This window comes from Mesorhizobium sp. RCC_202, assembly GCF_041355295.1.
Lineage (GTDB): Bacteria > Pseudomonadota > Alphaproteobacteria > Rhizobiales > Rhizobiaceae > Mesorhizobium.
In genome coordinates this window covers 1-110108 of sequence record NZ_JBFUPO010000015.1, presented here as the reverse complement: position 1 = coordinate 110108, position 110108 = coordinate 1, and the positions used below count along the sequence as shown (strand labels likewise).

Here is a 110108-nt window from a genome sequence, read left to right as displayed (position 1 = left end):
GCAGCCGGCCCGTACCACGACGCCAAGGCGTTCCGTGCCGACCAGGTCACCCCGGTTCCGGGGATCGGCCGTCCGCAGCACGATCGCCATGTCGAGCTGGCCACGGTCGAACTGCTCGATGAGCTCGGCGCTCCAACCGGTCTTGAGGCGCAGCGCCACCTTTGGAAATGATGCGGCCGCGCCGGCGACGGCGCCGGCAACGCTCGCATCGGACAAGCCGTGCGCCAGGCCGACACGCAGCACGCCTTGCGGCTCTGCGTCGGCGGCGAAGGATTTCAGCGCTTCCACCGAGGCCAATATGTCTTTGGCGCGCGCCAGCACTTCCAATCCCGCCGCCGTCAGCCTTGGCGGCTTCTGCCGGCGATCGAGCAGCGTCGTGCCGAGCATGTCCTCCAGCCGTTGCATCTGCCTGGTCACCGCCGGCTGCGTCAGCGGCAGACGTTGGGCCACTTTCTGGATCGAGCCTTCCTCGGCGAAGAGAACGAGCGTTCGCAACTCCTCAAGCATTCATATGCCTCTCAGACATAATGATTTTAAATATTATGAATTTGAAAATGAGGTCGAAGCAAGCGATTTCTTCCGACGGCACCCAATGTTGAAGGAGATCCCGATGAAAGCGATCGAATTGCAGGCCCCGGGCGGCATCGAGAACCTCAAACTGGTCGAACGGCCGACGCCGGAGCCGGGTCGCCAGGAAATCCTCATCAGGGTGAAAGCGAGCGCGCTCAACTATCGCGATGTCGAAATCGCCCGCGGCAGTTACCACACCCAATTCGACCTGCCCCTTGTGCTGCTATCCGACGGCGTCGGCGAGGTGGCGGCTGTCGGCGCCGAAGTCAGCCGGTTCAAGGTCGGCGACCGTGTCTGCGGTACGTTCTGGCAGCGCTGGGCAGGCGGCAGCTTCGCCATGGTCGAGGCGACTTACCAGCGCGGCGGCCCGATCGACGGCATGCTCAGCGAATTTGCGCTGCTCGATGAGCAGGCCGCCGTTCTTGCGCCGGACAATCTCAGCGACATTGAAGCGGCGACGCTGGCCTGCGCGGGCGTTACGGCCTGGCATGCGCTGTTCACCGAAGGCCGGCTGAAGCCGGGCGAGACGGTGCTTAGCCTCGGTACCGGAGGCGTGTCCCTGTTTGCCGTGCAGTTCGCAAGAGCCGGCGGCGCGCATGTCATCGTCACCTCAAGCAGTGACGAGAAACTGGCGCGGGCCAAAGAGCTCGGCGCGCATGACGGCGTCAACTATCGCGACAATCCGGACTGGGGCCAGACCGTGCTGGCGCTGACAGGCGGACGCGGCGCCGACCACATCATCGAGGTCGGTGGGCCGCAGAGTTTCGCGCAGTCGCTGAAGGCGGCTGCGCGCGGCGCGCAGATCAACGTCATCGGTTATCTCGGCGGCAGCGAGGGGTCGATCAATCCGCTCGACATCTTCCGCCGTCAGGTGACGGCGCGGGGCGTCCCGGTCGGCTCGCGCGAAAGCTTCGAGGCCATGAACCGGGCGATCGCCGTGAACGGCATAAGGCCGGTGATCGACAGCGTGTTTCCCTGGACGGCGGTGGCGGAGGCGCTTCGCTACCTCGAACACGGGTCGCTCTTCGGCAAGGTAGCGCTCGACCACACGCGATGAAAGGTCAGCGCAGCCGGTTTGCCTTCTGCAGCGCCTGCTTGGTCTGTTCGTCGTCGAGGCCTTGCAGGAAATCGTCCATCTGCGGGTCGATGAGGCCGGCGCGGCGGGCGACGATGTACCAGGCGCCGGCCAGGATCAAATCCGGATCGGTACCGATGCCGCCCATATAGAGCTTGGCGAGCCGGTTCTGGGCCGCGACATTGCCGCCCTCGGCCGCCCGCCTCATCCAGGCAAACCCCGACTTCAGGTCACGCGGCCCGCCGCGACCTTCGATCATCCAGGCGGCGAGATCGATTTGGGCGGTGTCGTAATTCTGCCTCGCGGCCTGCGCCAGAAGGATGCGCGCCTGGGCGTCGTCGCGCTGCTTGCCGCCGACGCCATTGGCGTAGAGCTGCGCCATGGCATATTGCGCGTCGGCAAGGCCGGTGGCCGCCGCGCGCTCGTAGTAGACCGCGGCCTTGCCAAGACCGACATCGCCCGGATCCTGCTCGACGAGCAGTTGCGCGAAGTTGAACTGCGCCAGGCGATTGCCTGCTTCGGCGGCAGCCTGCATCAGCGCAAAGGCGCCCTTTTCGTCCTTCTTCACATAGCGGCCATCGAGCAGCGTCAGCGCATATTGGAACTGAGCCTCCGGCACGCCCTGCTCGGCGGCGAGCCCATACCATTTCGCCGCCTCCGCAGGGTTGAGGGGCACGCCGAGGCCGCGCGACAGGATCTCGGCCACCAGTGTCTCGGCCGCCGGATCGCCATTCTTGGCGCGCAGCATGGCGAGGTTGTAGGCGGTCTTGTAGAGGCCGCGCTGGAAAGCGCCGTAGGCTGCGTCCGGCTGCTTGGCGCCGAAGCGATCGGGATTGACGGCGTCGACCGATGGCGGCGTCATGGTCGCCGGCTGCGGCAATGTATTTTCGATCGGCTTGTCGGTGTGTATGTCGGCGCCGAACCTGTTCGGATTCGGTGCTCCCTTATCGGGCGAGCTTATGTCCGGCGAACCCGCACTTGGAGAGGCCGCATTCGGTGGGACCGCATCTGGCGTGCCTGGCGCGTTTGCATCCGGCCGGGGCTGCGGCACGGGGACGGTCTCGGCGGCAAGCGCGGCATGGGCGAAAAAACCCGTCAGAACAACCAGGCCCGTCAGAACCATCGGGAAGGAGACACGCCAACGCATGTCAGTCCTCGAAGCGCGGCGCGGTTTCGTCGAGCAGTGCATTGGCGGCGGCAACCGCCGCGCGTGGGTCGCGTCCGTCGGCAAAGACGGCGCTGGACAGCGCCACGAACTCGGCCCCGGTCGCGGCTACGGTTTCCACGGAGGCAAGCTCCGATCCGGCCATGACGATGCAGGGAAGAGAAATCATCTCGGCCCACCACTCACCCAGCGACAGGTTGCGGTGATGCGGCTCCGGTTTGTTGTCATAGCCGAAGCGGCCGAAGAACATATAGTCGGGCCGCTCCTCGCCGAGCCCGAGCGCTTCGTCGCGGGTCTTGGCGCCGCCCACGCCGACCATCATTTTGCCGGCCACGCGCTCGATCGTCTCGGCAAGCTCCTTGCGGCCGGCCTCGACATGGATGCCGTCAGCTTGAACGCGACCGGCAACACGGCTGTCGCCGGCGATGATGACGGCGATGCCGGCGGCTTGCGCGATCGGCACGATCCTTTCGGCAAAGGCCTGGAAGGAAGCGTCATCCATGCCGTTGTCCGGCAGGATCAGCGAAGCGACGTCGCCGCCTTCGAAGGCGGCGCAAATCTGCTCCGCCGGCGTAAGCGGCGGCGCGATCAGCACGATGCGGCAGCGGTTCGGCGGATTTGCTTCGTTCATTGGCCTTCGATCCCGGTTTTCGCCTATGCCGGGCGAAGATGGTTGCATTGCGGCATAGAGCAAAGGCGTCCGCTTGAACAGGCGGGGCTTCAGGTTTGGTTCCAAGCATGTCTCGCGAAACCGCTGCGCGCTTCCGGGAGACATGCTCAGGCAGCGGCGTCGATCGTTCTTAACGGGTGTCGGCGCGCCTGGTCTTCATGACAAGATCAAACACGCGCCGCGGGTTCTGGATGCCGATGAATTGCGGGACCGGATCGAGAGATGGAAACCATCCGGTCATCCTCGACGATCCGGAGAATGCATACCCTGAAGCAGCCGCCCCGAACCGTAACGTGCCTCTTGTCGCCGTTTCGCCCGTCAACTGAACATCGGGAATGCGGTCGAGGTCGATCGATGTGAAGTTGGCGGAGGGGGCCAGTCGCATGATCAGGATGCGTTCGTTCGTAACGGCATAATATATGCGCCGCCGCAGCCATGCATCGACGATGAACCTGCCGAAGACCATGAAGAACCCGATGCAGACGAACATCGCGCCCCAGGCATCAAAGAACAACGGTGCTCCTTGTCTCGTTGCAGAGTAAGTCCAGAAAATCGCGAAGCCGCACCAAAGCAGGCTGAAAGGTATCAGGAACAGGTCGCGGCTCGAGAGAAGCAATCCCTGCGTGGGCATGCCACTCCACAAAATGCGTTCATGCGGCAACAGCCGACCTTGAAACGAGATATTTTCCACCGCTGTCGCCCACCGCTTTCCGCAGGGTCATTCATCGCATGGGTGATGTTTTGACGACAATACAAATATTCGGCTCGCCGTTGTCATACGCACATGGCATCCAATCTATGGAGCAGGCGCGACGGCAGGGCAGACACATGGCACAGAACATCTACGACCAAATCGATTTCTTTGAAGGCTATAGCCGTCTCGACCGTTCGGTCGAGGGCCTGGACGGCGCGCCGGAATGGCCGGCGCTGCGCGCGATGCTGCCGGATGTCAGTGGCCTGAGCATCATCGATCTCGGCTGCGGGTTCGGCTGGTTCTGCCGCTGGGCGCGGGCGCATGGAGCCAGGCAAGTGCTCGGCCTCGACCTGTCGGAAAAGATGCTTGCGCGGGCCCGCGCCGAAAGCACTGATGCCGCGATCACCTATGAGCGCGCCGATCTCGACGAACTCAGCCTGCCAAAGGCGTGTTTCGACCTCGCCTACAGTTCGCTCGCCCTGCACTATGTCAGCGATGCCGCGCGGTTGTTCGCGACGGTCCACCAAGCTCTGGTTCCCGGCGGCACCTTCGTGTTCTCGACGGAGCACCCGATCTATATGGCTCCAACTCAGCCGGGATGGTCCATCGACACCGCTGGCCGCAAGACCTGGCCCGTCGATCGATATCTCGTCGAGGGGCCGCGCTCCACCGACTGGTTCGCCAAGGGCGTGGTGAAGCATCACCGCACCCTTGGGACGACGTTGAACCTCCTGATCGAGGCCGGGTTCGTCATTGGACATGTCGAGGAATTCTGCCCGACCAAGGCGCAGATCGCCGCCAGGCCGGAACTGGCCGAAGAGCTGGAGCGGCCGATGTTTCTGCTCGTCCAGGCGCGGCGATAGCAACGGTCGGCAGCCGGGCCTGGAATTGCCCTAAAGCTGCAGCTTGTAGCCGACGTGGCTGGCCTTGAAGCCGAGCCGATCATAGAAGCGGTGCGCGTCGAGGCGGGTCTTGTCGGTCGTCAGCTGGGCGACACGGCAACCGCGCTCGCGGCATGTCTCGATCGCCCATTCGAACAGGCGCTGCCCGAGCCCTTCGCTGCGCCGGTGCGCCGCGACACGCACGGCCTCGATCTGGCCGCGCCGGGCGCCGCGCAGCGACAGTCCGGTGAGAAAGCTGATCTGCAAGGTGCCGATGACATCGTCACCATCCGTCATCACCGCCAACAGCTGGTTCGGGTCGGCGTCGATCTGCGCGAAGGCGTCCAGATAGGCCTGCGCCAGCGGTGTGCCGGCGTCCTCGCGGGCGCGGCCAAGCTCGTCGTCGGCCAGCATGGCGACAATGGCCGCGACATCGGCTTCGCGGGCACGGCGAATGCTGATGATGCTCATTGCAGACCTCGTTGGTAGCGGCCCGGCTGGCGATGGCTGCGGCGCGGCCGTTTGTCGATGTTGGGCCGGCATAGCCGATGCCGCCATTCATGACTATCCCACTGGCTGTATTCTGCGCTATGGCTTGGCTCCCGCCTTTCCAAACTCTTTCCCAAAGCCAGGTTTTCAAACCTTTCCCAATGTCGGGCCTGCTCAGCGATCCCTGGTTTTATGCCGCCGCCATTCCGGCGGTCATTCTCGTCGGCCTGTCGAAGGGCGGCTTCGGCGGCGCTGTCGGCTTTGTCGGCGTGCCGCTGATGGCGTTGACCATTCCGCCGGTGCAGGCGGCCGCGATCCTGCTGCCGATCCTGTGCCTGATGGACATCGTTTCGGTGTGGACGTGGTGGGGCGTCTATGACCGCAAGATGCTGGTCGACATGATGCCGGGCGCCGTCATCGGCATCGGGCTCGGCTGGCTGACGGCGGCTCTCGTCACCGAGGAAATGGTGCGGCTGATCGTCGGCGCGGTCGCACTGATCTTCGTCGCCCGCTGGATCTATCTGCAGGTCCGCCACGGCGCCGATCACGCGGCGGCGCCGAACCGTATGGCTGCCGCCCTCTGGGGCATTGTCGCCGGCTTCACCAGCTTCGTCGCCCATGTCGGCGGCCCGCCCTTCCAGGTCTACGCGCTGCCGATCCGGCTCGACCCGAAAGTGCTGTCGGGGACGGCGGCGGTCTTCTTTGCCGCGACCAATGCGCTGAAGCTGATCCCCTATTTCGCGCTCGGTCAGTTCGACACCGCAAACCTTACGGCCTCGGCCGTGCTGATGCCGCTGGCGCCGCTCTCCACCGTTGCCGGCGCCTGGCTGGTGCGCCGCATGCGGCCGGAGGTCTTTTATCCCTTTACCTATGCAACGGTGGCGGTGGTCGCGGTCAAGCTGTTGTGGGACGGCATTGCCGGCCTGATGTAGGCGTGTCGATATCCAGGTGATGCCGGCCTGCAAATAACGGGTTCCTGCGCTTCCGGTGCTCACGTCCTTAAGTACGCTCCGCTCCGGTTCTCTGACCCCGTCATTTTCGGCACGGCCTAACCTCAATCTCAACACGCCTTGGCGCGGGCGGCGCATGGTCGCCCATGTCTGCGGTCAGGCAGCGTTTGGCACCAACTGGCGGCTGCCGCCGAAGGCGAGCGCGGCACCGAGCACGATCACCATCGCCATGCCGGCGAGGATGCCGATGTCGTGCGAGGTCGGCTTCAGCACCATGTCGGCAATGATCGCCAGCATCACCGCATAATCGAGGCGCGCCCAGTTCATCATGCGCTGGCCTGTGCCGAGCACAGAAGGCGTCATACCGTCCTTGGCGATCATGGCGCCCATGCGTTCGCCGGTCGGCTTGAAGATGAACATGCCGATCGAGAAGGTCGTGGCGTAGCCGACGAGGCCGATGACGATCCACAGTTCGGAAAAGCCGACCCAGAAGCCGCACATGATCAGGCCGAAGATCAGGGTCAGCATGGACAGCGGCGCGAAGAACCTGCCGCCGAGCTGACCGCTGGCGCGTATCGCCTGCAGCTTGTCCTCGATGTTGCCGGCGCGCTCGGCGAGCACGCCGAGCAGGAACAGGACGAAGCCGCCGCCGACCCACAGGGTGGCCGAGACGATGTGGAGGAATTTGACGATCGAGTACCAGTCCATTGCCGCTCCTTGTGCGTCGTTGTCGGGTGACGCTGCCTGCGCGTCTGCTTCCGAAGGAGGGTGGATTATCTCCGTGCATGTATCGAAGGGATGTCGCATGGGCATTGCTTTGTTACAGCGACGGATCCGTCGGTTTTCCGCGCCTATGGCTGCCAAGCCTATGGCCACATTGCAGAATCCCCGGCATTTGCCGGCCAGACGCCGTGTCGGCATTTGACCATTTTCGCGGCCTTGCCGGGACCAGTCCGCGGCAAGCACCGAGGCAGCCCATGGGGTTTTTACGCGGCAATCCTGCTGTTCGCCTTATTTCCTTGCCGCCGCGGTGGAAGAAGGTCCGAGCGAGCTAACAATTAGGTCCCGGGATCGATGGGCCGATGCGGCGCGGAGACAGTTGTGGATCAAGAAATATCCACGCCGTTAAGGGTTCATTAAGCTTTACAGGCGTTTACTATGTACATCCAGTTTTGCTGGATTCTTACCGAGTGGTTGGAGCCACTTTGTTTGACGCCTCCCTGTTAAACTCCTGAGAGCCGCCTTATCCGCGGCTCTTTTTTTGTCCCCAACCGGCACAGGGGACGCCTACCGGCGTTAACCGTTTGTTAAACATGCGCTTGCCTTCATGGGCGTCGAAGCGCATTTTCAAGCCTCAGTCATTTAGGGTGCGGTCGGTATCGGTAAGTATTGCCGAATCGGCTTGCGGCAGTGCAGGGGCATATCGATGAACGAGCCTTCGAAGGGCATCGCGAAAACCATCAAACTGGCGGAACGCCGGGTTTTCTCCCAATCCTTCAAGCCCCTCTACCAGGAGGGCATGGGGCTGGTCGAGCAGGCGGCCGAGTATCTCGACGGCAAGGGCAGGCTCGAGGCCAAGAAACTGTCGCGCACGGCAGCAACGCTTTACGCGGCTGAATCGATGCGGCTGACCACCCGTCTGATGCAGGTCGCGTCCTGGCTGCTTCTGCAGCGGGCGGCCAATTCCGGCGAGATGACCCGTGACCAGGTCGCGTCGGAAAAATCCAAGGTGCGCCTCGACACCGCGTCGGCGCATGACGAGGCGCTCGGCTGGAACGAGCTGCCGAAGGATTTCCTCGATCTCGTGACCCGCTCGCTGCGCCTGCAGTCGCTGGTTCGCCGCATGGACGAAGAGATCTATGGCGGCGCCATGCCCGATACGCACTCGACCGTCCGCCGCGCCAATCCGGTTTCCGATCAGATATCGCTGCTCAACACCGCCTTCGCGCGCGGCTGACAGGCAGCTTGATAATTCGCCCTGATGGCCATCTAGCGCCGTTTTCTGCGCTTCCGGTGCTCACGTACTTAAGTACGCTCCGCTCCGGTTCTCGAGAACGACGCTATATGGCTCATCATGCCAAATTCTGAAGCTGCCCGCTCCTGCTTGGCCCGTTTCTGGTTTGTTCACATTTCGCTGGCATCGCTGTGCACCGAGGCTAGACTTGGCGTATGGGGGAAGCGATTCGCATCATCGGTATCGATCCGGGCCTGAGGCGCACCGGCTGGGGCATCATCGACAGCCTCGGCAATTCGTTGCGCTTCATCGCGTCCGGCACAGTGCGGTCCGACGACAAGGCGTCGCTGGCGACCAGGCTTTGCCAATTGCATGACGGGCTGGCCGAAGTGCTGCACCGGGAGATGCCGCATGAGGCCGCGGTCGAGCAGACTTTCGTCAACAAGGATGCGACGGCGACGCTGAAGCTCGGCCAGGCGCGCGGCATCGCCATGCTGGTGCCGGCGCGCGCTGGTCTGGTGGTCGCCGAATACGCCCCCAATGCCGTCAAGAAGGCGGTGATCGGCGTCGGTCATGGCGAAAAGAAGCAGATCCATATGATGCTCAAGGTGCTGATGCCGAAGGCGGTCTTCAGCGGCGACGACGCCGCCGACGCTTTGGCCATCGCCATCTGCCACGCGCATCACCGGCAGAGCGTCGCCTACCGGCTGGCGGCTTTGGCTGGGTAGTCTTGTTCTTGACTTGTTCTCATTTGCGAAGTAAGTAATACCTTGGAGGTATTACCATGCGTGTGACCACCAAGGGACAAGTCACGATCCCAAAACAAATAAGGGACCACTTGGGCATAGGACCGGGGTCGGAGGTCGAGTTCGTCGCTACGGACGAGGGTGCCCGGCTTGTCGCCGTCAACGAAAACATTTCGGAGGAGGAAGCTGCCCGCAGGTTCAAAGAGGTTCTCGACCATATGGAGGGGACGCTGGATTTGGGCGGCATGACGACGGACGAGTATATGGAATGGTTGAGGGGCCCGCGTGAAAATCTCGACGTTGATTGACACAAATGTGCTCATCGATGTCTGGGGCCCGGCTGGGCCGCTGACGGAGTGGTCGTCATCGTCGATCGCCTCATGCAGACGCGCCGGCGCACTGGTCATCAACAGCATTGTCTGGTCTGAACTTGCTCCGCTGATAGCGACCGAAGCGATGCTCAGGAAAGCAGCCGAAAGACTCGAAATGGATCGCGAGTTTTTGCCCTGGGAAGCCGCATTCCTGGCCGGGGTCGCGCACTCCCGTTACCGGCGGGCCGGTGGTGTTAGAGAGCGGACCTTGCCGGATTTTTTCATTGGCGCTCATGCAGCCGTTGCCGGACACCGTCTTTTGACGCGCGACGCTCCTCGCTACCGCAGCTATTTCCCCGACCTCGAAATCATCTCTCCGGAAACACATCCATGAAGGCCAGGGTATGATCGGCAAGCTGAAGGGCACGCTGGACGAGATCGACGAGGATTCCTGCGTTGTCGACGTGCATGGCGTCGGCTATGTCGCCTATTGCTCGGCGCGCACGCTGGCCACGCTGCCGTCGCCGGGCGAAGCGGTGGTGCTGTTCATCGAGACCTATGTGCGCGAGGACATGATCAGGCTCTACGGCTTCCAGTCGGCGCTGGAGCGCGAATGGTTTCGCCTGCTGATGAGCAATGTGCAGGGCGTCGGCGCCAAGGTGGCGCTGGCGATCCTGTCGACGCTGGCGCCGGCCGACCTCGCCAATGCGATCGCGCTGCGCGACATCGCCATGGTCTCCAGAGCGCCAGGCGTAGGCAAGAAGGTGGCCGAGCGCATCGTCACCGAATTGAAGGCCAAGGCGCCCGCCTATGCGGGCACCGCCAGCGGCACGATCGGCCTCAAGCAGGAACTCGGCGAAGGCGTCGCGCCAGCGCCGATCACCGATGCCGTCTCGGCGCTGGTCAACCTCGGCTATTCGCGCGACATCGCGGCCAACGCGGTTTCCGCGGCGCTGAAGACGGCCGGCGAAGGGGCGGACGCCTCGAAGCTGATCCGCTTCGGCCTGAAGGAATTGGCGCGGTGAGGCCGCGCTTGTACCGCCATCGGCCATATGCGAGGACGCTCGCATGAGCCTTTCACCCCGCCTCATTGCTCCCGACAAGCGCGGCGAGGATGCCGATCAGACCTTGCGGCCGCAATCGCTCGACGAGTTCGTCGGCCAGGCGGCGGTGCGCGCCAACCTCAAGGTCTTCATCGATGCCGCCAAGGGCCGCGGCGAGGCGCTCGACCATGTGCTGTTCGTCGGTCCGCCCGGTCTCGGCAAGACGACGCTGGCACAGATCATGGCGCGCGAGCTCGGCGTCAATTTCCGTTCGACGTCCGGACCCGTCATCGCCAAGGCCGGAGATCTCGCGGCTTTGCTGACCAATCTCGAGGAGCGCGACGTCCTTTTCATCGATGAAATCCACCGCCTCAATCCGGCGGTGGAGGAAATCCTCTATCCTGCGATGGAGGATTTCCAGCTCGACCTGATCATCGGCGAAGGGCCGGCAGCACGCTCGGTCAAGATCGACCTCGCCCACTTCACGCTGGTGGCGGCGACGACGCGGCTCGGCCTGTTGACCAATCCGCTGCGCGACCGGTTCGGCATTCCGGTGCGGCTCAATTTCTACACCGTCGAGGAGCTGGAGCAGATCGTGCGGCGCGGCGCGCGCATCCTGCAAATGCCGCTCGGGGACGATGGCGCGCTGGAGATCGCGCGGCGGGCGCGCGGCACGCCGCGCATCGCCGGCCGCCTGCTGCGACGCGTGCGTGATTTTGCCTCGGTTGCCGGGGACGGCCATGTCGACAGACGGATTGCCGACGAGGCATTGACCAGGCTGGAGGTCGACGGGCTCGGGCTCGACGCGCTCGACCGCCGTTATTTGTCGATGATCGCCCGCAATTTCGGCGGCGGGCCTGTCGGCATCGAGACGATCGCTGCAGGGCTTTCGGAGCCGCGCGACGCGATCGAGGACATCATCGAACCTTATCTGATCCAGCAGGGTTTCATCCAGCGCACACCGCGCGGCCGCGTGCTGACCGCCAATGCCTGGCGCCATCTCGGCCTCGACGCGCCGAAGGACCTTGCCCAGCAGCAGATCAGCCTGTTCCAGGACGAGTAACGCAGATTTGTCCGGCTTTAGGCGGGAAGCGGCCTCGTCTGCGTGGAATCTGCTTGGCCCGGCCTAGGTGAGGGCACAATTGCCGCCTCTAAGCCGGGGCTAGAGCAGCTCTGCGTTTCCCGGAAACGCAGAGCTGCTCGGCGTATTTTGTTCATGCGCAATTCCGAACGGAAAACCGCTACACACTTTTCCTGGAATTGCTCGATGCAATCCCAAGGGGCTTGGGCCGAACGATGATCACCAGACGTGGCTTCATGCGCCTCATGGGCGGCTCATTCCTGTCGATGGCGGCGCTTGGCGCCTATGCTATCGGCATCGAGCCGGTGCTGCTCAGCCATGTGAAACGCTACGCGCTGACGCCGCCGCACTGGCCGGCAGGCCTCAAGCTGCGTATCGTGGCGCTGGCCGATATCCATGCCTGCCGGCCCTGGATGACGCCGCAGCACATCGCCTCGCTGGTCGAGGATGCCAATGCGCTGCAGCCGGATCTGATCGTGCTTCTGGGCGACTACATTGCCGGGATGCGCCTGGTGACGGGCCATGTGGCGACGAAAGATTGGGCCTCGGCGCTGTCCGGACTGAAAGCGCCGCTCGGCGTCAAGGCAATCCTCGGCAATCACGACTGGTGGCACGATATTTTCGCCCAGGAAGCAGGGGCCGGCCCGACCGCGGCGCGCAAGGCGCTGGAGGCCGTCAACATCGCGGTGCTCGAAAACGATGCCTTGCGCCTGGAGAAGGACGGGCAAGGCTTCTGGATAGCCGGGCTTGCCGATCAGCTGGCGCTGCTGCCGGACCACGCCAAGGGCCGCTACGGGATGACGGGGCTCGACGACCTCGACGGCACGCTGGCCAAGGTGAGCGACAACGCCCCCATCATCCTGCTCGCGCACGAGCCGGATATTTTTCCGAAAGTACCCTGGCGGGTTTCGCTGACGCTGTCCGGCCACACCCATGGCGGACAGGTGCGGTTGTTCGGCTATTCGCCGGTGGTGCCGTCGGCCTATGGCAACCGCTACGCCTATGGCCATGTCGTGGAGAACGACCGCAATCTGATCGTGTCGGGCGGGCTCGGCTTCAGCATCGCGCCGGTGCGTTTTGGCATGCGGCCGGAGATCCTGCAGATCGATCTCGGCTGAGCCTCCCGTCAGGTGGCGCGGGTGGGGGTGCCATCGGCCTCGTAGCCGATGATGCCAGGCTCCCACCACAGCACCGGATTGTTTCGGAAGCTGGCTCGATCTTCCAGCGCGTTCACAAGCGTGCGGGTCCTCGGATGCGCCTCGAGCCGGATATCGAGATCCAGGGGCCGGTTGGCAATGAAGCGAAGGTGGCAGGTCAGGAAAATGTCCTGGACCGAAACGGTCTTGCCGAAAAATCCCTCGCCGTCGCGGTCGATCCTGCTCTCCAGCCAACCCATCAGATGGGCGATGCGCTCGGCGCAGCGCGTCAGATGCGAATTGCCGTGATGCCGGACCCCGGACCATTGCATCTGGCTGATCGTCGTTGCGGCGGTGCCCAGTGTCTGGACCGAAGCAAAGAGCAGTCGGTCATCCCATTCCGATCCTGCCCGCCACATCGACGGCGCCAAAGGAAATTCCTGATGGACACGCCGCGGATAGGTGGCGAGCAGGTACTCGGCGATCACACCGCTTTCCCACAGCGTTAGATCGCCATCGCGCAATGTCGGGACCTGAAGCGCCGGCGTCCATTCGGCCCGGGACGCGGCGGATGGCGTGGTCGTTTCCTCCCGCCGCTCGTAGTCGAGGCCTATTTCGTCGAGCACGACACGAACGCCGCGCGCGAAAGGTGATCCGGTTGTGTAAAGCAGCGAACGCATAGCCTCATCCCCCGATGCCATCGAAGAAATCGTAGCACCGTCGGTGACTAACGCGGAAGTTGGCGGATCGCATCCATCACGTCAGGTTCGGCTTTCTCGCCATCGAAAGCGTCGACGATGCCGAAGGCGCCGCCATAACTCCACACCGACCAGGAGAAATGATGCGCCTCGGCGCGCTCGATCATGTCGCGCACATAGGCCGCGCGATACGCGGCCGGCATGACAAAGCCGTTGCCATATTCCTTGCGGATCATGCCGAACTCGCCGAGCGTGATGTTTTCCGGCTTGATGGCGTGGGCCTTTGCCCAGGCTTCGACCGTCTTGAACGGTTCATCCATCACGCCGAGCAGCTTCTGAGGGCTGTCCATTGTCGCCACCTGCTCGTCGAGATAGGCGAGCAGGCCGCTCTGCCTGGCCCAGGGCGCCTCGGCCTTGATCCGGTCGCGGATGGTGTTCAGCGTCACGTTCAACTCGGTGCGCGGCACGGCCGTCAGCGGGTAGGGCAGGCCTGTGACATATTGGATGAAATCGCCGGCCCAGGTCGCGCCCTGATGCGTCAGAAGAAACGGATCATAGGAATGGAAGGCCCAGATGATGTTGTCGTCGGGGATCGTCTTCGGGTCGATCTTCACCAGCGAGGCAGCGCTCGAATAACAGCCGCCGGTGAGGATCAATGTCAGCCTGGTCGCCGAGGCACGCGCGGCCGCGAAGAGCTGCTTCTGGCGTTCAGGCCAAAGGTCGGTGCCATCGTCGTCGCAATCGACGATCGGTTCGTTCATCAATTCAAGCGCGACTTGACCTGGATCTTCCTTTGCCAGCGTCAGCGCCATCTTGCGCGCCATCTCGACATACGCCGCGAAGATCGCAGGGTCGTCCATCACCTGCCCCATGCCGATCTTGCGGTTGGCGCCGGCGGGGATCAGATGCAGGTCGACGATCACCTTCAGGCCGGCGCGGTTGATCAGGCGCGCCGAGTCCAGGACGCTGGCATAGAGGTCGTCGCGCAAGGCCGTTGTCTGGTCGGAGAGAAAGGGCGAGGGATCGACCGGCATGCGCAGGAAGTCCAGCCCCGCGTCCTTCAGCGCCTTGAGATCGTCTTCCTTGAGGAATTTGCGCCACTCCGGATAGGGCAGGATCGCCTGGCGATCGCCCCATTTGTCCTCGGCTGGCCAGGTGACCCACTGGTCGAGATTGAGGCCGCGCTTCATCGCGAACGTTGCCGCGCCGGCCGGTAGCGTAAGAGCGGCAAGCGTCAGCAACGCCGTCATCAAGGTCTTGATCATCGCGCCCAACGGTGCCACGCACAGAAATACCTAGAGCAATTCCAGGAAAAGTGTGATCGGTTTTCCGTCCGGAATTGCGTCAAAACAAAGAGTTAGAGCGGTTCGACGTTTCCATGAAACGTCGAACCGCTCTAAGCCCACGGGTTAGGTGCCTGTTCGGCCAGGAAAAGGAAAGTGCGATGGACGATCATGGTGAATCGGCGGCGCTCAGCGCCGGGCTTTCGGGAGCGCTGACGGAGTTCGGCCATCGGCTGATGGCGCGGGTCTATTATGCCGACACCGACTTCTCCGGGGTGGTCTACCATGCCCGCTACCTGGAGTTCTTCGAACGCGGCCGCTCGGATTACCTGCGGCTCGCCGGCGTCCACCACACCGAGTTGGCCGAGGGCAAGCATGGCGAGCGCATCGTCTGGGTGGTGCGGCGCATGGAGATCGACTTCCGCGCGTCGGCGCGCATGGACGACATACTGACCATCGAGACGCGTACCGACGACATTTCCGGCGCGCGTATCTTCATGGGCCAGCAGTTGAAGCGCGGTGGCGAGGTGCTGGTCGAGGCCAAGGTCGAAGCGGCGATCATCGGCGAAAGCGGCCGGCCGAAGCGCTTTCCGAAGGAATGGATTGCGGCCTTCATGCCCAAGGGGCGTTGAGATTCAGGTGAGGCCGGCCTGCAAATGGCGGCTTCCTGCGCTTCCGGTGCTCACGTACTTAAGCGCGCTCCGCTCCGCTCCGGAAACCACCAAATTCGACTCGGCCTGACCTGAATCTCAACGCCCTTCGGTGGAAGCACTTCGACGCCAAGCGCGGCAATGCGCCGCGCCTTACATCCTAACCCATCCTTAACCATAACGGTTCATGAAGGAATTGGCGAAGATTGGCGCAATTCGTACGCCTTCCTTTCACCAATATTTGCCCCGAAAAGGCCGAGGAAAGGTGCATTCGGGGTTGTTCCGCAAGTTTCAAAGCTTTGCGCGATCGGACCAAAGGGATGCCCATGGGCCAGCCGCCAGCGACGCCCGGAAAATCTTAAGGACTTAAGTGATGGAAAATATCGCACTCGCCGATCCGGCAGCGCATTTGTCGATCTGGGCGCTGTTCATGCAGGCCGGCTGGGTGGTCAAGCTGGTCATGATCGGCTTGCTCGGCGCCTCGATCTGGACCTGGGCGATCATCATCGACAAGCTGGTCGCCTACGGCCGCATGCGGCTGGCGCTCAACCGCTTCGAGCAGGTGTTCTGGTCAGGGCAGTCGCTGGAAGACCTCTACCGCACGCTTGCCGATCGGAAGACCGCCGGCATGGGCGCGATCTTTGTCGCTGCCATGCGCGAGTGGAAGAAGAGTTTTGAAAAGGGTGCCAAATCGGCGCTGGCGCTGCAGACCCGTATCGACAAGGCGATGGACCTGGCGCTGACCCGCGAGATGGAGAAGTTGGAGGGGCGCCTCGGCTTCCTCGCCACCACCGGTTCTGCGGCGCCCTTCATCGGTCTGTTCGGCACCGTCATCGGCATCATGACGTCGTTCCAGGCGATCGCCGCCTCGAAGAACACCAGCCTTTCGGTGGTCGCGCCCGGCATCGCCGAGGCGTTGCTGGCCACCGCGATCGGCCTGCTGGCGGCCATCCCCGCGGTCATCGCCTACAACAAGCTGTCATCGGATGCGAACAAGATCGGCATGCGCATGGAAGGGTTCGCGGATGAGTTCTCCGCCATACTCTCGCGCCAAATCGATGAAAAAGTCGCGCAGAAGGCCTGAGGAACGATCATGGGGATGTCCGTAAGCGGAGGCGGCACGGGGCGAGGCGGGCGCGGCCACAGGCGGCGCGGCCGCCACCACGCGCTGATGTCGGAAATCAACGTCACGCCGATGGTCGACGTGATGCTGGTGCTGTTGATCATCTTCATGGTCGCGGCGCCGCTCCTGACCGTTGGCGTGCCGATCGACCTGCCGGACACACAGGCCAAGGCGATGAATGTCGACACCCAGCCGATCACCGTTTCGATCGACGCGGCCGGCAAGATTTTCCTCCAAGAGACCGAAATCTCGATCGACGAGTTGGTGGCCAAGCTGCAGGCTATCTCGAAGACGGGCTATGACGAACGCATCTTCATACGTGGCGACAAGTCGACCGACTATGGCACCGCCATGAAGGTGATGGCCCGTATCTCGGCGGCCGGTTACAAAAATATCGGCCTGGTCTCGCTGCAGGAACAGGATCAATAGAGGCCAAATGCGCACCGGTCTTACCTCATCGGTGATCTTGCATACGGTGGCGTTGGCCTTCGGGTTGTTCACGCTGTCGTCGCCACCGGCCATGCCGGCCGCCGATACGGAATCGGTGGCGGTCGATATCGTTCCCATGGAAGCGGTCGCGCAAACGCTGCAGGGCGACAAGAAATCGGTGATGCATGACAAGCCGGCGCCGCTGCCGACCAAGCGGCCGGATGTCGTGCCCAATGCCCAGAAAGTCGGCGAGAACACCGTCGACACCGACAAGCCGGTGACGGACGAGACCAAGCCGAAGCCGGTCGACAAGACGGCAGCTCCGCCGCCGGCGCCGACGCCGACCGAGAAGCCGGCGGTCGAGGACGTGCCGAAGCCGCAGGAGAAGCCGAAGCCCATCCCGGCGACGGAAGTCGCGCCGACGCCGACGCCGAAGGAAGAGGTCAAGCCAGAGCCGGTGAAGCAGACGGAGCCGAAGCCGGCACCGGCCAAGCCGCCGACGCCGACGAAGGACACGACCGCCGCTATTCCAAAGGAAGAAGTGAAGCCGGACGCGGTGGCCGAGGCGATCTCGCAGGAGCAGCCGACAGACGAGGCCAAGCTTCCGGATTCGGCGCCGGCTCCACAGGCACGGCCGCAACCACAATCGCAGCCGGCCCAGGCCGAGAGCGCCAAGGCGCCGGATCGCAAGGACGCCGACAAGCCGGTGAAGGAGGCTTCTTCCAAGCCGAAGTCGGACGAGAAGCAGTTCAACGCCGACGAGATAACGGCGTTGCTCGACAAGCAGAAGCCATCCGGCGGCGGCGCCAAGCGCTCGACGCAGCAGGCTTCGCTCGGCGGCACAAAGGACCAGGGCCAGAAGCTCTCCAAGTCAGAGCAAGGAGCGTTGGAGGATCAGCTCGGCAGTTGCTGGACGCTTCCAGTCGGCCTCGAAGGGTCCGAAGATTTCACGGTGGTCATCCGTTTCAACCTGAATGCCTCCGGCAAGCTGGAAGGCCGCCCGACCGTTGAGAAGTCCAGCGGCAACCCACAGTTCGACGCCAGCGCGGTTCGCGCCGTGCAGAAATGCGATGTCGCCGGGCTGCAGGTTCCCGCCGGAAAACAAGACATATGGTCCGACATTCGCGTCAATTTTGATCCGAGAGCGATGCTTGGTCTTTAACCTGAGCACGCAAAAAATCAGCAAGAGAAGCGAGAATACATGCAATTCATCCTCAAGCCGCTCCTGATCGTCGCCGCGATGGCGATGGGCATAAATGCCGTCGTCACCTTGCCTGCGCGAGCAACCCTCGAGCTCAACGTCAACAAAGGCAATGTCGAGCCGATGCCGATCGCCATTCCTGACTTTCAGGGAGGACTGGGAGCGCAGATATCGGAGATCGTCACAGCCGATCTGAAGCGGTCGGGACTGTTCGCGCCGATCGACAAGGCCGCCTTTGTCGAAAAGATCACGAATCCGGATGCCGCGCCCCGCTATGAGGATTGGAAGGTCATCAATGCGCAGGCGCTGGTGACCGGCGCCGTGAGCAAGGAGGCGGATGGCCGCATCCGCGCCCAGTACCGGCTGTGGGATATTTTTGGCAACCAGCAACTGGCCGGCGAGCAGTTTTTCGCCAACGACGCCAATCAACGCCGTGTCGCGCACATCATCGCCGATGCGATCTATGAGAAGATCACCGGCGAAAAAGGCTATTTCGACACGCGCGTCGTCTTCGTCGACGAATCCGGCGCCAAGAACGCGCGCAAGAAGCGGCTGGCCATCATGGACCAGGACGGCGCCAATGTGCGCTATCTGTCCGACGGCCGCGCCATCGTTCTGACGCCGCGCTTTTCGCCGAACCGGCAGGAAATCACTTATATGTCCTACGAAAGCGGGCAGCCGAAGGTCTACCTGCTGCAGATCGAGACCGGCCAGCGCGAACTGGTCGGCAATTTCCCAGGCATGACGTTTGCGCCGCGCTTCTCGCCCGATGGCCAGAAAGTAATCATGAGCCTGCTGCGCGACGACGGCAATTCCAACATCTTCGCCATGGATCTGAGAAGCCGTTCGACGACGCGGCTCACCGACTCGACCGCGATCGACACCTCGCCGTCCTATTCGCCGGACGGCTCGCAGGTCGTCTTCACCTCCGACCGTGGCGGCGGCAGCGGCCGATCCCAGATCTACGTCATGGGGGCCGATGGCTCCAACCCGCACCGCATTTCCTTCGGCGACGGCGTCTATTCGACGCCGGTCTGGTCGCCGCGGGGCGACCTCATCGCCTTCACCAAGCAGAGCGGCGGCCAGTTCCAGATCGGCGTCATGAAGACCGACGGTTCGGGCGAGCGCATCCTGTCCGCCGGATTCCAGCAGGAAGGTCCGACCTGGGCACCGAACGGCCGTGTGCTGATGTTCTTCCGCGACTCCGCCGGTGGGCCGAAGCTGGTCTCGGTCGATCTCACCGGCCGCAACGAGCAGCAAATCCCGACGGCGAACTACGCGTCGGACCCCGCCTGGTCGCCGCTGCTGGAGTGAGCGGCTGGGAACTGGAGAACTGAGGAACTGGAGAACTGGGGAATTGAAGAACTGAAAAATGGAGAGACAGGGGCGCTATGTTGGACGTGCCAGGGATCTGGAGGTCTATAAGCGGGCCTACGCAGTTTCTCTTGAAATTCACAAAGCCACGTTGGCCTTTCCGAAGATCGAGCAATATGCACTAGCCGATCAGTTGCGTCGCTCCAGCAAGGCCATCTGCGCTAACCTAGCTGAGGGCTTTGCCAAGCAGCCTCATTCCAAAGCTGAGTTCGCTCGGTTCATTTCAATGGCTGTGGGGTCGTGTAGCGAAGTTGAGACATGGATCTCCTACGCGTTCGATCTCGAATACATCTCGAAGACACAGCTCGACGAGTGGCTACGATCCTACAACCAGATCTACGGAATGCTGGTAAATCTCAGAGGGTCGCTGAAGTGATCCCTTTCTCCAGTTCCTCAGTTCTCCAGTTCCTCAATTCCCCTTTTCTTCATGTTTTGGCCGCATTTCCGCCTAGGGTCCGCACGCAATGTGAGCGTGGAAAAAACAGCCGAGGACGGCGGCTCGCAACCAAAAATTAACCGTGTTTCTTGAATGCCGGTTAACCCAAACGTGGTTACTGGGTGATCAACGAAATCACTCGAAATGCGAAGGAGAGGCGGCATGGGCCGTATCGCAGCACTTACCCGCAACCCGGCGATGATCGCCCTGATCGCGTTGCTCGCCATCACCGGTTGCGCTTCGAAGAAGAACCTGAACAACCCCAACGACCTCGGCCTCAATGGCGCGGGCGCTGCGACGCCGGGCTCTGCGCAGGACTTCACCGTCAACATCGGCGACCGCATCTTCTTCGACACCGATTCAGCCTCGATCCGCGCCGACGCGCAGACCACGCTGGCCCGCCAGGCGCAGTGGCTGAACCAATACAAGCAGTATGCCATCGTCATCGAAGGCCATGCCGACGAGCGCGGCACGCGTGAGTACAATCTGGCGCTCGGCGCCCGCCGCGCCGCTGCCACCCGCGACTTCCTCGTCTCCAAGGGCGTCTCCGGCGGCCGCCTGAAGACGATCTCCTATGGCAAGGAACGTCCGGTCGCGGTTTGCGACGACATCTCCTGCTGGTCGCAGAACCGTCGTGCCGTCACCACGCTGTCGGGCGCCGGTTCCTAAGGCTTAGGCGCCGCAGCGACCGCTTCAGCGCGGCGCTACAGGCGACAAAAATACAACAGTTGGACATGAAAGGCGGCCGCACGGCCGCCTTTTTCATTTGCGACAGTTCGAAACAAAATTTGGCCGAAGTCTCGCGTCCTGCTATGAGCGCGAGGGCGCTTGCTCCCACTGTTTGATTTGGAAAGGCGCATCAGGCCAACACCATTCCACCGCGAGAGATAGAATGCATTTCAGAACGGTCCTGAGCGGCACGCTTGCGCTGCTCATCGTATCAAGCCTCCCAAGCCTTGCCGCTTCTGCGGGCAGCACCGGGCAGGGCTCCGACAGCGGATTCAGTTTCCATCTGCCGACGCTTGGCATTTTCGGCGACAAGAAGAAGCCGGAAGCGGCGCAAGTCGCGCAGCAGGACGGCGGCGCCGGCGTGACCGGCCTGGAAGACCAACTCCGGCAGTTGAACGGCAAAGTCGAAGAGTTGAACTTCCAGATCCTGCAGATGCAGGAACAGATGCGCAAGCAGCAGGAAGACAACGAGTTCCGCTTCCAGCAGCTCGAGGGAGGCTCGCCGGGCGCCAAGCCTGCCGGGCAGAAGAAATCGGACGTCACGCCTCAGAACGGCAACACCACGCTCGGCGATGCCGGCGCCGGCGATGCCGGCGCCGGCGATTCCGGTGCTGGCGATACCGGCGCCGATTCCGGCGTCGCCCAGGCTCCGGCGGCGCAGGCCCCGGCCGATGCCGGCGCGCAGAACGGCGACGGCAAGACCGTCGGCGACGTCATCGTGGAATCGCAGACCGGCGATCCAGGCAAGCTTATTCCCGGCGCGGCACCGAAGAATTTCGGCACCATCACCGTCGACAAGAACGGCAACGTCGTCAATGCCGAAACCGACCCGCAGGCGAGCGCGCCGGCAGGGTCTTCGACAGCCACGGCCAATGCTCCGTCCGGCGAAGCGCCGGCCAAGAGCGCCAAGAGCAAAGCCGGCGGCACCGAAGTCGCGGCGCTGCCCTCGACCAACGATCCTGACGAACTCTACCGCAACTCCTACCAGTTCATCCTGTCTGGCGATTATCCCACCGCAGAACAGGGATTCCGCGACCATATCTCTCGCTTTCCCAAGGACGCCAAGGCAGCGGATGCGCATTACTGGCTTGGCGAGTCGCTGCTTGGCCAGCAGAAGTACCGCGACGCGGCGGAAATCTTCCTGGCTGCCAGCAAGGACTATCCGAAGGCCAAGAAGGCGCCCGACATGCTGCTCAAGCTCGGCGTGTCGCTGGTCGGCCTGAAGCAGAATGACGTGGCCTGTGCCACCTTCGGCGAAATCGGCAAGCGCTATCCCGATGTTTCCGGCGCGCTCAAGGAGCGGATCAAGCAGGAAAAGGCGCTGGCGTCTTGCTAGTTTTTCTCCTGCATGTCGTTGTCCCTGTACACGGACAATTTTGAAGCGACACGGATTGATGCTCGAGACCGAGCCGGACCTTAACGACCGCCTTTTTACGACCTTCGATTTTTCCCGCGGCGCCATTGCGGCCGTGTCCGGCGGCAGCGACTCGACCGCCCTTCTCCTCCTCCTCAAGCAACACATGGATCGGAACGCCCCGGCAGCCAGGCTGCTCGCGGTAACGGTCGATCATGATTTGCGGACCGGCTCCGCCACTGAGGCGCGGGCCGTCGCCGCACTCTGCGCGGAGCGCGGCATCGCGCATCGCACGCTTATCTGGTCGGGCAGCAAACCGCCAAGCGGCCTGCCGGCCGCGGCGCGTGAAGCGCGCTACCGCCTGCTTGCCGATCTCGCCCGCAGCGAAGGCCTCGGCCTGATCGTGACCGGCCACACCGCCGACGACCAGGCCGAGACCGTGCTGATGCGCAAGACGCGCGACAATGAAGTTGGTGACGGGGAAGTGAGCCAAGAGGGCGTGAACGACGGCGGCCGAGGTCTCGCCGGAATGGCGCCCGCGACGCTCTATGACTGGCGGACATGGATCGCGCGGCCGCTGCTCCGCACGCGGCGCGCCGCGCTGCGCGAGGCGCTGCGGCAAAGCGGAGTCGGCTGGATCGAGGATCCGACGAATGCGGACCTGCGTTTCGAGCGGCCGCGCATGCGGGCATCGCTTGCGGGCAACCAAGGCGAGCGGCGTGTTGAAGACGCGCTCGCAAAGGCCGGCGGTGCTGCCGCCCGGCGCGAAGAGCTCGGCGGGCGCGCCGCCGTGCTGATCCGCAGCCTCGCCGCCCCACCAGCTCCCGGGCTTGTCCGTCTCGACGGCGATTTCGCCAATTGCGCGGACAGCGAGGCGGCCGTCTATGCGCTGCGCATTCTGCTTGCCACGATCGGCGGCATTCCCTTCCTTGCCGATGAGGCGCGCTGCCGGGTGCTGTTTGCCCGCCTGCGGTCAGGGCCGCTTCGCGCCACATTGTCGCGGACCGTGATCGATGCGCGCCGTACCGGCATTTTTCTGCGCCGCGAAGCCCGCAACCTGCCGGGCGCTGCTCTACCGGTCGACAACTGGCTTTGGGACGGCCGGCGGCGGATCACTTTGAGCAACAATGCGGACGGCTTGGTGATCGCGCCGCTGGGCTCCGCTGCCGCCAGGCGAGCGGCTTTGGGCGAGGTTGCTCCGCAAAGTCTTCTGCGCGCCGCTCTTGCCGTGGAACCAGCGCTGTGGGCGGGCGGCGAATGCCTTGGTTTTGCCGGCGCCGCCGCCCCTTTGCGGTCGGTCTCGATCGTTGCGGCCGTGGCCCCCTTCGCCCGCTTCCTGCCGTCCTTCGACCTCAGGCCCGCGGCCGCCGTGGCGGCCCTCATCGGCGCGCCGCCGCTGCCGGCGCCGCCATTTCGTGGCCATGAAGACGGGGCAGGGTGGGCGAAAGCTTAACCCATACGTGCTGTTCTGCTTGGCAAGGGAAGACGCTCTCCCTATGTTAGGCCCAAGCTTCCTCAATCATCGCGTGTCCGCATACGGACGCCAACGGGACAATAGATGAATCCGAATTATCGCAACCTCGCGCTTTGGGCGATCATAGCGGTCCTGCTCATCGCCTTGTTCAACCTTTTCCAGACGCCGCAGACGCGCGGTGCCACCAGCGAGATTGCCTATTCGCAGTTCCTGCAGGATGTCGGCTCGGGCCGGGTCAAGACGGTGACGATCTCCGGCGCCCGTATCTTCGGCACCTATTCCGACAATGCCAACGGCTTCCAGACCTATTCGCCCGGCGATCCGTCGCTGGTTTCGCGGCTGCAGGACAAGAACGTCACCATCACCGCCAAGCCCGAGACCGACGGCTCCAACTCGCTGTTCGGCTATCTGGTCTCGTGGCTGCCGATGATCCTGATCCTCGGCGTGTGGATATTCTTCATGCGCCAGATGCAGTCCGGCTCCGGCCGTGCCATGGGCTTCGGCAAGTCCAAGGCCAAGCTGCTGACGGAAGCGCATGGTCGCGTCACCTTCCAGGACGTCGCCGGTGTCGACGAGGCCAAGGAAGACCTCGAAGAGATCGTCGAGTTCCTGCGCGACCCGCAGAAGTTCCAGCGCCTCGGTGGCAAGATCCCGCGCGGCGTGCTGCTGGTCGGCCCTCCGGGAACCGGCAAGACGCTGCTCGCCCGCTCGGTCGCCGGCGAAGCCAACGTGCCGTTCTTCACCATCTCCGGTTCGGACTTCGTCGAGATGTTCGTCGGCGTCGGCGCATCGCGTGTGCGCGACATGTTCGACCAGGCCAAGAAGAATGCGCCCTGCATCATCTTCATCGACGAAATCGACGCCGTCGGCCGCCATCGCGGCGCCGGTCTCGGCGGCGGCAATGACGAGCGCGAGCAGACGCTGAACCAGCTGCTGGTCGAGATGGATGGATTTGAGTCCAACGAGAGCATCATCCTGATCGCCGCCACCAACCGGCCCGACGTGCTCGATCCCGCGCTGTTGCGTCCGGGCCGTTTCGATCGCCAGGTGGTGGTGCCGAACCCCGACATCGTCGGCCGCGAGAAGATCCTCAAGGTGCATGTGCGCAACGTGCCGCTGGCGCCCAATGTCGACCTCAAGGTCATCGCACGCGGCACGCCGGGCTTCTCGGGCGCCGACCTGATGAACCTGGTCAACGAATCCGCACTGATGGCGGCGCGCCGCAACAAGCGGCTGGTCACCATGGCCGAGTTCGAAGACGCCAAGGACAAGATCATGATGGGCGCGGAACGCCGCTCGTCGGCGATGACCCAGGCCGAGAAGGAGCTGACCGCCTACCACGAGGCCGGCCACGCCATCCTGGCTCTCAACGTGGCATCGGCCGACCCGCTGCACAAGGCGACCATCATTCCGCGCGGCCGCGCGCTAGGCATGGTCATGCAGTTGCCGGAAGGCGACCGCTATTCGATGAGCTACAAATACATGGTCTCGCGGCTGGCGATCATGATGGGCGGCCGCGTTGCCGAGGAGTTCAAGTTCGGCAAGGAGAACATCACCTCGGGCGCCTCTTCCGACATCGAGCAGGCGACCAAGCTGGCGCGCGCCATGGTGACGCGCTGGGGCTTCTCCGACAAGCTTGGGCACGTTGCCTATGGCGATAACCAGGAAGAGGTCTTCCTTGGCCATTCGGTGGCGCGCACGCAGAACATCTCGGAAGAGACGGCGCAGATCATCGACGCCGAAGTGCGCCGCCTGATCGACGAGGCCTATTCGTCCGCCAAGACGATCCTGACCAAGAAGAAGAAGGAATGGATCGCGCTCGCCGAAGGACTGCTCGAATACGAGACGCTGTCGGGCGAAGAGATCAAGCAACTGATCGCCGGCAACAAGCCTGCCCGCGACCTCGGCGACGACACCCCGCCCAGCCGCGGCTCGGCCGTGCCGAAAGCCGGCACCGGCGGCCGCCGCAAGAAGGGCTCCGAGCCCGAAGGCGGCATGGAACCGCAGCCGTCGAGCTGAAGACGAGCCTATACCTTCAACGAACGCCGCGGATCAAACCGCGGCGTTTTTGTTTGGGAGGTCGCAGACGACTATCCAGTCGTTCAGGAATTGCGACTTGCAACGTTGGCGTTTGGCGAAAGCCGGCGTGACGGCCAATCTCCCCTTGTGGGGAGATGTCCGGCAAGACAGAGGGGGGCGCTGTCCCGCCGGCCTCTCTTCGTCATCCTCGGGCTTGACCCGACTGTTGCCGGAGGGCGCAACGGTGCAGAATTCTGTAACCGCTGCAAAGCTTTAAACGTCACGGCATGGATTCCAGGGTCTGCGCGCGTCGCTCCGCTCCTTGCTTCGCCGTAGAGTGACGACCGCAAAGTAGCGATCCTTCGGGCCCCCCTGTGCCCTGCCGGGCATCTCCCCCACGAGAGGGGAGATGCGCAGCGTCGCCGACTGCGCCCTTCTTCAGGGCGAGAGCCCCGAAGCCGCCAACAAAAAAAGCCCGCGAACCTTGCGGCTCGCGGGCTTTGTTTTCAAATGCTGCTGCCGATCAGCTCTTGAGCTTGGCGTTGCAGAGGCTGTAGAAGCCGCCGCCCTTCTGGATCCACTTCAGGCCGCCCAGCGTGTTGGCGTCCTTGTTGGCATAGTACTGCTCGAGGCAGGTATGCATGCGGCCCTTGGCCGGGGTCTCGGTTGCGAACTTCGCCGAGATCGCCTTCGGGAAGCTCACGCCCTTCGGCGCGGCGACCGACGGCTTAGCCGGCTCGCTGGTGTAGGTGGCTTCCGTGGGAGCAGGCACGGTGTCGTCGTCAGCTGCGCTGGCGCCGCACTCGGCCTTGCGGAAGTCGTTCCACTTCTGGCCCTTGAGTGTGTTCGCCGTCTTGGCAGCCTGGTACTTGGTGCTGCACTCGGCCATGCTCAGGCCCTTGCCGCCATCGGCGGCAGCGGTCGAGGTCTTGGTCGCCGTCGCGGCGGCCGGCGTGGCGGCAGCTGCCGCCGTGGCGCCCGGACCGCATTCGGCCTTGCGGAAGTCGTTCCACTTCATGCCGTTCAGCGTGCCGCCAGACTTCGCCGCCTGGTACTTGGCGCTGCACTCCTTCGAGGTCAGGCCCTTGGCGGCGTCGTCAGTGGCGGCTGCCGTTTTCGTCTTCTTGGCAGGCTTGGTGTCGGCGGCTTTGGTATCGGTGGCCTTGGTGTCGGTCGCCTTCGTGGCTGCCGCCTTCGCGTCGGTGGCCTTGGTAGCGGTCGCGGCAGCTGCGTCGGTGCCGCACTGCGCCTTGCGGAACTGGTTCCAGGTCTGTCCGGCGAGCGTGCCGCCGTCCTTGGCCGCGTTGTACTTGGTGCTGCACTCGGCCATGGTCAGCGCGTTGGCCGGCGCCGCCAGGAACAAGGTTGCGACGGCAAGACCCGTCAAAGTTGCAAGTCTATGGATAAGCATGGCGTTTTCTCCCTGTATGCCGCCGATAGGTGTCCCTATGCCGAATCAATAGCTCTCAATGTCCGGTTGCGCCAGATACTTCCGCTGCGGACACCGTCACAAAGTGTGTGCTTTCCGATAAGGTGATGAATTGCCGGGGTTCCACCAGGCTGCCAAGGTTTGTCATGCGATCGCATGGCGAAAAGCTGGCCCCGGTTGGTATATTGCCGCTACAGTGTGAGGTCGTGGTAGGCTGTCGGGTCATTTTGCACCGCCCGCGACAATGATTTTCTAAGGAATCGTAATATACAATCACGAAATGTGATGATCGGATGCGGCCCAATTGTGGCAATAGGGGCCGCTGAAAAATCGACGGGGACTGTAGCAGGTATGGCAGGTCAGTATTTCGGCACGGACGGCATCCGCGGACGCGCCAACAAGTTTCCGATGACGGCCGAAATCGCCATGCGCGTCGGCATGGCCGCCGGTCTTTCCTTCCAGCGTGGCGACCATCGTCACCGCGTCGTGCTCGGCAAGGACACGCGGCTTTCCGGCTACATGATCGAGAACGCGATGGTGGCGGGCCTGTGCGCCGCCGGCATGGACGTGTTCCTGCTCGGCCCCATTCCGACACCGGCGGTCGCCATGCTGGTGCGCTCGCTGCGCGCCGATATCGGCGTGATGATCTCGGCCTCGCATAACCCTTATTACGACAACGGCATCAAGCTGTTCGGTCCCGACGGCTACAAGCTCTCCGACGAGATCGAGGAGCGCATCGAGAGCATGCTCGACAAGGACATCGAGTTGGCGCTTGCCGATTCCGACGGGCTCGGCCGCGCCAAGCGCGTCGACGGCGTGCATGACCGCTACATCGAGTTCGCCAAGCGCACGCTGCCGCGCTCGATGTCGCTTTCGGGCCTGCGCATCGTCGTCGACTGCGCCAACGGCGCCGCCTACAAGGTGGCCCCGGCAGCGCTTTGGGAACTGGGCGCCGAGGTCATTGCCATCAACGTCGAGCCGAACGGCTTCAACATCAACAAGGAATGCGGCTCGACCCATCCGGCCGGGCTGCAGAAGAAAGTGCACGAGGTGCGTGCCGATATCGGCATCGCGCTCGACGGCGACGCCGACCGCGTCGTCATCGTCGACGAGAACGGCGCGATCGTCGATGGCGACCAGATTATGGCGCTGATCGCGGAATCCTGGCAGCAGAGCGGACGGTTGGCCGGCGGCGGAGTCGTCTCGACCGTGATGTCCAATCTCGGGCTCGAGCGCTTCCTCGGCGACATGAAGCTGCAGCTGCACCGCACCAAGGTCGGTGACCGCTATGTCGTGGAGCATATGCGCGCGCATGGCTTGAATGTCGGCGGCGAGCAGTCCGGCCACATCGTGCTCTCCGATTTTTCGACCACCGGCGACGGCCTGGTGTCGGCGCTGCAGGTGCTGGCCTGCATCAAGCGGCAGAACCGCCCGGTCAGCGAGCTGTCGAAGAAGTTCGAACCGGTGCCGCAGCTGTTGAAGAATGTCCGCATCTCCGGCGGCAAGCCGCTCGAAGAGGCACCGGTCAAGGCGGCGATCGAGGATGCGCGCAACCGGCTCGGCAAGGCCGGCCGTCTGGTCATCCGGCCCTCGGGCACCGAGCCGCTCATCCGCGTCATGGCCGAGGGCGACGATCCGCAGCTGGTCGAGGCGGTGGTCAACGACATCGTCGGCATCATCCAGGAAACCCGCAGCGCCGCCTGAAAGCTGCACGGCACGGCATTCCACTTGTATGCGAGCCCGCCCTCCGGCGGGCTTTTTTGTCGCGGCCTCGCAACTGAAGACACGCGACCTCTCGCAAAAATTGAATAGATTCGTGGTTAATCGGTACGGTTAAACGGCTTTTAACCTTTGCGATTCATTATCCAACCCGAGGTAATCATCTTCGGGCGCGTCGTCCCGAGGCCTTCCTAGGGGTGACACCATGTTCAATAGAGCAAGAATGGCATTGCTTGCCGGGCTGTTTGCGGGGCTGGCCGGCCACGCCGTCGCGGCCGACCTTCCGCAGCCGGTCGAAGAGGCTCCGCCGCCTGTCGTCGAAGCCCAGCCTGTCGACGTCGGCGGATGGTACATCCGCGGCGATATCGACTATCACTGGTCGCGATTCGGCGGCGCCGACTATACGACCTATAGCGCAACCCCGCCTCAGATCGAGGGCAGCTTCGCCTCGGGCAAGCTCAAGGGTGCCTTCTCAGCGGGCGCCGGTGTCGGCTACCAGGTCAACCAGTATTTCCGCACCGATGCCACCTTGGACTGGATGGGTAAGTCGAATTTCGAAGGCTCCACCAACGGCTTCTGCGGCCCTGCCCCGCAGGTGGCTTGTACTTCTTCCGACACCTCGTCCTATTCGGCGCTGCTGCTGCTGGCCAACGCCTATGTCGACATCGGCACCTGGCATGGCGTGACGCCTTATGTCGGCGCCGGTATCGGTGGCGCCTGGCTCAAGTGGGATACGCTGCACAACCGCGACGATGACGGATCCTTCGAGCATAGCGGCGGTAAGGGCTGGCGTTTCGCTTACGCGCTCATGGCCGGTGCTTCCTATTGCCTGACCGATCGCGTCAAACTCGATGTCGGCTACCGTTATAGCCATATCAATGGCGGCAAGATGTTCAACTATGCCTCCGACAGCAATGTCGGCCCCGGCTACGACCGCGGCATCAGCGTGAACGAAGTGCGCGGCGGTCTCCGCTACCAGTTCGGCGGCCAGTCGGATTGCGCTCCTCCGCCGGAGCCTTATGAGCCCCAGCCGGAACCGATCTACACCAAGTAGAACTCGCTACGCAGACTTCTGGAACTTAAACCGCTCGGCATCAGCCGGGCGGTTTTCGTTTGTGCTTGGTTGGTAAATACCGATCGAAATCAATTCGGTAACGGACTGTTATCCTTAACTGCCACTTAACCACTATGGTTAACAATGGCTCCTTGAAACGGCGCTCGCGTTCGCGGCCGGCGCCAATTTCGGGAGCCGGGGACGATGAGATTCAAATCGCGTACAGTATTGGCGGTTGCCGCAATCGCGCTGATGCAGGTGACACGGGCGATGTCTGCGGACTACGACCCGCCGGTCTATGTCGACCAGGCGCCTGACTACCAGCCGGTCGAAGTGGGCTCGGGCTGGTATCTGCGCGGCGACGTCGGTTACGCCTTTAACAAGCCCTATGATTTTTCGGAGACCCCAGCGGGCTTCACCACCAAAGACAGCCCGTTCTCCGGTTCGGTAGGCATGGGCTACCATTTCAACGACTATTTCCGCGGCGAACTGAATTTCGGCCTGCTGCCAACCAGCAAGTTCGCTACCAGCTTCAACACAACTTGCGCTGGAACGCAGACGGTAAGTGTCACCAGTGCTGGCGGGACAAATGTCTTCGCAGGTCCAAGCACCCGTGGCTGCGAAGGGTCCAACAACGGCAACAACAAGGCCTATGATGTCATGGCCAGCGCGTTTGTCGATCTGGGCACTTATGTCGGCATCACGCCCTATGTCGGAGGCGGTGTCGGTCTTGCGTACAGCACCTACCGGTTTGCCCAAGGCGATCGCCACTGCGTGCCTTCGTCTACAACGGTCGGGAATACCACGACGATCTTCGAATGCGATGATCCGAGCGGCTACAAAGGATCGGCGAAGTCGGAAAAGCAGTTCGGCCTGACATATATGCTGGGTGCCGGTTTTGCCTATCAGGTCAGCAAAAACGTTTCGGTCGATGTCGGCTATCAATATGTCTCGTTGCCGTCCGCGAAATACGTGGTGTCGGATGGTGCCGGCGCGCCTGTCTATAAGAAGGGCCTCGACTACCAGCAGGTCAAGCTCGGCCTGCGCTACGATCTCTGGTAAGCGCCGTCATCGCAAGGGAACGACACGGCGGATCTTCAGGTCCGCCGTTGGCGTTTGAGGTCACGGGAGCTTGATCGGGTATCGCCAGTATCCCGGCAGCGACAAAAACTTTGCTCTTGACGCCGAAAGCCTGAACGCATATCGCCGTCCGTGGGCCACCCCTCCCCAACGAGGGGCCACTATCTGGAAGGATAGACCACGATGACGACACCTACCAAGCCCGGACTCCGTCCGGCAAATCCCAATTTCTCCTCAGGTCCCTGCGCAAAACGTCCCGGCTGGTCGGTCGAGGCGCTGAGGAATGCCGCGCTCGGCCGATCCCATCGCGCCAAGATCGGCAAGACCAAGCTCGAACAGGCGATCGAGCTGACGCGCGAAATCCTGCAAGTCCCGGCAGATTACCGCATCGGCATCGTGCCGGCATCGGACACCGGCGCGGTCGAGATGGCGCTGTGGTCGCTGCTCGGCGAGCGCGGCGTCGACATGGTCGCCTGGGAAAGTTTCGGCTCCGGCTGGGTCACCGACGTGGTCAAGCAGTTGAAGCTCGCCGATGTGCGCAAGATCGAGGCCGGCTACGGCGAATTGCCGGATCTAGCCAAGATCGATTTCGACCGCGACGTGGTCTTCACCTGGAACGGCACCACGTCGGGCGTGCGCGTGCCGAACGGTGACTTCATCCCCGCGGATCGCAAGGGCCTGACCATTTGCGACGCGACATCTGCCGCGTTCGCGCAAAGGCTCGATTTCGAAAAACTCGATGTCGTCACCTTCTCCTGGCAGAAGGTGCTGGGCGGCGAGGGCGCGCATGGCATGCTGATCCTGTCGCCCCGCGCCGTCGCGCGGCTGGAGACCTACAAGCCGTCATGGCCGCTGCCGAAAATCTTCCGGCTCACGTCGGGTGGCAAGCTGATCGAAGGCATCTTCAAGGGCGAGACCATCAACACGCCGTCGATGCTGTGCGTCGAGGATTATCTCGATGCGCTGCAATGGGCGAAGTCGATCGGCGGCCTCGAGGCTCTCATAGCCCGCGCGGACGCCAACGCCGCCGTGCTCGACCGCCTTGCCGACAAGTCGTCGTGGCTTGGCCATCTCGCGGTCGATCCGGCAACGCGGTCGAACACCTCGGTGTGCCTGGCTTTCACCGACTCGGCTGTCGCGGCGCTCGACGCCGACGGCCAGGCGGCTTTCGCCAAGGGCATCGTCTCGGCGCTCGACAAGGAAGGCGTCGCCTATGACATCGGCTCCTATCGCGACGCGCCGCCCGGTCTGCGCATCTGGTGTGGCGCGACGGTCGAGACTTCGGATCTCGAAGCGCTGCTGCCCTGGCTCGACTGGGCCTTCGCCGCGCAGAAGGCGTCGCTCAAGGCAGCCGCCTGAGATTTTTGGTGGCGGCCCGCGGGCCGCCCTTTCCCGGATCAATCCTATTTTTCAAGGAGGCCGCCATGGCGCCCCGTGTTCTCGTTTCGGATAAACTCTCCACCACCGCCGTGCAGATCTTCAAGGATCGCGGCATCGAGGTCGACTACCTGCCCGATCTCGGCAAGGACAAGGACAAGCTGCTCGAAGTGATCGACCAGTATGACGGGCTGGCCATCCGCTCGGCGACCAAGGTCACGGAAAAACTGATCAACGCCGCTACAAAACTCAAAGTCGTCGGCCGCGCCGGCATCGGCGTCGACAATGTCGATATCCCGGCGGCCAGCCGCAAGGGCATCATCGTGATGAACACGCCCTTCGGCAATTCGATCACCACGGCCGAACATGCGGTCGCGATGATCTTCGCGCTCGCCCGTCAGATCCCGGAAGCCAATGCCTCGACCCATGCCGGCAAGTGGGAAAAGAACCGCTTCATGGGCGTCGAGATCACCGGCAAGACGCTGGGCGTCATCGGCTGCGGCAACATCGGCTCGATCGTCGCGACGCGCGGCGTCGGCTTGAAGATGCATGTCATCGCCTTCGATCCGTTCCTGTCCGACAAGCGCGCCGAGGAGCTCGGCGTCGACAAGGTCGAGCTGGACGAACTCTTCGCCCGGGCCGACTTCATCACGCTGCACACGCCGCTGACCGACAAGACGCGCAACATCATCGACCAGGCTGCGATCGCCAAGATGAAGAACGGCGTGCGCATCATCAATTGCGCGCGTGGCGGGCTGGTCGTCGAGGCCGACCTGATCGCGGCGCTGAAGAGCGGCAAAGTGGCGGGCGCCGGCATCGACGTGTTCGAGGTCGAGCCTGCCGAGCAGAACGAGCTGTTCGGCATGGAGAATGTCGTGGCGACACCGCATCTCGGCGCCTCGACGGCGGAAGCGCAGGAAAATGTCGCGCTGCAGGTCGCCGAGCAGATGGCCGACTATTTGATCAAGGGTGCGGTCTCCAACGCCATCAACATGCCGTCGATCACGGCGGAAGAAGCGCCGCGGCTAAAGCCCTTCGTCAAGCTCGCCGAAGTGCTCGGGGCTTTTGTCGGCCAGGTCACCGAAGACCCGATCAAGGAGGTCGAGATCCTGTTCGACGGCTCGACAGCGACGATGAACACGCGCGCGTTGATCAGCGCCGCCCTTGCCGGCCTGATCCGGCCGCAGGTCGCCGACGTCAACATGGTTTCGGCGCCGATCATGGTGAAGGAACGCGGCATCATCGTCGCCGAGGTCAAGCGCGACAAGTCGGGCGTGTTCGACGGCTACATCAAGCTGACCGTCAAGACCGAGCACATGACGCGCTCTATCGCCGGCACCTGCTTCTCGGACGGCAAGCCGCGCTTCATCCAGATCAAGGGCATCAACCTCGACGCCGAAGTCGGCCAGCACATGCTCTACACCACCAACGCCGATGCGCCCGGCATCATCGGCCTGCTCGGCACGGTCTGCGGCGAGAACGGCGTCAACATCGCCAACTTCCAGCTCGGCCGCAATCGTCCTGGCGGCGACGCCATCGCGTTGCTCTATCTCGACGCGCCGTTCCCGGAGCCGGTGCTGGAAAAGGTGCGGGCGCACAAGTCGATCGATTCGGCCAAGCCGTTGCATTTCGACGTCGGCGCTCAATGAAGCAACGGGCGGCTACAACGCCGCCCGGCTGCCGCTGTATTCGGCAAGCCCGATGCCGCCCAACACAAGGGCCAGCGCGAGCGCCTGATAGAGATGGAATTGCTCGCCAATGATGAGCACCGAAAGCAGTGTCCCGAAGATCGGCACCAGGTTGATGAACAGACCGGCGCGGTTGGCGCCGATCAACTCGTTGCCCTTGATGTAGAGGATCTGCGAGATTACCGAAGCGCCAAGGGCGGTATAGAGCGTGAGCGCCCATCCAGGCGCGTCCGGTACGACGACGCGGCCGGCGACAATCTCCCAAACAAAGAAAGGCACTGAGATCAGAAGTGCCGCGATCGACAAGGCCAGCATGAGGCTTTGCCAGCGGATCGCCGGCTTGAGGCGCAAGCCGACCGAGTAGAGGCTGTAGCAGAGAACCGCGACCAGCATGATGGCGTCGCCGAAATTGAGCTGGAGCTTCAGCAGTTGGCCGAGATCGCCATGGCTCGCGGTCAGCGCAACGCCGATGACGGTTAGCGCGACGCCAACGATCTGCAGCGGCCGGACACGGAGCCGAAACAGGACGAAATTGGCGAGTATGATGACGATCGGTATGGCCGCCTGCTCGATCGAGACGTTGATTGCGGTCGTGTAGTTGAGCGCCGTGTAGAAGATGACATTGAAGAATGTGAAGCCGCAGGCGCCGAGGGCGGCGACCAGCCGCCAATGCTTGCGCAGCTGAGGCCAGTCCTCGCGCAGCGCCCGCCAACCGATGGGCAGCAGGATCAGCACCGCCATCACCCAGCGCAGGAACACCAGCGTCATCGGCGAGACATGGCCGACTGCAAGCTTGCCCGCCACCGAATTGCCGCCCCAAAGCAGCATGGTCGATAAAAGCATCAGGTAGGCGGCTCGGTGCATTGAAAGGTCCAGCGCTGCAAGGCGCGTTCAAGGGTCGAGGCCGGCGTAGGGTGGCGGCGATGGCAAGTAAATGATGCGAAGGCCGGAATTTGTTGTGCCTGGATCAGGATGGCGTTTCGTTGAATCGTCATCCTGATCTGGCGCCTGGTCGGAGCATGACCATTTTGGAAAACCGGTTCCTATTTTTCGGGATCGTGCTTTAGGGAGCGATTTGGCGGCAAAGAAAGGGTCGCGCGGCTCGATTCTTGACGCTATAGAGGCCTGTCGTTCAGGCCGCCCACGCGGCATTTCAAGGGAAAAGAACATGGCCAATGTGGTGGTCGTCGGCTCGCAATGGGGCGACGAAGGCAAGGGCAAGATCGTCGACTGGCTGTCGGAACGGGCCGACGTGGTCGTGCGCTTCCAGGGCGGCCACAATGCCGGGCATACGCTGGTCGTCGACGGTAAGGTCTACAAGCTGTCGCTGTTGCCCTCGGGCGTGGTGCGCGACGGCAAGCTGTCGATCATCGGCAATGGCGTGGTCTTCGACCCGCACGCCTTCGTCGCGGAATCGAAAAAGCTCAGGGACCAGGGCGTCAATGTGACGCCTGAACGCCTGAAAATAGCCGAAAACACCGCGCTTATCCTGTCGCTGCATCGGGAGCTGGACGGATTTCGCGAAGACGCCGCCTCCAATTCCGGAACCAAGATTGGCACGACCCGCCGTGGCATCGGCCCCGCCTATGAGGACAAGGTGGGCCGGCGCGCGATCCGGGTGATGGATTTGGCGGATTTGGAAACGCTTCCCCTGAAGGTCGACAGGCTGCTTACGCACCACAATGCGCTGCGGCGCGGGCTCGGCCATCCGGAGGCGACGCATGAGGCGATCCTGCAGGAGCTGACGACGGTGGCCGGCGACATCCTGCCTTACATGGACCGCGTCTGGAAAGTGCTCGACGACAAGCGGCGCGCCGGCCAGCGTATCCTGTTCGAGGGCGCGCAAGGCACGCTGCTCGACATCGATCACGGCACCTATCCGTTCGTCACCTCGTCCAACACGGTGGCTGGTCAGGCGGCGGCCGGTTCCGGCGTCGGGCCTGGCACGATCGGCTACGTGCTCGGCATCACCAAAGCCTATACGACCCGCGTCGGCGAAGGACCGTTCCCGACCGAGCAGAAGAACGAGATCGGCGAATTCCTCGGCACCCGCGGCCATGAATTCGGCGTCGTGACCGGGCGCAAGCGCCGCTGCGGCTGGTTCGACGCCGTGCTGGTGCGCCAGGCGGTCGCCGTCAACGGCATCAAGGGCATCGCGCTCACCAAGCTCGACGTGCTCGACGGACTGGACGAGATCAAGGTCTGCACCGGCTACAGGCTCGACGGCGAGACGATCGACTATCTGCCGGCCAGCCAGGGCGCGCAGGCGCGCGTCGAACCCATCTACGAAACGCTCGAGGGATGGAAGGGCACGACCGCCGGCGCCCGGAGCTGGAACGATCTGCCGGCGCAAGCCGTCAAATATGTCCGCTACATCGAAGAGCTTATCGGCGCCCCGGTGGCGCTGCTTTCCACAAGCCCGGAGCGGGATGACACAATACTTGTGACCGACCCGTTTCAAGACTAGTTTCTCAAGCCTTCCCGGCGGTACGGCTGATTTGCGGCGGGCCCGGGAAAACGATTGCAGGTCACCTGACGCATGGCAGATTTCGTTAGTGTTCTGAAAAAGCAGCTCGAAAAGAAGGGCGAGCCCCCGTTCGAGATGCGCAAACAGATATATGACGGTGCCCGTTCGGTGCTGGCAAAGAAACTCGCCGAGTATTCCCCGCCGCTCGCCCCGGATGTCGTCAGCAAGCAGAAGCGCTCGCTGGAAGACGCCATTTCGAGCGTCGAACGCGAATACACCAGACGCGCTCCGGCCGAGGATCCGCTGGCCGAGCTGGAGCATATTTTCTCCTCCATCGATCGCAACAAGAACCAGCCGAGCCACGTGCGCCAGCCAGCGGCCCCCGAGCCCGCCAAGCCTGACCCCCTGAAGCCGGCGCCTGCCCCGGCCAGGACCGAGCCGAGCTGGCAAAGCACCGCCAGGACCGAACCGGCCCGACCCGGCCCGGCGAAGACCGAACCCAGCTGGCAAGGTGGCGCAAAAGTCGAGCCCAACTGGCAAAGCACGGCAAAGGCCGAGCCGGCCTGGCAAAAGACACCTTCGGCCCCGCCGCCGATGCCGTCGCCGCGCGACGATGATGTCAACTTTGCGGGCGCGCATGATCCCGATGCCGATGATGGCGGCGACGTCTTTGCCAATGACGAGCAGCCGGCGACCGACACCTTCCAGCGGCTGCGGCCGCAACCGCGCAAGCGCAGCTACGGCGGGTTGATTGCTGCCGTGATCGCGCTGTTGGTGCTTGCCGGTGGTGGCTATGGCATCTGGCTGAACAAGAATGCGTTCGGTTCGTTGTTTGGCCTCAACGGCAGCGGCAGCAAGACGGTGTCGACCGAGCCACTGGTCAAGCCGGCTCCGGCAAAGCCGACCGAGACGGCGGCCACGCCGCCGCCTGCGTCCGGCACCGGCGAAGCGGCGGCCGACACGACCAAGTTCACGCAGCGCCTGTCGTCGGAAGGCAAGGAGAGCGATCCCGGCCCTGCCGGCGGGCAGGCGACGATCGGCGAAGGCGAATCCGTCGCCGCGCTGACAACGCGGCCGCCGACCGCGCCGGCAACATCCGGCGCGCAGCCGGCCTCGCCGACGCCAGCGCCCGATGCGACCCAGCCGGCGGCGACACCTCCGGCGACTGATGCCGCGGCCACTCCAGCGGCTGGCGCTCCTGCAGCTGTCACCACACCGCCGGCTGCCGCAACGACGCCGCCCGCGCCGGCGACGGGGGCCGCGCCTGCGACGGGGACCGCGCCTGCAACGCCCGCGCCGGCGACGGCAGAGGCGACCGTTCCGGTCGGGCAGAAGGCGATCTTCTATGAGGAGCGCACCAGTACTCAGCAGGGCACGGCCGAGCCTGGCAGCATTGTCTGGTCACTGGTGCAGGAATCGCCCGGTGGCGACCTGCCGCCAGAGCCGGCGATCCGCGCCGAGGCGACTATCCCCGGCAAGAACATCCAGCTGCGCATGACGATCCGGCGCAACACCGACCAAACCCTGCCGGCCAGCCACATCATCGAGATGATCTTCCTGACGCCGCAAGGCTTTGACGGCGGTGGCGTCGACAACATCCTGCGTATCGCCATGAAGAGTTCGGAGCAGGATGCCGGCAGCCCGCTGATCGGCATTCCGGCCAAGATCGCCGACGGCTTCTTCCTCGTCGCGCTCAACGATACCAAGGCCGACCAGGACGCCAATTTGACGCTGCTCAGAGGCCAGGACTGGATCGACGTGCCGGTCGTCTACAAGACCGGCCGCCGCGCGCTGCTCACCATGGAAAAGGGCATTCCCGGCGAGAAGGTCTTCGATGAAGCGCTGAAGGCGTGGCAGGCGAAGACGTCGGGGTGAGGAACTGGGCGGTCGCTCAGAAGCCCTGAAACAGCATGTCGAGAGCAGCGACGATCTCGTCGTGGTGTCGTGACAGATTTCCTTCCACTGCCCGCAATTCGGAAGCCGTGACCGCCGAAATGAATTGCGTGACCATGACATGGTCTTTGCCATCGATCCTGAAGATCGGGTTCAGCCTGCGAGCCGGCAGCGGTGCGATGTTGGGCGGCAAAAGCGGAACGACGACACTGGTGTCGAGGTATTCCAGCAGGTCAGCCTGGACATCAAGAAAGTAACCGTCGTTTCCCGCGCCCCGGTAGAAATCATAACGGGCCATCAAAACAGCCGGTATTTGGCCAAGGGCAAGCCATTGCGCTTGACGTAGTCGTTAGAGCTTTCGAGCGCCTCCTTGTTCTCCTCCTGCCAGCGGCGCGTCTTTTCGGCGGAGATCGCCTTCGCGATTCCTTGCTCGGCAGCACGCGACATGTTGATGCCCAACGCCTTGGCCTCCTCGATCAATCTGGAATCAATCGAGGTGTTGACCGATTTACGCTGTGGTTTCCCAGTTGATTGAAGCACGGAAGTCTCCCGGTTTCATGCGCATAAGATAGGCGCATAACCAGGTGCGGGCAAGCCTAACCTTCCATCTCCTCCCGCAGCATTTCCAGCTCCAGCCACTCTTCCTCGAGGGCTGCCAGCGTGACGCGCTCCTTGTCGAGAGCGGCGATGGTTTTCTGGAACGAGGCCGGGTCGCGCTCGTAGAAGGACGGGTCGGCGATGTTGTTCTCCAGCCGCGAGATCGAGGCTGTGACCGCTTCGATCTTCTTCGGCAGCGAGTCGAGCGCGAATTTCTGCTTGAACGAGAGCTTCTTCGCCGGGCCTTTTGGCGCGGCCTGTTCGGCCTTCGGCGCGGCTTCGCCCGCCTCCGCCTTCGCTCTTGACTTGCGGTCCTCAAGCTTCGAGCCGCCGCGCTGCGCCAGCATGTCGGAGTAGCCGCCGGCATATTCGATCCAGCGGCCGCCGCCGTCCGGCGCGATGACGCTGGTGACGGTGCGGTCGAGGAAATCGCGGTCGTGGCTGACCAGGATCACCGTGCCGGCAAAGCCGGCGACCAGCTCCTGCAGCAACTCCAGTGTCTCCATGTCGAGGTCGTTGGTCGGCTCGTCGAGCACCAGGAGGTTCGCCGGTCGGGCCAGAACGCGCGCCAGGATCAGCCGCGCCCGCTCGCCGCCGGAAAGCTCGCGCACCGGCGTGCGCGCCTGCTCCGGCTTGAACAGGAAGTCCTTCATGTAGGACACGACATGGCGCTGCTCACCATTGATGACGAGGTTCTCGCCGCGCCCGTCGGTAAGATATTGCGCCAGTGTCTCGGCGGGGTCGACGGCTTCGCGCTTCTGGTCGAGCGTGGCGATCTCCAGATTCACGCCGAGCCGAACGGTGCCGGCATCGGGCGCCAACTCCCCGGTCAGCATCTTCAAAAGCGTGGTCTTGCCGGCGCCGTTCGGACCGACAAGACCGACGCGGTCGCCACGCTGGATACGGGTCGAGAAACCTTTGACGACGGTCAGCTCGCCGAAGCTCTTCTCGATATTTTTGGCTTCGATCACCAGCCTGCCGGATTCGGCGGCGTCGCTCGCCACCATGGTCGCCGTGCCCTCGGCGCCGCGATGGCCGCGAAAGCGCTGGCGCATGGTCTGCAGCTCGCCAAGGCGACGCATGTTGCGCTTGCGCCTGGCGGTCACGCCGTAGCGCAACCAGTGCTCCTCGCGCACGATCTGGCGGCCGAGCTTGTGCTGCTCGCGCTCTTCCTCCTCCAGCACCTGGTCGCGCCATTCCTCGAAATGGGCAAAGCCCTTGTCGAGACGCCGCGTCTGGCCACGATCGAGCCAGACCGTGGCGCGCGTGACGCGTTCGAGGAAACGGCGGTCGTGCGAGATGAGGATCACGGCCGAAGAGGTGCGGGCAAGCTCCTCTTCCAGCCATTCGATGACCGAGAGGTCGAGATGGTTGGTCGGCTCGTCCAGCAGCAGGATGTCGGGCTCGGGCGCCATGACGCGGGCAAGCGCGGCGCGGCGCGCCTCGCCGCCGGAAAGATCGTTCGGGCGCTCGTCGCCGGTGAGGCCGAGATGTTCCATCAGATAGGTGGCGCGGTGCGGATCGTCGGCCGGGCCGAGGCCGGCCTCGACATAGGCGCGGACCGTGGCGAAGCCGTCCATGTCGGGCATCTGCGGCAGATAGCGCACGGTCGCGGAAGGCTGGCGGAACACTTCGCCGTCCTGCGGCTCGATGATGCCGGCGGCGGTCTTGAGCAGCGTCGACTTACCGGAACCGTTGCGCCCGACTAGGGCGATCTTGTCGCCGGCAGAGGCGCTCAGCGCCGCGCCGTCAAGCAGCGGCGCGCCGCCGAAGGTCAGTTTTATGCCGTCGAGATTGAGGAGTGGCGGCGCCATATCAGCTTTCTGGGAGGGGATGAGGGTGGGCCAGAAGCAGCGCCCTGCCGCGCTCCAGCGCGATGCCGAGCCGGCCCCTGACCTCGTTTGATATAGTGAGCGAGGAGCCGAACGCCACCTCGACATGATCGAGCGGCCATTTGGCTCCGGTGACCGTCAAGCCGGACAGGTCGGAAAAGCCAAGCACCGAAAACAGCGTGCCGTCGGCGTAATCGAAAGCCGCCTTGCCGGGCAGCACGGGGGCGCCTTCCTGGGCGCCGCTGGTCAAAAGGACCGTGATGCCCGCCTCTGCCAGGCGCACGGCAAGCGCCAGATGCAGGAAAGCGTGGTCGGCCCGCTTGCCGCCGAAGGCGCCGGCGAGAATGAGGCTGGTCGCGCCGCGATCCAGCGCTTCGGCGATGGCCAGTTCGCCATCCGTCTTGTCTTTCTCGGCTGGGAAGACGGTCCTCGGCACGGCGGCCAGGTTCTCCGGCAGGTTGGCCGGCACCGAATCGAAATCGCCGACCCACAGCTCCGGCACGATGCTCAGCATGCGGGCATGGCCGATGCCGGCATCGGCGGCTATGACGCGCGAGCCTTCGATCTGGCGTTCGAGCCGAGGGGTGCGGATAAGCTCGCCGCCAAGCAGGATGGTGAATGTGCCCATGGCCGTCGCCCTTACCAGCCCGTCGGGTGAAACGGAAGCCGGGCGGCTCCATACTTCGCCTCCAGAGCAATTCCAGGAAAAGTGGAAAGCGTTCACGCTCGGCGGCTTCGCCGTAGCGTCCGTCCGGAATTGCGTCAAACAGGAAGGCCCCATCCGAACATTAGATGCCCGGCAAACTTCCGCTTGCGTGCCGCTTCGGCCAGGCCTATCTGTCGAAACGCTCTAACGGGGTGCCGGACTTGATCCGGCTGAGAGGCAAGAAAGCCAACCCGCTGAACCTGATCCGGTTTGTACCGGCGGAGGGATTAGACGTTTCGGACCGTCCGGCGCCTCAATTCCTTGTCACTCGAACGAAGGAGGCGCCGATGCGCTCGCTACTGTCACATCTTATTCTGGCAACTGGCCTTGTTTCGCTTATGGCGAGCCCTGCCGCGGCGAAAGACAAGCTCACCGTCTATACCTATGAGAGCTTCACCGCCGACTGGGGTCCCGGTCCGGCCGTGAAGAAGGAATTCGAGGCCGAATGCGGCTGCGATCTCGAATTCGTCTCGGTCGCCGACGGTGTGGCGCTGCTCAACCGCGTCAAGCTGGAAGGCGCCGGCACCAAGGCCGATGTCGTGCTTGGCCTCGACACCAACCTGACCGCCGACGCCAAGGCGAGCGGGCTGTTCGCGCCGCATGGCGAGGTGTCGGCGAGCAATGTTCCCGGCGGCTGGAGCGACGATACTTTCGTGCCTTTCGACTATGGGTATTTCGCCGTCGTCTACGACACGCAGAAGCTGAAAACGCCACCGAAAAGCCTGAAGGACCTGGTGGAAGGCGCCGGCACCGACAAGATCGTCATCCAGGATCCGCGCACCTCGACGCCGGGGCTCGGCCTGCTGCTCTGGGTCAAGTCGGTCTATGGCGACAAGGCGCCCGAGGCCTGGGCCAAGCTCAAGACGAAAGTGCTGACGGTGACGCCGGGCTGGAGCGAAGCCTACGGCCTGTTCACCAAGGGCGAAGCGCCGATGGTGCTGTCCTACACCACCTCGCCGGCCTACCACATGGTGGCCGAGAATACCGAGCGCTACCAGGCGGCTTCCTTCGAGGAAGGCGAGTATCTGCAGATCGAGGTTGCCGGCATCACCACGACCGGCGCGAAAAACCCGTTGGCGCAGAAATTCATCGCCTTCATGACCGGGCCGAAGTTCCAGGATGTCATCCCGGAAACCAACTGGATGTTCCCGGCCGGCAAGACCGACAAGCCACTCAACCCGGCCTTCGACAAACTGGTGAAGCCGACCAAGACCTTGCTGTTCAGCCCGGAAGAGGTGGCGGCCAACCGCAAGGCCTGGGTGGACGAGTGGCTGGCGGTGATGAGCAAGTAAGGCAGCGAGCTTGCCGATGTTGGCGTCAAGGCCCCCCTCTCTGCCCTGCCGGGCATCTCCCCCTCAAGGGGGGAGATCGGCTGTAGCCGGTGGTTTCGCCAATCGCCAACGGTGCAGGAGCGAGCGGGGCGCAGAGGCTGCTGATCTCCCCCCTAGAGGGGGAGATGTCCGGCAGGACAGAGAGGGGCGCGAAGGAACTCGGCGTTCGCTAGATTCCACCAAGGTGCAGCGTGCACGCTGCGCGTGATTCCCGCATCACCGCCGGCGTCGTCGCCCTTGCGGCCATCGCCATCCTCATCGGCGGCGCCTTTGCCGGCCTCGCGCTCGAGGGCGCGCACGATCTCTCCGGCGCCTATGCCGCCTTCGACAGCTACCTCTTCAGCGTCGCCCGCTTCACGCTTTGGCAAGCCTTGCTGTCGACGCTCCTATCGGCCGCGCCGGCGCTGCTGGTGGCGCGCGCCCTGTCGCGGCACCCAGATTTTCCGGGACGCCGTCTGATCCTGCAGCTTTTCACCGTGCCGCTGGCGCTGCCAGCCATCGTGGCCGCGCTCGGTATATTGGCGCTCTACGGCCGGGCTGGATACTTTGCCGGCGTGCTTGGAACCCTCGGCGCCGGAGAATGGCCGGGGATTTACGGGCTCTCCGGCATCCTGGTCGCGCATGTCTTCTTCAACCTGCCTTTGGCAACGCGTCTTTTCCTGGAGGCGCTCGGCACTATTCCGACCGATCAATGGCGGCTGGCGAGCCAGCTCGGCATGGGCGCGCGGCCGGCCTTCCGGCTGATCGAATGGCCGGCGCTGCGTGCGGCACTGCCTGGCGTCGCCGGGCTGGTCTTCATGCTTTGCATCACCTCCTTCACCATCGTGCTGACGCTAGGCGGCGGACCGGCCGCGACGACGCTAGAGGTTGCCATCTACCAGGCGCTACGCTTCGATTTCGATCCCGCGCGAACGGTGGTGCTGACGCTGCTGCAGATAGGCCTGACATTCGTGGTGATGGTCGCGCTCGCCCGGCTCGGCGCCAACACGGTGGGCGACGCCAACCTGCCGGTGGCGCCGCGCCGTTATCTCGGCGTTGGCCGGATGGAAACCGTGCTCAACGCCGGCCTGATCGCGGTCGCCTTGCTGTTCGTTGCCGGGCCGATGGTTGCGACCGTACTGGCGGGGCTGAAGGCGGATCTTGGCCGACTGGCGGGCGAGGAGGCCTTGCGTCGCGCGACGCTGACCAGCGCCGGCCTTGCCTTCATGGCGGCGCTGCTTGCCGTCGCGTTGTCGTTGGCGTTGATCGCCGCGCGACGGGCATTGGCTTTGCGCCGCAGCCGCGACAAGGCCATGAGCCTGTTCGAGCATGCCGCCGACACCGGTGCCGGCTTCGTGCTGGTCGTGCCGCCGATCGTGCTCGGCGCCGGCTGGTTTCTCGCCCTGCGCAACGTGGCGGATGTGTTTGCCGTCGCCCCGGTCATGGTCGTCGCCGTCAATGCGGTGATGGCGATGCCTTTCGCCATCCGTGCGATCCGCCCCGCCTATGACGCGGCCAGCGAGCGGCATGAGCGGCTTTGCCTGGCGCTCGGCATTTCCGGCTGGAGCCGGCTGCGCCTTGTCGATTGGCCGTCGCTGCGGCGGCCCTTGGCAACCGGCTTTGCCTTCGCCATGGCGTTGTCGCTCGGCGATCTCGGCGTGATCGCGCTCTTCGGCAGCGATTCCGTGCAGACCTTGCCCTATCTGCTCCTGGCGCGCATGGGCAGCTACCGCACCGCCGACGCCGCGGGACTTGCCTTGCTGCTTGGGCTCGTCTGCCTGATGCTGGTGGTGGCCGCCGACCGGCTCGGGCGGGAAGGAAAGTCATGACGGCGACGATCGGCGATACTGCCCCGCACAAGGGGCTCGCGGTGCGGCTGGACGGCGTTGCGTTCAGCTACGGCGAGGCGTCGTTCCGCTTCGATGTCGCATTCACTGCCGGCAGGATCACCGCCATCATGGGGCCGAGCGGTTCCGGAAAGTCGACGCTGCTCAGTTTGATAGCCGGCTTCGAATCGCCCGAAGCAGGCAGGGTGCTGATCGGCGACGATGATGTCGGCAAAACCGCGCCCTCGGCGCGGCCGGTGTCGATGGTCTTCCAGGAAAACAATCTGTTCGCGCATCTTTCGGTCGAAGCCAATGTCGGGCTCGGCCGTTCGCCGTCGCTGAGGCTTGGCGATGCCGACCGCGTTGCCGTTGCCGAGGCGCTGGCGCGCGTCGGCCTTGCCGGCAAGGAGAAGCGGCTGCCGCGCGAGCTCTCCGGCGGCGAACGGCAGCGCGTGGCGCTGGCGCGCGTGCTGCTGCGCGACCGGCCGGTGCTGCTGCTCGACGAGCCCTTCGCGTCGCTCGGCCCGGCTTTGCGCGACGATATGCTCGATCTCGTGGCCGACATTCATGCCGAGCGCGCAATGACCGTGCTTTTCGTCACGCATCAGCCGGAGGATGCACGCCGCATCGGCCAGGACATGGCCTTTCTCGACGAAGGCGCGATCGCGGCGGTTGGCCCGGCAGTTGATTTCTTCGACCGGTCTGGACCGGATGCGTTCAGGCGCTATATCGGCGATCGAGGCGGCACCGTTGCCGGATCACAACACATTGCCCGGAAGCGGACATAATTTACGGCCAAACCGGCAACGGGTGATCCGGCGTTTGCTTGCCTTGTCCGGGGGAGTATGGCTAGGTCCGGCCATACTGGTCCGGTGGGCCGTGATTTGCCGAGAATTTGGAAAGGAAGCCGATCTGTCGACCGGCGCCGAGACAGTGTGGATGAGGCCACTGGCGCGTTTCTTCGCGTTGGCCGGCTTCGCCGTGGCGCTGGCAAGCTGCCAGATGTTCACGCCGCCGGATGTGCAGGAGAACGGGTTCCAGCCTTCCGACAAGCCGATCACCGTCGACAATGTCGTTGCCAACGCCAAGCTCGCCGAAATGGCCAAGGCGCAGCATCCGCGCATCCTGGCCACTTATGGCGGCGAATATTCCGACCCCAGGCTTGAACGTATGGTGGCCAAGGTCGTCGGCAATCTGACGGTGGTGTCGGCCAACCCGACCCAGACCTATCGCATCACCATCCTCAACTCGCCCAACGTCAACGCCTTCGCGCTGCCGGGCGGCTATCTCTATGTGACGCGCGGCCTCTTGGCTTTGGCCAACGACTCGTCCGAGCTCGCCGCCGTCATCGCGCATGAGATGGGCCATGTCACCGCCAATCACGGTCTGCAGCGCCAGCAGCTCGAGGCCGAGGAAGGCCTGGCGACCAAGGTGGTCTCCGATGTGCTCGGCGACAGCCCGACCGCCAAGGCGGCGCTCATCCGCGGCAAGCTGAGACTGGCCCAGTTCTCGCGCAACCAGGAACTGCAGGCAGACGCCATCGGCATCAAGTCGATCGGCGAGGCCGGCTACGACCCCTATGCCGCCGGCCGCTTCCTGCAGTCAATGTCGGCCTATACCGACTTCCGCTCAGTCAGCGGCGCCACCGACGCCAGCCTCGACTTCCTGGCGACGCACCCCAACACGCCGCAGCGCATCGATCTGGCGCAGCGCCTTGCCCGCAACTTCGGCCCGCCGGGCGTCGGCACGCGCGACCGCGATGCTTTCCTCGCCGGCATAGACGGCCTGCTCTACGGCGACACGCCGGAAGAAGGCTATGTGCGCGGACAGACCTTCCTGCATCCCAACCTCGGTGTCTCGTTCACCGTGCCGGACGGTTTCATTATCGACAACACCGCTGCCGCGGTGACCGCGACCGGACCGGGCGACATCGCCATCCGCTTCGACGGCGTGGCGATCGACAAGTCGGTGTCGCTCACCGACTATATCCGCAGCGGCTGGGTTGCGGGCCTCGAAGAGGCCAGCGTGCGCCAGGAGACGATCAACGGCAACGACGCCGCGACGGCGCATGCCACCGCGCAAGGCTGGCAGTTCGACATCGCGGTGATCCGCGCCGGCGGCCAGGTCTACCGGCTGCTGACGGCCGCACCTTCGGCCAGCGCCTCGCTCGATCCGGTGGCACGCTCGGTCAGCAGCTCCTTCCGGACCTTGAGCCCGGCCGAGAAGGCGGCGCTGAAGCCGCTGCATATCAGGGTGGTCACCGTTCAGGCCGGTCAGACGATGGGCTCGCTCTCCGCCCAGATGGTCGGTGTCGATCGCAAGCTCGATCTGTTCCGGGTGCTCAACGCCATGTCGCCGGGTGCCAGTGTGTCGGCCGGCGACAAGGTCAAGATCGTCACCGACAAGTAGGACCTACAGGCAAGCGGGTTGCTGTTGGCCGCCGCCACTTCAGGCCTCCGCGATCACAGTGTGCTTTTGGACCGTTTCTTGCTAGAGCAATTCCAGGAAAAGTGTGTGCGGTTTTCCGTCCGGAATTGCGTAAAAACAAATAGTTAGAGCATTTCACCGTTTCCATGAAACGGTGAAATGCTCTGGTCAGCGACGGCAGCACCAGCTTTGTTGCTGCCGACGCCGGCTTAATCAGCCATCGCTGTTATCGCTGCCGCCGCGTTGCGGAGGATTGTGGTCGCCGCCATTGCCGCCGCGCCAGGGCACCGGCCCGGCTGGTTGGGTGATCTTCGGTGGCGGCGCTTTTGGCGCAGGGGTGCGGATCACCTTTATCTTGGTGATCACCTTCGTCACCACCTTAGGCTTGCACACCGCAAGCTTCACCTCGCTTCGCTTGGGTGAAAGGCCGAGAATGCCCATCGAATAGGCTTCTTGCCGATCAAGGCCGGCCTTGAGGAAAGCCAGCGCGCGCGCCGGATCGGCGGGCACGCCGTTGCGGCCTTGCTTGAAGATCACCGCGAGGTCCTTCGTGGCATCGACCTGTCCCATCGCCGCTGCCTTGAGCAGCAGATCCAGCCCCTTGCCGGTATCGCGCTGGGCGCCCACACCATCGAACAAGGCGCGGCCCCAGGCGGTCATGGCGTAGGGATCTCCCTTGTCCGACGCCTGCGCATAGAAGCCGTTGGCTTTCACCAGATCAGGGGCTGCCCCTATCCCGGACGCGGCGATGTAGCCGAGCTGGTAAACAGCACGGACATGTCCTTTGTCCGCGGCCTGCTGGATCGCCTGTCTTGCTTCGTCGACCTTGCCTGATGCCAGCAGCGCCCGCCCCAGCTCGTAACGGAAGCGCGCAATGTCGGGGTAGGACTTTACCGCCGCCTCGCAGGACTCGACGGCCCCCGCATCGATCTCGCTCGGCAACCTTCCGGGAACGACGCCCTGCAGGTCGAGCGGCTCGCCAGCCGCCTGGTCGCAAGGGTCGATCGCTGGCGACAGCTTCATCGCAGCCCGCTTGGATACGTCACCGGCGCGGATTTGAAATCCGATCTCGACGGGAGCCGCCGAGCCGATCTGCGGCTCATAGCGCAGATTGTCGACTTCACCGGCCGTCAGGTTCGATTGTGACGTCAGAACGCGATCCGGCAGGGACAGCGTTCCGGCTATCGGGTAGCTGGCGAGCTTGAGGCTTATCGAGGAATCCTCGGCCGGGAAATCCAGTTTCAGCGGAACCGGGCCGACGCCGACCGCGACGCCGGTGTCATGGCTCTCGATCGCGGCGGCGGCAGCCGCGATGCGAATTCCGCGCTCAGTCGCGGGCTGCTTCGGTTGGGCGTCGTCAGGCGTCGGCGGCGTCGGCTGGCTCACCTCACGCATCAGCACGACATCGTCGAGCAGCGAGGAACTCTCCCACGGAACCTGCTTGCCGTTGGTCGCCTTGACAACATCGCGGCGCACGGCGGCCATGACGGAGCGGATCTCCTGGTTTGGCGCCAGCGCGCGGCGGGAAAAGGCCGATGAGAAGGGGCTGAGATCGCCGGACCCGTCATAAGCAACGGCACCCGGCCCGGTGGCAAAGGCAATCAGCGCATTCTGCGAGCCTGTTACCTGCGCGAGCCCGGTGCCGCCGGAGACGATCAATTGGTCGCGCAACCAATAGTCCTTGCGCGGGAACGGATTGTTGCGGCAGGCATCGAGGATGATCATCTGAATCTTCGACTTCGAGCGCAACTGCTGCAGCAGGTCGTCAAGCTTGATCGCCTGGACTTCCATGTCGGCCGCGTCCTTCAACGACGCATCGACCGGAATCAGGAAATTCTCGCCACCGATCTGAAAGCCGTGGCCGGAATAATAAACGACGGCGAGATCGGCGCCGTCGGCGGCAGCCAGATAGTTGCGGAACTTTTCTTCGAACTGAAGTTTGGTCACGTCCTTGGCGACGAACACGTCGAAGCCGGCCTGCCGAAAGGTGTTCGAGACGCCTTCGGCGTCCTTGTCCGGATTCCTAAGCGCCGGGATTTCCCGGTACTGGGAATTACCGATGACAAGGGCAACCCTTCGATCGGCGTATGCTTCGACTGTGGTAAAGCTCAAGAAAATCAAGGCAGCGAGGAACACGCAGCGTCGCAGCATGGCAAAACCCTATCCGTTATGGGTCTATGGGTAGCCTAAAGAGGCTTTTTGCACGCGCTGGTCTGTTAAGGAATTCACAATCCGTAGATATACAAGAACGGAATCGCTGGATCGACGAAATATTGGTATTTAACTAAATTCTTATATTGCACTTCCCCAGAAATTCTACTCGGTTCAAGCCGCCTGAGCCAGAAATTCCGGATTTTGCCGGACCAGCGCGACTTTCAGCTTCTCCATGGCGCGTGCCTCGATCTGGCGGACGCGTTCCTTGGAGATGCCAAGTTGCTCGCCAAGCGATTCCAGCGTGGCGCCGTCATCGCTCAGCCTGCGCTCCTCGATGATCCTGAGCTCGCGGGCATTGAGCGCGCCAAGCGCGCTTTTCAGCCAGACCGCGCGGCGCTGGACATCGATCCTGTCACCGACCACCTCGTCGGGAAGCGGGTCCTCGGACACCAGGAAATCCATCCGCTCGGCGGCGCCGTTCTCGTCAGCCAATGGCGCGTTGAGCGAGCTGTCAGGCGAGGAAAGGCGCGAGTCCATCATCGCCACGTCGGATTCCGGCACACCAAGTGCCGCCGAGACCTCGCGGTAGAGCGAGGCGTTGGAGATCGGCCCGGCCCCGTTGGCAAGCCGGGCGCGCAAACGCCGAAGGTTGAAGAACAGCGCTTTCTGCGCCGAGCTGGTGCCGCCGCGCACGATCGACCAGTTGCGCAGGATATAGTCCTGCATCGAGGCGCGGATCCACCAAGTGGCGTAGGTCGAGAAGCGCACTTCCCGGGCAGGCTCGAAGCGCGCCGCCGCTTCCAGCAGGCCGACATGGCCTTCCTGTATGAGATCGCCGAGCGGCAGACCGTAGTGGCGGAATTTCGAGGCCATCGAGATCACCAGCCGCATATGGGCAACGGTGATCTGGTGCAGTGCGTGCTGATCGCGCTCTTCCTTCCAGCGCACTGCAAGAAGATGCTCTTCGTCCCGCTCGAGATAGGGAGCCTTCATTGCCGCCCGGACCAGCGTCCGTCCTGCCGAGTCCTCGATCATGCCGGCTCCTTGTGGCGGATCGTTGCGTCAAGACCGTTGAAAAGACGCCGCCGCGCCCTACAACTTGCCCTGCAACGTGGCAGGCGCATGGAAGGTTCCGTGGCCCGGAGGGGCAAATGTTGCCGGCCGGAACAACGCGTTACCGGCTCCGCAACGCTGTCTGGTGCGATTTTCGGTAATTTTGAGAATCAGATTTCTGGCTGACCTGATTTTTGAAATCTGGTTCCTTATTTCGCAGTCATCTATCTGTCAGTTTCCGCCTCTCACAATGCGCCGGGGCTCCGGTCAAAACGGGATCACAGAAAAATGAAATGGCTTAAATCGCTTCTCATCGCTGGAACGCTGCAGGCTCTGGCGGTCACGTCAGGTCATGCCGGCGCCAATCTCGACCAGATCAAGCAGGCCGGCGTGCTCAAGGTCGGCACCGAAGGCACCTACGCTCCCTTCACCTATCACGACGGTGCCAACGCGCTTGTCGGCTTCGATGTCGAGATAGCCAAGGCGATCGGCGACAAGCTCGGCGTCAAGGTCGAGTTCCTCGAAGGCAAGTGGGACGGCCTGATCGCCGGCCTCGACGCCAACCGCTACGACGCCGTCATCAACGAAGTCGGCATCACCGACGCCCGCAAGGCCAAGTATGATTTCTCCGATCCCTACATCGCCTCCAAGGCGGTGCTGATCGTGCGCGGCGACAACACCGACATCAAGACATTCGCCGACCTCAAGGGCAAGAAATCGGCGCAGTCGCTGACCTCGAACTTCGGCAAGCTGGCCGAGACGAACGGCGCCGAGCTGGTCGGCACGGACGGCTTCGACCAGTCGATCCAGCTGCTGCTTACCGGCCGCGCCGACGCCACCATCAACGACAGCCTGTCCTTCCTCGACTTCAAGAAGCACAAGCCCGACGCCAATGTGAAGATCGCCGCGCAGGAAGAGAATGCAGACTACTCCGGCGTTATCGTGCGCAAGGGCGATCCGGAACTGGTCGCCGCCATCAACAAGGCGCTGGCCGACATCAAGGCTGACGGCACCTATCAGAAGATCGCCGACAAGTACTTCGGCCAGGACGTTTCGAAGTAAGCCATCCATGCTTCTGTTTTGCCGGCGGGTCGTCTTTGACGGCCCGCCATTTTTTCATGATATCCATCGGGGGTCGTCTTTGACGGCCCGCCATTTTTTCATGATATCCATCGGGGGTCGTCTTTGACGGTCCGCCGGTTTTTACATGATAGTGGCCGGTGGGACGCGGTCGCCGCGTCGGGAGAATGAGAGGGAAGTCCGTGCCGCATTGGCTGCAATTGATGCTGGACTCTTTGCCGACGCTGTTGTGGGCGGCGCTGACCTTCACCGTGCCGTTGACCTTGCTGTCCTTTGCCCTCGGCCTGATTGCCGGGCTGGTGACGGCGCTGATCCGGCTGTTTGGCCCGAAACCGCTGGTTATCGTGGCGCGCTTCTATGTGTGGATCTTCCGCGGCACGCCGCTTCTGGTGCAGCTCTTCCTGATCTTCTACGGCCTGCCTTCGGTCGGCATCCTGCTCGATGCCTTTCCGGCGGCGCTGATCGGCTTCACGCTCAACATTGGCGCCTACACGTCCGAGATCATCCGCGCCGTCATCGGATCGGTGCCGAAAGGGCAGTGGGAGGCTTCCTATTCGATCGGCATGACCTGGAGCCAGGCGATGCGGCGCACCATTCTCCCACAAGCAGGGCGGGTCGCCGTGCCGCCGCTTTCCAACACCTTCATCTCGCTGGTCAAGGATACCTCGCTCGCGGCGGCCATCACCGTGCCCGAGATGTTCCAGGCCGCGCAGCGCATCGTCGCCACCACCTATGAGCCGCTGATCCTCTATGTCGAGGCCGCCGCGCTGTACCTAGCCCTGAGCTCGGTGCTGTCGGCGCTGCAGGCGCGGCTGGAAGTCAGGCTCAACCGCTATGGCGGCTTCCTGGAGGCCAATTCATGATCGGCCTCACCGACATCGAAAAACGCTTCGGCGACAATCTGGTGCTGAAAGGCGTCACCGTCAGCCTCGACGAAGGCAGCGTGACGGCCTTGGTCGGTCCTTCAGGCGGCGGCAAAAGCACGCTTCTGCGCTGCATCAACCTTTTGGAGATTCCGACCTCGGGCAGCTTGCGCATCGGCGACGAAACGCTTGCATTCCGGCCGGGCGGCAAGGTGCCGGCGAAAGACCTCCAGCGCATCCGCCTGCAGACCGGCATGGTGTTCCAGAATTTCCAGCTCTTCCCGCACCGCACCGCGATCGAGAATGTCATGGAAGGGCTAGTGACGGTGCTGAAATGGCCTGAGCCCAAGGCGCGGGAACGGGCGCTGGCACTGCTCGAGAAGGTCGGCATGGCGCATAAGGCCGATGCCTGGCCGGCGACGCTGTCCGGCGGCCAGCAGCAGCGCGTGGCGATCGCCCGGGCGCTGGCGCCGTCGCCGCGCGTGCTGCTTTGCGACGAGCCGACTTCGGCGCTCGACCCGGAACTGGCGCAGGAGGTTGTCGACGTGCTGGGACAACTTGCCCGCGAAGGCACGACCATGGTGATGGCCACGCATGATCTGAGGCTCGCCTCCAAGATCGCGCAAGAGGTGGTGTTCCTGGATGCCGGCGTCATCGTCGAGAAAGGCCCGGCTTCCGTCGTCTTCGACAATCCCGAACGCGAACGGACGAAGCGGTTCATCGCCTCGCTGCGGCAGGAAGCGAGGGAAGGTGGCTGAGTTCTTTGCCTCACTTCGCAAGGTCGAGGATGACGACGCGAGGCCGAAGATTGAGCGCCAGATGTCCCGCAAGCGATTAATTTAAAAACAAAAAACCCGGCGCGAGGGCCGGGTTCTTCGTAATTCGATGAGCGAAAAAGCTCAGGCAGCTTCTTCCTGCTCTGCTTCCTCGTTGTCGGCCTTGGCGCCGCGCTTCGGGCCCTTGTTGAGGTTGACCTCGATAAGCCGGACCGCCTCGGTCTCCGACATGCGGTTCACCGCGGCGATCTCACGCGCCATGCGGTCGAGCGCGGCTTCATAGAGCTGACGCTCGGAATAGGACTGCTCCGGCTGGTTGTCGGCGCGGTAGAGGTCGCGCACCACTTCCGAGATCGAGATCAGGTCGCCGGAATTGATCTTGGCATCATATTCCTGGGCGCGGCGCGACCACATGGTGCGCTTGATGCGGGCGCGGCCCTGCACGACCTTCAGCGCGCGCTCGACATAATCCTCTTCCGACAGCTTGCGCATGCCGATCGAGGTCGCCTTGGCGACCGGCACCTTCAGACGCATCTTGTCCTTCTGGAAGTCGATGACGAACAGTTCCAGCTTGTGGCCCGCGACTTCCTGCTCGTCGATCGATACGATCTGGCCGACACCGTGCGCCGGATAGACGATGTACTCGCCGGTCTTGAACCCGTGGCGGGCTGCGGTGGACTTCTTCTGCGGGGTGATCGTTGCCATTACGCCCTGAACTCCTTGTTGTGTCACCGGCATCATGCCGGCCCCAAACTCGTGGTCGATTTGCCGACCGTTAGCCGCACAACAGACGAGCCACCGGAATAAAGCAGAGGTCGGCAACCGCGCGAATGCGACCGCCTGACCCAGATCGCTCTGGTCCCGGATTGAGAAGCTCACCTTTCAGTGATTTGGGGCGTTAGCGCCATAAATCGACGTTGTGTCACCGGCATGTTTGTCTGAAGTAACACAAAAAGTCGGAAGAATCAAGGTTTTGCTGTGTTCGCTAACGCCAAGCACCATCGCTGTCTGTCAAGACAGTAATTGTTTTGTTGCCGTTACGCTGCGTCGGGCCGGCAAAATCAGTCGCCTTCGCCAGGCTCCGGCGAAAAATATTTCTCGAACTTTCCGGCCTCGCCATCGAAGCTCTTGGCGTCCGCCGGCGGCTCTTTCTTGGCCGTGATATTGGGCCATTTTTCGGCATATTCGGTGTTGACCTGCAACCATTTGTCGAGGCCGGACTCCGTATCCGGCTTGATCGCGTCGGCCGGACATTCGGGTTCGCAAACGCCGCAGTCGATGCATTCGTCGGGATGGATGACGAGCATGTTCTCGCCTTCGTAGAAACAGTCGACCGGACAGACCTCGATGCAGTCCATATATTTGCATTTGATGCAATTGTCGGTCACGACATAGGTCATTGCAGGCTCCGGAAAGTCCCGATTTGCTCGGCTTTTTCAGGTGAGGTAACGCCTTTGCCCGCCGCATGCAAGGGCGGCGCATGCGGCAAGGCCGCGTTGCGGAAATGGAATTCCAGCCGTTTGCCGCTTCAGACCCAGTTCAATGTGTTCAGTCGTCGCCGAGCAGCCGGTCGGTTTGCCGACGCTCCCGTTTGGTCGGGCGGCCGCTGCCGGCCTCGCGCAGCGCCGGTATGGCGTCGCGAACGGCCTCGCCCTTCGGCGTCGGCGTTGGCGACATGTCCTCGTAAAGCAGACGCGCCTCATCGGCGGGACCGCGCCGCGTGCCGCAGTTCACGACTTTCCAGACCAGGATACGGCCCTCGAGCGTGATGGTCAGCACGTCACCGGGCTTGACCAGATCCGAGGCCTGCGCTGCTTTGTCGCGATTGATGCGGACACGGCCGGCAACGACGATTTTTGCCGCGAGCGAGCGCGATTTCACGGCGCGCGAGAAGAACAGCCATTTGTCGATGCGCTGGCGGCCTTCTCCAACCATCCGAACCGGCCGGGGTTACTTCTTCAGCTGGTCGCGCAAGGCGGCAAGCTTGGCGAAGGGTGAATCCGGGTCGAAACGCACCGGCCGTTCTTCGCGGGGCTTGGCCTGGAAGGGTGGCTTGCCGCCTGGAGCGTTGCCCTTGCCATCTTGCCTCTTGCCCTTCCAGTCGGGCCTGCCTTCGCGGCGGCCCCCCTCGGGGCGCTCGCTCTGCGGCCTGCCTTCACGTCGCTCGCCATTCTCGCGCCGGTCGCCGGTCTCCGGCCGCGGCTTGAACTTCGAGCGATCGAAGCGCGGCTTGCCGGCGCCGTCGCGGCGGCCTTCATTGGCAGGCTGGTCGCCGGGCTGGGCGCTGGCGGCGCCAAGCTGGCCGTCACGCGCGGGCTGGTTGCCGCGCGGGCGATTGTCGCGACGGTTGTCGTGGCGATGACGCGGGCGCTGATGATCGAAACGGGCCTGTCGCCACAGCAGGATCGGTTTTGGTTCCTCCGGCTCGGCTGGCGCCTCGCTGGGCGTGGTTTGCGATGCTTCGACGACCTCTACCGGTGCGGTGTCGCCTTCCGCCGAGATTTCAGGCTCGACCGCGGGTTCAACGGCTTCGGCTGCCGGCGGTGCCGTCTCGGCAGTCGCCGGCGTATCGGCTTGCTCTTCTACCGGATCGCTTGCCTCCACGGCGTCGGCAACCACCGTCTCTTCCGGCGCGGGTTCGGCATCCGCTTCGATGGTCGGCTCCGGGGCAGTTTCGGTCACGGGCTCCGCCGTCGCGGTCGGATCGGCGGCGACGTCGGTGTTTTCAGCCGGCGTTTCGGTAACGGCGTCAGCCGCTGGCGCGGTTTCGGCCACTGCCGCGGCACGCGCGGCCTCTTCCGCCGCCAGCTTCGCGGCGGCTGCCTCGCGGGCGGCATTGTCCTGCGCGTCGAGTTTTGCCTTCACTTCGGCCGGAGGCTTTGGCTCGGCGCGATAGCCGAGACCCTTCAGGATCTCTTCCATGTCGTCGGCGGTGGCGCCGAGGATCGACATCATCGGCGGCGTCACCATGAAGGACTGGCCGTCATAGGCGCCGTCCGGCCGCTGGCCGAGACCGGGCTTCCAGTTGGTCGCCGGGCGGATCAGGTCGGCAAGCCGCTCGAGAATGTCGATGCGCACGGCGCGGCGGCCGAGATTGCGGTAGCCGGCGAGCTTGTAGAAAGTCTTGTCGAAGGCAGGATCGATGACCACCGAGGTGCGGCCCGAGGCCAGCGCATGCACCACGTCGCCGAAGCCGGGCTTGTCCTTGCCGTCGTTCTTCAGCGCCCAGAGCAGCGTCACCAGTCCGGCCGGCGCGGGCTTGATCAGCGCCGGGACGAAGACATGGTAGGCGCCGAAGCGCACGCCGAGACGGCGCAAGGCGGCGCGGCCTTCCTGGTCGAGCGACTTCATCTCTTCGGCGATGTCGCGGCGGTTGATCAGGCCGAAATGCTCGACCAGCTGGAAGGCGATGCCACGAGCGATGCCGGCGAGCTGTTCGGCATTCTTAAGGTCGACCAGCGGCTTCAACAGCGACTCGATCTGGAAATTGACGAAACGCTCGGCGCGCGCCGCGACCTTGTCGCGGGCGGGACCGGTCAGCTGCTCGTCGGCCAGAAGCACCAGCCTCGGCTTCAGCGCCTCGTCGGCGGAGACCAGCGTGCCGATCGGCGCGCCGATCCAGCGCAAGACGCCGTCCGAGCCCAAAGCGAGATCGCGATTGGCGCAAGCGCCAAAACGTTCGGCGCGCGCCTCGAACTCTGCCGCGAGCGCCTTCTGTGCGGCGGTGCGCACCGCCTTGGCGTCCTCGCCGCCGGCGCTCTGGTCGGCAGTGAAGCGGAACCCTTGCAGTTCGCCGACATGATGGCCTTCGACGAGGACGGTTCCGGTTGGGCTGATTTCGGCTTCAGGCATCGTATTTTCTCTAAGGCGCCGCATGAGGACGGAAGTCCTGCGGTCTACGAAGCGTTTCGTCAACCGCTCATGCAGCGCATCCGACAATCTGTCTTCGATTTCGCGCGTCTTTTCCTGCCAGTGTAGCTGATCGGCCAGCCAGCCCGGCCTGTTGGACACGAATGTCCAGGTTCGGATCTGCGCGATGCGGTGCGACAGCGTGTCGATATCGCCTTCGGTCGTGTCGGCGCGGCGCACCTGCTCGGCCATGTAATTCTCGTCGACGTGCCCGTGACGGGCGAGGTCCATATAGATCGAAGCGATAAGGTCAGCATGCTGTGCCGGCGCGATCTTGCGGTAGTCGGGCAAGGCGCAGGCTTCCCAAAGCAGCGCCACTCGTTCCTTGCTGGTGGCTAAAGCCCGAATCGCCTCGTCGCGCGACAGATGTTCCAGCGCCTGCGCATCGACCGCCGGCAGCGCCCGCGTCAGTCCCTCGACCGGCGCATTGGTTTCGATCGACCGCTTCAGCGCGTCGAGGTTCGAAAAATCGAACTGGGCGGTGCGCCACTGCAGCACCTTCACCGGGTCGAAGTCGTGGCCCTCGATCTTCTTGACCAGGTCCTCGTCGAGCGGGTCGACCTGGCCGGTGACGCCGAAGGTGCCGTCGCGCAGATGGCGGCCGGCGCGGCCGGCGATCTGGCCAAGCTCGGCAGCGGTCAGGTTGCGGTACTGGTAACCGTCGAACTTGCGGTTCTGGGCGAAGGCGACATGGTCGAGATCGAGGTTCAGCCCCATGCCGATGGCGTCGGTGGCGATGAGATAGTCGACGTCGCCCGACTGGAACAGCGCCACCTGGGCATTGCGGGTGCGCGGCGAGAGCGCGCCGAGCACGACGGCGGCTCCGCCCTGCTGGCGGCGGATCAGCTCGGCGATGGCATAGACCTCGTCGGCCGAGAAGGCGACGATCGCAGTGCGCCGCGGCAGGCGGGTCAGTTTTTTGGAACCGGCATAGGCGAGATGCGACAGGCGCGGCCGCGTCACCACCGACACGCCCTTCAAGAGCCGCTGCAGGATGCCGTGCATGGTGGCGGCGCCGAGCAGCAGCGTCTCCTGGCGGCCACGCAGATTAAGGATGCGGTCGGTGAAGATGTGGCCGCGCTCGAGATCGCCGGCAAGCTGCACCTCATCGATGGCGACGAAGGCGGCGTCGGTCTCGCGCGGCATCGCCTCGACGGTGCACACCGAATATCGCGCGCCGGCAGGCTGGATCTTCTCCTCGCCGGTGATCAGCGCAACCTTGTGGGCGCCGACCTTTTCACAGACTCTCGTGTAAACCTCGCGCGCCAGCAGCCGCAGCGGCAGGCCGATGACACCGCTTTCATGCGCCACCATGCGTTCGATGGCGAGATGCGTCTTGCCGGTGTTGGTCGGTCCAAGCACCGCGGTGACGTCGCGGCCGGAAAGGATCAGCGGCTCTCTGTGTTTCGGCTGGATGTTCATCGGCTCGGAAATGAGGCTTTCTGCCGCTTTGATTGCTGGAGCACGATCTTTCTCCGAAAACCGGTTCCCGCTTTCCGGGATCATGCTCTCGTCGGAAACGTAGCGCTGCCGCCGCGTATGACAGGCGACACATAGGGATTTCAGGCGCGGAGCGAAAGCGGAATGTTCTTTCGCGGGATCGATGCCGTCTTGAAGAGTGGACAAAAGCCGCTGGCGTTAACCGCTGGAACGAGTCTGGAACGAATCAGCGACGAATCACAGACTCGCTCGGATTCAGGTTTTGTTCACGGCTACATGTGGATTTTTTGACGGTGGTCCTCACCACATGCTGAATCGCGAAACTGGCCCGATTTATGCTGAGACGATGCAATGCGCGAGAGTCCGTTAACCTTTGCCGGTGAACGATCGCCGCAGACAGGCGCCCAGCCGACAAGGTTATGAAATTATTGATCTTTCCTAACCGGTTTTAAGGAATGCGGTAACGTTTGAGGCCTCCGCCGTTAACTTCCCGACCAAAGCCGGAACGAATCGGCGACGAATCAGCGATCTATGAAGTTTCCCGGTTTGTTCACCCCAACATATGGTGTTATCCACAGCTTGTGCACCGACAGCGCACAGCTTGCGAGCAGACTTACGCACAAGGCCGGGAAGGGGCGTTAACCTTTGCGTGCCGAATTGGGGCATCGCCTCGCGTCGCCTGTCGTCGGCCAGCGAAAAAGCGGGCGGCCCGGTGGGCCCGCCCGCTTTCAAAACACATCAAGCGAAGTACTGGCCGCCATTGGCGGTGATGGTCGAGCCGGTGATGAAACCGGCGTCGTCGGAAGCGAGGAAGACGACGCAACGCGCGATCTCTTCCGGCTCGCCGAGGCGGCCGACCGGGATCTGCGGCAGGATGCGCTCGTTGAGAACCTTCTCATCGATCGCCTTGACCATCTCGGTGGCGATGTAGCCGGGGCAGATGACATTGACGGTGATGCCGGCGCGTGCCCCCTCCTGCGCCAGCGCCTTCGAGAAACCGATGTCGCCGGCCTTGGCGGCGGAATAGTTGACCTGGCCCGCCTGGCCCTTCTGGCCGTTGATCGAGGAAATGGTGATGACGCGGCCGAACTTGCGATCGCGCATGCCGCTCCACAGCGGATGGGTCATGTTGAAGACGCCGGAGAGGTTGGTGTCGATGACCTCTTTCCACTGCTCGCGCGTGATCTTGTGGAACATGGCGTCGCGGGTGATGCCGGCGTTGTTGACAAGAACGGAGACTGGACCGAGATCGGCCTCGACCTTTTTGATGCCTTCGGCGCAAGCGTCATAGTCGGCGACCGACCATTTGTAGACTGGAATGCCGGTCTCGGCCTTGAACCTGGCCGCGGCCTCGTCATTGCCGGCATAGTTGGCGGCAACCGCATAGCCGGCGTTTTTCAGGGCGATCGATATTGCCGCACCGATGCCGCGCGAGCCACCGGTGACGATTGCTACTTTGGTCATGCATTCCCTCCCTTTGGTCGGGAGTGAGTAGGGAGTAGCGAATAGCGAGTAGGGGTTTTGATGTCCTGTCGCGCCTACGCCATTCTTCCCTATTCGCTACTCCCTATTCACTACTCACTCTCTTTCACAGCGCTTCCACGCACATGGCGACGCCCATGCCGCCGCCGATGCAAAGGGTGGCGAGGCCCTTCTTGGCGCTGCGGCGGCGCATTTCATGGACCAGCGTGTTGAAGATGCGGGCGCCCGAGGCGCCGATCGGATGACCGATGGCGATGGCGCCGCCATTGACGTTGACGATCGAGGGATCCCAGCCCATGCCCTGGTTGACGGCGCAGGCCTGCGCGGCGAAGGCCTCGTTGGCTTCGACGAGGTCGAGATCCTTGACCGACCAGCCGGCCTTCTCCAGCGCCCGCTTCGAGGCGGGTATAGGTCCGGTGCCCATGATTGCCGGGTCGACGCCGGCGGTCGCCCAGGAAGCGATGCGGACCAGCGGGGTGATGCCGCGCCGGGCGGCCTCGGCCTCGGTCATTAGCAACGCACCGGCCGCACCATCATTGATGCCGGAGGCGTTGGCGGCAGTGACCGTGCCGTCCTTGTCGAAGGCGGGCTTCAACTTGGTCATGGCGTCGAGCGTGGCGCCGTGGCGGATATACTCATCCTGGTCGACAATTGTGTCGCCCTTCTTGCCCTTGATGATGAAGGCGACGATCTCGTCCTTGAACTTGCCGGCCTTCTGCGCGGCCTCGGCCTTGTTTTGCGAAGCCAGCGCGAACTCGTCCTGGGTGTCGCGGGTGATCTGGAACTGGCGGGCCACGTTCTCGGCGGTGTTGCCCATGTGATAGCCGTTGAAGGCATCCCATAGGCCGTCCTTGATCATGGTGTCGATCATCTTGTAGTCGCCCATCTTGACGCCGGCGCGCAGATGCTCGGCGTGCGGCGACAGCGACATCGATTCCTGGCCGCCGGCGATGATCACCTTGGCGTCGCCGGTGGCGATCTGCTGCATGCCGAGAGCGATCGCCCGCAAGCCCGAGCCGCAAACCTGGTTGAGGCTCCATGCGGTGGTTTCCTTGGGCAGGCCGGCGTTGATCGAAGCCTGGCGGGCCGGGTTCTGCCCTTGAGCGGCGGTCAGCACCTGTCCGAGGATGACCTCGTCGATCTCAGCGGCTTCGACACCGGCACGCGACAAAAGTTCCCTGATGACGACGGCGCCGAGCTCATGCGCCGGCGTGGCGGCAAACGCGCCGTTGAAGGAGCCGACGGCCGTGCGCGCGGCGCTGGCGACGACGATTGCATTGGAAGCGGACATTTTCTTCTCCAGACTTCGAGGTGTCGTGTTCTTGGAACCGTTTTAGGACTTTCTTGCCCGTTCCAACCCTTGAGTCAAACCGGAAATGGGCATGGCCGGCATGCGCCGCAAGCAGGGCGAGCAACGGTCGCCGTAACATGATGTTGACCGTGCAGCATATTTTCTCCCGGCCAACCCGCATTAAATGATGCCGCACTGCACAAACCACTTGGAATTGTAGGGCTTTTGCGCATATCCTCGATAAATGGCGCAACGTTACCGGCAGCTTACTCCAAAGCGCGCCGGTATCCTGGGGAGGATACGGATGGCCGCGAAAGACGACCCGATCGTCATCAAGAAGTATGCCAACCGCCGGCTCTACAACACCGGCACGAGCACCTATGTGACGCTCGAAGACTTGGCCGAGATGGTCAAGAAGGGCGAGGAATTCACGGTGCAGGATGCCAAGACCGGCGACGACATCACGCATCCGGTGCTGACGCAGATCATCTTCGAACTGGAAAACAAGGATGGGCAGAACATGCTGCCGATCCCGTTCCTGCGCCAGCTCATCGCCTTTTACGGCGACCAGATGCAGATGATCGTGCCGAGCTTCCTCGAACAGTCGATGATCGCCTTCTCGAAGGAACAGGAGCGTTTTCGCGAGCAGCTCAAAGGCGCGTTCGGTAAGTCGCCGATCGACGTGATGAAGATGGCCACGCCGATGAAGGCGCTGGAAGAGCAGACGCGCCGCAACATGGAGATGTTCCAGAACGCCATGCGCCTGTTCACGCCGTTCCCACCCGCGGGCGGCAACGCCGCCGCGCCGGCCGAGCCGGCGAAGAAGGAAGAGAAAGGCGGCGACGATCTGCAGGAGTTGAAAGCGCAGATCGCGGCGATGCAGCGCAAGCTGGATACGATGTCCTAGCTTGTGTCGATATTCAGGTGAGGCCGGTCTGCAAATGGCGGCTTCCTGCGCTTCCGGTGCTCACGTACTTTAAGTACGCTCCGCTCCGGTTCTCGGAACCCACCCAGTTTGGTCGCTTCGCGCCCGTCTTCGACTGCGACGCGGCCTGACCTGAATCTCAACACAACCTACTGCGCTTCATCCTTCGCTCACCGATCCTGCCCAACCGGCCCATCGTATCGTGCCCGCGGCCGGATCAGCCGGTTGCTGGTCACCTGCTCGATGGCATGCGCCGTCCAGCCGACGCTTCGGCCAAGCGCGAACAGGCGGAATGGCGCGTCGGCGGGGAGCCTGAGGCCAAGCGTCAGCGCGGCGAGCGCGAAGTCGATGTTCGGATGCAGCCCGGTTGCGGCAAGCACCGCATTGCGCAGTCGCAGTAGGCCGTCATCGATCTTGAAATCGGAGAACAGGCCATCGGCGCGCGGATCGCCTTCGGGATAGAGCGGATGGCCGAAGCCGGGCAGCGGCCGGTCGTGGGCGAGCCAGCGCGCGATCGCCTCGTCTGGCCCCAGCCGCCCGGCGTCCTCGACCAGCGCGATCGCCGCCGCACCGGCGCCGCCGTGACGTGGGCCGGTAAGCGTGGCGAGGCCGGCGAGCAGACAGGCCGCGACCGGCGCGCCGGTGGAGGCGGCGACGCGCGCGGCGAAGGTCGAGGCATTGAGCTCGTGGTCGGCCAAGAGCACCAGCGCCTTGCGGATCATTTCGGCACCCACGGCATCGACGGACCAGCCGCGCGCCAACCTTTCATGCACAGGCTCCGGGCCGGGCACAGCGCCGAGCGCCGTGGCCAGCGCGCTGGTGGCCGAGGCACCATCCTGCTGCAGCATGGCAGGCTGGCGGCCGAGCGAGGGCCAGCCTTCCGCCGCGAGCGCCGACAGGTGGGCAAAGGCGGTCGGCGTGCCGGCCTTGCGAACGGGCGCAGTCGTCAGCGAGGCGAAAGAGACTGCGGTCTCCGTGGCCCATAACAGGCCGGCGGTTTCCTCGAGCGTTGCCGTCGCTGAAAGCGCCACGGCATCCTGGCCGCGATAGACAAGGCGGCCATGCAGTACCGTCGAGATGGGCGTGGTTATGGCCGGCTCGCCCCAAGCGATGGCACTTTCGGCGATCGCCTGGGGGCTGCGTCCGCGCGCCCGACGCGTGGCAAGGGCCGCGATGTCGTCGGCGCGATACTGGCTGCGGCGTGGGTCGGCCTGGTCAGGCTGCATGCCGATGCGGCCACGGCTGACATAGGCGTAAAGCGTCTGTGGTCGGACGTTGAGCCGCGCCAGCGCTTCCTCCCTTGTCAGCCATTCCGTCATCTGCCGCCTTACATTGATTATCTTGATCAAGATTGATGCATTGATTGTACAGCCTTAATTGCAATGCGCAAAAGGTCAAGGAGACAATCATGGCGAACGGGCTCGATGATGTGGTTGCAGCCGACACGGTGCTTTCCGATGTCGACGGCGCGGGTGGGCATCTCACCATCCGAGGCCATTCGCTGATGGAACTCGCCGGTCGCTGGCGCTTCAGCCAAGTGGTTCGGCTGCTGTTCGATGGCTTTTTCGACGACCTTCCCGGGGATGCGGAGCTGGAGAGGGCCATCGGCAGAGCGCGCGTCGATGCGTTCGAACGTCTACGGCCGATGCTTGGCCAGGTCGCGCCGCTCGACATCTATAGCGGTATGCGCGCCGGCATGGCCATGCTGCCGGACGGCGAGACGCTGGCCGATGCATTGCGGCTGGTCGCCGCGCCGGCCGTGCTGACGCCGGCTCTGCTGCGCCTTGGCCGCGGCGAAGAGCCGATCGCTCCCGACGACAAGGCCGATCATGCCGGCGATATGCTGCGGATGCTCAACGGCTCGGTCCCGTCGCCGGCATTGGCAAAGGGGCTCGACGCCTATCTGGTGACCGTCTGCGATCATGGCCTCAATGCCTCGACCTTCGCCACCCGCGTCGTCGCCTCGACACTGGCCGGCCTGACATCGTCGGTGCTGGCCGGGCTCGGTGCGCTCAAGGGGCCGCTGCATGGCGGTGCGCCCGGACCGGTGATCGAAATGCTCGACGCCATCGAGGCGAGCGGCGACGCCACGGCATGGCTGCGCAACGAGATCGCGCAGGGCCGGCGCATCATGGGCTTTGGCCATCGCATCTACCGCGTGCGCGATCCGCGGGCCGATGTGTTGAAGGCGGTGGTGCGAGGTCTCAGCGCCCGCAACGAGACCGGCAGCCGGCTGGCCTTCGCCGAGAGGGTGGAACAGGTGGCGCTTGAGGTGCTTCGCATCGCCAAGCCGCATCGCTCGATCCAGACCAATGTCGAGTTCTACACGGCGCTCCTGCTCGAGGCCGCCGGCTTCCCGAAAGAGGCGTTCTCCAACGTCTTCGCCGCCGGCCGCGTTGCAGGCTGGATCGCCCATGCGCGCGAACAGCAGGCGACAGGGCGCCTGATCCGGCCGCAATCGCACTATGTCGGACCGGTACCGGATTTGGTGGCCTGATATTGCAGAGCCAGCGTTATGGAGCCCTCCGTTCGGACGAACGGAGGGGTTTTTTCATGGACGAAATTTCATGTGATCACGCTTGTGTGTTCGTGTTGTTGCCTTGGTCCGTCCTTATATGCTGCACTGCAACATAGGTCGCCGATAGGCGCTTACGTCCAGTGACGCTGGGGCAGGCCGATGCATCAACACGACAGGAACGCCATGACGAAGAACGGCAAGGCGGAGGACAAGAAGAAGATCAACATCGCGCTCCAGGGCGGCGGCTCGCATGGCGCCTTTTCCTGGGGTGTGCTCGACCGTCTGCTCGAGGACGGGCGGCTTGAGATCGCGGCGGTGTCGGGCACCAGCGCCGGCGCCATGAACGCGGTGGCGCTGGCCGATGGATTCGTGCGCGGCGGCGTCGAGGGCGCGCGCAAGAAGCTCGACGATTTCTGGCGCGCCGTCGCCACCAAGGGCCGTTTCAGCCCGGTGCAGCGCATGCCGTGGGATGTCGCCTGGGGCAATTGGTCGGTCGAGAACACGCCCGGCTATGTGTTTTTCGACACCATGTCGCGGGTGTTCTCGCCCTATGTCGCCAATCCGCTCGGGCTTAATCCGTTGCGCGACGTGGTCGAGCAGGAGATCGACTTCGGCAACGTGCACGCCTGCAAGTCGATGGAGCTGTTCATCTCGGCGACCAATGTCGAGACCGGGCAGCTGCGCGTCTTTTCCGACGGCGAGATCGACCTCGACACGGTGATGGCGTCCGCCTGCCTGCCGCAATTGTTCCGCGCCGTCGAGATCAAGGGCGTGCCCTATTGGGATGGCGGTTACGGCGGCAACCCGGCGCTCTATCCGTTCTTCAAGACGACGGCGGCCGACGACGTGCTCCTGGTGCAGATCAACCCGGTGGTGCGCGAAGGCACGCCGAAAAGCGCCAACGAAATCCAGAACCGCATCGATGAGATCACCTTCAATGCCGGGCTGCTGCGCGAATTTCGGGCCATTGCCTTCGTCAAGGAGCTGATCGCCGCCGGCCGCTTGCCGCACCACGAATGTCGCGACATCCGCATGCACCGCATCGATGCCGACGAGGCGTTCAAGGATCTGTCGGCCTCTTCCAAGGTCAACGCCGAATGGGCTTTTCTTGCCAATCTGCGCGACCTTGGCCGAAGTGCCGCCAGCGACTGGCTGGAAGAAAACTACGATGCCGTCGGCAACCGGGCGACGCTCGATCTGTCTGGCGAGCTCGACGACGGCTTCAAGCCGGTGCGCGGCCCGGCACCCGGACGGCGGGTGAAGGAATTCCTGGCCGCACGGACAAAGCCGGAGGCGGCGCGTCGGCGGGCCTGAATCGAGCCGGAGCGGGATGCGGTACCGCATTCCGCTCCGGTCATTGCATCCAGCGTCGGACATTCTCAGGTTCGGCTCTTGCCTGCACGGCAGGCTTCGCGGCAGGAGCCTCGGTTCCCCGCCTTTTGCCTTGGCAAACTCGACGCCGACATCTTTGCTCCGATGTCGCCGCGGATATCGAAGATATCGAGGTCGATATCGTGTGAAAGACGCAGGACCGATCAAGACGATCGGCGAAGTCTTCCGGCGATCCGAATAGCCGCGTATAGACCATCGCCAAGATCGTCTGTCCGGAATGAACCACCGATGTTGTCGCATACCGTAACGCCAGTGCTTGCGAACGCCTTGATTGGGCGCTGGCAGGTGCACCGCGTGGTGCGCGGCTTTATCGGCTCGGCGAGTTGCGTGTTCGCCGGCGAGGCTTTGCTGACCGAGAGCGGCTTTTCGGAAGAGGGCGAAATGCGGCTCGGCGATCGGGCGATGCCGGCAAGCCGGGCCTACAGGCTGGAGAGGCAGGACGGCTCAGTGCTCGTCTTTCGCGGCGATGAAGTGTTCATCCGGCTCGACGAGCGGCCGTCGCAAATCATGCACCATCAATGCGGCGACGACAGCTATATCGGGCGCCTCATCTTTCGCGGCTTCGACGAATGGATCGAGGCATGGCGTGTGAAAGGCCCGCGCAAGAACTATGCGAGCATCAGCCGGTTCCATCGTCTAATACAGCGCGCTTGATCGCTGTTTGGCAGCATTCCGTAACGGAACCTGGGGCGACGCTGGATTCGATTCTCCGGGCGATGTAATTTACCTGAACGTAAACTGGAGGTGGCGATGCTGCAAACCAGACAGAACACTCTCGGTGTCAAATTTGAAGCGCAGTGCAGGGCCTTCGAGAAGGAGCCGTTTCCCGCCATCGAGGTGCGCAAGGACCGGCTGCAGCGCCTGCTGGCGCTGACCGAAAGCCATGAGGCGGAAATCTGCGCGGCGATCGACAGCGACTTTTCCGCCCGCGCTGCCCAGGAAACGCGGCTTGCCGAATTGTTCGTCGTGCGCGCCGGCATCAGGCATGCGATTTCGCATCTGCGGAGCTGGATGCGCGAACGCCGTGTAGCCACCAGCCTGCCGTTCATGCCGGGTCGCAACCGCTTGCTGCCGCAGCCGCTGGGCGTGGTCGGCATCGTGTCGCCCTGGAACTACCCGTTCCAGCTCGCCATCGCACCCGCAACCGCAGCCTTGGCCGCCGGCAACCGCGTGCTGATCAAGCCGTCCGAGCTGACGCCGAAATTCTCCGACCTTCTGGCACGCCTGGTCGAGGAGCATTTTTCGCCGGATGAGATGAGCGTGGTGGTGGGTGATGCCGATGTCGGCAAAGCGTTCGTGTCGCTCGCCTTCGACCATCTCCTGTTCACCGGGTCGACCAACGTCGGCCGCCAAGTGGCGCTCGCAGCGGCCGCCAATCTGACGCCGGTGACGCTCGAGCTTGGCGGCAAGTCGCCGGCGATCTTCGACCCGTCCTGCGATCTCGACGCGGCCGTTGCCAGCATCGCCTATGGCAAGCTGCTCAATGCCGGCCAGACCTGCATCGCGCCGGACTATCTCATGGTTCCGCAAGGCCAGGGCGCGGCGATCGCGGCAAAGTTCGCCACCGCCATGGCCAAGCTCTATCCGCGCCTGGGCGACAATGCCGACTACACGGCCATCGTCAGCGAGCGGCACCATCGGCGTCTAAGCGACATGGTCGCCGAGGCGCGCGACAGCGGCGCCGAGATCATCGAGGTCAATCCCGCCAATGAGAAGCTCGGCGTCACCGACCGCAAGATGGCGCCGGCGCTGGTCCGCAACGCCGCCGACACTCTGCGGTTGATGCGCGAGGAGATCTTTGGGCCGGTGCTGCCGATCATCGAATACGGCACGGTCAATGACGCGATCGAACACGTGAACCGGGGCGAGCGTCCGCTGGCGCTGTACTGGTTCGGCACCGACAGCGCCAACCGCCAAAGGGTGATGCACGAGACGGTGGCCGGCGGCGTCACGGTCAATGACTGCATGCTGCATCTGGTGCAGGAGCGGCAGCCCTTCGGCGGCGTCGGCGAGAGCGGCATCGGTTCCTATCACGGCGAATGGGGGTTCCGGACCTTCAGCAAGGAAAAGCCGATTTTCATCCAGTCGAAGCTGAGTGCCGGCGCCCTGCTGCGTCCGCCCTATGGCAGGACATTCGAGCGGATCTTCCGGCTGCTGAACCTCATTACTTGACGATTTCTACGGAAGTGGGCAGGGCGAATGCGTGGTCGGACAAGGCGGCACAGGATTTTAGAAAAAGTTCCACATCATCCTGACGCCTGTTGCCAGTAACCCGGGGGAAGCAGGCAAAATACCTCGCGACGCTGCCAAAACACTGTAGCAAAGCGCCCGAAAAGCGGAAAATTACCGAAACGATCCGTTCCGAGACGCAATGGTCCCGTAACTTTTCCGGCTATATTGCGCCACAACTTTCAGCTAGAAGGCGCGCTTCGCCGATCACGGCAAATTGAACACGGCCCTGCGCGCACCCATATCGGCCGCGTGCCGGGAGTCGGGCGCCGACCTCGCCAGGCCAGCAACGGAAAATGACGATGCCGAAATTCAGGTTTCACAAGCTTGCAGCCATTGTCGTGCTCATCGGCTTCGCAGCCTGGATGGGAACGGGCGAGTTCTCGTCGGTCGGCAGCGCAGCCGACAAGTCGGTCACTACCGACAAGTCGATCCCCACCGACAAGTCGGCCACTGCCGACAAGGCCGCTGACGCCGGCAAGCCAAAGACGGCCGAGGCCGAGCCGAAGGCAGCGCCGCGCACTGTCGCGGTGGTGACGCCGCCGCGCAAGACCTATGCGCGGGCGATCCGCATCTCGGGCCTCACCGAGGCCGACAAGCGCGCCGTTTTGGCGACCCGCGTCAACGGCGTCATCGAAAAGCTGCCGGTCAAACAGGGCGATCACGTCAAGACCGGCGATCTGGTGCTGATGCTTGCCGCCGAGGAAAAGATCTCGATGCGCGACAACGCCAAGCAGCTTGTCGCGCAGCGCCAGGCCGAGCTGGAAGCGTCGCTGCGGCTGATGAAGACCGGCAATCTCCCCAAGCTGCAGCTCGACACGGCCCGCTCCAACCTGACTTTGGCGCAATCCCAACTGGACACCGCGCAGGCCGAACTCGACCGCAACGAGGTCAAGGCGCCGTTCGACGGCGTCATCGACCGCGTCCCGGTGGAGCTGGGCAGCTCGGTGATGCAGGGCGGCGAGGTGGCGACGATCCTCAAGCTCGATCCGATTGTCGCGCGAGGCGAGATCAGCGAGCGCGACCTGCGCTACATCAGGATCGGCGACGAGGCCGACGTGCGCCTGGTCAATGACCAGAAGGTCACCGGCACCGTGCGCTACATCAGCCGCGATGCCTCGGCGCAGACCCGCACCTTCCGCGTCGAAGTGGCCATCCCCAATGGCGACGGTTTGATCCCCGCCGGCATGACGGCCGAGATCACGCTCAGCGCCGAGCCGACCAATGCGGTTCTGTTGCCGCGGTCGGTGGTGACGCTCGGCGACAAGGGCGACCTCGGCATCCGCACCGTCGGCAAGGACAACAAGGTGGCCTTCTTCCCGATCGACCTGGTCGACGACACCGCGCATGGCTTGGTGCTGGGCGGCATTCCCGATGATGCGCGCATCATCGTCGCCGGCCAGGAGATGGTGAAGGAAGGCGATCCGGTGAAGCCGGTCGAGGCCGACCAGGCGACCATCAACAAGCTGATCGGCGAAGCCACCGCCGGTACGCAGTAAGCACGATCAGGCCGTCGCCGGCTTTTGCCTGGCGACAGCCTGTCCGCAGCCTCCGAAGAACAACAGGCCGAAGTCATGGATATCGTCAGACTCGCCATCAACAACGCCCGTCTCACCATATCGGCGCTGGTCTTCCTCCTCGTCGCAGGTTGGGTCGCCTATCAGTCGACGCCCAAGGAAGCGGAGCCTGACGTTCCGATCCCGATGATGTATGTCAGCCTGATCTATCAGGGCATCTCGCCGGAGGATTCCGAGCGCCTGCTGCTGAGGCCGATGGAGAGCAAGCTCAAGAGCCTCAAGGGGCTGAAAGAGATGCGTTCGGCCGCCTTCCAGGGCGGCGGCTATGTACTGGTCGAGTTCCAGCCACAGACTCATCTGGCGACGGCGCTGCAGGATACGCGCAGCAAGGTGCAGGACGCCAAGGCCGACCTGCCCCAGGCGGCCGAAGAGCCGGTGGTCACCGAAGTCAACATTTCGGAATTCCCGGTCCTCGTCGTCACGCTTTCCGGCGATGTGCCCGAGCGCATGCTGACCGCCGCGGCGCGTGAACTGCGCGACCGCATCGAGGAAGTGCCGGGCGTGCTCGAAGGCTCGCTGCAGGGCGCGCGCGACGATCTCGTCGAAGTCGTCATCGATCCGGTCAAGCTGTCCTCCTACGGCCTGCAGCTCGACCAGGTTATCCAGGGCGTCGCCTCGTCCAACAGCCTGGTGGCGGCCGGCAACCTCGAAGGCTCGGAAGGCAAATACGCCGTCAAGGTGCCGTCGCTGATCGAAACGCCCGAGGATGTCGCCAATCTGCCGGTGGTTGCAACGCCCAACGCCGTGGTCCAGGCCAAGGACATCGCCACCATACGCTCGACCTTCAAGGACGCCGAGACGGTCACCCGCCTCGACGGCAAGCCGGCCATCGCCATCGAAGTTAAGAAGCGCATCGGCGCCAATCTGATCGATACGCTGGCGAAGGTCAGGGAGGTGTCGGACGGCTTCATCAAGACGATGCCGGAAGGCATGCACGTCACCTACACGCAGGACAAGTCGGTCTTCGTCAACCAGCTGCTCGGCGACCTGCAGAACCACGTGATGATCGCCGTCATCCTGGTGTTCGTCGTCATCCTCTACGCGCTGTCGGGACGCGCTTCGCTGCTCATCGGCCTTGCGATTCCGTCATCGTTCCTGATGGGCATCCTGCTGCTTGCCATGATGGGCTACACGATCAACATGATCGTGCTGTTCAGCCTGATCCTGGCGGTCGGCATGCTGGTCGACGACGCCATCATCGTCACCGAATTCGCCGAGCGGCGCATGAGCGAGGGCATGCCGAAAGCGGATGCCTTTGCGCTGGCCGCCAAGCGCATGGCCGGCCCGGTCATCGCGGCGACGATGACGCGCATCGCCGCGTTCTCGCCGCTGTTGTTCTGGCCCGGCATCATCGGCGACTTCATGAAATACATGCCGATCACGCTTATCGTGACGCTGTCGGCCTCGATGCTCTATGCGCTGGTGTTCGCGCCGACGCTCGGCGCGATCTTCGCCAAGGCGCCGCAGCATCACGAAGAGGATCACCGCGACGGCTGGTACATGGCCGTGGTCAAGCAGGCGGTCCGCTTCCCGATCACCGTCATTCTGCTGACGGTCGCGCTGCTGTTCGGTGTCGGCTTCGCCTATTCGAAATACGGCGCCGGTGTCGAGTTCTTCCCCAGCGTCGAGCCGGATTACGGCCTGCTCTATGTCCATGCCCGCGGCAATCTTTCGCTCGCCGAAATGGACGCCGCCACCAAGGTCGCCGAAAACCGGCTGCTTGGCTGGCCTGGCGTGAAGTCGGTCTATACGCGCGTCGGCAAGACGCAAGGCGGCGGCCAGGATGTTCCCGAGGACGTGGTCGGCGTCATCCAGTACGAGTTCGTCGACTGGCGCGAACGCAAGTCCGCCAACAATATCCTCGACGATCTGCGCGGCGTGATGGCCGGCATTCCCGGCGTCGATGTCGAGGTGCGTGTGCCGGAAGCCGGCCCGCCAACCGGCAAGCCGATCCAGATCAGGCTGTCGGCGGTCGATCCGGCAGGGCTCGACGGCAAGGCGCGCGCGGTCGCGGCGCGGATCGCCAAGATCCCCAATGTCATCGACGTTTCGGACGGCCTGCCGCCGCCCGGCGTCGACTGGGCGATCGAGGTCGATCGCGCCAAGGCGGCGCAATACGGCATCAGCCCGACCTCTGTCGGCACGGTGGTGCAGCTGGTCACCAACGGCCTCAAGCTGTCGGAATACCGACCGGCCGGCGCCGACGACGCCGTCGACATAAGGCTGCGCCTGCCCGAAGACCGGCGCACGCTGTCGACGCTGGACGAGCTTCGCGTGCAGACCTCGCAAGGCTCGGTGCCGATCTCGAACTTCGTCGTCAGAAAGCCCGAGCCGACCGTGGGCGTGCTCAACCGCATCGACAGCGCGCGCACCGTGGTGGTGCAGGCCAATGTCAGCGCCGGCGCGCAGGTCGCGGCGGTGCAGGCGGAGGTGACCAAGGCGGTCACCGACATGGATCTCGGCAGCGGCATACGCTGGAAGCTCGCCGGCTCCAACGAGGACAGCGCGGAAGCCAGCGCCTTCCTCGGCAAGGCTTTCGGCGCGGCGCTCTTCCTCATCTTTCTGGTGCTGCTTGCGCAGTTCAACAAGTTCACCAGCGTCTGGCTGGTGCTGTCCTGCGTGGTCATGGCCACGGTCGGCGTGTTCCTCGGGTTGCTGATCACCGGCGAGACGTTCGGCATCGTCATGTCGGGCATCGGCGTCATCGCGCTCGCCGGCGTGGTGGTCAACAACAACATCGTGCTCATCGACACTTATGACCGGCTGCGCGAAGAGGGTTGGGACAAGCTGGATGCCGTGTTGCAGACCTGTCGCGAACGCGCCCGCCCGGTGGTGCTGACGGCGGTGTCGGCGATCCTCGGCGTGCTGCCCATCGCTTTCGGCCTTGGTCTGGAAATCTTCCATCATGAGACGACGATCAACGCGCCGTCGACGCAATGGTGGATTTCGCTGTCCTCGGCCATCGTCTTCGGCCTGTCCTTCGCCACCTTGCTGACGCTGGTGGTGACGCCGTCGATGCTGATGGTGTTCACCCGCGCCAAGGTAAAGCCCGGCGCCAGGCGCAACTGGTTCAGCCGCCTGTTCCGGCGCGGCAAGGCCACCACCGCCGAAGCGGCCGAGGAGGCCAATGCCGACCCGGCGGTCGCCTTCCCGAAGGCCGCGGAATAAATCTGAAACCCAATTGCAGAGGCCGCCCGGCAAATCCGGGCGGCCTTTTGCGTTATCCAGTCAAGTCCAGTCGCGCTCGGTTTTCAACTTTTGCGATCAGGCGGCTTGCTGGACCGGCGACGCGGCGATGCCGACATCCCGCAGCGCTTCCTTCGCCGCCTCGTCAAGCGGGGTGTGCGGGATTTCGCCGATCACTTCTTCCAGCCGCGTCGAGACCAGCCGGTGCGCTTCGAACCGCAGATAGGACATCGAGACGATCTCGCGCCACATGGCGACGAACGGGCTGCCGGCGCGCAGCACCCACCAGGGCATGTAGGTGAGCTTGAGCTTGCGGCCCAGCGCCTTTTCGGCCGCGGCCTTGATGTCGAGGTCGGTGATCGCGTGGCCGGGGAAATTGATGGCCTCATAGGCGCCTAATTTGTCGAGGTTGCGGGCGAGGCCGACGAAAGCGACGGCGAAGTCCGGCAGATAGGCCCATTCGTGCACGAGGTCGGCCGGGCCGGGCGCGGTGTAGACGCCCTTGGCCATCTTGGCGGCGACGATGAGATCGAACCAGGAGCCTGAGCCGGTGCCGCCGAAGAAATCGCCGGCGCGCAGGACAATGGTGCGCACGCGGCCGGCGTCGGCCTCGCTGCGGAACAGCGCTTCCATGGCGCAGCGGATGCGGCCTTTCTCGGTGGTCGGATGGAACGGCGTCGCCTCGGTGATCACCTGCGGCATCGGCGAGCCGTAATTGTAGACGGTGCCGGGGAACAGATGCAGCGCGTTGTTGGCGTGGCAGGCGGCCATGACGTTCTCGGCCATCGGCATGCACTTGCCCCAGTCGGTGTAGATCGGGTTCAAACCGTTGAAGACGATGTCGACGCCTTCCGTCGCAGCAATCAGCGACTGGCGATCGAGCGCGTCGCCGGCGACGGCCGTTGCGCCCTTGAGTTCGGCCGGCACCTTGCCGGTGCGGGTGACGGCGCGGACATCGAAGCCGGCGTCGATGAAGGCCTTGCCAACCACGCGGCCCAGCCGGCCATTGGCGCCCAGAATTGCGATCTTGCTCATTTGTTCTCTCCTTGTTCGAGGCGACGGGATCAGCCCGTCGCCTCGGGATTTCTCTTGGCTCAGTGATTGCCGAAGAGGTCGCGGTTGCTGCCCTGGACGACCGGCTTCCGATCGGTCCCATCCGACTTGCCGATCGACGTGGTGACCGTGTTGTCGGTGCCGATGACAGCCGGCTGGCTGGCACCGTTCGGGTCGTACTTGTCACTGCCGGCAAAGGCAGTGCCGGCGGCAATGAGGAGGGCGGCGGCGGTGAGGGTGATCCTGGTCATTTGAAGTTCTCCTGGTTGGGGTTTGCAGTCCGTAGCGGTGTTTGCAGGGGGAATATCGGCCCTCTATCGATGAATTGAAATTGACCATGGGTGTAGTTTTGATATTCATTATTGAATGAGTGAGATCGACTGGAATCTGATCAAGAGCTTCGTCACGGTCGCGGAAACCGGCAGTCTGTCGGCGGCGGCGCGAAAGTTGTCCGCCAGCCAGCCGACACTTGGCCGTCACATCGGGGAGCTGGAGCAGGCGCTCGGCGTCATCCTGTTCCGCCGCGGTCGGAACGGCTACGCGCTGACGGAAGCCGGGGCAACGCTGTTCGAACGCGGCAAGGCCGTCAGCGAACAGGCGAGTGCCTTTTCAAGGCTGGCGCTGGGTTCGGTCGAGGCGATCGAAGGCACGGTGCGCATTGCAGCCAGCGAGGTGGTCGCTGCCTATGTGCTGCCCGACATGATGGCGCGGCTCGGCGTCGAGGAGCCCGGGATCGAGGTCGAGATCGTCGCTTCGAACCAGGTCGAGAACCTGCTGCGCCGAGACGCCGACATCGCCATCCGCATGGTCAAACCGGCGCAGAACGAACTGGTGGCGCGCAAGGTCTGCGATATCCCGCTCTGCGCCTGCGCCGCCATTGCCTATCTCGACCGGCGCGGCCGCCCGCTCGGACCGGCCGATCTCGTCGATCATCCCTTAATCGGCTTTGATCGCAGCGACGAGATGATCCGAGGCTTTGCGCAATTCGGCCTCCCGGTCACCAGGAGCAGTTTCCGCTTCAGGGCCGACAACCAGATCGTCCTGTGGGAGGCGGTGCGGGCGGGGAATGGCATTGGTCTTGGCCAGGAGCCGCTGGCCGATCGCGATCCACTGGTGGAGAAGGTGCTGCCCGGCCTGCCGCTGCCTAGCCTGCCCGTGTGGCTCGCCATGCATCGCGATGTGCGCACCAGCATGCGCATCCGCCGCGTGGCGGATTTTCTCCATGAGGAATTGAAGCGCTATTCGGCAGGAACAGGGTCGGGCGCGAATTCAGCGCGGTGAGCGAGCCCGGCCATCAGCAGCACGATAACCAGAAGGCCGGAGAGCGCGATGAAGATCGGGCCGAAGCTCGAATGCTCGGCGACGAAGCCGATTGCCGACGGCGCCACCAGGATGCCGGAATAGCCCATGGTGGTGACGACGCTCATGCCGGTGCCCGACGACATGCCTTCCTGGTTGCCGCCGGCCGAAAACAGGATCGGCACCATGTTGGCGATGCCGAAGCCGCAAAGCGCGAAGGCGGCGATGGCAAAATAGGGCGAGGGCGACAGGCCGGCCATCAGCATGCCAGCTGCGGCGACCAGCGCCGAGCCGCGCAATGTCGCCACCGCGCCGAAGCGGTTGCGCACGCCGTCGCCGAGGAAACGCATCAGCGCCATGACGCCCGAGAAGGCCGCATAGGCGAGGCCTGCCACGGCGAGGTCGGCGCCAAGTTCCTGGTGCAGATAGAGCGCCGCCCAGTCGAGCACCGCGCCCTCCGAGATCATGGTGAGCAGCGCCATCAGGCCGACCAGATAGACGATCGTGTGGCGCGGCAGCGTGAATTTCCGATGCTCGACCGCCTGCGGTTTGTCCTCCGCAATGAGGTAGCCAATGGCGAAGGCGATGACGACAAAGGCGACCGCCGTCACCGCGACAGCATGGGCGAGGTAGCCGTAGGTCTGGATCGAGTAGCCGCCGAGCGCGCCGCCGGCGAAGCCGCCAAGGCTCCAGAAGCCGTGCGACGACGACATGATCGCCCGGGAAAGCCTTCTTTCAACCACTACGGCATTCGAGTTCATGGCGACATCCATGCCGCCGATCGAGCCGCCGAAGATGAGCATGGCAATTGCCGCCAGGGGAACGTTGGGCGCCAGCGCCACCACCAACAGGCCGAAGCTGCCGCAGATGCCGAACAACCGCGTCACCGTGCGCGAGCCGTGCCTGGAAATCAGATGGCCGCACCAGGTCATGGAGATGACCGCGCCGACGCCGAACAGAAGGATCAGCAATCCGAGCGTGAATTTGGTGATGTCGAGCCGGGTGAGGAACACCGGAATCTGCGGCGCCCAGCTGCCGGTCAGAAATCCGTTGGCAAGGAAAATACCGGCGACGGCCCAGCGGCCGCGGATGGCTGCCTGCATGGCTGTTGGCACGTTCATGGCTCGAATCCGCTATGCAAATGGCTTTTCGCGAGAAATTAGATCGATTCAATTTGCAGTCAAGAACCGCGCTAGGGAAGTGCTTGGACCAAGGGAAACCGGCGGTCGGCGCCGATCAGCTCGCGACTTCGTCATTCTAGGGTCTGCGCGCGTCGCTTCGCTCCTTGCTCCGCCCTAGAATGACGAAGCCGCGGGGGCGAAGCATGTAGACCGCTCAGTGATCCTTCGGCCGCCTTGCCTCGAACTCGGCCTTCTTGGCCTCCGACGCTTCTGTCTGGTTAAGCGCCTGCCATTCGGCATAGGGCATGCCGTAGACAATCTCGCGCGAGGCATCCTTCGACAGCGCCACGCCTTCGGCCTCGGCGGCCTCGCGATACCAGTTGGACAGGCAGTTGCGGCAGAAGCCGGCGAGGTTCATCAGGTCGATGTTCTGGACATCCCCGCGTCCGCGCAGGTGCTCGACCAGACGGCGGAAGGCGGCCGCTTCGAAATCACGCTTCTGTTCATCGCTGAGTTGGGTCATCTCGCGAAACTCCCGGCCTGATGGCCTTCTCAAACCGGCCCAGTGCGCGAGCCGAACATCTTCACCGCATGTATATCGGCACGACGGTCGATGGCGTCAACGATCGGCGCAAGCCGTTCGGCCCAGGCGAGCGCGCCGGCTCGGTCGGCGATCAGGTCCTGGCGAATCTCGATCAGCGCATGGGCGTAGCCGTTGACGATGGCGTGCCGGAACATGGTATCGCCGCGCAGCGCGCCGTCATAAGGCTCGTTGTCGCCGACGACGAGGTTGTTGTCCTGCGCCAACAGGTCGATCAGCGGGCGCGCGACGCGTTCGTCGAGATCCCACAGCACGCCGACATGCCAGGGGCGCACCAAACCCTGCATCACCGGCGTGAAGGAATGCACCGAGAAGATGAAGGGCGCCCTGCCCGAAGCGTGAGCGACCGAGGCGATCATAGCGCCGACGGCATCGTGATAGGGGCGATAGAAGCGGTCGAGCCGCCGCTCGCGCTCTTGCGCCGACATCGGATAGTTTGCCGGCACGATGGTGCCGTCATAGAGCTGGCGGATCAGCGTCGGGTCGTCCTCGCCACGGTTCGGATCGATCAGAAGCCGCGAGAAGCCGGCAAGCACGGCCGGCGCGTCGAGCGCCGCCGCCAGCTCGCGCGTCACCGTCTCGACGCCGATGTCATAGGCGATGTGACGGTCGAATTCAGATGGCGGCAAACCGAGGCTGGCGTATTCCTCGGGAAGATCGCGCCGGGCATGATCCGCCAGAAGCACGATGCCTTTCTTGCGATCGCCCTCGACAATGTCGAAGGGCGCGAAAACTGTGGATCGGGTCATCGGCTGAAAAGGGGCTGGTCACTTGGGTGTGCTATCGTCATTCCACGAAGAGGGCGCTGGCGCAATGCCGTTGTTTGGCCAAGGTTTCTGCAAAAAATCCAGGACAGGACAGGATTTTGCGCCTCGGGCTCTTCTAAATCGATTGGAACTGAACAAAACGGCGCGTTGACATGCGACCGGAGTTTGCTGAAAAGAGGCTTCGAGAGATGCAAATGTGGTTCGCGAGGGATTTCGGAATGGGTTTAGCCGGCAGGCTGCGCAAGCGCCTCACGCTGCCGTTCCTGTTCGTCGCCGCGGGATTATGCGCAATGGCCATGACCTCGCCGGCCCGGGCCGACTTCCGCGTTTGCAACGCGACGCAAAATCTGGTGGGCGTCGGCATCGGCTATCGCGCCAAGGCCGGCTGGATCACCGAGGGCTGGTGGCACATCGAAGGATCGACCTGCAAGACGTTGATCGAGGGCCCGCTGTCATCAAGGTTTTACTATCTTTATGCAGAAGACGCCGAGCGTGGCGGGCGCTGGGATGGCCCGATCAACATGTGCGTGGCCGAAAAAGAGTTCAAGATCGCCGGCGTGAATGATTGCGTCGCCCGGGGCTTTCAGCGCGCCGGATTTCAGGAATATGACACGGGCGAGCAGGCAAGCTGGATGGTCCAGCTGACCGACGAGCCCGCAACGGGAGGCGCGCCGAACGCCCCCGCCCCGGGAACAAACAGTCAATGAGACGCAGCCGCAAGGTCAAAATCCTCGCCACCATCGGTCCGGCATCCTCTTCCGAGGAGATGCTGAAAAAGCTTTTCGAAGCCGGCGCCGATGTCTTCCGCATCAATATGAGCCATACCGACCACGAGCTGATGCGCACGCTGGTCGGCCGCATCCGCGCCGTCGAGGAAGCCGTGGGCCGCCCGATCGGGATCCTCGCCGATCTGCAGGGGCCGAAGCTCAGGGTCGGCAAATTCGCCAACGTCAAGGAAGCGCTGACCGCCGGCCAGACCTTCACACTCGACGACAATCCGGAGCCCGGCACGTCGAAGCGTGTCTACCTGCCGCACCCGGAAATCCTGAGCTCCGTCGAGGCCGGTCACCGACTTTTGATCGACGACGGCAAGCTCGAGCTCAAGGCGGTGAAGGCAGATGGCAAGTCGATCACTTGCACCGTCGTCGCCGGCAGCGGCATTTCCGACAAGAAGGGCGTCAGCCTGCCCGACACCGACCTCCCGGTCGGCGCGTTGACCGAGAAGGATCGCGCCGATCTCGACGCGGTGCTGGCCGCCGGCGTCGACTGGGTGGCGCTGTCCTTCGTGCAGCGCCCAGAGGATCTGGCCGAAGCGCGCAAGATCGCGCGCGGCCGGGCGCTCATCATGGCCAAGATCGAGAAGCCGCAGGCCGTCGCCCGGCTGGCCGAGATCATCGAATTGTCCGACGCGCTGATGGTGGCGCGCGGCGACCTCGGTGTGGAAATGCCGCTGGAAGCCGTGCCCGGCATCCAGAAGCAGATCACGCGCGCGGCGCGCCGCGCCGGCAAGCCGGTGGTGGTCGCCACGCAGATGCTGGAATCGATGATCACCGCACCGGTGCCGACCCGCGCCGAGGTTTCGGACGTTTCCATCGCCGTCTTCGAAGGCGCGGACGCGATCATGCTTTCGGCCGAATCCGCCGCCGGCGCCTATCCGGTCGAAGCGGTTGCCATGATGAACCGCATCGCCGCCAAGGTCGAAACAGATCCGACCTATGCCGGCATCATCAACGCCCAGCGCTCCGAGCCGGAAGCGACCGGCGCCGATGCCATCTCGCTGGCCGCCCGCGAAATCGCCGAGACGCTGAAGCTGTCGGCGATCATCACCTACACGGCATCCGGCACCACCGGTCTGCGCGCCGCGCGCGAACGCCCGCAAGTGCCGATTATCGCGTTGTCGCCGATCCTCAACACGGCGCGCCGGCTGTCGCTTTTGTGGGGCACGCATTGCGTCGTCTCGCCGGATGCGACCGACCTCGACGACATGGTCGACAGGGCCTGCCGCATCGCCCTGGAGGAAGGTTTCGGCAAGGTTGGCGACCGCGTCATCATCACGGCCGGCGTGCCGCTGCGAACGCCCGGTTCGACCAACATGCTGCGCATCGCCTATGTCGGGTCGGACGCGCATTAGTCGTTAGCTGGCCTTGAACGCATGCCTCTAAGCGGTTTTCAACGCGTCGCAATTCTGGAGGCTCTGGCTGCGGCTTCGGCGTGGTCTATGCGTTGAAGGAACCGGGCCGCGCGCGGAACGGGGTCGTGTAGGTACTGATCCGGGCCCAGTATCTTTCGCCGGTTGAGCTCGGCAGTATCGAGCAGATCGAAATCGGCCCTGGCGATCGTGCAGTGCCACCCGGCGCTGCGTGAAGCCCAGCCCTTGGCGTGGTATTCCAACAGCCGCTCACGCGCGGAATAGCCGTGATAGTCGAAGGCAATCACGCCGTCCGTCACATAGATATGGTTTCCGGAAAGCCCTCACCCGGAATGATCTGCTCGCCGTAAAATCCCCCCAGAGGGGGATGCTCGAGAAAGACGCCCGCAAGAATGGCGCAAGCGCCGTGACCGAAGAATATGCGGTCCGGCAATGCCCATCGCTTCTCCGGGTTTTTCTTGATGCCGTGCTTCAAGACATACATGCGATACTCAGGTAGGCGCGAGTTCCGCGTCGGGAACCCGGATGTCGGGGCATTTGTCGTCGTTGTAGGCGTCGCCGGCGATCCGTGCTTCCACGGTTTTTGCCATGGCCTGGAGGTCGACCGGCGCGCCGGCGATTTTTTCGATGGCGCCGACGACGAGGTCCGATGCAATCCAGTCGGACTTGTGGCCGAGATTGCGAACCCAGACGAGCTCGGCGCCAGCAATGTCGCGCTCAAGGCCGACGGAGTGGATGGTGGCGTAGACGATCTTGTCGCGGTCACCTGAAATGATCACGGTCGGCGCCTTGATATCATGGTAGTCAGGCGAGGCGGACTGCGCATAGGCATAGAGCTGCGCGACATCGATGGCGTTGGCCCGGAATGCGCGTGGACGCAACACCAGCGGGATCGAGGCATTGTCGATATAGCCATCGGGCATTTTGTTCGGGGAGAAGACGCAGGCCGTCGCATCGCCGATCTGCGCCATGCCCGCCGGATAGGCCAGCGTCTGCGCAAACAATTGGCCGATCACCGGAATGGCCGTCAGTTTGTAGTACCAGGCGGTCGCGCCGCCCGGCCAGGGGTGGCTGGCGGGCGACAGGAAGACGAGGCCGAGCGTTTTCTCGGGGTGCTGGCGGGCCAAAGCCGTGGTGACCGCGCCGCCGAAGGAATGGCTGACAATGATGGCTTTGGCGATGCCAAGGCGATCCATCAAGGCGGCAATCGTATCGGCTTGCGCGGCAAGCGTGTCATTGTCGCCGCGGCCCGACCAGCCAAAGCCCGGGCGGTCGAGGAACAGCATCTCGGCGCGGCCTTCAAGCAAAGGCCTGAGCGGCAGCATCTGGTCTTTCAGATTGGCGCTGGCGCCATGGATGAAGACGATCGGCGGCAGCTTGGCGCCGGCAGGTGCGGGGACATGGACATAGTGGATGCGCGCGCCATTGATGTCGACGAATTCACCGACAGGCGGATTGCGGCGCTCGATCAGCCAGACACCGGTGCGGGTAACGCCGGCAAGGGCGAAGACAAGGGCGACAAGGAAGAGGAGCGCGGCGCAGATGAGGTTCATGCGGGGAGATACGGGGGTGGCGGGGGATTAGTTTGGTAGGCAGTAGGCAGTAGGCAGTAGGCAGTAGGCAGTAGGCAGTAGGCAGTAGGCAGTAGGCAGTAGGCAGTAGGCAGTAGGCTATCCTTCCCCTATTCCCTACTGCCCAATTCCTACTGCCTAAATTCCTTCCCCAGCCAGCTCTTCCGAAATCGCGGACACCTGGTCTTGGGCGCTGCGCATCATCGGATAGATCGCCAGCACCTTCTGCCAGGCTTCGAGCGCGGACTGCTTGTGGCCGGTCTCGGTCATGATCTGCGCCAGGCCCGAAAGCGCGCCGAAATGGCGCGGCTCGAGTTGCAGGGTGCGGTCGATGTCGGCCATCGACTTCCCGTAGTTCTTCATCATGAAATGCACGGTGGCGCGGCGGTTCCAGCCCTCGGCATAATCCGGCTGCAAGGTCACGACCTGGTCGAGGAAATCGAGCGCGACGTCGAATTTCTGGTCCTGGGTCGCCTTTTGCGCCCATTGCATCATCAAGTCGATCGAGGCGCTGCCCGACTGGTTCCATTCGTTCCAGATGCGGCCGGCAATGCGCTCGGCCGCCTTCTCGTTGCGCTCGCGCTTCAATTCGGTGAAGAGCTGGTCGAGGCGACCCTGCTTGGTCGGAGCTGCCGGCGGCGGTGTCGCGGCGGGAGGCGCGGCATCCGGGGGCAGATCGCCTTGCACCACTTCCGCGCCTGCGGGCAAAGCTGTGCCGGAAAGCAATAATACGGTGAAAAATGCAAAAAGAATCCGCATCGCCGGAATCTAATCCCGGACGGCGGATCGGCAAAGTGATTTTAGCGTGAGAGGGTCGGCGAACCGGCGATCGACATCAGCGCGGCGTGGTTTCTTCGTGCATGTCGTTCCCCAAAAGCCGCTTAGGCGCTTTTGGAAGACATGCACCAAGCCGCGCGCAAAGCTCAGCCCTGGCGCGCCTTGTAGCGCGGAGCGGTCTTGTTGATGATGTAGATGCGTCCCTTGCGGCGAACCAGCTGGTTGTCGCGGTGACGCGCCTTGAGCGCCTTGAGCGAATTCTTGATCTTCATGGTCTTGCCTGTTCGGTCAGGGCCCTTGCCGGGCCGAATTTTTAAAGGCGCGCCCGAAAAAAGCGCGCCTTTGAACTTGCGTGGCTCATAAACGAGGAGTCTTGCCCGTGTCAACCACATGCGCATGCCTGAATGCCACAGATGGCCGGGACTTATCAAATATTCGCCTTTACGGCGGCGCGGCATTGCGCGACTCAAGGGCGGCTGGGATGGTGTTCAACCCCCAAGCGAGTGGAGATCCCGATGCGCCGCCTCTTTCTGCTCGCCAGCCTTGCCCTTTTCGCTACCGCCTCGGGTGCGGTCGCCCAGGAGTGCGACCGCAACGACGACAGCCAGTCGATGATGAACATCTGCGCCGGTGCCGATTACCAGGCCGCCGACGCCAAGCTCAACGCCGCTTACCAGGAACTCGTCAGACGCAACGATCAGGCCTCGAACAAGCTCCTGCAGACCGCACAGCGCGCCTGGATCGCCTTCCGCGACGCCGAATGCGCCTATTCGACCGCCGACAGCGAAGGCGGCTCTATCCATCCGATGGAAGTGTCGATGTGCCTGACCGGACTGACCACTGCGCGCACCAAGCAGCTCACCTCCGGCGCCAATTGCAAGGAAGGCGATACGAGCTGCGGCAACTCGGACGAAGATCAGGATATGCAGTAATCCTGCAATCCTAGCTTAGGGGGTAATTCGCGTGAAATGGCCCATCTTGCGGCCGGGGCGCGACTCGGCCTTGCCGTAGAGATGCAGCATCAGATCGGGTTCGGCTAAAAGCGCCGGCACTTTCAGCATGTCGTCGCCGATCAGGTTTTCCATCACGCAGTCAAAATGGCGCGTTGGCGCGCCCAACGGCAGGCCGGCGACGGCGCGGATGTGCTGCTCGAATTGCGAGACGACGCAAGCGGCCTCCGTCCAATGGCCGGAATTGTGCACGCGCGGCGCCAGTTCGTTGGCCAGAAGCGAACCATCGGCAAGAACGAAGAACTCGACGCCGATGACGCCGACATAGTCGAGGGCGATGAGGATTTTCGAGGCGGCGTCCTTGGCGGCGGCGGCCGTCTCGGGCCGGATCGCGGCCGGCAGCGTGGAACTGCGCAATATACCTTCGCGATGCACGTTCTCGGCCGGATCATAGGCGGCGACCTTGCCATCCAGCCCGCGCGCGGCAATAACCGAAATCTCGCGATCGAAGGCGACGAGCGATTCCAGAATCAGCGGCACATTGCCCATCGCCTCGCAGGTGCCGGCAAAGCCGCCGGTCTCCATGTTGCGGAAGACGCGCTGGCCCTTGCCATCATAGCCCATGCGGCGGGTCTTCAAAACGCCGCTGCCATGAAATGTCTTCAGCGCCGCCGTCAGTTGCTCGTCATTGTCGACGGCGCGGAACTCGGCGGTCGGAATGCCGATGCCGTTGAGGAAGCTCTTTTCCGTAACGCGGTCCTGCGCCACTTCCAGCGCACGCGCCGGCGGATAGACCGGAATTTTTGCGGCGAGCGTCTGGGCAGCGGCAACCGGAACGTTTTCGAATTCATAGGTGACGACGTCGCTGGCGGCGGCCAGTTCCGCAAGTGCTGCCGCATCGTCATAGGCGGCGACGATCTGCCGGTTGGCGACTTGGCTCGCCGGACAGTCGGGCTGCGGTTCCAGGACGATCGTGCGGTGGCCAAGCTTGGCGGCAGCCATCGCCAGCATGCGGCCGAGCTGGCCGCCGCCGATGATGCCGATCGTCGATCCGGGGGCGAGGCTCACGGCGTGTCCGTCGGTTCGAACGCGACCTTGGCGGTCTGCGCGGCGCGCCAGGCTTCCAGCCGGGCCGCTAACTTGTCGTCGTTGAGCGCCAGCACCGCGGCGGCGAGAAGCGCGGCATTGGCCGCGCCGGCCTTGCCGATGGCCAGGGTGCCGACCGGGATGCCGGCCGGCATCTGCACGATGGACAGCAGCGAATCCTGGCCGGACAGAGCCTTGGATTCGACCGGAACGCCGAAGACGGGCAGCAGCGTCATCGCCGCCGTCATGCCGGGCAGATGCGCCGCGCCGCCGGCGCCGGCGATGATCACCTTGTAGCCGGCAGCCTTGGCGCCCCTGGCGAACTCATAGAGGCGGTCGGGCGTGCGGTGGGCCGAGATGATCAGCCTTCTGTGCGGGATGCCGAGCGCCTCAAGCGTTTCCGCCGCCTGGCGCATCGTCGCCCAGTCGGACTGGCTGCCCATGATGATAGCGACGTCGGCACGCTGGTCGGTCAAGGGTTCGCTCCCCGGCAAAGGCGCGCCTTAGCGGAATTCGCCTGTTGTCGCAAGGATGTCGCGCTTGCCGGGGCGCTCAGTCCGGCCAGCGCAGCGAACCGGAAGAATCCTTGCGGGCCACCTTCATCGCATCCGCGGGCCTTTCCTTAGCCGTCAGCGCGGCGCGCAGCTGCTCGGCCACGACCTCGGCCTCGCCGGGATGCAAGTTGCATGGATCGAGGAAGAAATGGCCGCGCTCGACCTCGTGGTTGCGCACGATGACGGGCGGCGAGCCGGCGGCAAGGGCGGTGGCGAGGCCGGCGGCGGTGAAGCGGCTTTGCGGATGGACGAAGACCTGCAGGCGGTCGAGGGGATTGTTGGTCGGGTCTGGAATGATCTCGGCGCCGATACCCGGGATGCCCTGCAGCGCATCCTTCCACAGATGGAGCGCCGCTTCCTCGCGCCGGCGGATGCCGGCATGGTCGCGCTTTTCCCATGCTTCCAGCGCCGCCATGGTGCCGGCGATGCTTTCCTTGCCGACCTTCATGGCGCGCGCGACGCCGCGGTTCTGCAGATAGGCGGTGCGCACCAGGTCCTTGCGGCCGGTGACGATGCCGCTGGTCGGGCCTGAGAGGAATTTGTGGCCGCTGTAGACGACGATGTCGGCGCCGCGCGCCAGGAAGCTGCGCAGATCGTATTCCGAGGCCGCGTCGACGACGACCGGCACGCCCTTGGCGTGGCAGATCTCGCAGAACTCCTCCAGCGAAAGCATGCCGTATTGCACGGTGTGATGGGCGACGACGTAAAGTGCGGCCGCCGTGCGTTCGTTGATCGCCTCGCGCACATGATAGTCCTGGGTGACGCTGACGGTGCCGGCAGGAATGACCTTGGCGCCGGCGACGCGGATCGACTGGTCGATCGGCGCGCCGTAATTGACGATATGGCCGAGCTGGATGACGACCTCCGACTTCAGACCTTCCGTATCGTCGGGCAGGCGTTCGATTGCCAGCAGGTTGGTGCCGGTCATCGCGCCGGCGATCGCCATGGTGATGCCGGAGGCGCAACAGGCGGTGATAAAGCCGGCCTCGCCGCCGGTGAGGCGCGCGACCACCGCGCTCGCGGCGCGCTGCAGATCGTCCATCTCCACCCATTGCGAGGCGATCTCGGCCATGGCGCTGATCGCTTCGGGAACGATGATCGAGGCGCCGAGCGTCGTCATCGTGCCGGAGACGTTGATGATCGGCCGCAGGCCCAGCCGCTCGCGGATCGTGGTGTTGGAGCCGGCGGAGGAAGTGGTTTTCATATGAGCTAATCCCGTTGGTGTCAGGCCGCGATCTCGACGACCGCTTCGATTTCGACAGTGATGTTTCCAGGCAGCGAGCCGACGCCGATCGCCGAGCGCGCATGGCCGCCTATTCTGTCGAAGACGTTGGCGAACAGATCGGAGCAGCCATTGACCACCTTGGGGTGATCGCTGAAATTCGGCGTCGCGTTGACGAAGCCGAGCAGCTTGACGACGCGCACGATGCGGCCGAGGTCGCCCGCCGCCGCATGCATGACGGCAAGCAGATTGAGGCCGGTGAGGCGGGCGTGCTCGTAGGCTTGCGCGACGGTGACATCGTCGCCGACCTTGCCGGTGCAAAGCGTGCCGTCGGCGCGCAGCGGCCCTTGGCCGGAGAGGAAGATCAACCGGCCGCTCTCGGCATGGGTGACGAAATTGGCGATGGGCGTGGGCGGCTCGGGCAGGGTCAGGCCGAGTTCGGCGAGCCGGATGTAAGGCGACATGGGAAGGCTGCTCCTTGGACGGCAAAAGCCGTCCGGCTTTTTCTAAAAATGCGAGGCGCGGAAGCGCGCCAGGAAGGTGCGGAGGCGTTCGTTGGTGGTTTCCGCGGCGAGAACCTCCTTCGGCGGGCCGACAGCAGAAACGCCGCCATCGGCCATGAAGACGATGCGGCTCGAGGCATCGCGGGCGAAGGCCATTTCATGGGTGACCATCACCATGGTCATGCCGTCCTCGGCGAGGCTGCGCACGACGGCCAGCACCTCGCCGACGAGTTCCGGATCGAGCGCGGAGGTGATCTCGTCGAGCAGCAGTATTTTCGGCTCCATGGCCACCGCGCGAGCAATGCCGACGCGCTGCTGCTGGCCACCGGAAAGCTCGGCCGGCAGGCTGTCGGCCTTGTGGCCGAGGCCGACGCGGCCAAGCCAATGCTCGGCGATCGTGCGCGCCTCGGCCTTGCTCTTGCCGCGCACCTTGGTGAGGCCGAGCATGATGTTGCCGGCGGCGGTCAGATGCGGGAAGAGATTGAAGCCCTGGAAGACCATGCCGGTTTCGGCGCGCATCGCGGCCAGGTCGCCCTCGCTGCGCCGCTGGCGTGTGCCGCTGTCACGAGCAGGACCGGGGCGAAACCCGACCTCCTTGCCGTCGATGCGGATCGAGCCGCTGTCATAGCTTTCAAGGAAGTTGACGCAGCGCAAAAGCGTGGTCTTGCCGCTGCCGGACGGGCCGATGACGGTGACCACCTCGCCCTTGGCGACCGTCAGGCTGACCGCGCGCAGCACCTCGACCGAGCCGAAGGCTTTCGAGACCCCGGCAATATCGAGAAGCGCTGGTTTGTCGTTGGAGCTTGTGGCCATCGTGCTAGTCCCGGATGAAGGCAAAGCGCCGTTCCAGCCTGCGGCTGGCATATGATAGCGCGTAGTTGACGGCGAAATAGATCAGGGCGCCGAGGATATAGAGCGGCATCGCCTCATAGGTGCGGCCGATGACCTGGTTGATCGCCTGCATCAGATCGGTGATGCCGAGCAGCGAGACCAGCGCGCTGCCCTTCACCGCATCGGTGACGCCGTTGATCCACGGCGGCAGGAAGCGGCGAAAGGCCTGCGGGAAGATGACGTAGGCAAGCCGCTGGCGGAAGGTCAGGCCGATCGCCATCGCCGCCTCCGACTGGCCCTTGGGGATCGAGCCGACCGCGCCGCGCAGATATTCGACGACCTGCGCCGTCTTGAACAAGGTCAGCGCCAGGACAGCGGCCCAGAAGGACTGCAGGTGCACGCCGACGGCCGGTAGGCCGTAATAGACGAAGAAGATCAGCACCAGGATCGGGATGCCGCGGATGGTGTCCGAGAAGATGCGCACCGCCCAGCGAATGGGCGCCGGACCGTAGACCAGGCCGGCGCCGAGGATGATGCCGGCGATCAGCGACAGCACGACGACCAGGAAAGACACCCAAAGCGTCAGCGCGAAGCCTTGGGCGAGGAAGGGCAGGGCGTAGGCGATCTGGCCAAGCATCTCAGCGCGCCGTCCTGTACCAGCGCTCGACCAGCCTAAGCGCAAAGAGCAGCACGTAGCCGGTGACCAGGTACATCGCCGTCACCACGAGATAGACCTCGACGATACGGAAGGTGTTGAAGTTGATCCACTGCGCGCCATAGGTCAGTTCCGGCACCGAGATGACGGAGGCGACCGAGGTATCCTTGAACAGCGAGATGAAGGTGTTGGAGAGCGCCGGCAGCGTGATGCGCATCATCGTCGGCAGCCGTACATGCAGCAGCCTTTGCCAGGGCGTCAGCCCGATCGCCTTGCCGGCGTCGAGCTGGCCGCGCGGCACGGCTTCGAGGCCGGAGCGGAAGACTTCGACCAGATAGGCGCCGCTGTAGAGCGCGAGCGTTGCCACGAAAGAGGTCTGGGCGCTGTAGGCGAGGTCGACGACCGTCGGCAGGCCGTAGAAGACCAGATAGACCAGCAGGATCAGCGGCACGTTGCGGATGAACTCGACATAGGCCGCGATGACGCCGCGCACGACACGGCCGGCCGAGACATACCAGACCGCCAGCACCAGGCCGATGACGACGCCGATGGCGATCGAGATCACGGCAAGCTCGAGGCTGAGCAGCAGCCCGCCCCACAGCTTGTCGAAATGCCGCCAGATCAGGTTGAAATTGAGCGTATAGCCCATGCGTTCCGTCTCTATGGCTCGGCGTGGCGGATCCAGGATCCGCCGCTCGCGAACCGGTGTCGAGGGAAAAACAGGCAGAAGGCGTCGCCTTCCGCCTGCCTTATCGAATGGCTCCTGGTCAGATGACCGGGAAACCCGGGTGACGGGCCGGCGGCTCCTGGCCGAAATATTCCTTGAAGGCGCCGTCATAAAGCGCCGTTTCATGGCCGAACATGGCGATGGTGAAGGTCTGGTTGACGAAGGTCAGCCAGTCGAGATCGCCCTGCCTGACGGCGGCGCCGTAGAGCATCGAATACCAGCTCTTGCCGGCATCGAAATACTTGTCGGGATTGCGCGAGGCGAGCCAGCGCACGGTCGACAGGTCGACGGCGGCGGCATCGGCGCGTTTCGATTCCAGCGCCTGCAGCACATTGGCCTGGGTGTCGATCTGCAACACCTGCGCCTGCGGCAAGGCGAAATGCACCGAGCTTTCGGCATCGACATTCTGCAAGATCGAGATGCGCGTGTTGGCGCCGTTCGCCAGCAGCTTGTCGAAGGTCTTGTTCTCCGAGCCCGGCAGCGTCAGAAGGGCCACGCCTTCGACATAGTAGGGCCGCGAGAAGTGGATCAGCTGCGAGCGCTGCGCCGTCATGGTCATGAACTGGATGGTGATGTCGACCTTGTTGGTCGTCACGTTCGGAATGCGCTGCGCCGGATCCTGCGGCACGAATTCGACCTTGGTCGGGTCGTCGAACAAGCCCTTGGCGAGGATACGGCCCATGGTGATGTCCATGCCGACAAGCTCGCCGGCATCGTTCTCGAAATGCCACGGCGCGTTGGTGCTGCCGGTGCCGACGATCAGCTTGCCGCGGTCGAGCGCGGTGCGCAGCACGCTGTCCGACGCGGCTTGCGCCGCCGCCTTCTCGGCGCTGATGGCGGTCAAAGCGCCGGCGGTGGCCAATCCGGCCATGCCCAGTTTCAGAAAATCACGTCTGCCGGTTGTGTCGTTCACGGCGACCTCCTTTGTTGATGTTCCCCAATCGATCAGCATACACGCGTCATAATCTGCAGTTGTCTCTTACAAGAGACGCGTGTATCCTGTACAAGACAGATACTAGCATTAGGAATCGACAATGCAAGATGGCGAAGTGCTGGCCGAATGGCCCGCGGATGACGCGAGCCCGGAGAAGCTCGCGACCTCGCGGGAAAAGGGCCTCAACCGCGTTCTGCAGATCCTTGAATTCCTGCATGGCAACCAGCGCGCCATCGGCATCGGTGAACTGGCCAAGCGGCTCAACGCGCCGCGCTCGACCACCTACACGCTGGTGCGCGAGCTGGTCGAAGCCGGGCTCTTGGAAATGGAAGGCGACGGCAACCGCGTCTATTTCGGCAAGAAGCTGTACCTCTATGGAATGGCTTATATGCGCGGCAACGACTTGCTGCGGCGCGGCCGCCAGGAGGTCGATACGCTGTCGCGCGAGACGGGCGAGACATCGGAACTCTGCATGCTGCAGAGTGGCCGCTACACCATAATCCATTCGAGCCCCGGCGCCCGGCCGTTCCGCATCAGCTCGGCCACCGGACTGCAGATCCCGCTGCCCTGGACGGCGTCGGGCCGGCTGCTGCTTGCCGGCCTCGATCGTGGCCGGATCGAAGCGATGATCGCGGAGGACGATCTCGTGCTGCCGGACGGCCGCAAGCTCGATATCGAGGATTTCATCGGCGACATAGGCAGGGCCCGCGTCGCCGGCTATTGCGTGACGTCCGGATTGGTCGACGCTTACACCAAATGCCTGGCGGCACCGGTGTTTTCGGCGCCCGGAAAGGTCGAGGCGACGATGTGCCTGGTGGTGCCGATCGACACAAATGAGGAGCGGACGCGCGAGCTGATCGCGTTGTTGCGCGATCGCGCGGCCAGGCTGTCGATTGGCGGATAGGGCGAAAGTCGAAGCGCCGACGCCTCAGGCGATGATGTCGGGAATGATGCGGTCTTCCAGCGCCGTCAGCCGGTCTTTCAGCAGCAGCTTTTTCTTCTTCATGCGCTGGATCTGAAGCGGGTCGCAGGCCATGGCGATCATGGCGTTGATCGCGGCGTCGAAATCGGCGTGTTCCTGTTTAAGCCGGGAGTATTCTAGGCGTACTTCAGCCTGTTCCTGTTCGGACATTATCTACCGTCTGCACTTGCAACGCCCAAGGCGGGCTGGTTGGGCGGGACCGGTGGGTTGGGACCGGCGGGCAGGCCTTACCACATTTCACATTGTCGTGGAATGCTACCACGTGGCATTCGACATCGAGATCGGTTGGTGGCAAACTGTCATCGTGCCGTCACAGACACGACCTGCGGTGGACGCGCCTGCGAACGGCTGCAATCGAGGAAACCATGAAAGGGAGAACCAATCATGTCTCTTGCATCCCATCTTGATGAGTTGCAGCGGAAACACGGTGATATCGAACGCGAAATCGACGATGCGATGAACCATCCATCGGTCGACGACCTCGAAATCGTGAATCTCAAGCGACGCAAGCTGGCAATCAAGGACGAGATTGAAAAGCTGAAAGGGAAACCGACCTCGCACTGAACTTCCTCAAGGCGACATAGCCGCACCCGCCGCGGCGTAACCCTCCGGTGGCAAGAAATGCCACCGGCTTGGTTCTTTTACCCAATACATCGACTGTTTAGGCCTGTATCAGCCAGCCTGATGCAGATCTTTGAGGGTGTGGCTGCCGGTCGCGGGGCAGGCAATTTGCCGGTTCCGACTGTCGCTTGCCATTGACAAGCCATCTTTGCTCCGCCACCTCATGCCCGGACCTTGCAGATAAAAGGCGGCCGGCATGACCGGGTATTTTTCCTCTCCTTTCGCGCGCCGGACATCGGTCGGCGTTTCGGTTGGCGGCGTGGTCGTCGGCGGCGGCGCGCCTGTCGTCGTGCAATCGATGACCAACACCGACACGGCCGATATCGACCAGACCGTCGCTCAGGTCGCGGCGCTGCATCGCGCCGGCTCCGAGATCGTGCGCATCACGGTTGACCGCGATGAGAGTGCGGCCGCCGTGCCGCGTATCCATGAACGGCTGGCCCGGCTTGGCATCAATGTGCCGCTGGTCGGCGATTTCCACTATATCGGCCACAAGCTTCTGGCCGACCATCCGGCTTGCGCCGAGGCGCTGGCGAAATACCGCATCAACCCCGGCAATGTCGGCTTCAAGGACAAGAAGGACCGCCAGTTCGCGGCGATCGTCGAAATGGCGATCAAGCATGACAAGCCGGTTCGCATCGGCGTCAATTGGGGCTCTCTCGACCAGGAGCTCTTGACCCGGCTGATGGACCAGAACCAGGCCCAGGGCTTTCCGCTGACGGCGCAGGAAGTGACCCGCGAGGCGATCGTGCAGTCGGCGATCCTGTCGGCCGAGATGGCCGAGGAGATCGGGCTTGGCCGCGACAAGATCATCCTGTCGGCCAAGGTCAGCGGCGTGCAGGATTTGATCGCCGTCTATACCGAGCTTGCCACGCGCTCCAACCATGCGCTGCATCTCGGCCTCACCGAGGCCGGCATGGGCACCAAGGGCATCGTCGCTTCGTCCGCCGCCATGGGCATCCTGTTGCAGCAGGGCATTGGCGACACGATCCGCATCTCGCTGACGCCGGAGCCGAATGGCGACCGCACGCGCGAGGTGCAGGTGTCGCAGGAACTGCTGCAGACCATGGGTTTCCGGCAGTTCGTGCCGATCGTCGCCGCTTGCCCGGGCTGCGGGCGCACCACATCCACCGTGTTCCAGGAACTGGCGCAGAATATCCAGGCCGACCTGCGCAAGAACATGCCGGTCTGGCGCGAGAAATATCCCGGCGTCGAGAACCTCAAGGTCGCGGTGATGGGCTGCATCGTCAACGGCCCCGGCGAATCCAAGCATGCCGATATCGGTATCTCGCTGCCCGGCACCGGCGAGACGCCGACGGCGCCGGTGTTCGTCGACGGCAAGAAGGCGGCGACGCTGCGCGGGCCCTCGATCGCGGCCGATTTCGAGAAAATGGTCGCCGACTATATCGACCAGCGCTACGGACACGGCAAAGCCGCGGCCGAGTAGGCTGATGCACCGTCTTCTCACGGTGATCCTGGCCTTGCTTTGCGGTCTAAGCGGGGTGACGGGCGCGTTCGCCGACCCGCCGCAGTCGCGATCCGCCGCCAAGCGGCTGATCAACCGGGTCTGCGACCTGATCGACACCGAGGCCGGCAAGAACGACCTGCCCAGGGATTTCTTCGCCCGGCTGATCTGGAAGGAAAGTCGCTTCGACCCCAACGCGGTGAGCCCGGTCGGCGCCGAGGGCATCGCGCAGTTCATGCCGGGCACCGCCAAGATGCGTGGCCTGGCCAACTCCTTCGATATCGAGCAGGCGCTCCCCGCCTCGGCGAAATATCTGGCCGAGATGAAGGCAAGCTATGGCAATCTCGGCCTTGCCGCTGCGGCCTACAATGCCGGCGAAAACCGCGTGTCGCGCTGGCTGGATTCCGGCGGCTTCCTGCCGATGGAGACGGAGAGCTATGTCTTCGACGTCATGGGCGAGCCGGTCGACAAGTTTTCCGACACCTCCTATGCCGGCACCATCCAGCCGCTCGATCCGAAGTTGAGCTTTGCCGTCGCCTGCCGCAGACTGCCGGTGATCATGTCGCAGACGGTCGCCATGGCCTCGATCAACATCAAGCCTTGGGGCGTGCAGATCGCCGGCAATTTCCGCCGCTCGGCGGCGATCGACCAGTGGCTCAGGGTGCGCAGCCGCTTCCCGGCGCTGCTCGCCAGCCACGACCCGGTGGTCAGCCGCGTGCGCACGCCGATCGGCAGGCGCGGCATCTACGCGGTCAGGATCGGCGCCGATTCGCGCGCCGAGGCGGACGGCATCTGCGGCAAGCTGCACGGCGTCGGCGGCGCTTGCGTGGTTCTGCGCAATCGGTAATGGCGGCCCGACTCTGGGGGACAGTCTCAAATGACAGCCAAGATCGTCTTGCTTAACGGTGTCGGCAGCGCGGGCAAGAGTTCGATCGCCAAAGCGCTGCAGGCGATAACCGCCGAGCCCTTCCTGCATGTGGCGATGGACGCCTTCCTGGAGATGCTGCCGGAAGCATTGCAGGAGAACATGCCTGGGTTCGCCTACGAGGCCGGTTCGGAGAGTGGCAAGCCATCCGTCGTTATCGAGGCCGGTCCTGTCGGCAGACGATTGATGCAAGGCATGCGGCACGCCATCGCGGCCATGGCGCGCCAGGGCAACAATCTGATCGTCGACGATGTGATGGTTGGCGGCGAGATGGCGCACTATCAGGCGTTGCTTGGCGATTTCGAGGTTTTCCGTGTCGGCGTGTTCGCCCCGCTCGCCGTGCTCGAAGCCCGCGAAGGCGCGCGCGCAGACAGGTCGCCCGGGCTTGCCCGCTGGCAATTCGAGCGCGTGCATGACGGGATGCGCTACGATCTCGAAGTCGATACCAGCCTGCTTTCGGTGCAGGAATGCGCCCTTCGCATCCAACGGCAATTTCGGCTATAGGCGGCCGGGATCATTCGGCTCCAGCGAGCGGCGGGTACAATGTTCGACGCATACGTCATCTGCGGCACGCCGAGGACCGGCAGCACCTTGCTATGCGATCTTCTGACTTCGACCAAAAGAATGGGCGAGCCGCATTCGTTCTATCGCCGGCAGAACATCATGGAATGGGCCGAGGATTGGGGACTCCCCGCCAGCCATACGATGAGCGAGCTCGACTTCAACGTCGGCTATCTCGAAGCGGCCATCGCGGCCGGCAAGGGCGGGACGGACATATTCGGCCTGCGCCTGATGCGGGAAAATCTCGATGAGCTATCGGCGATCCTCGACCAAATTTATCCCGGGTTTGCCTCGGACAAGGCGCGCTTCGGCAAGGCCTTCGGCCGGACCCTCTACATGCACCTATCGCGCGAGGACAAGCTCGCGCAGGCCGTCTCGCTGATCAAAGCCGAGCAGACCGGCCTTTGGCATGTCGCTCCCGACGGCACCGAGATCGAAAGGGTGGGGCCGCCCGGAGAGCCTCGCTATGACTTTCGCCGCATCAAGGACATGGTTGGCGAGCTCGAAGCCTATGATACGGCCTGGAACACATGGTTCGCCGAACAGGAGATCGAGCCGCTGCGGATCGGCTATGAGTACCTTTCACGCGATCCGGCCGCGACATTGATCGCCATCTGCGAGACGCTCGGCGTTCAATCTCCGAACGCCGATGATGTAAAGCCGGGCGTCGCCAAACTATCCGACGCCACAAGCCTCGACTGGATGCGCCGCTATCGGGTCGACGCGGTCGTCTGAAAGACGGTGCTCACGCCGTCTTCGCGGTCACCGTCTCGCTGAGCCAGGTGCCGATCTTGGCGCCGAGGCGGTCGGGCGATACCGGCTTCGGCAGGTAGTCGTCCATGCCGGCCTCGATGCATTTTTCGCGGTCGCCTTTCAGCGCATGCGCGGTGACGCCGATGATCGGCGTGTGGCTGCCGCTCTGCTCCTCGCTGGCGCGGATGGCGCGTGTCGCCTCATAGCCGTTCATTTCCGGCATCGAGACATCCATCAGCACCAGGCGCGGGCGCAGCGACCGGTACATCTCGACCGCGGTGCGGCCATTGCCGGCGATGCGGTAGCTGAGGCCGAAGCCGTTGAGGATCTGACCGAAGACCAGCTGGTTCACCTCATTGTCCTCGGCGATCAGGATGTCGATGGGGCCGCTCGGCGTTGCGGTCGATTCCGGCGCCGGCGGCACGGGCACGGCCGGCCCGCGAATGACGGTGAAGGCGGGAGGCTGCGGCGCGTGCGTGACCGGCTCGCGCACAAAATGCGCCCTGCCGCCCTGCGTGCGCGCCTTCTGGATGGCGGAAATCACGGTGCCGAGCAGCACCGCCGAGCGCGCCGGCTTGGTCAAATGCGCGACGATGCCGAAATCGATCACCATCTTGCCGAAATCGACCTGGTCGACCGAGGTGAGCAGCACCACCGGGATCGCGGCCAACCGGCTGTCGGCGGAGAGGGCCCGCGCGACGTCGGCGCCGTTCATGCCGGGCATCTGGTAGTCGAGGATGATGCAGTCGACCGTGGCGCCGAGCTGGCAGGCGCGGTCGAGGAAGGCGAGGCCAACCGCGCCGCTTTCGGCGGCCGCGCAGTCGAAGCTCCAGCTTCTGAGCTGCTCCAGCAGGATCTCGCGATTGACCGGGTTGTCGTCGATGACCAGCACGCGGGCACCGGTGACGTCGACCGGCACCAGCTCGTCGCGCGCCTGCTGATTGTGCGCCGGCACCGGCACGGCGAACCAGAAGACCGAGCCGCGGCCGATCTCGCTCTCGACACCGATCTTGCCGCCCATCAGGTCGACAAGGCGGGCCGCGATCGCCAGGCCAAGGCCCGTGCCTTCGTGGCGTCGGGTCGAGGAGCCGTCGACCTGGGCGAATTTCTCGAACACGTTCTGCAGCTTCTCGGCGGGGATGCCGATGCCGGTGTCCTCGACGCGGACCTTGAGCTGGACGACGCCGTCGACGACATCGCCACCGACATCGATCAGCACATGGCCCTTCTCGGTGAACTTCACCGCATTGCCGAGCAGGTTGGTGACGATCTGGCGGAAGCGGCCGGCATCGCCGACGATGAAGGCCGGCAGGCGCGGGTCGACGCGGACGATGAGCTCCAGGTTCTTTTCGGCGACGCGCGCCGACACCAGCGTCGCCACGTCCTCGACGGCTTCGGCCAGGCGGAATGGGTGCGGGTCGAGCGTCAGCTGGCCGGCGTTGATCTTGGAGAAGTCGAGGATGTCGTTGATGATGGTCAGAAGCGCGTTGCCGGATTTGACGATGACCTCGGTGAAGGTCTTCTGGCGCGGCGTCAGCTCGGTCTTGGCCAGCAGCTCGGCCATGCCGAGCACGCCGTTCATCGGCGTGCGGATCTCATGGCTCATATTGGCGAGGAATTCGGATTTGGCGCGGTCGGCGGCCTCGGCCTTGAACAGCGATGCGGCGGTTTCGGTAAAGGCGCGGCGGATCGCCTTTTCCATCGGCCGGAAGATCCACAGCCCGGCGATGGCAAGCACGGCAAACAGCAAGCCGCTTGCCCACAAAAGCAGGCGGTCGCTGGACGCGTCGGCCAGGCGTCGCTCTTCGTCGAACGCGGTGCGCACGCGCACCAGCACCGGCTGGGCGAAGAGGTCGTTCTGGTTGCGGATTTCGCGGTAGCTCCATTCGTCGACCTTCTGGGCCACCGACATCAGGTTGAAGTTGCGCACCATGTCGCGGGCCGACCAGAACAGGTCGCCGTTCACCGAAGCGGAGTCGAGTTCGTTGACGGTGTTGCGCGACAGGCGCGACCTGATCGCGGCAAGCTGCGCGTTGAGGATTTCGATCTCGCCCGTCAGGCGTTCGGCATGGCCGCGCGCGGCGGTCGTCAGCGCCTCGCGCGTCTCGGCCCGCCAGGCCGTTCCCGTCGTCTCGGCGAAATTGGTGGCGTTGCGCAGGTCACGGGCGAAGATGACGAAATTGCCGCTGAGGGCATCGACCTCGTGGCGGTAGGTGTTGACCCGGTTCAGGGCAAACATCACGGCGGCCGAAGCCAACGCGAAGATCAGCAATCCTGAAATGTAGCGGATCCGGATCGACCGGAGAAAGGAAGAGTATTCCGGCATGCGCAACCCCAACACATACGCACAATTTTAATGGCCGGGATTACGCTTCATTTACATTAAGATTTCGTTGGCGCCGCCATGATGATGAAGTGTCGGCGAATCAAAACGGCACACTGTCCTGCATTCGCTTGAAGGGCGAGCCACTCGACAAGCGGCTCGCCCCGTTCAAGTCAGGCAATATCCTTCGCCCGATAGGCGTCGGGCAGGATGAAGACTTCGTCGGCGCGGCCGTAACCGCCGTCGGGAACTTCCTCGATCAGCACCATGGTGTAGGGGCGCGCTGCCTCGCCGAAATAGTCGACGAACATCTGCGTGGTCCGGTGGATGAGGTCTTCCTTCTGCGCCCTGGTGAGTGCGGCCTGCGGCGTCTTGAAGTTGGCAAAGGGCATTTTCAGGTTCCTTTCGGGTTTGATGGGTGGAGGAGGTCGGCGAGGCCGATGCGCTCCAGAAGCTGCGCACGGACGCGGTCGGCGACGCCGTTGACGATGGTCGAGCCGTCATCGGACGGATCGATGTGGACGCGGAACGGCCGGCGGCCATGCGGTGTCGCGACGAGATCGACGATGGCCTCGGCGACTTTGGCCGGATCGGCGTCGGCGGGTTCGAGCCCGGCAAGGCCGTTGAGCGCCTTGTCGTCCACGCCGGCATAAGGTCCTGACCAATAGGCGGCGGCGCGCTCGGTGTCGGCGGGCTTGCCGGAATGGGCGAAATGCTCCGTGCCTTTTGTGAACGCGCCCGGCACCACGATGGTGGTCTCGATGCCGAAACGGGCGAGTTCCAGTGCGTAGCTTTGCGCCAGCGCATCCATCCCCGCCTTGGCGGCGAAGTATGGCGCGAGGAAAGGCGGCGTGCCGCCGCGCGTGCTGCTCGATCCGACCCATATCATCAGCGCCTGGCCGAGCGTGCGCATATGCGGCAGCACCGCGCGGTTGACACGCTGGGTGCCGACGACATTGACGTCGTAGAGCGCTGCCAATTGCTCCGGCGTGAAGGCTTCGATCGGCCCGAACACCATGTGGCCGGCATTGTGGATGACGACGTCGATCCGGCCGGCTTCCGCGACGATGGTTTTGACGGCTGCCTCGATCGAGGCTTCCGACAAGACGTCGAGCGCAATGGCGCTGATCGCCAGCTTCTCCTCGCGGGCCAGCCTTTCGATTTCGGCTACTGCTGCGCCGCCACGCGCCTGGGGATCGCGCATCGAGGCATAGACCCGGTGACCGGCTTGTGCGAGCGCCTTGGCCGTCATGGCGCCGAAGCCGCTCGACGCGCCGGTGATGAGAATTGTCTGCTGCATGATAGCCTCTGTCTCTTCCTTGAAATTCAGATTGCGCCGCCATTGGCGCGGATGACCTGGCCGTTGACCCATTGGCTGTCGGGACCGGCGAGGAAGGCGACGAGCCCTGCGATATCATCGGGCTGGCCGAGGCGGCCGAGCGGGATGAGTTTGGTTATCGCCTCGATCTGCCCGGGGCTCTTGCCATCGATGAAGAGCTCGGTGTCGACCGGGCCGGGTGCTACGGCGTTGACCGTGATGCGGCGCGGTCCAAGCTCCTTGGCCAGGATATGCGTCATGGCTTCGACGCCCGCCTTGGTCGCTGCATAGACGCCATAGGACGGCTGGTAGAAGCCGACGACACTTGAAGAAAAGTTGATAATCCGTCCGCCATCGTTCAGGCGCTTTGCAGCTTCGCGCATGCCGCGGAATGGCCCGCCGAGATTGATGGCGAGCTGGCGCTCGAACGCAGCGTCGTCGGTTTCCGCGATCGGCGACAGCTTCATCATGCCGGCGTTGTTGACGAGGATGTCGGCGCCGCCGAAAGCCTTTTCGGCCGCGTCGAACAAAGCGGCCATGCCGGCCGGTTCACCGATATCGGTCTGGACCGCGATGGCGCTGCCGCCGGCGGCTTCGATGGCCGAGACGATCGCGTCGGCGGCGTCCTTGCCACGCGCGTAATTGACGATGACGGCAACGCCCTCCTGGGCGAGCCGTTTGGCGATCGCCGCGCCGATGCCCCGCGAGGCGCCGGTCACAATCGCTGTTCTTGTCTTCTGCATGATCGATCTCCGTTCGTTGTTGTGAGACGGATATAGACCACCGCCTCATCCGGATAATCGGTCGCCTATTGACAGCAGTATTCGGGTGGAGCGAACAATCGCCGATGGATCGACTCGACAGGATGCGGCTCTTCGTGCGCGTGGTGGAGCGGCGCAATTTCACCGCTGCGGCGGCCGATCTCGGCCTGCCGCGCTCGACCGCGACCGAGGCGATCAAGCAGCTGGAAGATCATCTGGGGACGCGGCTCTTGGACCGGACCACGCGCCACGTCGCCACGACGCTCGACGGGCAGGCCTATTACGAGCGCTGCCTGTCGATCCTCGGCGAAGTCGAGGATGCCGAGGCCGGGTTCCGCAGCGCCGAGCCGCGTGGCCTGTTGCGCATCGATGCGCATCCACTGCTCACGCAGCGCTTCCTGCTGCCGGATTTGCCAGCCTTCCTCGAACGCTATCCGCAGGTCGATCTGCATATCGGCCAGGGCGACCGGCTGGTCGATCTGGTGCGCGAAGGCGTCGATTGCGTCATTCGCGCTGGCGACCCGCAAGACAGCGGCATGATCATGCGGCGGCTGGCGACGATCAGCGAAATCACCTGCGCGAGCCCGCTCTATCTGAAGCGTCATGGAGTGCCGGCATCGCCCGACGCGCTGGAGGGCCATCAGGCCGTCGGCTTTGTTTCCTCACGCACCGGCGAAATCCTGCCGCTGGAATTCACGGTCGGCGGGAAGGTACGGCAGGTGGCGCTACCGGGCCGGGTGCGAGTCAACAATTCGGACACCGCGGCCGCGCTGGCGCGCCTGGGTTTCGGGCTGCTGCAGGCGCCACGCTATCGGCTGGAACAGGATCTGGCGGACGGGACGCTGGTCGAGGTGTTGCGAGATTTTCCGCCGACGCCGACGCCGTTGTTCGCCCTTTACCCGCAGAACCGACAGCTCGCGCCACGGCTGCGCGCTTTCCTGGAATGGGCGTCGCGCATCTTCGCCGAGGCAAGGCTGTAGGGGCCGGATCGGGCCGACGTCGCTCTCAGCTGTTGCGGGTCGCCACGAACGTCGCGGCGGCCTTGAGCATCCCCGCCTGCTCGCCATAGGGCTCGAGCAGCGCGTGCGCCTGGTCGATGAGGCCGTGGAGCTGCTCGCGGGCCCAGTCCGGACCATGCAGCGAGGCAAGCGTCGCCTTGCCGGCGGCGGCGTCCTTCTTCGTCGCCTTGCCCATCTGCTCGGCGTCGGCGGTGAGGTCGAGCAAATCGTCGGCAAGCTGGAAGGCCAGGCCGATGGCCGAGCCGAATTCGGCCAGCCTTTCGCGATCCGACGGCGCCGCGCCGGAGACAATCGCGCCGGCCTCGCAGGCGAAGCGGATCAGCGCGCCGGTCTTCATCGCCTGCAGGCGGATGATGCCGGCTTCGTCCGGGCGCTTGCGTTCGGCTTCGATATCGAGCACTTGACCGCCGACCATGCCGCCGGCGCCGGCCGCGCGGGCGAGCGCCAGAACGAGCGCGGCGCGGCGCTCGGCCGGCAGCGCCGTCGCCTCATCGGCCAGGATGTCGAAGGCCATGGTCAGCAGCGCGTCGCCGGCCAGGATGGCGGTCGCCTCATCGAAAGCCTTGTGCACGGTCGGCTGGCCACGGCGCAGATCGTCATTGTCCATCGACGGCAGATCGTCATGGATCAGCGAATAGCAGTGCACGCATTCCAGCGCCGCGGCGACTCGAAGTGCGGCCTCGCCATCGGCCGCAAACAGCGCGGCACTTTCCATCACCAGAAACGGGCGGAGCCGCTTGCCGCCGTTGAGCACGCCATGGCGCATGGCGGCCATCAGGCGCTCGGGCCGTTCGATCTCGCCCGACAGCGGCCGCGCTTCGAGGATCCGGCGCAGCTCAGCCTCGACTGCGGCGGCGCGCACGAAAAGCGCGGTTTCGAAGGCGGTTCTGTCGTCTTTCAGCATGGCCGCGAGCGGTAGCCGACACTCAGACGTTGCGCAAGCAGGCGCGCGCCTTTATGCCGAAGGGTGCTTGGCACGGGTGGGGCGGCTTGACGGAACCGATCGTCGAATATGAAAGCGAAGGGCTGGATATGGCGCGGCCGCGGCGCCTGAACCGCGCCGGTCTGAAGCGCGTCGGCCGGCGCTGCCTGGTCGCGGCAATCGTGCTGGCCGCTATTCCGGCCATCCTCACCTTCCTCTATCTGCCGTCATTCGTGCATCCGATCTCGACGCTGATGATCAAGGATCTCGTGACCTTCTCCGGCTACGACCGGCGCTGGGTGTCGATCGACGATGTTGCGCCAGTGCTGGCGCATTCGGTGATCATGTCGGAGGACGGACAGTTCTGCTTCCATCGGGGCGTCGACCTCGGCGAATTGCGCGGCGTGGTCGACGATGCGCTGGCCGGCGAGGCGACGCGCGGCGCCTCCACCATCACCATGCAGACGGTGAAGAACCTGTTCTTGTGGTCACGACCGCTGGGCAGCGTGCGCAAGGTGGTCGAATTGCCTTTGGCCGTCTATTTCGACGCGGTGATGTCGAAGCGCCGCATCATGGAGATCTATCTCAACATCGCCGAGTGGGGCCCAGGCATCTACGGCATCGAAGCCGCCGCCCAGCATCATTTCGGCGTCTCGGCCAAGCAATTGTCGCGCCGGCAGGCGGCCCTGCTTGCCGTGACCTTGCCCAATCCGATCGCGCGCAATCCGGCCAAGCCGGGGCCTGGTTTACGGCGTCTGGCTTCGCTGATCGAACGGCGCGCCGGCAGGTCGGGCGCCTATGTCGGTTGCCTGGATTAGCGTAAGCCAGGCGCCGGCTCAAAAAAATTCACGGCCAGCGCTGGCCAAAACGGCGCAAGGCGTGTATAGGCACCCGACTTTCTCAGATTATGGCCTCGATGCGGCCCTTTCGCGAGGGTTGTCGAGGCATTTTGACCATGTAGTGGAGCATATCCATGGCCGTTCCAAAAAGAAAAACCTCTCCGTCCAAGCGCGGCATGCGCCGCTCGGCCGACGCTCTCAAGGCCCCGACCTATGTCGAGGACAAGAATTCCGGCGAAATGCGCCGCCCGCATCACATCGACCTGAAGACCGGCATGTATCGCGGCCGCCAGGTTCTGGAGCCGAAGGAAAGCTGAGAAGCTTCCACGGTTTGTGACGTTTCAAAAGACCGGCCTCTGGCCGGTCTTTTTGTTTTTGGCGGCTGCCTGTTCGTGAGACCAACGCCGGCACGCGGCGCGCCTTGGCGTTCTCAATCCCTGAGCGGTCGCTCGCTCAGCCCGGCAACCGGCTGACATCGTTATTTCATTAGGTCTTACAGCGTGTTCGACGACGCACTCGAAAAATCTTGACGGCGCGCCCGCGCCGCATTCTACAAAATGGGTGCCCCCATTGGAGACGCCCAGATGTTTGGTGCCATCCCGCTGCTGATCGTGCCTTTCGTCCTCTACAATCTCGGATTGCTCGGCCTGTTCGGCGGCGGCGACGATCCTTGGATGACCGAGATGTTCTCCTTCCGCATGATGTCGGGTGGCGTCTTCTCGATGACGCTCGGCGACCTGATGGTGCTGATCGGGCTGATCTTCCTGTTCATCGAGATCTCAAAATCGGTGCGCACCACCAATGCCTCGATCATGGATCATCTGTTGTCGACGCTGGTCTTCATCGCCTTCCTGGTCGAGTTCCTGCTGGTCAAGGGCGCGGCGCACTCCGTCTTCTTCACGCTGATGGTCATCGCGCTGTTCGATGTGCTGGCGGGTTTTTCGGTGTCGATGCGGTCGGCCAGCCGGGATATCAATTTGAATTAGGGCACATGCTGTGGAGAGCCCGTCGGATGCTGTCAGCCGGCGGCCGCTTCGGCCTTTCGTGCGACCACCGCCAGGTAAGCCGCCTGCAGTTGCTGGCGTACGCCTGGCGTTCCGGGCGGGGTCTTCAGCGGCACGCCAAGGTGCTCGTGGCGCAGTTCGTCCATGAACTGCTCCCATAGCGGCGCGCCGCCTTTTTCCAAAAGCTCGGCGCGGATCGACAGCTCCTCGCTCACCGGCAGCCAGACGCGCCCCCAGGCGCCGAGATGCGCCATGATCGGCACCAACGTGATCGCCATCTCGGTCAGGCTGTAGATCGCCTTCTGCTTGTGGCTGGGGTCGTCGGCCTTGGTCAGCATGCCGAGCTCCATCAACCGCTTCAGCCGGTCGGCCAGGATGTTGGAGGCGATGCCCTCGATCGAGCCGTTGAGCAGTTCGCGGAAATGACGCCTGCCGCCAAAGATCATGTCGCGCAGGATGATCAGGCTCCAGCGATCGCCGAAGACCTCGAGCGACAGATTGATCGGGCAACCGGACCGGTGCTCGGTTTTCATGACCATCTCCAAGAAACCAGTTGCATTATGATATCAGTTTGATTATCGTGCAACCGATTGCAAAACGCAACTGGTGTGGAGGAGCATAGACCATGTCGGCACAACGCCCGGAAATCGTTTCGCAGACGTTCGGCAACCCGACCGATCCGGCAATCCTGCTGGTCATGGGCGCCATGGCCTCGATGCTCTGGTGGCCCGAAGCGTTCTGCCGGCAGCTTGCCGGGCACGGCCGCTTCGTCATCCGCTACGACAATCGCGACACCGGCCTGTCGACGAAATACGCAGCCTGCGCGCCGCCCTACACATTCGAGGACATGGTGGACGATGCCGTGCGCGTGCTCGACGACCATGGTGTCGCCAAGGCGCATATCGTCGGTATGTCGATGGGCGGGATGATCGCGCAGACCGTTGCGCTCAAATATCCGGCGCGCGTCACGGCACTCACCGTGATCTCCAGCTCGCCGCTCGGCGTCGATACGTCCGGCCTGCCCGGAATGACCGCGGCCTATGGCCAGCATGCGGCCGAAGGCGGCGACGTCGATTGGTCCGATCGGACCCAAGTGCTTGCCTATATGGCTAAGGATGCGCGCGCGCTCGCCAGCACTCTGCACCCGTTCGATGCGGATAGGGCGCAGAAGTTGATCGTCACCGACTATGAGCGCTCAGGCGGTTTCGCCAGCGCGACCAACCATTTCACGCTCAAGGGTGGCGGTCCCAAGCGCAGCATAACGGATCTCACTGTGCCGCTGCTCGTTATCCATGGCACGTCCGATCCGATCTTCCCGGTCGAACATGGCGCCGCACTGGCCAAGGCCGTTCCCGGCGCCGGGCTGGTCGAGATCGAAGGCGGCGGCCACGAGCTGCATCAAGACGACTGGCCGCAGATCATCGAAGCCATCGCGGCACATGGCTGATAGCCGCGCCCTTGACGCGGCAAGCACGCCGCAATAGTTAAGTAGTTACTTCAGTGTTGATCGAACGCCCCGACGACAAAGAGAGCCGAGAATGTCGCTGACCTTTCATTTCCACCCGCTGGCTTCCTTCTGCTGGAAGCCGCTGATTGCGTTCTACGAGAACGAAACGCCGTTCAAGCCGGCGATTGTCGACCTTGGCGACGAGGCTTCGCGGTCGGCTTTCCTGAAGGTATCGCCGACCGGCAAGATGCCGGCGCTGCGCGACGACGCGCGTGACCGCACGGTGCTGGAATCGACCATCGTCATCGAGTATCTGGCGGCGCATTATCCAGGGCCGGTCGCGCTGGTGCCCGACGATGTCGACCTTGCCCTCCAGGTCCGTCAGGCCGACCGCTTCTATGATTTCTACGTGCAGGCGCCGATGCAGAAGATCGTCGGCGACAGGCTGCGGCCGCAGGACAAGACCGATCCATTCGGGGTCGAGGAGGCGCGTGCGCAACTGCGCAATGCCTATGACATCATCGAAAGGGACATGAACGAGAAGAACTGGGCAGTCGGCGAGGCCTTCACCATGGCCGACTGCGCCGCTTCACCGGCGCTGTTCTACGCCAACAAGGTCGAACCCTTCGGCGACAGCTTCCCGGCGGTGAAGCGCTACCACGACCGTCTGCTGGCGCGCCCGTCTTTCGCCCGGGTCGTCGAGGAGGCGCAGCCCTATTTCAAATTCTTCCCTTACAACAACGGCTAAAGCGCCATGCTGCACGATCCCGCCCAGCTCGACCTGATGTTCCAGGCGCTCGCCGATCCGGCGCGGCGCAGCATGGTGGAGCGGCTGTCGCGCGGGCCGGCTTCGGTCAGCCAGCTGGCCGAGCCGCTGGCGATGTCGCTGTCGGCGGTGGTCCAGCATCTCAACCTGCTCGAGGCGAGCGGTCTGGTGCGGACGGAAAAAATCGGCCGGGTGCGGACCTGCCAGATCGAGCCGAAGGCGCTTCAGGCGGCCGAGCACTGGATCAACGAGCGGCGGCTCTCCTGGGAGCGTCGGCTCGATCGTTTGGGCGATTTCCTGGCTGAAACGGAATGAAGGAGGCGATGATGACCGAAAGCTCCGTTACCCATGCAACGGTCGTGCTCGAGCGCAGCTACGCCGCCGCGCCGGCACGGGTGTTCCAGGCCTTTGCCGACGTCGAAGCGCGAAAACGCTGGGGCAGGCCTTCGCCATCGGTGGAGCTGGTCTACGACAAGGCGGATTTTCGGGTCGGCGGTGTGGACGTCAGTCGCTGCGGACCGCGCGGCAAGCTGATCTACCGGGTCGAGACCCGGTATCTCGATATCGAACCGGGTCATCGCATCATCTCGGCTGAGGTCGTTTCAGAAGGCTGGAACAAGCTTTCCATTTCGCTGATCACGGTCGAGCTGCAGGCCATCGGAACATCCACCCGGCTGGTGCTCACCGATCAGATCACGGCGCTCGGCGGCAAGGACATGATTGCCGGCAGCCGCGAAGGGCTCGGCGCGAGCCTCGACAATCTTGTCGCGGAACTCTCTCGACTGCCGGTCGAGGCATAAAGCCGGCCGCCAGCCTGCCTTGGCCAACCCATCAAGCAGAGGAGAAGACATGGCTGCCAAAAACCGGGCGGAGCTGATCCGCCGCTATTTCGCCGCCTACCAGGCGGGGGAGCGCGACGTCGTCGCGGCGGTGCTGACGCACGATTTCAGCTTCACCAGTCCTTATGACGACGCCATCGACGCGGCGACCTATTTCGAGCGCTGCTGGCCGAAAAGCCCGGTTTTCCGATCGATGGCGATCGAGCGGATTTGCGAGGACTATGACGCGGCCTTTGTTCTTTACCGTTGCGAGACGTTGGACGGCAAAACCTTCCGCAACACCGAACTGCACCTGTTCACCGGCGACCGGCTTCGCGCCGTCGAAGTCTATTTCGGCGCCGCCTATCGCGACGGCGCCTTCGTCCCGCTGCCGCAATCGACCTGACCAACGAGGAACCAGTCCATGACCGAACGATCCGTCGTCCATTCCACCTTCATCATCGAGCGCGTCTACCCGCAAGCGCCGGCCAAGGTCTATTTCGCCTTGACCGACGCCGAGGCCAAAAGGCGCTGGTTCGGCGATCCGTCAAATCCGCAGCGTGACAGCTACCGGATGGATTTCCGTGTCGGCGGCCAGGAGGTCAACAGCGGCGGGCCGAAGGACGGGCCGGTCCACACCTACACCGCCACCTATCTCGATATCGTGCCGAACCAGCGCCTGGTCTACAGCTATGACATGCTGTTCGGCGACACGCGCATCTCGGTGTCGCTGGCGACGATGGAGCTGCGGCCGGAAGGCGCCGGCACACGGCTGGTGCTGACCGAGCAGGGCGCGTTCTCGACGGCCACGACACATCGGCAACGCGCGAGCACGGCACCAACATCCTGCTCGACATGCTGGGCGACGCTTTGCGGTCAATCTGACAAAGCCGGTTGTTGGCCGCGCTCGTGAAAATCATCATTCCCCGGGCGATACTTCCCAGAACTGGTCGAGCCAGATGTTGAGCCTGAGGAAACCGGCGGTGCTGACAGTGTAGACGCGCCTGGTGCCTTCGGCCTTGGCGTTGACCAGGCCGGCGTCGAGCAGGACTTTCAGATGCTGGGAGACGGCGGGGCGCGATACAGGCAGTCCCGCCGCCAATTCATTCACCGTCTTCGGGCCGCGCCGGAGTTCTTCCAAGAGATAGCGCCGGTTGGGATCGGCTATCGCCATGAAGGCGTCGGAAAACATCATGCCTTTATTTGTGGGGCAAAGTGTTCCGAATCTCAACCATTGGTTTCAACCTTTCTGCGCGGATCGAGCCGCAGGGCTTCTGGCGTGACGGCGCGCTCGGAAGGCTGCGTCTTGAAGGCGTCGCGGTTCTCGATGGGCACCGGCGCGCGGGCGCGAATGCGCAACAGCGTGTAGCCGGCGAGGCTGAGATGCGCGAGCGCGGTTGCAAGGAACAGTCCTTCAGGACGAACCCATCCCATCAAGGCGGCGGCCAGCAGCGGACCGATCATGGTGCCGAAGCCGTAGAGCAGCAACAGGCCGCCCGAAACCTTGACGAAATCCTCGGCCCGCGCGTGGTCGTTGGCATGCGCCACGGCGATCGAATAGAGCGTGTAAGCGAAGCCGCCATAGGCGGCGGTCAGCACGATGACGAAAATCGCGGAACGGGGCGAGATCAGGAAAAGCAGGATCGCGACCAGCGCCGCGCCGAAAGCGGCGCCGGCAAGAACGAAGCGGCGATCCGTGGTGTCGGAGAGCCGCCCGGCCGGAAGCTGCATGGCCGCGCCGGCTATGACCACCAGGCTCATCATCAGCGCGATCTCGGCCGTCGATATGCCGATGCGGGCGCCGTAGACGGCGCCCAGCGTGCCCCAGGCGCCATTGGCGATGCCGATCAGCAGGCAAGCCACCGCCGACACCGGCGAATTGGCGTAGAGGCCTTTGACGTCGAGCTTGACGTCCTGCAACGGCTTCGGCGTCGATTGCGTCGATACGGCGGTCGGGATGAGCGAGAGGCAGAACAGGATGCCGGTGATCATGAACAGCGAGGCCGACCTGACATCGCCGCCGGCAACGATCATCTGGCCGCCCATGATCGAGGCATAGGTGACCATCATGTAGAGGCCGAAGACGGTGCCGCGGTTCTCGTTGGTCGCCTTCTCGTTCAGCCAGCTCTCGATGACCATGAAGGCGCCGGCCATAGTGAAGCCGGTGAAGGCGCGCAACGCGATCCAGAAATATTCGTCGATGATCAGGCCGGTGAGCAGCGCGACGATGGCGCCGGACGCGGCGAAGGCACCGAAAGCCCGGACGTGGCCGGCGCGGCGCACCAGGCGCGGGGCGAAGAAGCAACCGGCGACGAAGCCGCCGGCCCAGGCCGTGCCCATCAGGCCGAGCGAGGCGGTCGAGAAGCCTTCGATCTGTCCGCGCAGAGGCAAAAGCAGGCCGTGCAGGCCTGAAGCGGCCAGCAGGAACGCGGTGCCGCGCAGCAGCGAGAGGATCGGTCGGTAGGTTGCAAACATCGCTTGATCCGGATTCGGGCGCAGGTGTCTGAAGACAGGCGTATTGGGGCTTTTCGGCGGCAGTTCCGTACAGCGGCGCGGTTATCCGCGGCGGAACAGCGCGTCCGCGGCGGACTTGGTGGCGCCCTTGGCCGCCGCCTCGGCTTCCAGCCTGGCGATCTCTTCGCGCAGCAACGCGATGCGCTCCGTCAGTTCGCCGACGGACAGCAGCGACAGATCCTGGCCGATCTCGTGCGGGCGCGCCTTTTTCCTGGGTTCGTCGTCGAAGATCGCCATCGTCGCTCCTCCCTTTTTGGCCATTTGCCTGATTTGGCAATGAGCATACATAGGGCGGGGCTATTGATGCAAACGACTGGCGACACACCGGTAAATGGAGACAGGATGACAATGGCGAGTGGTCACAAAATTCCGGAAAAGATGACGGCCATCGCGATCTCGCAGCCGGGCGGCCCCAGGGTGCTGAAGGCTGAAACGCGCGATGTGCCGGTGCCCGGTCCCGGCGAGGTGCTGATCCGCGTGCACGCCGCCGGCGTCAACCGGCCGGATGTGCAGCAGCGCAAGGGCGCCTATCCGCCGCCGCCGGGCGCCTCGGACTTGCCCGGCCTGGAGGCGTCGGGCGAGGTGGCGGCACTTGGCGACGAGATCTCGCGCTGGCGCATCGGCGACCGCGTCTGCGCGCTGACGCCGGGTGGCGGCTATGCTGAATATGTCAAGGTGCATGCCGGCAGCGTGCTGCCGCTGCCGGCCGGCTTCACTCATACGGAAGCCGCGGCGGTGCCGGAGAACTACTTCACCGTGTGGCACAATGTGTTCGAGCGCGGCGGCCTGAAGAAGGGCGAGACGCTGCTCGTCCATGGCGGCTCGTCAGGCATCGGCACGACGGCGATCCAGCTGGCCTCGGCCTTCGGCGCCACTGTCATTACTACGGCCGGCAGCAAGGAGAAATGCGACGCCTGCCTGAAGCTCGGCGCCGACCGTGCGATCAATTATCGCGAGGAGGATTTCGTCGCCGCGGTCAAGGACGCCACCGGCGGCAAGGGCGCCGACGTCATCCTCGACATGGTCGGCGGCGATTACGTCGCGCGCAACTACGAGGCCGCGGCCGTCGAAGGGCGCATCGTGCAGATCGCCGTGCAGGCCGGCGCGGTGGCCAGCGCCGATTTCTCCAGGATCATGGTCAAGCGCCTCACCCACACCGGGTCGACGCTGCGACCGCGCACCGTGGAATTCAAGGCGGCGATCGCCGCCGCGCTCGAGGCGCAGGTGTGGCCCCTGCTCAGCACGCGCAAGGTGGCTCCGGTCATGGACATGATCTTTCCGCTGACCGAAGCCTGGCGAGCGCATGAACGGATGGAAGACGGCGAGCATATCGGCAAGATCGTCCTCGATGTGGGTTGAGAGGGGAGTAGGGGAGTAAGGGAGTAGGGGAGTAAGGGAGTAGGGGAGTAAGGGAGTAGGGGAGTAAGGGAGTAGGGGAGTAAGGGAGTAGGGGAG

At 63.9% G+C, this 110108-nt stretch carries 111 protein-coding genes, 1 pseudogene and 1 riboswitch (1 of these 113 running past the window's edge); of the genes and pseudogenes, 62 read left to right on the top strand and 50 right to left on the bottom strand.

All coding sequences use genetic code 11. The annotated features are described in order from the left end of the window. Nucleotides 1–507, bottom strand: partial view of a LysR family transcriptional regulator gene (locus AB6802_RS27225; RefSeq protein WP_371013297.1) — the 5' portion only. The gene continues 351 nt to the left of window position 1, outside the view; the window shows 507 of its 858 coding nt (coding positions 1–507); its start codon is at nucleotides 505–507; its stop codon lies off the left edge, out of view. 103 nt (nucleotides 508–610) lie between these two features. On the opposite strand from AB6802_RS27225, the gene AB6802_RS27220 reads away from it, so the two are divergent. Then, entirely contained in the window at nucleotides 611–1627 is a 1017-nt protein-coding gene (locus AB6802_RS27220; RefSeq protein ID WP_371013296.1) for an NAD(P)-dependent alcohol dehydrogenase, read from the top strand. A 4-nt stretch (nucleotides 1628–1631) separates the two neighbouring features. On the opposite strand, the gene AB6802_RS27215 is transcribed toward AB6802_RS27220, so the two are convergent. From AB6802_RS27215 to AB6802_RS27205, 3 genes are all read right to left on the bottom strand, one after another. After that, nucleotides 1632–2792, bottom strand: coding sequence for a tetratricopeptide repeat protein (locus AB6802_RS27215; RefSeq protein WP_371013295.1), 1161 nt, complete (start codon nucleotides 2790–2792; stop codon nucleotides 1632–1634). Nucleotide 2793: 1 nt separating this feature from the next. Beyond that, nucleotides 2794–3441, bottom strand: coding sequence for a thiamine phosphate synthase (locus AB6802_RS27210; protein ID WP_371013294.1), 648 nt, complete (start codon nucleotides 3439–3441; stop codon nucleotides 2794–2796). A 169-nt stretch (nucleotides 3442–3610) separates the two neighbouring features. Further along, nucleotides 3611–4171 carry a PH domain-containing protein gene (locus AB6802_RS27205; protein ID WP_371013293.1) on the bottom strand — a complete coding sequence of 187 codons (561 nt, stop codon included), beginning with the start codon at nucleotides 4169–4171 and terminating at the stop codon, nucleotides 3611–3613. Nucleotides 4172–4308: 137 nt separating this feature from the next. On the opposite strand from AB6802_RS27205, the gene AB6802_RS27200 reads away from it, so the two are divergent. Then, a complete protein-coding gene (locus AB6802_RS27200; protein ID WP_371013292.1) occupies nucleotides 4309–5037 on the top strand; it encodes a class I SAM-dependent methyltransferase in 729 nt (242 codons plus the stop codon). 30 nt (nucleotides 5038–5067) lie between these two features. Here AB6802_RS27200 and AB6802_RS27195 read toward each other — a convergent pair whose 3' ends face one another. After that, entirely contained in the window at nucleotides 5068–5526 is a 459-nt protein-coding gene (locus AB6802_RS27195; RefSeq protein WP_371013291.1) for an N-acetyltransferase family protein, read from the bottom strand. 179 nt (nucleotides 5527–5705) lie between these two features. Here AB6802_RS27195 and AB6802_RS27190 point away from each other — a divergent pair, with 179 nt between their 5' ends. Continuing rightward, the gene (locus tag AB6802_RS27190; RefSeq protein ID WP_371013290.1) at nucleotides 5706–6476 is read left to right on the top strand and encodes a sulfite exporter TauE/SafE family protein; all 771 of its coding nucleotides are present in this window, start codon (nucleotides 5706–5708) and stop codon (nucleotides 6474–6476) included. A gap of 174 nt (nucleotides 6477–6650) precedes the next feature. On the opposite strand, the gene AB6802_RS27185 is transcribed toward AB6802_RS27190, so the two are convergent. Next, nucleotides 6651–7202: a DUF2269 family protein gene (locus AB6802_RS27185; protein ID WP_371013289.1), complete on the bottom strand. Its 552-nt coding sequence runs from the start codon at nucleotides 7200–7202 to the stop codon at nucleotides 6651–6653. Between the two features lie 718 nt (nucleotides 7203–7920). On the opposite strand from AB6802_RS27185, the gene AB6802_RS27180 reads away from it, so the two are divergent. The 7 genes from AB6802_RS27180 (at nucleotide 7921) to AB6802_RS27150 (ending at nucleotide 12747) form a co-directional block, all read left to right on the top strand. Next, complete coding sequence (locus AB6802_RS27180) at nucleotides 7921–8451, top strand: DUF1465 family protein (RefSeq protein WP_371013288.1); 531 nt, start codon at nucleotides 7921–7923, stop codon at nucleotides 8449–8451. A 212-nt stretch (nucleotides 8452–8663) separates the two neighbouring features. After that, nucleotides 8664–9176, top strand: coding sequence for a crossover junction endodeoxyribonuclease RuvC (ruvC, locus tag AB6802_RS27175; RefSeq protein WP_371013287.1), 513 nt, complete (start codon nucleotides 8664–8666; stop codon nucleotides 9174–9176). Between the two features lie 56 nt (nucleotides 9177–9232). Continuing rightward, the gene (locus tag AB6802_RS27170) at nucleotides 9233–9502 is read left to right on the top strand and encodes an AbrB/MazE/SpoVT family DNA-binding domain-containing protein (protein ID WP_371013286.1); all 270 of its coding nucleotides are present in this window, start codon (nucleotides 9233–9235) and stop codon (nucleotides 9500–9502) included. Continuing rightward, the gene (locus tag AB6802_RS27165) at nucleotides 9480–9899 is read left to right on the top strand and encodes a type II toxin-antitoxin system VapC family toxin (protein ID WP_371013285.1); all 420 of its coding nucleotides are present in this window, start codon (nucleotides 9480–9482) and stop codon (nucleotides 9897–9899) included. The genes AB6802_RS27170 and AB6802_RS27165 overlap by 23 nt, the downstream gene beginning before the upstream one ends. Before the next feature lie 10 nt (nucleotides 9900–9909). Next, a complete protein-coding gene (gene ruvA / locus AB6802_RS27160) occupies nucleotides 9910–10530 on the top strand; it encodes a Holliday junction branch migration protein RuvA (RefSeq protein ID WP_371013284.1) in 621 nt (206 codons plus the stop codon). A gap of 43 nt (nucleotides 10531–10573) precedes the next feature. Beyond that, nucleotides 10574–11611 (top strand): Holliday junction branch migration DNA helicase RuvB, encoded by a 1038-nt coding sequence (gene ruvB / locus AB6802_RS27155; protein ID WP_371013283.1) that lies wholly within the window; start codon nucleotides 10574–10576, stop codon nucleotides 11609–11611. Nucleotides 11612–11844: 233 nt separating this feature from the next. Continuing rightward, a complete protein-coding gene (locus AB6802_RS27150; RefSeq protein ID WP_371013282.1) occupies nucleotides 11845–12747 on the top strand; it encodes a metallophosphoesterase in 903 nt (300 codons plus the stop codon). 8 nt (nucleotides 12748–12755) lie between these two features. Here the strand turns inward: AB6802_RS27150 and AB6802_RS27145 are convergent, their stop codons facing one another. Both AB6802_RS27145 and AB6802_RS27140 read right to left on the bottom strand, forming a co-directional pair. Continuing rightward, nucleotides 12756–13445: a glutathione S-transferase family protein gene (locus AB6802_RS27145; RefSeq protein ID WP_371013281.1), complete on the bottom strand. Its 690-nt coding sequence runs from the start codon at nucleotides 13443–13445 to the stop codon at nucleotides 12756–12758. 47 nt (nucleotides 13446–13492) lie between these two features. Next, entirely contained in the window at nucleotides 13493–14746 is a 1254-nt protein-coding gene (locus tag AB6802_RS27140; RefSeq protein WP_371013280.1) for a glycoside hydrolase family 5 protein, read from the bottom strand. A 161-nt stretch (nucleotides 14747–14907) separates the two neighbouring features. Here AB6802_RS27140 and ybgC point away from each other — a divergent pair, with 161 nt between their 5' ends. From ybgC to ftsH, 10 genes are all read left to right on the top strand, one after another. Further along, entirely contained in the window at nucleotides 14908–15378 is a 471-nt protein-coding gene (ybgC, locus tag AB6802_RS27135; protein ID WP_371013279.1) for a tol-pal system-associated acyl-CoA thioesterase, read from the top strand. Between the two features lie 391 nt (nucleotides 15379–15769). Continuing rightward, on the top strand, nucleotides 15770–16480 hold the full coding sequence (gene tolQ / locus AB6802_RS27130; protein ID WP_371013278.1) for a protein TolQ: 711 nt from the start codon (nucleotides 15770–15772) through the stop codon (nucleotides 16478–16480). 9 nt (nucleotides 16481–16489) lie between these two features. Continuing rightward, a complete protein-coding gene (gene tolR, locus AB6802_RS27125; protein ID WP_371013277.1) occupies nucleotides 16490–16948 on the top strand; it encodes a protein TolR in 459 nt (152 codons plus the stop codon). A gap of 7 nt (nucleotides 16949–16955) precedes the next feature. Beyond that, the gene (locus AB6802_RS27120; RefSeq protein ID WP_371013276.1) at nucleotides 16956–18110 is read left to right on the top strand and encodes a TonB family protein; all 1155 of its coding nucleotides are present in this window, start codon (nucleotides 16956–16958) and stop codon (nucleotides 18108–18110) included. Nucleotides 18111–18149: 39 nt separating this feature from the next. After that, nucleotides 18150–19463 (top strand): Tol-Pal system beta propeller repeat protein TolB, encoded by a 1314-nt coding sequence (gene tolB / locus AB6802_RS27115; RefSeq protein ID WP_371013275.1) that lies wholly within the window; start codon nucleotides 18150–18152, stop codon nucleotides 19461–19463. Between the two features lie 58 nt (nucleotides 19464–19521). Beyond that, nucleotides 19522–19899, top strand: a complete 378-nt coding sequence (locus AB6802_RS27110; protein WP_371013274.1) for a four helix bundle protein — start codon at nucleotides 19522–19524, stop codon at nucleotides 19897–19899. 222 nt (nucleotides 19900–20121) lie between these two features. Beyond that, complete coding sequence (gene pal / locus AB6802_RS27105; protein WP_371013273.1) at nucleotides 20122–20628, top strand: peptidoglycan-associated lipoprotein Pal; 507 nt, start codon at nucleotides 20122–20124, stop codon at nucleotides 20626–20628. A 223-nt stretch (nucleotides 20629–20851) separates the two neighbouring features. After that, the gene (ybgF, locus tag AB6802_RS27100) at nucleotides 20852–22024 is read left to right on the top strand and encodes a tol-pal system protein YbgF (protein ID WP_371013272.1); all 1173 of its coding nucleotides are present in this window, start codon (nucleotides 20852–20854) and stop codon (nucleotides 22022–22024) included. A 58-nt stretch (nucleotides 22025–22082) separates the two neighbouring features. After that, on the top strand, nucleotides 22083–23495 hold the full coding sequence (gene tilS / locus AB6802_RS27095; RefSeq protein ID WP_371013271.1) for a tRNA lysidine(34) synthetase TilS: 1413 nt from the start codon (nucleotides 22083–22085) through the stop codon (nucleotides 23493–23495). A 105-nt stretch (nucleotides 23496–23600) separates the two neighbouring features. Then, on the top strand, nucleotides 23601–25535 hold the full coding sequence (ftsH, locus tag AB6802_RS27090; protein ID WP_371013270.1) for an ATP-dependent zinc metalloprotease FtsH: 1935 nt from the start codon (nucleotides 23601–23603) through the stop codon (nucleotides 25533–25535). A gap of 523 nt (nucleotides 25536–26058) precedes the next feature. Here the strand turns inward: ftsH and AB6802_RS27085 are convergent. Continuing rightward, nucleotides 26059–26946, bottom strand: a complete 888-nt coding sequence (locus AB6802_RS27085; RefSeq protein WP_371013269.1) for a hypothetical protein — start codon at nucleotides 26944–26946, stop codon at nucleotides 26059–26061. A gap of 369 nt (nucleotides 26947–27315) precedes the next feature. On the opposite strand from AB6802_RS27085, the gene glmM reads away from it, so the two are divergent. The 5 genes from glmM to serA all read left to right on the top strand — a co-directional run bounded on the left by glmM (nucleotide 27316) and on the right by serA (nucleotide 33843). Continuing rightward, a complete protein-coding gene (glmM, locus tag AB6802_RS27080) occupies nucleotides 27316–28668 on the top strand; it encodes a phosphoglucosamine mutase (RefSeq protein ID WP_371013268.1) in 1353 nt (450 codons plus the stop codon). Nucleotides 28669–28888: 220 nt separating this feature from the next. Beyond that, nucleotides 28889–29737 carry an outer membrane beta-barrel protein gene (locus AB6802_RS27075; RefSeq protein ID WP_371013267.1) on the top strand — a complete coding sequence of 283 codons (849 nt, stop codon included), beginning with the start codon at nucleotides 28889–28891 and terminating at the stop codon, nucleotides 29735–29737. Nucleotides 29738–29941: 204 nt separating this feature from the next. Beyond that, nucleotides 29942–30799, top strand: coding sequence for an outer membrane protein (locus AB6802_RS27070; RefSeq protein ID WP_371013266.1), 858 nt, complete (start codon nucleotides 29942–29944; stop codon nucleotides 30797–30799). 201 nt (nucleotides 30800–31000) lie between these two features. Continuing rightward, nucleotides 31001–32176 carry a phosphoserine transaminase gene (locus tag AB6802_RS27065; RefSeq protein ID WP_371013265.1) on the top strand — a complete coding sequence of 392 codons (1176 nt, stop codon included), beginning with the start codon at nucleotides 31001–31003 and terminating at the stop codon, nucleotides 32174–32176. Nucleotides 32177–32241: 65 nt separating this feature from the next. After that, a complete protein-coding gene (gene serA / locus AB6802_RS27060) occupies nucleotides 32242–33843 on the top strand; it encodes a phosphoglycerate dehydrogenase (RefSeq protein WP_371013264.1) in 1602 nt (533 codons plus the stop codon). Nucleotides 33844–33855: 12 nt separating this feature from the next. Here serA and AB6802_RS27055 read toward each other — a convergent pair whose 3' ends face one another. Further along, nucleotides 33856–34746 (bottom strand): DMT family transporter, encoded by an 891-nt coding sequence (locus AB6802_RS27055; protein ID WP_371013263.1) that lies wholly within the window; start codon nucleotides 34744–34746, stop codon nucleotides 33856–33858. Between the two features lie 304 nt (nucleotides 34747–35050). On the opposite strand from AB6802_RS27055, the gene AB6802_RS27050 reads away from it, so the two are divergent. Together AB6802_RS27050 and AB6802_RS27045 are read left to right on the top strand one after the other, a co-directional pair. Beyond that, nucleotides 35051–36349, top strand: a complete 1299-nt coding sequence (locus tag AB6802_RS27050; RefSeq protein ID WP_371013262.1) for an adenylosuccinate synthase — start codon at nucleotides 35051–35053, stop codon at nucleotides 36347–36349. Between the two features lie 72 nt (nucleotides 36350–36421). Continuing rightward, on the top strand, nucleotides 36422–38224 hold the full coding sequence (locus tag AB6802_RS27045; protein ID WP_371013261.1) for a hypothetical protein: 1803 nt from the start codon (nucleotides 36422–36424) through the stop codon (nucleotides 38222–38224). A gap of 16 nt (nucleotides 38225–38240) precedes the next feature. Here the strand turns inward: AB6802_RS27045 and AB6802_RS27040 are convergent, their stop codons facing one another. The 4 genes from AB6802_RS27040 to AB6802_RS27025 are packed head-to-tail and all read right to left on the bottom strand — an operon-like array spanning nucleotide 38241 to nucleotide 41299. Next, nucleotides 38241–38540, bottom strand: coding sequence for a CcdB family protein (locus AB6802_RS27040; protein ID WP_371013260.1), 300 nt, complete (start codon nucleotides 38538–38540; stop codon nucleotides 38241–38243). Beyond that, nucleotides 38540–38782 (bottom strand): type II toxin-antitoxin system CcdA family antitoxin, encoded by a 243-nt coding sequence (locus AB6802_RS27035; protein WP_371013259.1) that lies wholly within the window; start codon nucleotides 38780–38782, stop codon nucleotides 38540–38542. Before AB6802_RS27035 ends, AB6802_RS27040 begins: the two co-directional genes overlap by 1 nt. Before the next feature lie 56 nt (nucleotides 38783–38838). Continuing rightward, nucleotides 38839–40653, bottom strand: a complete 1815-nt coding sequence (locus AB6802_RS27030; RefSeq protein WP_371013258.1) for an ABC-F family ATP-binding cassette domain-containing protein — start codon at nucleotides 40651–40653, stop codon at nucleotides 38839–38841. A gap of 1 nt (nucleotide 40654) precedes the next feature. Next, a complete protein-coding gene (locus AB6802_RS27025) occupies nucleotides 40655–41299 on the bottom strand; it encodes a thiamine diphosphokinase (RefSeq protein ID WP_371013257.1) in 645 nt (214 codons plus the stop codon). Nucleotides 41300–41515: 216 nt separating this feature from the next. After that, nucleotides 41516–41621: riboswitch (TPP riboswitch) on the top strand. A gap of 43 nt (nucleotides 41622–41664) precedes the next feature. Here AB6802_RS27025 and thiB point away from each other — a divergent pair. The 4 genes from thiB (at nucleotide 41665) to AB6802_RS27005 (ending at nucleotide 46922) form a co-directional block, all read left to right on the top strand. Further along, entirely contained in the window at nucleotides 41665–42669 is a 1005-nt protein-coding gene (thiB, locus tag AB6802_RS27020; protein ID WP_371013256.1) for a thiamine ABC transporter substrate binding subunit, read from the top strand. A gap of 230 nt (nucleotides 42670–42899) precedes the next feature. Then, on the top strand, nucleotides 42900–44516 hold the full coding sequence (gene thiP / locus AB6802_RS27015; protein WP_371013255.1) for a thiamine/thiamine pyrophosphate ABC transporter permease: 1617 nt from the start codon (nucleotides 42900–42902) through the stop codon (nucleotides 44514–44516). After that, complete coding sequence (thiQ, locus tag AB6802_RS27010; RefSeq protein ID WP_371013254.1) at nucleotides 44513–45301, top strand: thiamine ABC transporter ATP-binding protein; 789 nt, start codon at nucleotides 44513–44515, stop codon at nucleotides 45299–45301. Before thiP ends, thiQ begins: the two co-directional genes overlap by 4 nt. Nucleotides 45302–45452: 151 nt before the next feature. Further along, nucleotides 45453–46922, top strand: a complete 1470-nt coding sequence (locus AB6802_RS27005; protein ID WP_371013253.1) for a M48 family metalloprotease — start codon at nucleotides 45453–45455, stop codon at nucleotides 46920–46922. Nucleotides 46923–47153: 231 nt separating this feature from the next. Here the strand turns inward: AB6802_RS27005 and AB6802_RS27000 are convergent, their stop codons facing one another. Beyond that, complete coding sequence (locus tag AB6802_RS27000) at nucleotides 47154–49091, bottom strand: caspase family protein (protein WP_371013252.1); 1938 nt, start codon at nucleotides 49089–49091, stop codon at nucleotides 47154–47156. A 174-nt stretch (nucleotides 49092–49265) separates the two neighbouring features. Beyond that, on the bottom strand, nucleotides 49266–50129 hold the full coding sequence (locus AB6802_RS26995; RefSeq protein ID WP_371013251.1) for an RNA polymerase factor sigma-32: 864 nt from the start codon (nucleotides 50127–50129) through the stop codon (nucleotides 49266–49268). A 306-nt stretch (nucleotides 50130–50435) separates the two neighbouring features. Here AB6802_RS26995 and AB6802_RS26990 point away from each other — a divergent pair, with 306 nt between their 5' ends. The 3 genes from AB6802_RS26990 to AB6802_RS26980 all read left to right on the top strand — a co-directional run bounded on the left by AB6802_RS26990 (nucleotide 50436) and on the right by AB6802_RS26980 (nucleotide 52848). Next, nucleotides 50436–51209, top strand: a complete 774-nt coding sequence (locus AB6802_RS26990) for an amino acid ABC transporter substrate-binding protein (RefSeq protein ID WP_371013250.1) — start codon at nucleotides 50436–50438, stop codon at nucleotides 51207–51209. Between the two features lie 200 nt (nucleotides 51210–51409). Continuing rightward, nucleotides 51410–52090: an ABC transporter permease subunit gene (locus tag AB6802_RS26985; protein ID WP_371013313.1), complete on the top strand. Its 681-nt coding sequence runs from the start codon at nucleotides 51410–51412 to the stop codon at nucleotides 52088–52090. After that, nucleotides 52087–52848 carry an amino acid ABC transporter ATP-binding protein gene (locus AB6802_RS26980; RefSeq protein ID WP_371013249.1) on the top strand — a complete coding sequence of 254 codons (762 nt, stop codon included), beginning with the start codon at nucleotides 52087–52089 and terminating at the stop codon, nucleotides 52846–52848. Before AB6802_RS26985 ends, AB6802_RS26980 begins: the two co-directional genes overlap by 4 nt. 141 nt (nucleotides 52849–52989) lie before the next feature. On the opposite strand, the gene AB6802_RS26975 is transcribed toward AB6802_RS26980, so the two are convergent. The 6 genes from AB6802_RS26975 to AB6802_RS26950 all read right to left on the bottom strand — a co-directional run bounded on the left by AB6802_RS26975 (nucleotide 52990) and on the right by AB6802_RS26950 (nucleotide 60988). Next, complete coding sequence (locus tag AB6802_RS26975) at nucleotides 52990–53571, bottom strand: CarD family transcriptional regulator (RefSeq protein ID WP_371013248.1); 582 nt, start codon at nucleotides 53569–53571, stop codon at nucleotides 52990–52992. Nucleotides 53572–53927: 356 nt separating this feature from the next. Next, nucleotides 53928–54266: a ferredoxin FdxA gene (fdxA, locus tag AB6802_RS26970; protein ID WP_371013247.1), complete on the bottom strand. Its 339-nt coding sequence runs from the start codon at nucleotides 54264–54266 to the stop codon at nucleotides 53928–53930. A gap of 148 nt (nucleotides 54267–54414) precedes the next feature. Next, nucleotides 54415–54801 carry an RNA-binding S4 domain-containing protein gene (locus tag AB6802_RS26965; RefSeq protein WP_371013246.1) on the bottom strand — a complete coding sequence of 129 codons (387 nt, stop codon included), beginning with the start codon at nucleotides 54799–54801 and terminating at the stop codon, nucleotides 54415–54417. Between the two features lie 15 nt (nucleotides 54802–54816). After that, nucleotides 54817–58197, bottom strand: coding sequence for a helicase-related protein (locus AB6802_RS26960; protein WP_371013245.1), 3381 nt, complete (start codon nucleotides 58195–58197; stop codon nucleotides 54817–54819). A gap of 756 nt (nucleotides 58198–58953) precedes the next feature. Further along, a complete protein-coding gene (gene phbB / locus AB6802_RS26955; RefSeq protein ID WP_371013244.1) occupies nucleotides 58954–59679 on the bottom strand; it encodes an acetoacetyl-CoA reductase in 726 nt (241 codons plus the stop codon). A gap of 124 nt (nucleotides 59680–59803) precedes the next feature. Beyond that, nucleotides 59804–60988, bottom strand: a complete 1185-nt coding sequence (locus tag AB6802_RS26950; RefSeq protein WP_371013243.1) for an acetyl-CoA C-acetyltransferase — start codon at nucleotides 60986–60988, stop codon at nucleotides 59804–59806. Nucleotides 60989–61292: 304 nt separating this feature from the next. Between AB6802_RS26950 and phaR the strand changes: the two genes are divergently transcribed. After that, nucleotides 61293–61895 (top strand): polyhydroxyalkanoate synthesis repressor PhaR, encoded by a 603-nt coding sequence (gene phaR / locus AB6802_RS26945; protein WP_371013242.1) that lies wholly within the window; start codon nucleotides 61293–61295, stop codon nucleotides 61893–61895. Nucleotides 61896–62083: 188 nt separating this feature from the next. Here phaR and AB6802_RS26940 read toward each other — a convergent pair whose 3' ends face one another. Next, complete coding sequence (locus AB6802_RS26940) at nucleotides 62084–63232, bottom strand: citrate/2-methylcitrate synthase (protein WP_371013241.1); 1149 nt, start codon at nucleotides 63230–63232, stop codon at nucleotides 62084–62086. Between the two features lie 89 nt (nucleotides 63233–63321). On the opposite strand from AB6802_RS26940, the gene AB6802_RS26935 reads away from it, so the two are divergent. The 6 genes from AB6802_RS26935 to AB6802_RS26910 all read left to right on the top strand — a co-directional run bounded on the left by AB6802_RS26935 (nucleotide 63322) and on the right by AB6802_RS26910 (nucleotide 72797). Next, nucleotides 63322–64410: a citrate synthase/methylcitrate synthase gene (locus AB6802_RS26935; RefSeq protein WP_371013239.1), complete on the top strand. Its 1089-nt coding sequence runs from the start codon at nucleotides 63322–63324 to the stop codon at nucleotides 64408–64410. 204 nt (nucleotides 64411–64614) lie between these two features. Beyond that, nucleotides 64615–65745, top strand: a complete 1131-nt coding sequence (locus AB6802_RS26930) for a patatin-like phospholipase family protein (RefSeq protein ID WP_371013312.1) — start codon at nucleotides 64615–64617, stop codon at nucleotides 65743–65745. Between the two features lie 306 nt (nucleotides 65746–66051). Then, on the top strand, nucleotides 66052–66477 hold the full coding sequence (locus AB6802_RS26925) for a DUF6314 family protein (RefSeq protein WP_371013238.1): 426 nt from the start codon (nucleotides 66052–66054) through the stop codon (nucleotides 66475–66477). Between the two features lie 96 nt (nucleotides 66478–66573). Then, entirely contained in the window at nucleotides 66574–67995 is a 1422-nt protein-coding gene (locus AB6802_RS26920; protein ID WP_371013237.1) for a coniferyl aldehyde dehydrogenase, read from the top strand. A 359-nt stretch (nucleotides 67996–68354) separates the two neighbouring features. Continuing rightward, nucleotides 68355–69551: an efflux RND transporter periplasmic adaptor subunit gene (locus AB6802_RS26915; protein ID WP_371013236.1), complete on the top strand. Its 1197-nt coding sequence runs from the start codon at nucleotides 68355–68357 to the stop codon at nucleotides 69549–69551. A gap of 75 nt (nucleotides 69552–69626) precedes the next feature. Further along, nucleotides 69627–72797, top strand: coding sequence for an efflux RND transporter permease subunit (locus tag AB6802_RS26910; RefSeq protein WP_371013235.1), 3171 nt, complete (start codon nucleotides 69627–69629; stop codon nucleotides 72795–72797). A gap of 96 nt (nucleotides 72798–72893) precedes the next feature. Here the strand turns inward: AB6802_RS26910 and AB6802_RS26905 are convergent, their stop codons facing one another. Both AB6802_RS26905 and AB6802_RS26900 read right to left on the bottom strand, forming a co-directional pair. After that, nucleotides 72894–73850, bottom strand: coding sequence for an SDR family oxidoreductase (locus tag AB6802_RS26905; protein ID WP_371013234.1), 957 nt, complete (start codon nucleotides 73848–73850; stop codon nucleotides 72894–72896). A gap of 59 nt (nucleotides 73851–73909) precedes the next feature. Beyond that, nucleotides 73910–74119: a DUF680 domain-containing protein gene (locus AB6802_RS26900; protein ID WP_371013233.1), complete on the bottom strand. Its 210-nt coding sequence runs from the start codon at nucleotides 74117–74119 to the stop codon at nucleotides 73910–73912. 115 nt (nucleotides 74120–74234) lie between these two features. Here AB6802_RS26900 and AB6802_RS26895 point away from each other — a divergent pair, with 115 nt between their 5' ends. Then, a complete protein-coding gene (locus tag AB6802_RS26895; protein ID WP_371013232.1) occupies nucleotides 74235–75149 on the top strand; it encodes a LysR family transcriptional regulator in 915 nt (304 codons plus the stop codon). On the opposite strand, the gene AB6802_RS26890 is transcribed toward AB6802_RS26895, so the two are convergent. From AB6802_RS26890 to AB6802_RS26880, 3 genes are all read right to left on the bottom strand, one after another. Next, nucleotides 75107–76288, bottom strand: a complete 1182-nt coding sequence (locus tag AB6802_RS26890; protein WP_371013231.1) for an MFS transporter — start codon at nucleotides 76286–76288, stop codon at nucleotides 75107–75109. The two genes, AB6802_RS26895 and AB6802_RS26890, sit on opposite strands and share 43 nt — an antisense overlap. A gap of 214 nt (nucleotides 76289–76502) precedes the next feature. Then, complete coding sequence (locus tag AB6802_RS26885) at nucleotides 76503–76811, bottom strand: DUF1244 domain-containing protein (protein ID WP_371013230.1); 309 nt, start codon at nucleotides 76809–76811, stop codon at nucleotides 76503–76505. Between the two features lie 29 nt (nucleotides 76812–76840). After that, nucleotides 76841–77638 carry an N-formylglutamate amidohydrolase gene (locus tag AB6802_RS26880; RefSeq protein WP_371013229.1) on the bottom strand — a complete coding sequence of 266 codons (798 nt, stop codon included), beginning with the start codon at nucleotides 77636–77638 and terminating at the stop codon, nucleotides 76841–76843. A 170-nt stretch (nucleotides 77639–77808) separates the two neighbouring features. Here AB6802_RS26880 and AB6802_RS26875 point away from each other — a divergent pair, with 170 nt between their 5' ends. Together AB6802_RS26875 and pyk are read left to right on the top strand one after the other, a co-directional pair. After that, complete coding sequence (locus AB6802_RS26875) at nucleotides 77809–78363, top strand: DUF1036 domain-containing protein (protein WP_371013228.1); 555 nt, start codon at nucleotides 77809–77811, stop codon at nucleotides 78361–78363. Then, complete coding sequence (pyk, locus tag AB6802_RS26870; RefSeq protein ID WP_371013227.1) at nucleotides 78360–79787, top strand: pyruvate kinase; 1428 nt, start codon at nucleotides 78360–78362, stop codon at nucleotides 79785–79787. The genes AB6802_RS26875 and pyk overlap by 4 nt, the downstream gene beginning before the upstream one ends. A gap of 38 nt (nucleotides 79788–79825) precedes the next feature. On the opposite strand, the pseudogene AB6802_RS26865 reads toward pyk, so the two are convergent. The 4 genes and pseudogenes from AB6802_RS26865 to ykgO all read right to left on the bottom strand — a co-directional run bounded on the left by AB6802_RS26865 (nucleotide 79826) and on the right by ykgO (nucleotide 82425). Then, nucleotides 79826–80289: pseudogene (locus AB6802_RS26865) on the bottom strand (hypothetical protein). A gap of 7 nt (nucleotides 80290–80296) precedes the next feature. Then, nucleotides 80297–81358 (bottom strand): alpha/beta fold hydrolase, encoded by a 1062-nt coding sequence (locus AB6802_RS26860; protein WP_371013226.1) that lies wholly within the window; start codon nucleotides 81356–81358, stop codon nucleotides 80297–80299. 156 nt (nucleotides 81359–81514) lie between these two features. Next, nucleotides 81515–82135 (bottom strand): tetratricopeptide repeat protein, encoded by a 621-nt coding sequence (locus AB6802_RS26855; RefSeq protein WP_371013225.1) that lies wholly within the window; start codon nucleotides 82133–82135, stop codon nucleotides 81515–81517. 164 nt (nucleotides 82136–82299) lie between these two features. Continuing rightward, nucleotides 82300–82425: a type B 50S ribosomal protein L36 gene (ykgO, locus tag AB6802_RS26850; protein ID WP_006203764.1), complete on the bottom strand. Its 126-nt coding sequence runs from the start codon at nucleotides 82423–82425 to the stop codon at nucleotides 82300–82302. Nucleotides 82426–82668: 243 nt separating this feature from the next. Here ykgO and AB6802_RS26845 point away from each other — a divergent pair, with 243 nt between their 5' ends. Then, nucleotides 82669–83085, top strand: a complete 417-nt coding sequence (locus tag AB6802_RS26845) for a lysozyme inhibitor LprI family protein (protein ID WP_371013224.1) — start codon at nucleotides 82669–82671, stop codon at nucleotides 83083–83085. 15 nt (nucleotides 83086–83100) lie between these two features. Here the strand turns inward: AB6802_RS26845 and AB6802_RS26840 are convergent, their stop codons facing one another. The 8 genes from AB6802_RS26840 to AB6802_RS26805 form a co-directional block, all read right to left on the bottom strand. Then, nucleotides 83101–84171: a 5-(carboxyamino)imidazole ribonucleotide synthase gene (locus AB6802_RS26840; RefSeq protein ID WP_371013223.1), complete on the bottom strand. Its 1071-nt coding sequence runs from the start codon at nucleotides 84169–84171 to the stop codon at nucleotides 83101–83103. Beyond that, the gene (gene purE / locus AB6802_RS26835) at nucleotides 84168–84665 is read right to left on the bottom strand and encodes a 5-(carboxyamino)imidazole ribonucleotide mutase (protein ID WP_371013222.1); all 498 of its coding nucleotides are present in this window, start codon (nucleotides 84663–84665) and stop codon (nucleotides 84168–84170) included. The genes AB6802_RS26840 and purE overlap by 4 nt, the downstream gene beginning before the upstream one ends. Nucleotides 84666–84741: 76 nt before the next feature. After that, nucleotides 84742–85947, bottom strand: a complete 1206-nt coding sequence (locus tag AB6802_RS26830; protein WP_371013221.1) for an aminotransferase class V-fold PLP-dependent enzyme — start codon at nucleotides 85945–85947, stop codon at nucleotides 84742–84744. Nucleotides 85948–85967: 20 nt separating this feature from the next. Next, nucleotides 85968–86429, bottom strand: coding sequence for a RidA family protein (locus AB6802_RS26825; RefSeq protein ID WP_371013220.1), 462 nt, complete (start codon nucleotides 86427–86429; stop codon nucleotides 85968–85970). A gap of 42 nt (nucleotides 86430–86471) precedes the next feature. Next, nucleotides 86472–87281, bottom strand: a complete 810-nt coding sequence (locus AB6802_RS26820) for an amino acid ABC transporter ATP-binding protein (RefSeq protein ID WP_371013219.1) — start codon at nucleotides 87279–87281, stop codon at nucleotides 86472–86474. 4 nt (nucleotides 87282–87285) lie between these two features. After that, nucleotides 87286–87936 (bottom strand): amino acid ABC transporter permease, encoded by a 651-nt coding sequence (locus tag AB6802_RS26815; protein ID WP_371013218.1) that lies wholly within the window; start codon nucleotides 87934–87936, stop codon nucleotides 87286–87288. 1 nt (nucleotide 87937) lies between these two features. After that, on the bottom strand, nucleotides 87938–88603 hold the full coding sequence (locus AB6802_RS26810) for an amino acid ABC transporter permease (protein ID WP_371013217.1): 666 nt from the start codon (nucleotides 88601–88603) through the stop codon (nucleotides 87938–87940). Nucleotides 88604–88721: 118 nt separating this feature from the next. Then, on the bottom strand, nucleotides 88722–89594 hold the full coding sequence (locus tag AB6802_RS26805) for a transporter substrate-binding domain-containing protein (protein ID WP_371013216.1): 873 nt from the start codon (nucleotides 89592–89594) through the stop codon (nucleotides 88722–88724). A 121-nt stretch (nucleotides 89595–89715) separates the two neighbouring features. On the opposite strand from AB6802_RS26805, the gene AB6802_RS26800 reads away from it, so the two are divergent. Further along, a complete protein-coding gene (locus tag AB6802_RS26800) occupies nucleotides 89716–90519 on the top strand; it encodes an IclR family transcriptional regulator (protein ID WP_371013215.1) in 804 nt (267 codons plus the stop codon). Nucleotides 90520–90543: 24 nt separating this feature from the next. Here the strand turns inward: AB6802_RS26800 and AB6802_RS26795 are convergent, their stop codons facing one another. Then, nucleotides 90544–90747, bottom strand: a complete 204-nt coding sequence (locus AB6802_RS26795; RefSeq protein WP_371013214.1) for a YdcH family protein — start codon at nucleotides 90745–90747, stop codon at nucleotides 90544–90546. A gap of 234 nt (nucleotides 90748–90981) precedes the next feature. Here AB6802_RS26795 and AB6802_RS26790 point away from each other — a divergent pair, with 234 nt between their 5' ends. The 5 genes from AB6802_RS26790 to AB6802_RS26770 all read left to right on the top strand — a co-directional run bounded on the left by AB6802_RS26790 (nucleotide 90982) and on the right by AB6802_RS26770 (nucleotide 94904). Next, nucleotides 90982–91161, top strand: coding sequence for a YdcH family protein (locus AB6802_RS26790; protein WP_371013213.1), 180 nt, complete (start codon nucleotides 90982–90984; stop codon nucleotides 91159–91161). Between the two features lie 253 nt (nucleotides 91162–91414). Next, complete coding sequence (gene ispG / locus AB6802_RS26785) at nucleotides 91415–92665, top strand: flavodoxin-dependent (E)-4-hydroxy-3-methylbut-2-enyl-diphosphate synthase (RefSeq protein WP_371013212.1); 1251 nt, start codon at nucleotides 91415–91417, stop codon at nucleotides 92663–92665. 4 nt (nucleotides 92666–92669) lie between these two features. Next, nucleotides 92670–93530 carry a transglycosylase SLT domain-containing protein gene (locus tag AB6802_RS26780; RefSeq protein ID WP_371013211.1) on the top strand — a complete coding sequence of 287 codons (861 nt, stop codon included), beginning with the start codon at nucleotides 92670–92672 and terminating at the stop codon, nucleotides 93528–93530. 30 nt (nucleotides 93531–93560) lie between these two features. Then, nucleotides 93561–94112, top strand: coding sequence for a chloramphenicol phosphotransferase CPT family protein (locus AB6802_RS26775; protein ID WP_371013210.1), 552 nt, complete (start codon nucleotides 93561–93563; stop codon nucleotides 94110–94112). Between the two features lie 39 nt (nucleotides 94113–94151). After that, nucleotides 94152–94904, top strand: coding sequence for a Stf0 family sulfotransferase (locus AB6802_RS26770; RefSeq protein WP_371013209.1), 753 nt, complete (start codon nucleotides 94152–94154; stop codon nucleotides 94902–94904). A gap of 10 nt (nucleotides 94905–94914) precedes the next feature. On the opposite strand, the gene AB6802_RS26765 is transcribed toward AB6802_RS26770, so the two are convergent. The 4 genes from AB6802_RS26765 to AB6802_RS26750 form a co-directional block, all read right to left on the bottom strand. Further along, entirely contained in the window at nucleotides 94915–97248 is a 2334-nt protein-coding gene (locus AB6802_RS26765; RefSeq protein WP_371013208.1) for a response regulator, read from the bottom strand. Nucleotides 97249–97418: 170 nt separating this feature from the next. Continuing rightward, on the bottom strand, nucleotides 97419–97637 hold the full coding sequence (locus AB6802_RS26760) for a 4-oxalocrotonate tautomerase family protein (RefSeq protein WP_371013207.1): 219 nt from the start codon (nucleotides 97635–97637) through the stop codon (nucleotides 97419–97421). Between the two features lie 2 nt (nucleotides 97638–97639). Continuing rightward, entirely contained in the window at nucleotides 97640–98548 is a 909-nt protein-coding gene (locus tag AB6802_RS26755; protein WP_371013311.1) for an SDR family oxidoreductase, read from the bottom strand. Nucleotides 98549–98571: 23 nt separating this feature from the next. Beyond that, nucleotides 98572–99306, bottom strand: coding sequence for an SDR family oxidoreductase (locus AB6802_RS26750; protein ID WP_371013206.1), 735 nt, complete (start codon nucleotides 99304–99306; stop codon nucleotides 98572–98574). A gap of 104 nt (nucleotides 99307–99410) precedes the next feature. Here AB6802_RS26750 and AB6802_RS26745 point away from each other — a divergent pair, with 104 nt between their 5' ends. After that, nucleotides 99411–100304, top strand: coding sequence for a LysR family transcriptional regulator (locus AB6802_RS26745; protein WP_371013205.1), 894 nt, complete (start codon nucleotides 99411–99413; stop codon nucleotides 100302–100304). A 25-nt stretch (nucleotides 100305–100329) separates the two neighbouring features. Here AB6802_RS26745 and AB6802_RS26740 read toward each other — a convergent pair whose 3' ends face one another. Further along, complete coding sequence (locus AB6802_RS26740; RefSeq protein ID WP_371013204.1) at nucleotides 100330–101247, bottom strand: polyprenyl synthetase family protein; 918 nt, start codon at nucleotides 101245–101247, stop codon at nucleotides 100330–100332. Between the two features lie 128 nt (nucleotides 101248–101375). Here AB6802_RS26740 and AB6802_RS26735 point away from each other — a divergent pair, with 128 nt between their 5' ends. The 3 genes from AB6802_RS26735 (at nucleotide 101376) to AB6802_RS26725 (ending at nucleotide 103090) form a co-directional block, all read left to right on the top strand. Continuing rightward, on the top strand, nucleotides 101376–102083 hold the full coding sequence (locus AB6802_RS26735; RefSeq protein ID WP_371013310.1) for a biosynthetic peptidoglycan transglycosylase: 708 nt from the start codon (nucleotides 101376–101378) through the stop codon (nucleotides 102081–102083). Nucleotides 102084–102238: 155 nt separating this feature from the next. Next, the gene (rpmF, locus tag AB6802_RS26730) at nucleotides 102239–102421 is read left to right on the top strand and encodes a 50S ribosomal protein L32 (protein WP_006203806.1); all 183 of its coding nucleotides are present in this window, start codon (nucleotides 102239–102241) and stop codon (nucleotides 102419–102421) included. A 267-nt stretch (nucleotides 102422–102688) separates the two neighbouring features. Then, entirely contained in the window at nucleotides 102689–103090 is a 402-nt protein-coding gene (locus AB6802_RS26725) for a hypothetical protein (protein WP_371013203.1), read from the top strand. A gap of 32 nt (nucleotides 103091–103122) precedes the next feature. On the opposite strand, the gene AB6802_RS26720 is transcribed toward AB6802_RS26725, so the two are convergent. After that, a complete protein-coding gene (locus AB6802_RS26720) occupies nucleotides 103123–103641 on the bottom strand; it encodes a winged helix-turn-helix transcriptional regulator (protein WP_371013202.1) in 519 nt (172 codons plus the stop codon). A 92-nt stretch (nucleotides 103642–103733) separates the two neighbouring features. On the opposite strand from AB6802_RS26720, the gene AB6802_RS26715 reads away from it, so the two are divergent. From AB6802_RS26715 to AB6802_RS26690, 6 genes are all read left to right on the top strand, one after another. Next, nucleotides 103734–104555, top strand: coding sequence for an alpha/beta fold hydrolase (locus AB6802_RS26715; protein ID WP_371013201.1), 822 nt, complete (start codon nucleotides 103734–103736; stop codon nucleotides 104553–104555). A gap of 91 nt (nucleotides 104556–104646) precedes the next feature. Continuing rightward, nucleotides 104647–105303 (top strand): glutathione S-transferase family protein, encoded by a 657-nt coding sequence (locus AB6802_RS26710; RefSeq protein WP_371013200.1) that lies wholly within the window; start codon nucleotides 104647–104649, stop codon nucleotides 105301–105303. Between the two features lie 6 nt (nucleotides 105304–105309). Continuing rightward, entirely contained in the window at nucleotides 105310–105636 is a 327-nt protein-coding gene (locus AB6802_RS26705) for an ArsR/SmtB family transcription factor (protein ID WP_371013199.1), read from the top strand. Nucleotides 105637–105647: 11 nt separating this feature from the next. Further along, the gene (locus AB6802_RS26700) at nucleotides 105648–106121 is read left to right on the top strand and encodes an SRPBCC family protein (protein ID WP_371013198.1); all 474 of its coding nucleotides are present in this window, start codon (nucleotides 105648–105650) and stop codon (nucleotides 106119–106121) included. Nucleotides 106122–106170: 49 nt separating this feature from the next. Continuing rightward, nucleotides 106171–106545, top strand: a complete 375-nt coding sequence (locus AB6802_RS26695; RefSeq protein WP_371013197.1) for a nuclear transport factor 2 family protein — start codon at nucleotides 106171–106173, stop codon at nucleotides 106543–106545. 18 nt (nucleotides 106546–106563) lie between these two features. After that, nucleotides 106564–107052: an SRPBCC family protein gene (locus AB6802_RS26690; protein WP_371013196.1), complete on the top strand. Its 489-nt coding sequence runs from the start codon at nucleotides 106564–106566 to the stop codon at nucleotides 107050–107052. Between the two features lie 6 nt (nucleotides 107053–107058). Here AB6802_RS26690 and AB6802_RS26685 read toward each other — a convergent pair whose 3' ends face one another. The 3 genes from AB6802_RS26685 to AB6802_RS26675 form a co-directional block, all read right to left on the bottom strand. Then, complete coding sequence (locus AB6802_RS26685; protein ID WP_371013195.1) at nucleotides 107059–107334, bottom strand: ArsR/SmtB family transcription factor; 276 nt, start codon at nucleotides 107332–107334, stop codon at nucleotides 107059–107061. 32 nt (nucleotides 107335–107366) lie between these two features. Beyond that, a complete protein-coding gene (locus AB6802_RS26680; RefSeq protein WP_371013194.1) occupies nucleotides 107367–108614 on the bottom strand; it encodes an MFS transporter in 1248 nt (415 codons plus the stop codon). 81 nt (nucleotides 108615–108695) lie between these two features. Further along, nucleotides 108696–108890 carry a DUF1192 domain-containing protein gene (locus AB6802_RS26675; protein WP_371013193.1) on the bottom strand — a complete coding sequence of 65 codons (195 nt, stop codon included), beginning with the start codon at nucleotides 108888–108890 and terminating at the stop codon, nucleotides 108696–108698. 111 nt (nucleotides 108891–109001) lie between these two features. Here AB6802_RS26675 and AB6802_RS26670 point away from each other — a divergent pair, with 111 nt between their 5' ends. Beyond that, nucleotides 109002–110012, top strand: coding sequence for an NAD(P)H-quinone oxidoreductase (locus tag AB6802_RS26670; protein ID WP_371013192.1), 1011 nt, complete (start codon nucleotides 109002–109004; stop codon nucleotides 110010–110012). Nucleotides 110013–110108: the final 96 nt, after the last annotated feature.

What these genes read in the sequence shown, in the direction of transcription:
- AB6802_RS27220 (WP_371013296.1), top strand. Translation starts at nt 611, where the DNA reads ATGAAAGCGATCGAATTGCAGGCCCCGGGCGGCATCGAGAACCTCAAA.
- AB6802_RS27215 (WP_371013295.1), bottom strand. Translation starts at nt 2,792, where the DNA reads ATGCGTTGGCGTGTCTCCTTCCCGATGGTTCTGACGGGCCTGGTTGTT.
- AB6802_RS27210 (WP_371013294.1), bottom strand. Translation starts at nt 3,441, where the DNA reads ATGAACGAAGCAAATCCGCCGAACCGCTGCCGCATCGTGCTGATCGCG.
- AB6802_RS27200 (WP_371013292.1), top strand. Translation starts at nt 4,309, where the DNA reads ATGGCACAGAACATCTACGACCAAATCGATTTCTTTGAAGGCTATAGC.
- AB6802_RS27195 (WP_371013291.1), bottom strand. Translation starts at nt 5,526, where the DNA reads ATGAGCATCATCAGCATTCGCCGTGCCCGCGAAGCCGATGTCGCGGCC.
- AB6802_RS27190 (WP_371013290.1), top strand. Translation starts at nt 5,706, where the DNA reads ATGTCGGGCCTGCTCAGCGATCCCTGGTTTTATGCCGCCGCCATTCCG.
- AB6802_RS27185 (WP_371013289.1), bottom strand. Translation starts at nt 7,202, where the DNA reads ATGGACTGGTACTCGATCGTCAAATTCCTCCACATCGTCTCGGCCACC.
- AB6802_RS27180 (WP_371013288.1), top strand. Translation starts at nt 7,921, where the DNA reads ATGAACGAGCCTTCGAAGGGCATCGCGAAAACCATCAAACTGGCGGAA.
- ruvC (WP_371013287.1), top strand. Translation starts at nt 8,664, where the DNA reads ATGGGGGAAGCGATTCGCATCATCGGTATCGATCCGGGCCTGAGGCGC.
- AB6802_RS27170 (WP_371013286.1), top strand. Translation starts at nt 9,233, where the DNA reads ATGCGTGTGACCACCAAGGGACAAGTCACGATCCCAAAACAAATAAGG.
- ruvA (WP_371013284.1), top strand. Translation starts at nt 9,910, where the DNA reads ATGATCGGCAAGCTGAAGGGCACGCTGGACGAGATCGACGAGGATTCC.
- ruvB (WP_371013283.1), top strand. Translation starts at nt 10,574, where the DNA reads ATGAGCCTTTCACCCCGCCTCATTGCTCCCGACAAGCGCGGCGAGGAT.
- AB6802_RS27150 (WP_371013282.1), top strand. Translation starts at nt 11,845, where the DNA reads ATGATCACCAGACGTGGCTTCATGCGCCTCATGGGCGGCTCATTCCTG.
- AB6802_RS27145 (WP_371013281.1), bottom strand. Translation starts at nt 13,445, where the DNA reads ATGCGTTCGCTGCTTTACACAACCGGATCACCTTTCGCGCGCGGCGTT.
- ybgC (WP_371013279.1), top strand. Translation starts at nt 14,908, where the DNA reads ATGGACGATCATGGTGAATCGGCGGCGCTCAGCGCCGGGCTTTCGGGA.
- tolQ (WP_371013278.1), top strand. Translation starts at nt 15,770, where the DNA reads ATGGAAAATATCGCACTCGCCGATCCGGCAGCGCATTTGTCGATCTGG.
- tolR (WP_371013277.1), top strand. Translation starts at nt 16,490, where the DNA reads ATGGGGATGTCCGTAAGCGGAGGCGGCACGGGGCGAGGCGGGCGCGGC.
- AB6802_RS27120 (WP_371013276.1), top strand. Translation starts at nt 16,956, where the DNA reads ATGCGCACCGGTCTTACCTCATCGGTGATCTTGCATACGGTGGCGTTG.
- tolB (WP_371013275.1), top strand. Translation starts at nt 18,150, where the DNA reads ATGCAATTCATCCTCAAGCCGCTCCTGATCGTCGCCGCGATGGCGATG.
- AB6802_RS27110 (WP_371013274.1), top strand. Translation starts at nt 19,522, where the DNA reads ATGGAGAGACAGGGGCGCTATGTTGGACGTGCCAGGGATCTGGAGGTC.
- pal (WP_371013273.1), top strand. Translation starts at nt 20,122, where the DNA reads ATGGGCCGTATCGCAGCACTTACCCGCAACCCGGCGATGATCGCCCTG.
- ybgF (WP_371013272.1), top strand. Translation starts at nt 20,852, where the DNA reads ATGCATTTCAGAACGGTCCTGAGCGGCACGCTTGCGCTGCTCATCGTA.
- tilS (WP_371013271.1), top strand. Translation starts at nt 22,083, where the DNA reads ATGCTCGAGACCGAGCCGGACCTTAACGACCGCCTTTTTACGACCTTC.
- ftsH (WP_371013270.1), top strand. Translation starts at nt 23,601, where the DNA reads ATGAATCCGAATTATCGCAACCTCGCGCTTTGGGCGATCATAGCGGTC.
- AB6802_RS27085 (WP_371013269.1), bottom strand. Translation starts at nt 26,946, where the DNA reads ATGCTTATCCATAGACTTGCAACTTTGACGGGTCTTGCCGTCGCAACC.
- glmM (WP_371013268.1), top strand. Translation starts at nt 27,316, where the DNA reads ATGGCAGGTCAGTATTTCGGCACGGACGGCATCCGCGGACGCGCCAAC.
- AB6802_RS27075 (WP_371013267.1), top strand. Translation starts at nt 28,889, where the DNA reads ATGTTCAATAGAGCAAGAATGGCATTGCTTGCCGGGCTGTTTGCGGGG.
- AB6802_RS27070 (WP_371013266.1), top strand. Translation starts at nt 29,942, where the DNA reads ATGAGATTCAAATCGCGTACAGTATTGGCGGTTGCCGCAATCGCGCTG.
- AB6802_RS27065 (WP_371013265.1), top strand. Translation starts at nt 31,001, where the DNA reads ATGACGACACCTACCAAGCCCGGACTCCGTCCGGCAAATCCCAATTTC.
- serA (WP_371013264.1), top strand. Translation starts at nt 32,242, where the DNA reads ATGGCGCCCCGTGTTCTCGTTTCGGATAAACTCTCCACCACCGCCGTG.
- AB6802_RS27055 (WP_371013263.1), bottom strand. Translation starts at nt 34,746, where the DNA reads ATGCACCGAGCCGCCTACCTGATGCTTTTATCGACCATGCTGCTTTGG.
- AB6802_RS27050 (WP_371013262.1), top strand. Translation starts at nt 35,051, where the DNA reads ATGGCCAATGTGGTGGTCGTCGGCTCGCAATGGGGCGACGAAGGCAAG.
- AB6802_RS27045 (WP_371013261.1), top strand. Translation starts at nt 36,422, where the DNA reads ATGGCAGATTTCGTTAGTGTTCTGAAAAAGCAGCTCGAAAAGAAGGGC.
- AB6802_RS27040 (WP_371013260.1), bottom strand. Translation starts at nt 38,540, where the DNA reads ATGGCCCGTTATGATTTCTACCGGGGCGCGGGAAACGACGGTTACTTT.
- AB6802_RS27030 (WP_371013258.1), bottom strand. Translation starts at nt 40,653, where the DNA reads ATGGCGCCGCCACTCCTCAATCTCGACGGCATAAAACTGACCTTCGGC.
- AB6802_RS27025 (WP_371013257.1), bottom strand. Translation starts at nt 41,299, where the DNA reads ATGGGCACATTCACCATCCTGCTTGGCGGCGAGCTTATCCGCACCCCT.
- thiB (WP_371013256.1), top strand. Translation starts at nt 41,665, where the DNA reads ATGCGCTCGCTACTGTCACATCTTATTCTGGCAACTGGCCTTGTTTCG.
- thiQ (WP_371013254.1), top strand. Translation starts at nt 44,513, where the DNA reads ATGACGGCGACGATCGGCGATACTGCCCCGCACAAGGGGCTCGCGGTG.
- AB6802_RS27005 (WP_371013253.1), top strand. Translation starts at nt 45,453, where the DNA reads ATGAGGCCACTGGCGCGTTTCTTCGCGTTGGCCGGCTTCGCCGTGGCG.
- AB6802_RS27000 (WP_371013252.1), bottom strand. Translation starts at nt 49,091, where the DNA reads ATGCTGCGACGCTGCGTGTTCCTCGCTGCCTTGATTTTCTTGAGCTTT.
- AB6802_RS26995 (WP_371013251.1), bottom strand. Translation starts at nt 50,129, where the DNA reads ATGATCGAGGACTCGGCAGGACGGACGCTGGTCCGGGCGGCAATGAAG.
- AB6802_RS26990 (WP_371013250.1), top strand. Translation starts at nt 50,436, where the DNA reads ATGAAATGGCTTAAATCGCTTCTCATCGCTGGAACGCTGCAGGCTCTG.
- AB6802_RS26980 (WP_371013249.1), top strand. Translation starts at nt 52,087, where the DNA reads ATGATCGGCCTCACCGACATCGAAAAACGCTTCGGCGACAATCTGGTG.
- AB6802_RS26975 (WP_371013248.1), bottom strand. Translation starts at nt 53,571, where the DNA reads ATGGCAACGATCACCCCGCAGAAGAAGTCCACCGCAGCCCGCCACGGG.
- fdxA (WP_371013247.1), bottom strand. Translation starts at nt 54,266, where the DNA reads ATGACCTATGTCGTGACCGACAATTGCATCAAATGCAAATATATGGAC.
- AB6802_RS26965 (WP_371013246.1), bottom strand. Translation starts at nt 54,801, where the DNA reads ATGGTTGGAGAAGGCCGCCAGCGCATCGACAAATGGCTGTTCTTCTCG.
- AB6802_RS26960 (WP_371013245.1), bottom strand. Translation starts at nt 58,197, where the DNA reads ATGAACATCCAGCCGAAACACAGAGAGCCGCTGATCCTTTCCGGCCGC.
- phbB (WP_371013244.1), bottom strand. Translation starts at nt 59,679, where the DNA reads ATGACCAAAGTAGCAATCGTCACCGGTGGCTCGCGCGGCATCGGTGCG.
- AB6802_RS26950 (WP_371013243.1), bottom strand. Translation starts at nt 60,988, where the DNA reads ATGTCCGCTTCCAATGCAATCGTCGTCGCCAGCGCCGCGCGCACGGCC.
- phaR (WP_371013242.1), top strand. Translation starts at nt 61,293, where the DNA reads ATGGCCGCGAAAGACGACCCGATCGTCATCAAGAAGTATGCCAACCGC.
- AB6802_RS26940 (WP_371013241.1), bottom strand. Translation starts at nt 63,232, where the DNA reads ATGACGGAATGGCTGACAAGGGAGGAAGCGCTGGCGCGGCTCAACGTC.
- AB6802_RS26935 (WP_371013239.1), top strand. Translation starts at nt 63,322, where the DNA reads ATGGCGAACGGGCTCGATGATGTGGTTGCAGCCGACACGGTGCTTTCC.
- AB6802_RS26930 (WP_371013312.1), top strand. Translation starts at nt 64,615, where the DNA reads ATGACGAAGAACGGCAAGGCGGAGGACAAGAAGAAGATCAACATCGCG.
- AB6802_RS26925 (WP_371013238.1), top strand. Translation starts at nt 66,052, where the DNA reads ATGTTGTCGCATACCGTAACGCCAGTGCTTGCGAACGCCTTGATTGGG.
- AB6802_RS26920 (WP_371013237.1), top strand. Translation starts at nt 66,574, where the DNA reads ATGCTGCAAACCAGACAGAACACTCTCGGTGTCAAATTTGAAGCGCAG.
- AB6802_RS26915 (WP_371013236.1), top strand. Translation starts at nt 68,355, where the DNA reads ATGCCGAAATTCAGGTTTCACAAGCTTGCAGCCATTGTCGTGCTCATC.
- AB6802_RS26910 (WP_371013235.1), top strand. Translation starts at nt 69,627, where the DNA reads ATGGATATCGTCAGACTCGCCATCAACAACGCCCGTCTCACCATATCG.
- AB6802_RS26905 (WP_371013234.1), bottom strand. Translation starts at nt 73,850, where the DNA reads ATGAGCAAGATCGCAATTCTGGGCGCCAATGGCCGGCTGGGCCGCGTG.
- AB6802_RS26900 (WP_371013233.1), bottom strand. Translation starts at nt 74,119, where the DNA reads ATGACCAGGATCACCCTCACCGCCGCCGCCCTCCTCATTGCCGCCGGC.
- AB6802_RS26895 (WP_371013232.1), top strand. Translation starts at nt 74,235, where the DNA reads ATGAGTGAGATCGACTGGAATCTGATCAAGAGCTTCGTCACGGTCGCG.
- AB6802_RS26890 (WP_371013231.1), bottom strand. Translation starts at nt 76,288, where the DNA reads ATGAACGTGCCAACAGCCATGCAGGCAGCCATCCGCGGCCGCTGGGCC.
- AB6802_RS26885 (WP_371013230.1), bottom strand. Translation starts at nt 76,811, where the DNA reads ATGACCCAACTCAGCGATGAACAGAAGCGTGATTTCGAAGCGGCCGCC.
- AB6802_RS26880 (WP_371013229.1), bottom strand. Translation starts at nt 77,638, where the DNA reads ATGACCCGATCCACAGTTTTCGCGCCCTTCGACATTGTCGAGGGCGAT.
- AB6802_RS26875 (WP_371013228.1), top strand. Translation starts at nt 77,809, where the DNA reads ATGCGACCGGAGTTTGCTGAAAAGAGGCTTCGAGAGATGCAAATGTGG.
- pyk (WP_371013227.1), top strand. Translation starts at nt 78,360, where the DNA reads ATGAGACGCAGCCGCAAGGTCAAAATCCTCGCCACCATCGGTCCGGCA.
- AB6802_RS26860 (WP_371013226.1), bottom strand. Translation starts at nt 81,358, where the DNA reads ATGAACCTCATCTGCGCCGCGCTCCTCTTCCTTGTCGCCCTTGTCTTC.
- AB6802_RS26855 (WP_371013225.1), bottom strand. Translation starts at nt 82,135, where the DNA reads ATGCGGATTCTTTTTGCATTTTTCACCGTATTATTGCTTTCCGGCACA.
- ykgO (WP_006203764.1), bottom strand. Translation starts at nt 82,425, where the DNA reads ATGAAGATCAAGAATTCGCTCAAGGCGCTCAAGGCGCGTCACCGCGAC.
- AB6802_RS26845 (WP_371013224.1), top strand. Translation starts at nt 82,669, where the DNA reads ATGCGCCGCCTCTTTCTGCTCGCCAGCCTTGCCCTTTTCGCTACCGCC.
- AB6802_RS26830 (WP_371013221.1), bottom strand. Translation starts at nt 85,947, where the DNA reads ATGAAAACCACTTCCTCCGCCGGCTCCAACACCACGATCCGCGAGCGG.
- AB6802_RS26825 (WP_371013220.1), bottom strand. Translation starts at nt 86,429, where the DNA reads ATGTCGCCTTACATCCGGCTCGCCGAACTCGGCCTGACCCTGCCCGAG.
- AB6802_RS26820 (WP_371013219.1), bottom strand. Translation starts at nt 87,281, where the DNA reads ATGGCCACAAGCTCCAACGACAAACCAGCGCTTCTCGATATTGCCGGG.
- AB6802_RS26815 (WP_371013218.1), bottom strand. Translation starts at nt 87,936, where the DNA reads ATGCTTGGCCAGATCGCCTACGCCCTGCCCTTCCTCGCCCAAGGCTTC.
- AB6802_RS26810 (WP_371013217.1), bottom strand. Translation starts at nt 88,603, where the DNA reads ATGGGCTATACGCTCAATTTCAACCTGATCTGGCGGCATTTCGACAAG.
- AB6802_RS26800 (WP_371013215.1), top strand. Translation starts at nt 89,716, where the DNA reads ATGCAAGATGGCGAAGTGCTGGCCGAATGGCCCGCGGATGACGCGAGC.
- AB6802_RS26795 (WP_371013214.1), bottom strand. Translation starts at nt 90,747, where the DNA reads ATGTCCGAACAGGAACAGGCTGAAGTACGCCTAGAATACTCCCGGCTT.
- AB6802_RS26790 (WP_371013213.1), top strand. Translation starts at nt 90,982, where the DNA reads ATGTCTCTTGCATCCCATCTTGATGAGTTGCAGCGGAAACACGGTGAT.
- ispG (WP_371013212.1), top strand. Translation starts at nt 91,415, where the DNA reads ATGACCGGGTATTTTTCCTCTCCTTTCGCGCGCCGGACATCGGTCGGC.
- AB6802_RS26780 (WP_371013211.1), top strand. Translation starts at nt 92,670, where the DNA reads ATGCACCGTCTTCTCACGGTGATCCTGGCCTTGCTTTGCGGTCTAAGC.
- AB6802_RS26775 (WP_371013210.1), top strand. Translation starts at nt 93,561, where the DNA reads ATGACAGCCAAGATCGTCTTGCTTAACGGTGTCGGCAGCGCGGGCAAG.
- AB6802_RS26770 (WP_371013209.1), top strand. Translation starts at nt 94,152, where the DNA reads ATGTTCGACGCATACGTCATCTGCGGCACGCCGAGGACCGGCAGCACC.
- AB6802_RS26765 (WP_371013208.1), bottom strand. Translation starts at nt 97,248, where the DNA reads ATGCCGGAATACTCTTCCTTTCTCCGGTCGATCCGGATCCGCTACATT.
- AB6802_RS26760 (WP_371013207.1), bottom strand. Translation starts at nt 97,637, where the DNA reads ATGCCCTTTGCCAACTTCAAGACGCCGCAGGCCGCACTCACCAGGGCG.
- AB6802_RS26750 (WP_371013206.1), bottom strand. Translation starts at nt 99,306, where the DNA reads ATGCAGAAGACAAGAACAGCGATTGTGACCGGCGCCTCGCGGGGCATC.
- AB6802_RS26745 (WP_371013205.1), top strand. Translation starts at nt 99,411, where the DNA reads ATGGATCGACTCGACAGGATGCGGCTCTTCGTGCGCGTGGTGGAGCGG.
- AB6802_RS26740 (WP_371013204.1), bottom strand. Translation starts at nt 101,247, where the DNA reads ATGCTGAAAGACGACAGAACCGCCTTCGAAACCGCGCTTTTCGTGCGC.
- AB6802_RS26735 (WP_371013310.1), top strand. Translation starts at nt 101,376, where the DNA reads ATGGCGCGGCCGCGGCGCCTGAACCGCGCCGGTCTGAAGCGCGTCGGC.
- rpmF (WP_006203806.1), top strand. Translation starts at nt 102,239, where the DNA reads ATGGCCGTTCCAAAAAGAAAAACCTCTCCGTCCAAGCGCGGCATGCGC.
- AB6802_RS26725 (WP_371013203.1), top strand. Translation starts at nt 102,689, where the DNA reads ATGTTTGGTGCCATCCCGCTGCTGATCGTGCCTTTCGTCCTCTACAAT.
- AB6802_RS26720 (WP_371013202.1), bottom strand. Translation starts at nt 103,641, where the DNA reads ATGAAAACCGAGCACCGGTCCGGTTGCCCGATCAATCTGTCGCTCGAG.
- AB6802_RS26715 (WP_371013201.1), top strand. Translation starts at nt 103,734, where the DNA reads ATGTCGGCACAACGCCCGGAAATCGTTTCGCAGACGTTCGGCAACCCG.
- AB6802_RS26710 (WP_371013200.1), top strand. Translation starts at nt 104,647, where the DNA reads ATGTCGCTGACCTTTCATTTCCACCCGCTGGCTTCCTTCTGCTGGAAG.
- AB6802_RS26705 (WP_371013199.1), top strand. Translation starts at nt 105,310, where the DNA reads ATGCTGCACGATCCCGCCCAGCTCGACCTGATGTTCCAGGCGCTCGCC.
- AB6802_RS26700 (WP_371013198.1), top strand. Translation starts at nt 105,648, where the DNA reads ATGACCGAAAGCTCCGTTACCCATGCAACGGTCGTGCTCGAGCGCAGC.
- AB6802_RS26695 (WP_371013197.1), top strand. Translation starts at nt 106,171, where the DNA reads ATGGCTGCCAAAAACCGGGCGGAGCTGATCCGCCGCTATTTCGCCGCC.
- AB6802_RS26690 (WP_371013196.1), top strand. Translation starts at nt 106,564, where the DNA reads ATGACCGAACGATCCGTCGTCCATTCCACCTTCATCATCGAGCGCGTC.
- AB6802_RS26685 (WP_371013195.1), bottom strand. Translation starts at nt 107,334, where the DNA reads ATGATGTTTTCCGACGCCTTCATGGCGATAGCCGATCCCAACCGGCGC.
- AB6802_RS26680 (WP_371013194.1), bottom strand. Translation starts at nt 108,614, where the DNA reads ATGTTTGCAACCTACCGACCGATCCTCTCGCTGCTGCGCGGCACCGCG.
- AB6802_RS26675 (WP_371013193.1), bottom strand. Translation starts at nt 108,890, where the DNA reads ATGGCGATCTTCGACGACGAACCCAGGAAAAAGGCGCGCCCGCACGAG.
- AB6802_RS26670 (WP_371013192.1), top strand. Translation starts at nt 109,002, where the DNA reads ATGGCGAGTGGTCACAAAATTCCGGAAAAGATGACGGCCATCGCGATC.